Below are 115,343 nucleotides of genomic sequence, written 5' to 3' on the forward strand. Positions count from 1 at the left end.
CGGGCACCTGCCACGCGAAGTTCACATTGCCGCCCGCACGCGCCATGTCGGCGAACTGGCGAGGGTCGAAGCTGCCGGGGTCGGCGCTCGAGTAGACGGTGAGGACGGCGCTCGGTCGCTCGCCTGCCGGCGGCGCCTGGTTCGCGCTGGCCGTGCTGGCAAAGAAAGCAGTCTGGAGTCCGGCGCTGGCGAGGACCAGCCGCGCGAGAGCCCGCGATCGTGCGGTCATTCGTGCGTGGGTCGAGCGGCGGGGGTGCAACAGGGAGAAGTTCGCGGTCATGGTGTGAGTTCCTCGAAGCGGAGTGTGTGAATCAGCCTAGTCGGCACGCCCGGGCGTGGTGATCGCGCGGCGTCGACTCGGAGAAATGGCCGCTCGCGGCCCGGGGTCCTCTGGACGGGCGAGCGCGTGACTCAGCCGTGACGCCCCGACCTCAGCGATCCGCCGGGACTTCGAGGAGAAGGCGGTGTTCGTAGCGCTCCGCCCAGCCCCCGACGCGCGGGGCGATCGCGCCTTGATCGTTCAGGTTCACGCGCGTCTCATGTCCAGGTTCGACGATGACCCAGTGACGGACGGTGACCAGGTAGCGCCCCGGCGCCGATGGACGATCGAGCCGCACAGTAATGCGTCGCCAATCCCAGTTCCGATCGACCGAGTAGCTGAGCGCCGTTCCGGAACGGGCGAGGTTCACGGGGACTCCCGCGCCATCGATCGGATCGCCCCAGAGCCGTGAGGGTTTGAACCCGGCGCCGGGTGCGAGCGGCATGAACTCCGGGCGCTCAACGGCCAGGAGCAGCGTGGCGCCCGGGCGAATGGAGAGAGGCGTGTGGAGTCCGTCTCCTTCAAGGATCAGCTCCTGGTCCTTGATCGTCGCGGCGAGCGGCGCAATGAGGGAGCGAGCCCGCGCGAGCAGGGCGGGGTCGGTGGGGCCGTGGGCTCCAGCCAGTTCCGCCTCGAGCCAAGTGATCCCTCGGAGGTTGAACTTGTGGGGATCCGTGCCTCGAGTTCGTTCGCTCAAGAGCGCCTCGAAGGCTTCAATGCTCCGAAGGGAGAACTCCCGGCGCTCTTCCGGCGTCAGCGTCCGCTCCGCCAGCGCGTCCACGCGCGGACAATAGACCGCGCCGAACTCCGCTTGCCTGAGTAACAGCCCGGTGGGAACCAGGCGTGGGCCGCTCGATAGTGATGTCCAGAACATCGCCCACACGCTGAGTGAGAGCACCACAAATCCCACGAGAGTGAGCCATGGATTCCGCTCCGGTCGCCCGAGGGTGCGCTGCCCAGGCCGGTTCCAACTGGCACCGCACTCAGGGCACCGAGGCGCCGATCGAGGCTTCCACCGATACCCGCACGACGCGCAGAACTGGCCTCGGTCAATTCGTCGCCCGAGCCCGACACTGATGAGATTGCTCCCGACGAGGACCAACACGAAGATGACCGAGATCCTGAGCGACGCGATGACCTCGATCAGGAGTGACTCAAAGGAGAACGGGGCGGAACTCGAGACCACCGCCAATGTGCCAAGAAGGAGTGGAAACATGACGACGATCGCCAGTCCACCGAGCATCTGAAGCGCGATGCGCCGGGGCAGTCCGAGCAGCGTTGGCTTCGACATGAATGGCGTGCTCGGGTTCACGGCGAAGCTGCGATCGACGCCTGCCAGCCCCGCGAGCCATGTCTCGATGAGGATTCCTCCCTCGAGTTGATCGAGGCTCTCATCGCAGCACGGCTTTCGCATTCGAACCCCAGACGCGGTCGCCTTCGGAAGTGGCGATTGGCACTCAAGACAGAGGCGACCGCCATGACGCACCAGGCGCAGCGCCAAGCGATTCCGCTGCCGGCCCAAAGCCCTCGACGCGAGCAGAAGTACGCTGCCCGCTGTGACAGGCATGATCAGGAAGGCGAAGATCCAACCCATGTTGAACTTCGATCCGGCCCCGAAGGTGAACATGATTCCGATGGCGGCAGCCACCACGAGCCCCAACAGCGCGAAGGCGACCTCGAGGAGGTACTTCTGGCGATCTCGATGCGTGCGCAGCGCCTGCCTCGCGGCAGCAGCGGTGAGTCGAAGGTTGGGCTTGGCGCCAGCCTGCTGCACCGATCACGCTCCTCACGGGCGTGGCGGCCAGCCTTGGTCCGCCCGCTCCGCACCGTCGTCGCGGCAACGGTTGTGCATGGTACTGGTGAGCGCACGCGTCGCGACCAACGGAGCGGAACAGTGGCGCCGGTGACCCAGCCTTCGAGCCTCAGGATTCAACAGCCTCTGTCCCCTGACACCCGTGTCAGGCCGAAGGTGCGATGCGCATGTTGATTGAATCGCATCCACTTGCGTTCGTGATGATCGCCTTCGTGGGCTCGATGGTGGCCGGCTGTTTCGGCGCTCTCGTGGGACTCGGAGGCGGCATCCTGGTGACACCGATGCTGGTTCTTCTGTGCGGGGTGGATATGCGCCTCGCGATGGGAGCCTCGCTGCTCGCCGTGATTGCAACAAGTTCGGGAGCCGCAGCGGGGCGAAGCCGCGACCCGCTCTCGAATTACCGCGTCGGCATGTTCCTCGAGCTCGCGGCGACCGTGGGCGCCGTGGCGGGCGCGCTGCTCGCTGCCATCTCGAATCCGGCGTGGCTCCAGCTCTTCTTCGGGTGTCTGCTTGTGATGATCGCCCTGGTCACGGCGCGCAAGCGCGAGGACACGGTGACCCACGAACTTCCGCGGAATCGACTCGCCGGATTGCTTCGCCTCGACGGCCGCATCGAGAGTGCGAGCGGAGCCGTCGATTACCACATTCAGAAGCCCGGCGGCGGCTTCAGTGTGATGCTCGGAGCGGGAGTGATCAGTGGTCTTCTCGGCATCGGCTCGGGCGTGCTCAAGGTCGTCGCGATGGACTCGCTCATGAAGATGCCCTTTCGCGCCTCGACCACAACCAGCAACTTCATGATCGGTCTGACGGCGCTCGCCAGTGTCGGCGTCTATCTCTCCCAGGGGTTCATCGATCCGATGATCGCTGCGCCGGTGCTCCTTGGCATCGTGCCGGGTGCCATGCTTGGTGCGAAACTGGTCACGGTGATTCGGGTGCTCTGGCTCCGGAGGATCTTCCTTGTGGCGCTACTGCTCATTGCCGTGCAGATGCTCATCAAGGGTGGAGGAAGGATCCTCGGAGCATGAACCCCCGCGCCCAACAGATTCAGAAGCGCGTTCTCCAGTGCATGCTGGCGGTCGCCATGGCGGCGCTCGTGTGGGGGCTCCTGCGCCTGAAGCTCGACGGGACAACTTATGACGAAGCGCGGAGCGTCCTTGAGACCCTCCGATCTCCCTGGGCCGTGATGCATGGCGTCCTTCGATCCGAACCCGTGGCCCTGCTGATCGCGGGGCTCTCTCTCATCATCCTGACTCCGGCCATCCGCCTGCTGCTGCTGGTCGGTGACTTCTTCAGCCAGCGGGATTGGCTCTATGTGGGCATGAGCCTGCTCGTTGGCGCAATCGTGGCTGTAGCGTTCTTCCTCCGGTTGCATTGACCCATTCGAGTCGGCTCTTCCTACACTCTGCGGAGGTGGTCGCCGCGTTCAACTCTCGGCCGCCGAGGAGACTTCCGATGCGACATGGGTTCACACTTGGTCTGGTGGTTCTGGTGGTGGCGATGGCGGGCGCTGGCGGCTGCACCACGGTCGAGGGGAGTGGTCGATCGCAGCTCAACGCCTTTTCGCTCACCGAGGAGAAGCAGCTTGGCGCCCAGGCGTATCCGGAGTTGCTCCAAGGCGCGAAGATCCTCACCTCGGGGCCGCAGTATGAGCGCGGCATGCGGGTGGCGAAGCGCATTCAGCAGGCGGCGATCGAGCGCCACCCGAACCCCGCGGCGCAGTTCGAGTGGGAGTGGGCCGTGATCGACGACGATTCGACCGTGAACGCCTGGGCGCTCCCCGGTGGAAAGTGCGCCATGTACACGGGCATCATGAAGGTCGCTTCGACCGACGATGAACTGGCCGTCGTGCTTGGACACGAAGCGGCGCACGCGATCGCACGCCACGGTGGGGAGCGCATGACCCAGCAGACGGGAATCAATGTCGGTTCGCAGGTGGCGGCGGTGCTCGGATCGGTCTTCGGCGATCCGACCGGTGGGATGGCGAGCGGTGAGCTGACGGCAGCAGTCCTCCATGTGACGGTCGGCCTGCCTTACTCGCGCAAGCACGAGACCGAGGCGGACATCATCGGGCTGATGATCGCGGCGCAGGCGGGATACGACCCGCGCGCCGCGCCGGGCTTCTGGGACAAGATGGGACAACTCGGAGGCAGCAAGCCGCCGGAGTTCCTCTCCACGCATCCGGCCGATGACACGCGCGCCCAGACGCTCCAACGCTACATGCCTGAGGCAATGGCCATCTACGAGCGCTCGGCAAAGGCGCCCCAGTCGCGCTGAGCACCGGCGCGGGAGCCGGGGCGCAGAGGTGTTGCTGATCGAGCGGCTTGCGCGGTGTCGCTGTGCGCACGACCGCGCGTCAAATGATCGCGCCGCTTTGCGACTCACCGCGCCGTGGCTTCGGCTCGCACCTCGCGAAGCACGGTGACCTTGATCTCGCCGGGGAAGGTCATCTCCTCTTCCACGCGCTTCGCAATGTCGCGGGCGATCACGAAGGTCGTCGCGTCGTCGAGTCGCTTGGCATCAACGATGACGCGCACTTCCCGACCGGCCTGGATGGCAAACGCCTCGGTGACACCGGAGTGCGCCTTGGCAATCGACTCGAGCTGCTCGAGCCGCTTGATGTACATCTCCATGCTCTCGCGCCGCGCTCCAGGGCGCGCGCCGCTGACCGCATCGGCCGCCATCACGATCGGCGTGTATGGAGTGGTCGAAGGGATGTCGGCATGATGGCCGCCCACCGCGTTCAGGACCGCCTCGCTCTTCTCGCCGAACTTGCGGAGGAAGTCCATGCCGATCGCGGGGTGTCCGCCCTCGACCTCGTGGTCCATCGCCTTGCCGATGTCGTGGAGGAAGCCGGCGCGGCGAGCGATCTGCCCGTTGAGGCCGAGCTGATCCGCGATCATCTGGGCGAGGTAGGCCACCTCGATCGAATGCTTCAGCACATTCTGGCCGTAGCTGGTGCGGAACTGGAGCCGGCCCATCGCCTCGACCACCTTCGGATGAAGTCCGCGAAGGCCGAGCTCCGTCACCGCCTCGGTGCCCGCCTTCTGGATTCGATCGTTGACATCGCGCTTGGTCTGCTCGACGAGCTCTTCGACGCGCGAGGGGTGCACTCGACCGTCGGCGACCAGTTTCTGGAGCGTCTCGGCAGCGATCGTCTGACGGACCTTGTCGAAACAGCTCACGCTGATGACCCCGGGGGTGTCATCAATGAGAATGTCCGCACCGGTCGCCTTCTCGATGGCCCGGATGTTCCGGCCTTCACGACCGATGATCCTGCCCTTCATGTCGTCGGAGGGGATCTTCACGGTGCGAATGGTCGAGTCGCTCACGCTCTCAGCGGCATAGCGCTGGATGGCCATGAGCGTGATCTCTCGCGCCCGATCGCGCGCCTTCGTCTCCGCCTCTTCGATGATCGACTGGGTGACCTTGGCCGCTTCCTGGAGGGACGATGACTTGACCTCGTCGAGATAGATCGCGCGGGCCTCCGCTTCGGTCAAGCGCGCCACTTCGGAAAGGCGGTCGCGAAGCTGAATTCGAAGGGAGTCTGCCTCTGCGTGAAGGGCCTTCACGGCCTCTTCCGCGCTCTGGATGCGAGCTTCCTGCTGGTCGAGCTTCTCCTCGCGCTGACCGATCTGCTCCAGCTTGCGGTCGAGGATCTCCTCGCGCCGGGCTGCTCGATCCTGGCTCTTCTTGAGTTCCGCAAGGGCGTCGGAGACCTCGCGATCGAAGGCCTTCCGGCGCTCGAGCGCCTGCTTCTCGGCGTCGAGTTCAATCTGACGAGCCTTGGTCTCGGCGGTCGAGCGAGCGCTCTCGGTGATGCGCTCCGCCTCGGTTCGCGCCTGCCGCAGGCCCCGGGAGCTGAAGAGCGTGATGCACACCCCGCCAATCACCGCACCGACCAGAGCGGCGCCGAGCGCGATCAGCAGCACCGTCAATCCTGATTGGGCAAGAGTCATTGAGAACGGCATCGGCGTCTCCAAGGGAGATGCCGGACCGCGTCTCGATCACCGTGATCGAGACTGCCGTCAATGAGGGATCAGCGAGCCGTTCAGCGTTCCCGCAAGAAGACCGATTCGCGGCACACGGCCGCGTCAGGCTCCTTGTGAGAGACTCAAGTTCTTGTCATGAATGGACTTGGGCGTTCTGCCATGAGCTCCGGGTGGCGTCAGTCAAGGGTCCGATTCAGCGAATTGAATCTAGCCAATCCGAGCACTTCACACGGATTGTCGCAGCCCCCGCTGCGAATGAACGGTCCGCCGGCGGTTCCTCATGCCGGACGGTCCGAAGGATCGACCGGTCGCAGGTTGGGCGACCGGGCGTGTACAGATTGGAGTATCGTCGCGCGAAGGGCCCGATGTCAACGGACGAAGGTGCCTGTCGCGTAGATTGTGTCGACATTCTCGGAGCGTCAGAGGCCGTCCATCGTTCGGACGGCCCCATCGGCCGCCATCACCCGATCAGCCACCGAACCCGGGGCCACCGCACCTCGCATGCCCGCCATTCTCGTCTGGCTCTCCCGGCTCCTGCCGACAAACCCGATCTGCCTCCGGCTGGTGCAGGGCGGCTCACGACGCACTCGCCACCTCCTCATCCGAGGGGCCTATCTCGGGCTCCTGATGGTCCTTCTCTTCTTTGCGCTCCTGGGGCAGGAGGGCTCCATGAAGGAGCTCGCCCAGCGCGGCGCGGGGGCGAGCACACTGGCCGCCTTTGCGCAGGTCGGGCTCATCTGCATTCTCACGCCGATTTTCATGGCGGGCGCCATCGCGCAGGAGTCGAGCCCGCGCACCTGGGAGATCCTCCTCACGACGCCGCTCAACGCCCTCCAGATCGTGCTCGGCAGTCTCTTCGGGCGGCTCTTCTTTGTCTTCGGTCTGCTGCTTGCGGCGCTGCCGCTCTTCATCACCACGCAAGCCTTCGGTGGTGTTCCGGGTGAGGCGATCGTCGCCAGCACCTGGGTGGCGGCGGCGAGCGCAATGGTGATGGGCGCGGTGGCTGTCGCACTGAGCGTGGTCGGCGGTGCCGGCAAGCGGAGCGTCTTCATCTTCTACGCGGCGGTGCTGGTCTATCTCTTCGCCACATGGGCGGTCGATCTGCTGCTGCGCGAGCCGGTGGCGGTCGGAAGCACGGCAACCTTCACGACCGTCACGACGCCGCTGAATCCATTCCTTGTGCTCGAGTCGGTGCTGATGAGCAACAGCTACCAGCCGCATGAGCTCGCGGGAACTGGCGCGGGGGCGCTCACTTCGTTCTGGTTCGGTCGTCCGGTCGCCGCCTACGGCTGGCTGTGCATCATCGTGACGACGGTGCTGATTGCAGCCAGCACGCTCTCGGTGCGACGGATCGGAAGCCGCGCGGTGGCGCTTCCGCTCTGGCGGCGCCTCTTCGGCAAGGCGACTTCGCGCTCCGAGCGAGCGGCGCGCAAGGTCGGGACCAATCCCGTCGCGTGGCGCGAACGGCACCTGCGGTCCGGCAGCGCCATGGCGATGGCCGGGCGGTGGGCCTTCTTCGTGCTCGGCCTGCTCTCGGGCTTCGTGCTGCTCATCCTGCACTGGCGCGGCACGCTCGACTCGGCGCAGTTGCGGGTCGCGCTCGGCGCGCTCCTGGGCGCCGAGACGCTGGTGGTTCTCTTCACGGCCATCAATCTCAGCGCCACCGCCGTCAGTCGTGAGCGCGAGGATGGCACACTCGACCTGATCCTGACGACACCGATTCAGCCGGGGCCCTATCTCTCAGGGAAGCTGCTCGGGCTCTTTGAGTTCCTGCTCCCGATGATCCTCGTGCCACCACTGACGCTGGCGCTCGCGGCGATCTATGTCCTCGGCAACGGTTTCGGTGTCGCCGGCGGCGTGTCGGTCACGGAGATTGTCGGGACCACCCGCGTGGAAGTGCCGCTGATCCTGCCCGAGGGCGCGATCACCTTCGGCGCCGTCTTCGTCGCCTTTACGGCGTTCTGCATCATGGTCGGCCTGCAATGGTCCATTCGAAGCAAGGGCACCATCGGGAGCACGCTGGCGGCGGTTGGCGTGACGCTGGCGGTGGCCGGAGTGCTGGGACTCTGCGGAGGTGCGGCGGGTGCGTCTATTCCCGTTGTGGGTGCGGTCATGGTGGCCTTGAGCCCCGTGAATCTTCTCGCTGCAGTGGTGTCACCGGGGTGGGCCGTGAGCGGCAGCCTGGAAGACCCGGTGGCCGCGCGCACGGCGCTGCTGGTGGGGTCAGCCATTGCCGTCGTCGCCTTCCTGGCCGTCGTGGTCGGCATGCACATGACCATGAAGCGGAGCTTCATGTTCACGGTTCGCAAGCTCGCGGGAACGAACTGACTCGATCAGCCCCAGTTGCCCAGCAGGATGGCGATGTCGGCGCCATTCACGACGCCATCGCCATTCAGATCGGCCGCGCAGCCGGGGCAGGGGCCCCAACTGCCGAGCACGATGGCGATGTCGGCGCCGTTGACGACACCGTCGCAGTTGAGATCGGCGGGAATGCACCCCGGCCCGAGGTCGAGCGAGGCGTGGTCCATGGTGATCAGGATGCCCTTGCCGAACTTCTCCCAGAGCGTGTAGGCGACCTCGCCTGCATCGTTCGTCACATTCTGCGATCGGAGGAACTCCATGTACTCGCGTGTCGAGACCTCGTGGAGCAGGGAGACGACCGCCTGCGAAGCGCCGGGAGGAATCGCAAAGAGCGTGTCATCCCAGAACTGGCCGTCGGCGTAGGTGTAGCCGACGGGCGCTGCACCGATCGAGGCGTAGGCTTCATTCGTGAATCCGCGCGGAGGAATCCGGTTATCGAAGAAGCGCGTGTTGGCGAGGGCGAGGTGGAAGTTCTTGCCTGCGGGCAGGCCGACGACCTTGGCGACGCTCTCATCGAAACCGTGCAGCGTCTCGTAGATCTTCGTGTCGCGATCGATGAGCTCCGCCTCCACGAAGTCATATGCGCCGCGCTCCGCAATGAGCGTGCGATCGGGGCCGTAGAACTTCACATTGAGCCACATGCGACGGCCCTCGGGGTAACCCGTCGGGAGCTTGTGACCCGTCTGGTTGATGACCCGGGCGCGAAGCTGTCCGCCCACTTGATCGAGCTCGAGGTCGGAGGCATCGCGCAGCATCTGGATGGTCCGCGCGCGGCCTGCCTCGACGCGCTCCTTGGTGAGGCCGGCGAACTTCGCATCCTCGCCGAGCTGGTAGGCGATGGCGGCCACGACCCAGTGGTTGGCGCCGGCCATCGAGTGCTGCGGCATGTCCTTGCGCGTGAAGAAGGGCGGGAACTCGTAGAAGGTGCATCCACCGCCGACCTGATCGGGCATGTGGCAATCCTGGCAGGAGCCGATCGGCCCCTTGTTGTTGCCGCCGAAGCGTCCGTCGGGGAAGACCACGCCCTTCGTGGCGAAATCACTGTTGAGCCACTCGCTGTAGGTGCGCTGCTCGGGGAACATGTCGTGCCCATCGAGCGAGGGGTGCGCCTCGTTCATCCGGCTGATGGCAAAGGTCCCATTCGGCTGAAGCACGAAGACGGGGTTGCTCACATCGTGGCAGGTCCCGCAGAACTCGCTCTTCTGGTGGAAGGGTGAGGTGATGAGGTCGACGGGCTCGCCGAGTTCGCTGATGCCGTGGAAGTTGAGCGGAACATCATCGAAGGGGCCGCGCCGCACATCGCGTGGGTCGACCACATACTGCGCGTTGCCGACGCCAACGGGCAGCAGGCCCTGCTTCGCGAGCGACTCGATGATCACGAGATCGGGCTCGGGATCGTTGTTCTCCGGATAGCCGATGGCGCTGTCGGGCCCAAGCACGGGATTGACCACGCGGTGGCAGAAGTGGCAGTTGACGCCGTCGAAGTCGTCGGGAATGAAGTCATTGGTGGTGCCATCGGCGCCGCGACCTCCGAGCCACGCACCCGGTGCATGGCAACGGATGCAGAAGGTCCCGGCGCCTGCGGCATCCTGGTTGGCAATGGCCAGCGCGGCGTGCCACACGGGGTCGCGCGCGGACTGGCCCATCACCGAGGCCACCCATGTGTCGAGCGGCGCGAACTCGATCGAGTAATCACTGTGGCAGAAGGAGCAACTGATGGCGCCCTGCACGCGCGCGAACTCGCTCGCATTCGGATTGGGTTGAGTCCCCGGAAGGAAGAAGTCATCCGGCGTCGTCGGGAGTTGCACCTGCCCACCGGCGGTTCCACCGCGATCGCCGCGACCACCGGGGGTGCCAAGCGCGAAGGGAGAGACCACTACAGCCATCAGAAGGAACGCGCCAGCAGTCAGAAGCGTGCGCGTTCGGAGTGCGAAACGAGTGCGTGTCATGGATCTCTGGAACTCACCTTCAAGGGTCGCTTTGAGCGGGGATCACGGCGTCGAGTGCAGTCGTCACACTCGACGCCAAGGGTAGTCGTCACCTTGCGCCGCGGTCTTGCACAAGGTGATGAGAACCTGCGAACTCCGGGCCGCGCCGATCGTCTGATCGACCCACACCATCGTGCGAATCGTCAGACGCGGATCAACCCCGAACCGCGGACATCGCGGAGGAAACTGGAGCGAAACAGCCGGTCGCCTGCGTTGAGTTCATTGGAATGCCGTGCACATCGGAGGCGCTCAACGGCTGGCTCCTCTCTGAGATCACGAGCAGACCGATAAGAACGCAATCAACCGGGAGGTGTCGAACTGCCGGCGGACTTCGCGCGCTCGGCCATGACCTGCGCTTCGACTCTGGCGAGCAGGGTGCGCTCCATCGCGACATCCCGCGCGATCGGAGTCCATTGCGTGGGCAGGCGCGTGGAGTCGTCGACTCGAGGGTCGGTGCGCTGGGCATTGACCGGATCGGTCCATGTTGAAGTGAGCGAGAGCGACCAAGTGTCGGGCTTGAGACCCGTGGTGAAGCCGCGCTCGATGTAGACCCATGCTCGAAGTTCAATGGCGCCCGAATAGCGCTCGAGGTCGAAGCGCCGCTCAGCCGGAGTGCTGCCCGGAAGCGCGGGGCCGGCAAGTTCGCCCTGCCCGGTTGGCGCCGGCAGTTCGAAGCCAGTGGGCACAAACTCAAATCGCACGCGGCGGCGCTCGTACTGAAGCGTCGCATTGACGGTCTGTTCGAAGCCCGATGAGTCCAGTCGCCACGGCTCGACAAGGGAGCCGATGTGCCGTGGCGCCGTCTCGATGACACCGATCGAGCGATCGGAGAGAACCGCGGGCATGCCGACCTCACGAGCCTGATCGAGGCACGCGCGGAAGACGGCGTCGTACTCCTCGGAGCGCAGCTCGATGATGTCCGGGCCATTCATGGAGTTGCACGCCGGAAGGGCAAAGACGCCAACGGTCATCGCCATGAGTGGCGCCCATGCGGTGCGGAGCGCGGCGCAGCATGCCGCGCAGGCGACCGTGCGCCGGGCGCGCGCCAAGGGCTTGCGGAACACTCGCCAGCGAGTCATCACCGCGCTGAGGCTACTTCAACTGGATTCGAGGGTCTACCCACGCGTAGAGGACATCGACGGCCAGGTTCAGGATGATCAGCATGGTGCTGTAGACGAGCACCACGCCCATCACCAGCGTGATGTCCTTCGACAGCACGCCGTCGACGAAGTGTCGGCCGATGCCCGGAACCGCGAACACCTTCTCCACCACAAAGCTCCCGGTCAGGGCGGCGGCGGTCGCGGGTCCCAGGTAACTCAGCACCGGCAGAAAGGCATTCTTGAGGGCGTGCTTGAGTGCGGTCTTCCAGCGCGGGAGTCCTTTGGCGCGCGCGGTTCGGATGTGATCAGTCGCCATCTGCTCGATCATGCCGAAGCGAACCAGTCGCGCGATGTACGCGGCAAATGGCAGCGAGAGTGTGATGGCCGGCAGAACGATGGCCGCCGGAGTTCCCCAGCCACCGACGGGGAACCACCCGAGCAGGGCGCCGAAGAAGATCAGGAGGATCGACCCGGTGACGAAGCTCGGCAGGCTGATGCCGAGAAGCGAGACGACTTGGGCACTCCAGTCCCACGCCGAGCCGGGGCGCAATCCGGCAATCACGCCGGCGCCGAGTCCGATGAAGAGCGCGAGCAGAATGGCACAGAGCCCGAGTGTGATCGACACGGGGAGCCCGTCGGCGAGGATCTCGTTCACGGTCCAATCGGGATTGCGAAGGCTGGGGCCGAGGTCGAAGAGCGTGGCGCTTCGGCCAAGCACCCATGAGACGCCCGACGCTCGTCCGAGGTAGGAGAAGTAGAAGGTGACGGGATTGTTCAGGCTGTACTGCGCCTCCATCGCCTCGATGACGGCCTGCGGTGGTTGGCGCCCTTCGGGCTGGTCCATGGGTGAGCCGGGGATGAGCCACACCAGCACGAAGGTGGCCGTGTAGATCGCAAGGACGATCAACGGAAGCTGCACCAGGCGTCGGGCGATCAGCGACAGCACGGGGGGAGCGTAGAACTGATTTCGCGCTGCCGCGAACCCGCCCCGCGCGATCGCGGCGTTCGCCCTGCAGAAGCGGCCACGATCATGAACGCCGCCGGGGCGTGCGCGGGCGGAACCACGGGGGAGCGGCGGCCGCAACCACGCTGGTCGCGCCGGTGGTCAGCAGAGTCGGTTCGCCGGTCCCGGCGGAGGTGGCCCGTTTCCCACATGTCCGGGCGGTGTCGGCATGGGAGAATCCGACAACGGCTCCACCATGCTCACGAATCTGTTGTTCATCCTGCTGGCTTTGCTCATGCTCTTCATCGGCGCCGAGGGGCTTGTTCGCGGCAGTGCCGCGCTCGCGCGGCGGGCGGGGCTCAGTCCGCTCGTCGTGGGGTTGACGGTCGTTGCATTCGGGACGAGCTCGCCCGAGCTGGTGGTCAGTGCCAAGGCGGCGCTTTCCAATCAAGGCGACATCGCTGTCGGCAATGTTGTGGGTTCGAACATCTTCAACATCGCCGTCATTCTGGGTGTGACCGCGCTGGTGTTTCCCGTTCCCGTGCATCTCCAGGTCATCAGGATTGACGCGCCGATCGCCCTGGGCGTGACGGTGCTGCTGGTGATGCTCCTCCTCGATCGAGCCGTTGGACGCATCGAGGGTGCGCTCCTGCTCGGGGGAATCCTTGGGTACACATGGATGAACATTGTTCTCGCGAGGCGTGAGGGGGCGGCGACGGCGGCCGATCCCGGTGAGCCATTGATTCCGCGCCCGTCGCGCCATTGGGCGATCGATCTCCTGTTCATCGCAGGCGGCCTTGTGGTGCTGGTCATGGGGTCGCGGCTTCTGGTGAGTCACTCGGTGGACCTCGCCACTCGGTTGGGGGTCAGTGAAGCGGTGATCGGGCTGACCATCGTGGCGGCGGGCACCAGCATGCCTGAGCTCGCGACCTCGCTCGTTGCCGCCATTCGGCGGCAGCCCGACATCGCGGTCGGCAATGTCATCGGCTCCAATGTCTTCAACTCGCTTGGCATTGTTGGCGCGGCGTCGATGCTCGCACCGCTCAGCGCACCGGGCATCTCGTCGCTGGATCTCGCGGCCATGGTCATCGTGACCGTCGTGCTGCTGCCGCTGCTCGTCACGGGGCGCCGACTCCAGCGCGTGGAGGGCATTGCACTTCTTGCGATGTACGGCGTGTATCTCGCGCTGCGCTGGCCGGGGTGAGGGGCGGGGTTACTCTCGAGCGCCGGCGGCCTGCAACTCACCGCGCCCCTCCGCGCCCGAGCGGTCGACACGGATCCGCCCGAGGTACTGCTTGAGCCCCGAGTGGTGCGTGATGCCGCTCACGCGCTCGGGGTCGTAGAGGTAGATGGTCACCATGGTGCAGATGGGCACCTTGGGGAGTTCCTCCTCGACGAGGATCCGCTCCGCTTCGGAGAGGATGCCGAGGCGTCGCGCGGGATCGCGCTCCTCGGCCGCCTCGGCGAGCAGCGCATCGAAGCGATCGTTCGAAAAGCCGCGCACATTGTTGCCGTCGCCCGTGCGATTGAGATCGAGCCAGGTCAGGGGATCCCAGTAGTCGCCGTACCAGCCGCCGCGGGCGATCATGAAGTTGCCTTGCCGCAGCGCATCCTTGTAGAGCCGCGACTCCAATCCGCGCGGTTCAACCTGCACCCCGAGATGGCGCCGCCACATGTCTCGCAGCGCCAGCGAGAGATCGCGATAGCGCGGACTCGTCGAGGTGTAGAGCAGGTCCACCGTGGGGAAGCGTCGCCCCTCGGCATCCTGCACGAAGCCATCGCCGTTGCGATCAATCCATCCGGCTTCGGCGAGTTCGCGTCGCGCCCGCTCGGGATCGAAGCCGAGGCCCTCGGGTGAGTGGTATCCGTCAATCGACCCGCGCGGAACGAGCACATTCGAGACAGGCTCGTTCAACCGAGTCACCTGATCGACCAGCACCTGGCGATCCACGGTCAGGGCGAACGCGCGGCGCACACGAGCATCGGCGAAGGGATTCGTGCGTCCGCTCGCGAGCGACGGTCGGCAATTGAAGCTGAAGAAGTCGGTGCCGAACGATGGCACCACATGGACATCGCGCCGCCCGGCAGCCACCATCTCCGCGCGATACTCAACGAGCAGCTCCGGCAGCCAATCCGCCGCGCCGCTCTTGAACGCCAGCACCGCCGTGGTCGCACTCTCGATTGGAATCGCATCGATGCTCTCGGAAATCGCCTGCGATGGGTCGCGGAAGTGGGGATTCCGCTCCAAGCGCAGGTTCCGCTTGTAGCGCCACTCGACCAGGATGTACGGCCCATTGCTCACCAACTGGCCCGCCTTGGTCCAGCCGGGCTCCTGCACCAGCGCGCCCCGCTCCGGATCAATGCGAGTGAAGCGCTCGACCGTCGGCGGATGCACCGGCCCGAGAGATGGAAATGCACACAGGTCGAGCCAGTAGTGCGTGGGGCGGGCCAGGCGCACGACCAGGGTGCGATCATCGGGGGCGAAGATGCCCACCGTCTCCGCGAAGTGATCCAGCGCGCGCTGCCAGAGCGCGTCCGCGCTCTCCACCTGCTCGCCCGCATTGCGGCGCCGATTCCACTCGGCCAGTTGCTCCGAGCGCCAGTTGAAGAACGCCTCGGCTCCGTCAATCACGAAGAGGAAACCCGTGTAGTCCGCGGCCGTGTCCGGCAGAAGCAGGCGCCTCCATGCGTAGAGGAAGTCGCCCGCGCGAACGGGGTCGCCGTTGCTCCAGCGCCCCTCGGGGTGCAGGTGGAAGGTCCAAGTCAACGCGTCATCAGAGACTTCCCAGCGCTCGGCGGCGGCGGGCACGAGCTTCCCCTGAGGGTCGATCGCCACCAGCATTTCATAGAGCGCCCTGGCAAAGCGGATGTCGTGCTGGAAGGTCATCCGCTGCGGATCGAGCGTGAATGCGTCGACGCTGTTGACGAAGACGAACTCGGCCCGCGGCTTCGGTCGATCGAGCGCCACCACGCCGATGAGCGCAGCCACAAGAAGGATCACCGGGAGGAGCAGGCGCATCGCGATGAAGCTTAGGGAGTCACCCCATGCCCCCGCGTCGCCGCAAGTGAATCGCCGCGACCGCCCCCAGCGTCACTCAGAAGAGGCCCGAAATCTGGTCGACAATGGAGCCGCTCGAAGTGAAGGCCCGCTTCAAGGACTCGCTCGCATCCGGGGGTGCTTGCGTCGACATCGTCTTAATGGACCGCAGCACCGGCGAGAGTTGGCGGCCGTAATCCGGCCTCGCGGCGGCTGGCATATCGATCACCTGACGGCGGATTCCCACCAGCGTCCGCTGCACGGCACGCATGACCTCTGGCGTGGTCTTGGCCAATTCGATCTGTCGCTGGAGCACACGGATGAGCTCCCCGCGCACCGTCTCGAGGTTCTGCGGCGGCAGGCGCCACCCCGCCTGGAAGGTCAGCGCCGAAGCCAGTTCGGCCAAGGCGACCCATGAGGTCTCGCGGTCGGCCGCTTCACGGGTCTTTCTGGCCAGTGCATCGGCCTGCGCTGGGTTGAGCGAGTAGGGGGGGGTCGGTGCGCCGAGGGTGCGGCAGGCGTGGGCGAGGAAACGAGCCGCCGCGATGCGGACCGCTTCTCGGGGTTGGTTGAGCGGGCTCGCGTTGTCGGCGAGCTCTTCGAGCGACTCGGCCGTCAGCAGGAACGGAAGCACGGAGAGCGCGTTGACGGCTCGGAACTCGTCGTCGCTCTTGAAGAAGTCCCGCAGCTTGGCTCGAACCGCGTCGGCGTAGGCACGGCGGAAGATGTCGGTGACACCAGGCGTTCGCGGAGGCTGAACGAGGTCCTGTCGCCCACGGCTCACATCGGCGGGGTTGGAACTCTTGAGGAGAGCCACCTGCGCTTCAACGCATCGGTCGATGGCCGATCGTTCAGCGTCGGTCAGTGCGCGCGAGGCCGTGACGATGTCACGAGGAATCGGGCACTGCGCCGTCGCCATGGCGGCGGGGAGGAGCACTGCCGCGAAGGTCAGCAGGGACGCACGAATCGGCAGGAAAAGCCGCATGAGAAGAGCGGGAACCGTATCGGGGGGACCCCCTTCTGTCAACGCATCGCCCCCGGACCCCGTGACCGCGGACCTCACCGTGAATGGGCCCCGGACCCATTGAGCCGCCGGGTTCATGGCCGACGATCGTCGGTGTCGCGAGGCCCATCCCGAGCCGCTCGCGCCCGCGCGGGGTCTGATGCACTTTCCTAGACTCCGATCGATGAACGCGTTGCTCGTTGCAGGCCTCGCGGCGGCATTGACCTTCCAGGGTGGTCAGGAGCTACCGCCGTCGGCTGCTCCCGGCGCCGCCAATCGGGGGCTGGATGACAATCAGCAGGGACGCGCACCGGCAGGCGACGCTGGCTCGATCGACGGGTCCACCGCACCACAGGCTCCGGCCGCGCTCGACGCGGGCACGGCGAGCGGTGAGATCACTGACCCGGGCCCCGAGATTCCTGCGATTGACGCCCCGCGCGCCACTCCAGAGGCCCTTGAGGCGATGACGACAGCCTTCAAGCCTCTGCTTGCCGAAGCGTGGCTCCGTGAGTTGATCCTGACGCTCGGTGCGGCCGATGTCGGACCGGAGAGCTTCGAACCCGCCATCGATCTTGCCCTCGCTGCTGCGGAACTTCAACCGGAGGATGTTGAAGTCTGGCGCGTCCTGCTGATTGCCGCGCGAATCGCGGAGCCGGGTGTGCCCCGTGCCGCAGACCTTGAGCGTCGGGCCGTCACTCAGATTGCTCGTCTTGATCCAAGGGACCAGGTGGCGCAGCTTCTTCGCATTGTCCAAGCGGTGCAGACTTTTGAGACGGCGGACGAGCGCCTCGCCGCATTCCGCAAGCTGCTGACGCCGGAATCTCGACAGATTCTTGGGCCCGGGCTCGCCTCGCGCATCGCGTTTGAGCAGGCGTTGCTTGAGAGCCGCATCGGCGACACCGACGCCTTTGCCCGTTCGCTTGCCGAGGCGGTGTCGCTCGACCCCGCCTTCCCCGCGGCGACGGAGCTTGCCGCAGGTTTCTTCGCGGGTCGCGTGAATGACCCCGCTGCGGCGGCTGAGCTGCTCGTCGCGGCGATCGTCGCCAATCCGACGAATCGCGCCACCTATGTCGACCTCGCGGCCATTCTCATGGCCGAGGGCGCCTATCGATCGGCGGTCCGCATCCTGCGCCTCGCGCTCATCATCGCCGAGGGAGTCTCGATGGAGGCGACCAATGACATCACCTGCGACCTGGCGCTGGCGCTCTGGGGCGCGGGCGACCCGACTGCGGCCATGACGCTGGTGCGGAACAGGATTGATCGGCTCGATGATGAGTATCGACGAGTCATGTTTCGCTTCGAGCGAGGCATGCCCGAACGGGAGTTGGACCTCCAGCGGGCACCACTCTCCACGCTGATGGCGGCGCTGTGGGCGACCTTGGCGCAGGCCACCGACTCGCCTGACATGGAGCGGGCGATGGCGCGCATGGCCATCAACTACTCCGCTCGCGCGGAACGCTTCGCGAGACTCCCCGATGGAGGCGTGCGTCAGCTGGCCGAACTCTCGATCGACAACGCCTGGACCACACTGCTTCTTGGCGGCGACACCGCGCTCGTGCCGCAGTTGGTCCTGACGGCCAACACCGCGGTGCCGATGGAGGATGACGCACTCAACCGCTTTGTCGGATGGCAACGCTTTCGCTCGGGCGATTTCGAGGGCGCCATCGAAGCGCTCGCGCCACTGGCACCGAACGACAACATGGCGCGGCTCGGGCTCGGACTCGCCAAGGTCGCCCACGGCGATGAACGCGATGGCGCGCGAGAGATCCTCGCCGTCGCCAATGCCGAGCGAGGCACTGCGTTGGGCCTCTTCGCCGCAGACCGTCTCTTCTCGCTGATTCAGGCGCGACCGGGCCCGGGGCCGGCAGCCGCCGGGCTCGATGCGGCGGTGGCGCAGTTGCCGCAGGGCTTCGATCGGTTCATTGAGTCGGCGTCGGGCGCGATCGGGATCACGATCGAGCCCGAGAAGATCCGATACGAGGCGTTTGAAACCGTGCGATTCCGGGTGACCATCACGAACCGCAGCCAGTTGACGCTGGCCATCGATCCGGTCGGTCCGATTCAGTCGCGCGCCGCATGCTCGGTGACCGTGAGCACCATCGGACTCGAGTCGAAGCCGCTGCCACCCGCGCTCATTCCCATCGATCGCCGGCTCGAGCTTGCCCCGCGCGAGAGCATGACCTTCACTTACAACGCCTCGCTCACCGCGTTGGGGGTCGTGCTGGCGACTCGTCCGCAAACGGGAGCGACCGTCGTCGCTCGCTGCGTCGTGAACCCCATTCCGGCCGATCCGCGAGTCAGAGTCGGTTTCATGGGCCGCGACATCGAGAGCCCTACAGTCCGAATCGATGGTGTGCGGCTCGATGCCGCGTGGCTTGACGAGACATGGGCCGCCGTGCGGCAGCCCGAATCGCTGCTTGACCCTCGACGGCTGGTGCTGCTAAGTCACGCGTTGCTGCTTCGCGAAGATGTCATGAACCGGCCTCGCATGCAGGAGCTCGCCGATCAATGGACGGAGCTTGCCGAAGCGTGGAAGCGGCTGCCTCCCGTGGCCCAATCGTGGGTGATCATGCTCCTGCCTCATGGTGAAGCGAGCCAGACCTTCTTCGACATTGCGGCCTCGTCGAGTGACCCGGCGGTCCTGACTTCCCTCTTGCTTCGGCATGTCCGCGGACCGCGCGACGCGCTGCTCGATGTTGGTCGACGGCATCCCGATGAGCGTCTTGGTCGTCTGGCCGAAGCGGTGCAGAAGACGATCGAGCGGCGCCTTGAAGATCGACAGCGCGACTTCGGGCTCGGCGATCAGCCGGCGCCGTGAGATTCCCGAGCGATCCTCGCGGCGGCTGACTGTGCCTGCATGCGCTCGGCGAGCGCTGAGCGCAAGCGTCGGATGATGCCCCGCGACGCAACGAGCCCGGCGGGCACAAAGAAGATCAGCTCCGCAGCGCGACCGACGAGCTCCGCGGCGAGGCCCGCCTCAACGGACACACCGGCGAGCGGCGTGGCGAGCAGGCCCACCGCCCACTCGCGGATTCCAAGACCGTTGCCGATGAATGGCACCAGGTTCGCGAGCATGGCCACGCAGGCGAATGCGAGCGCGGTCGAGGGTGAGATCTCCTGGCCGACGAGGGCAAAGCACGCCCACGCGCGGAGCGCCCAGAGCAGCAAGTCGAGCCACCGGGCGAGCAGGGCGAACGCAAAGGGACGAAGGCTCGGCCATGGCAGGAGCGGGAGCGCGAGGAGCCCGGCGAGGAGCGGCAGCCACCACGCGTGCGCCTCGGACCCTGTGAAGCGCATCTGCCGATGGACCAGCCAGAGGGAGCCCGCGAGCATCACCACTGCCGTGAGGCTCACCATCGTCGCCTCGGCAATCGAGAGCACGCTCTGCTGCACCTTGATGCGATTGACGAGGTGGTGATACGCCACGCGTCCGGCAAGCCCGGGCTGAAGCGGAAGGAAGTTGCCCAGCGTGCTCGCGCAGACGAGCCGGAACATCTCGCCGAACTCAACGCGACCGAAGCGCCGGATGAGGACCAGCATGGCGATGGTCGTGAGCATCGTCGTGCCCACCACGGCGGCGAGGAGCGCCCCGAGCGCCGCGGGTGAAGGCGACGCGAGCGCCGAGAGCGCTCGGCCGAACTCGTTGCCGCGCGTCAGGACCACCGCGAAAGCGGCGAGCACCAGCAGTCCGCCGGTGATGGCACCCGCCAGCCGGAGCTTCTTGCGAATTGACCGATCGACCGGAGTGGCCCAGACGCCGGGGTCGTCGGGAGCCGTCACCTGCGCCGGCGGCGCGGGCATGGGATGCGCCGGTGAAGGGGAAGCACCGAAGCCGTGCGGCAGAGGCGCTCGGCTCGCGCTCGGGTCCGCGGACGCGCCCTGCTGCGGATCTCCTGGGGCGGGAGATGCGGGTTCGTTGCTCTCAGGCATGAACCCCCCGTACGGCCGCCTCGCTCAGGCCGATCTCCGCGCGCGTCGTACCCCGTTTCCGTGTGGCTTCAAGTCGCTCCAGGTTCTCTCCCTCGAAGCGCCGGTCATGTTCGTGGTGCCAGAGATGAAGCACGGTGGTGGCGCCCCCGGCCCGTCGCACCCGCACGCCGGCGTTGATGAGGCGAATGGCGAGGTCGCTATCTTCGTAGCCCCAGCCGACGAAGCGCTCGTCAAAGCCGTTCACCCGCTCGAAGTCACTCCGCCAGATGGCGAGATTGCAGCTTCGCACGCTGCGCCACTCGCTTGATGAAGGCCCGGCAGCCATCGACCACGGGGTGTGCGCAAGGCCACGCCATCGATTCACATCGCCACGCAGTCTGGCGCGCAGCCAGGCCAATCCACCCCAGGTGTGAACCGGCAGGGAGTCGCGCAACACGCGCTCCGAAAAGGCCTGTGTCAGCAGTGCTCGGCTTCCGCGCGCGAGCGTGCCCTGCGTCGCGGCAGCGGCGTGACCTGCCACGAAGTGCGGTCTCGGAATGCAGTCACCGTCAAGGAAGATGAGCCGATCGGCGGAGCTGCCTGCTGCGGCGCGATTGCGGATCGCGCCAGCGCGGAAGCCCTCGTCGGGATGCCAGACATGATGGAGTCGCCCCTCGAACCGTGGCGCGAATGAGTCGACCAGGCGGCGCGTCGCCTCGCCACTGCCGTCATCGGCGACATGTACCTCGAAGGAAGGGGCCCCGCGCTGCACGAGCAGACCGGCAAGCACCGCACCGAGCGCATCGGGTCGGTTGTAGGTCGTCACGATCACCGCGTGATGCATGTCGCTCTCCGCTCGGCGGCGTCGGAACCCCGCGCGACGCCTCACTCGGCCGAAATGCCGAGATCACGGACCGTGAAGAGGGCGTCGAAGGTGAGCCCGGCCCGTTCGACATTCTCGCGAGCGCCCTCGAGGCGATCGATCGTCGCGATCACATGCGTGACGATCGCGCCCGCGCCGCGAAGCACCTCAACCGCCTCGAGCGCCTGGCCACCGGTGGTAGCGACATCCTCGAGCAGCACCATGCGATCGCCGGCGCGGATGGCCCCCTCAAGTTGCTTCGCCGTGCCATAGTCCTTCTTCGCGTTCCGTACGAAAACACATGGCAGGTCACACGCAAGGCTCGTCGCGCTGACGAGCGGAATGCCACCAAGTTCGGCACCCGCGATCCTCACCGTGCCCGCGGGAAGGCGCGCGGCAAAGAGGAGCGCAAGGTTGCGCAGGATCTCCGGCTGCGTGGAGAAGAGGTACTTGTCGAGGTAAAAGCTGCTGGTTCGGCCGCTCCGCAGTGTGAAGGTTCCGCGAAGGAGCGATGCGTCGGCGATCCGCCGGGCGAGCGCGCCGCGATCGACTCGATCGGCCGTCATCGTGGCCGTGGCCGAAGCAGGGGATGGAATCCGACAGTCGCTCATGGTGGTGATTCCGGCAAGGGGCTCGCCAGCGGCTCCGTGGATGACCGAGGAGGGTAGCATCTTCGCTCCATGGCCTCGGTGTGCTTCTACTTCCAGGTCCACCAGCCCTATCGATTGCGGCGTTACTCCGTCTTCGACAGCGATCCCTTCTACTTCGACAACGAAGCGAACGAGCGGATCCTTCGCAAGGTGGCGGACAAGTGCTATCGCCCGGCCACGCAGAAGATTCTCGATCTGGTGCGGCGCCATGAAGGGCGCTTTCGCGTCAGTTACTCGATCACGACCACCGCGCTCGACCAGCTTCGCGCGTGGGCGCCGGATGTCATCGAGATCTTCCAGAGGCTTGGCGACACGGGGGCGTGCGAGTTTCTGGGCGAGACGAGTCATCACAGCCTGAGCTTTCTCTTCTCTCGCGACGAGTTCAGCGAGCAGGTTCGGATGCACGACGAGACGATCCGCCAGCTCTTCGGCCAGACGCCGCGCGTCTTCAGGAACACGGAGCTCATCTTCAACAATGAGCTTGCTGGCCACATCGCGTGGATGGGGCAGCACCGCGCCGTCATCTGCGAAGGCGTGGAGCGGCTCCTCGGCTTCCGCAGCCCGAACTATGTCTATGTGCCGCCGCCCGATGCAACGCCCGCCGGGCACTCGCCAGTGCGGTTGCTGCTCAAGAACCATCGCCTCAGTGATGACATCGCATTCCGCTTCGGGCAGCGCTCATGGAAGGAGTGGCCGCTGACGGCGGAGAAGTTCGCGCAGTGGGTCAACCTCATCAACGGCGACGGCTTCGTCTGCAATCTCTTCATGGACTACGAGACGCTCGGAGAGCACCAGTGGGCCGACACGGGCATCTTCGAGTTTCTCGACGCCCTGCCGGAGAAGGTCTTCGATGTGAACCCGGGTCACAACGACTTCTTGACGCCGAGTCAGGTGATCGACTGCTACAAGCCCATCGGTGAGTACAGCTCGGAGAAGTTCATCAGCTGGGCCGACACGGAGCGAGATCTCTCCGCATGGCTGGGCAATCCGCTTCAGGACAACGCGGTGGCGGAGCTCTACAAGCTCGAAGCGCCGGTGAAGGCGAAGCATGCGGCGGGTGATCCGTACATCCTCGAGGATTGGCGGAAGCTCACCACCAGCGATCACCTCTACTACATGTGCACCAAGTACTGGGCCGATGGTGATGTGCACAAGTACTTCTCCCCCTACGACAGCCCGTACGACGCGTACATCAACTTCATGAGCGTCATCGACAACCTCCGCGTGCGCGCCGAGGGGTGATTGCTCGTCGCGCCGCGGTTCGATGGCGATCAGTGGAGATCAACACGGAGCAACGGTCGGAGTTGTCCGCTGCACGCGGCTTCGTGAACGCTCGCACGGACCTCGATCGAGTCTCGCCACATTGTGATTGCGGGGTGACGCGCGAGTCGGTACCGTCAGGCGCGTCGATCGCGTGCTGAAGCTCGGATGTCGCCCGACTCGGCGCGCGACAGGCGGTGGAGGGTTCGGCCATGTCGACGGTTTCATCGACGCTCTCGCTTCGAAGTGTGGGCTCAGTCGGAGTCGGAATGCTGGCGGTCGCGGGTGCACTCGTCGCGGCACCAGACCTCGAAGTCTGTCCCCCCGAGGGGCACTCCTGTTTCGAAGTCGGACCGCCGGGATGCGATGACTTCGGGTGCTGCACGGTGATCTGTTCAGTGGATCCATTCTGCTGCCAGACCATGTGGGACCAGATCTGCGTCAACTTGGCCTATGGGTTGTGTCTTGTGCCGGGCTGCCTGCCCCCGTGCAGCGGAGTTTCCGAAGCCGAACCGTGTGGAGGTGACTCGAATGGTGGATGCAACATGCTGCTCCCCCAGTTCGAGCCAGTCCTCTGCGGGCAGACCATCTGCGGCACGGTGTGGGCGGTGGACGGTACACGCGACACGGATTGGTTCGAGTTGACGGTTCCCGAGCCCACGATTGTCACCCTGATTCTCGAGGCGGAGGCATCAGCCATCGTTGGGTTCGTCAATGCCAATGAATGCGCGCTGGTCACAGGCGTCTCACCCTTCGCCATCGCGCCGGTTTGCGGTTCCGCAACGGTGTCTCATTGCATACCCGCAGGGTCCTGGTGGATCTTCGTCGCCATCGATGGCTTCAGTGGAGTGCCGTGTGGCACCGTCAACCAGTACAGCCTCCAGATTGAGTGCCAGGGCCCATGTCCCCAGCCAGTTTGTGGCGATGGGGCTTGCAATGGTGACGAGTCGGCGGAGAACTGTCCGCAGGACTGTGACCTTGCCGCGCTCTGCGGAGGTGGCGGCCCTTGCGACGAACCTCACCAGGGCGTGGGCTGTCAGAACCTTCTCTGTTGCTCCCGCGTGTGCATGCTCGACTCCTTCTGCTGTCTCGTGCAGTGGGATGCCCTGTGTGCCAAGGAAGCGTTTCAGTATTGCATCGATCCACTGATCTGCGAAGGTCTCTGCGATGGTGACCTCGATGGCGATGGCCTCGTCGGCGGAGCCGATGTCGCGTTGATTCTCGGTTTCTGGCAGGCGAACGAGGCCTGCATCGACATCAACAACAACACGATTGTCGATGGAGCAGATCTCGCCATCGTGCTCGGCAACTGGGGACCATGTCCGATCTTTGTCGGCCCCGCATCGCTTGGCTTCGGCCAAGCCCGGGTGGGCGAGACCAATGTTGATGCTGTCACCGTCCGTAATCCTTCGCCGATCGGTGCGGGTGTAGTCGCCATCGCATCCTCATCCCCTGACTTCACTGTGCTGCCACCCGTGCCGGCCGCACTTCCCGGCTACACCTCCGTTCCGCTGGTGGTGCGATTCGAACCTTCAATGGTCGGCGCCCAAGACGCGCTTCTCACCATCAAGCTCGATGACGGCTCGATCGTCGAGGTGCCCGTGTTTGGCGAGGGGATCGAAGATCAGGACTCACCTTTCGAGGAGTGGCTTGATCTCGAGGTGTCGTTGGCCGCCATCGCAATCGATGATCTGGCCCAGACGGTGTATCACTATGTGCTCTCGATCTTCCCGCGAGGGCCCGTGTCGCTGGCCCACAGTCCGGCGTCGATCGAGGTGGTCGCATCGGAAGTTGTCCCCGGCGCCGAGGTGATCATTCCGAATCCCGAAGTCCGCTTCGGCACCTTCGGTTACCTCCCGTTCATGGTGCTACCACCAGCTGGTGGCTTCGTGCCGGGACAGCGGAACACCGTTCTCGTCATTGTTCGTAACCCGATCGGTGGGATCATTGGGATCTACGAGGTCAACATCCCGGCTGAGCCTGCGCCGCCACCCGCGCCGCCATGTCCGTGTTCACCTCCAGCCGAGCTGATGCAGTATGCGACGGCCACCGCCTACTTCCCAGACAGCCCGATCATGAACGATCCGAAGCCCGGCGTCTCCTTGGAAAAGGTTGCCATGGTCCTTGTCCGGCTGGAGGGTCCCAAGCCTGAGACCTGCTGCCTGGGTGATCAGTCGCTGTTCCGGATCAAGGTGAACATCAGTTCAGCGTTTGAGGTTCCTGTCGTCGCACCTCCGACTGGTCCTGACTTCTGGCTCACCGTCAACCGGATCCACACTGGCCATGCGTTGATCAGGGCTTGTCGAGGCGCGGAGGGCATGTCGATCTTCGCCACGACATGTGGCCTTGATCACGGCTTCAGCTCGGTCGGCGGCGGGCGCAGCGCTTTCGACTGCCCGGGCGACAGCCCACTGCCTCCATGGGGCGCGAAGATCGGCAAGATCGAGCTCACGACCGACTTTGAAGTTCCGATTCGATGTTCGAACTCCGACCCTTGGAACTGCTATGCCAAGGCGCGTGACTTCGTGACGGAGATCTTCTTCAATGGTGATGACAACGAGCCGCAGCAGGTGCCGGGATCGGGGGGAATCCAGGTGTTCTGGACTGCGGAGTTCGGCGGCAGTGGGTGCGAGCTGAACCCCGTGACCGCCACGATCAAGCGCATCATCTTTGTTCGAGGTGATGATGTCTATTCGCCGGATCAACACAGCGCGGGCTGGCTGCATCGGCGCGGTGATCCCGATGGCGATGGTCGGAACAATCATCGTGAACTGGTCGACGGAACAAACCCCTTGGTGGCGGACTGAGAAACGCCTCCAGCGGAGAGACCAATTGCGAGTCAACCGTTGATACGAAGGGCTCGTTGGGCATGTCCGGTCGGCGATCCGAGGGCGCCGAGCATGGCAAGCACCACCACGGAGCCGAGACTCGTCGAGTTGATCGAGGCATCGAAGATGGCGCCGATCGCCCAGAGGAGAATGGCGGCGGCGCTCGCGAGTGGCAGGGGATCGCGGCCTCGTGTCACGATGGTCCGCGTGAGCACGGATGCCCATGCCAGCAGCCACGCCAGAACCCCGAGAAGGAGACCGATGACTCCGCCCTCGGCGAGCAGTTGCAGCCAGGTCGAATGCGGATGGCTGCTGTTGAGACGGGAGCGAAGATCGTGCTCGTTCTCATCCGCCGTGCGATCGGCATACTCGCGGTCGATCACGACGCGAAGCCACGCCTCCATCTCGGGCCGAAGGCGCGCTTCGCGGATGGCGGTGGCGGCGCTGCCCAGTCCGAGCCCGCGCCACGGATGCTCGCGGAAGCCGTCAAGGACGGCGCTCCAGTAGTAGCTGCGAAGGTCGTAGTGCACGATGCCTCCCATCGGGGGCGGAGGGATCGCTCCAGGTGCGGCATCGGGAGATCGCTCGGCGGCGCCTGGTGCGAAGGCGCTGTCCGATGCATCGCGGGCATCCGATTGGCCTGTTGGCGGCGCGCCTTCATGCGCCGATTCGACCGGCCCGCGCAATTGCTCCGTCGTCTGTCGCAGGCGGACGGCGATCGAGGGACCCATGAAGGGCCACGCGGCAAGTGAGGCGATCGCGCCCACGACCACGAGGATGACCACGCGAGCCCGCCGCTCCGGCAGCATGATGAGCGCCCAGCCTAGGAGCGCGGGCAGCACGAGCGCGAGCGCGGCGAGCTGGCGTCGCGTGCCGCTGGCGACGGCGCCAAGCAGGTTCACCATCATCAGGACGAGGCCAAGCGCGGCCGGCCGCGCTCCCATCGACAGCGCCATGGCTGCACCGCCGCAGACACCGATGGCATCCCATAGTCCCGCCTTGCCCGGATCACTCGTGAACCCGCCGAAACGGGCCATGCCGTCATAGTTCCATGCGCCTCGGTGGAGCGCATACTCGCCGCACTGCACGAGCGCTTGAAGCGTGATGCCGCCGAGCAACGCACCCGCCAGCCAATGTGATCGAAGAAGCAGCGGCGCGAGCACCATCGGCAGCAGGAAGACTCGCAGCGAACCCAGCAGGTGAACACCCCGATCAGGCTCGTGACTCCATGTGATGGAGAGGGCTAGCCACGCGACGAGCGCGATCACCACGGGCGTCGGCGTCCAGCCGAGGAGAGGGCGCAAGAGCGGCAGCGTCACTCGCCACCGCGCGAGGAAGATTCCAAGCAACACGGCAGACATGATGTTGCCCGGCGCGGTCCCCAGTGGAAGCACCGCCATGAAGAGAAGCCCCGAGGCCAGATGCACCGCATGCCCCGCAGGATCGCGCCGTTCGCAGGCCGAGAGCACGCTCGCCCATTCGCGGTCCATCGCGCGGCGGCCGCGCCCTTGCAAGGCCGGGGGAATCACACCCATTCAGCGAGCACCCGATCCGGTGGCGACGGTCTTCACGGTGCGATACAGGATGTAGATGTCGAGCGCGATGGAGCGGTACTTGATGTAGTAGAAGTCGTGCTCCAGCTTCTCGATGGTGCCCTTGACATCGCTCGCATAGCCCGAGCCGATCTGCGCCCAGCCGGTCACACCGGGACGCACGAAGTGGCGAAGGCCATAGAAGGGGATCTCCCTTTCGAACTGCTGCACGAAGGCGACCTGCTCCGGCCGCGGGCCGACGAGGCTCATGTCGCCCTTCAGGATGTTCCAGAGTTGCGGAAGCTCATCGAGTCGCGTGGAGCGCAGGAAGCGCCCCACCCGCGTGATTCGATCATCGCCCCGCGCGGCGAAGCGAGCAGTGTTGTCCTGCGGCTCGTGGCGCATGGTCCTGAACTTGACCATGCGGAAGACTCGCCCACCCTGGCCCACGCGCGGCTGCCAGAAGAGCGCCGGCCCCTTCGAGTCGAGCCTGATGGCGAGAGCCGAGAGGATCATCAACGGGAGCGCCACAGGCAGAATCAGCAGGCAGAGCCCGATGTCCATGAGTCGCTTGAGCGGCCCGAAGAGCGGTGGAGGCTCGGCGTTCGAAAGGTGAATCTCGCTGAAGTGGGTGAGTGAGACGCGCCCCGTCGCCGCCTCATAGACGCTGGCGGCGTGATAGACGGGGAGTTGCCGCATGGCGCAGTCGGCGAGGAATCGGGTCCATGAGGCGTCAAGCGGCGCGTGCAGATCCGCCACCACCCCATCGAGACGAGCTCGATCGCGTCCGTTGCGCGACATGAGCGGATCGACGGTCGGCTCATGAAGGTGCATGAAGGTCACATGCGGCACCTGCGAGAGCATGGTGGTGTCACCGGCGGGCACGACGGCCAGCACCATCGATCGATCCTTCCTCCGCGCATAGAAGCGAAGCAGCGCCCAGAGGAGTGTCACCGCGAATGCCACGGCGACATAGGAGCGCGAGTAGTAGGAGCGCGACGCAAGGAGGAGGCCCGAGAGCGAGAGGAAGCAGACGATGACGATGGGCACCACCGTGAAACCGCTTCGCGTGCCCGGGTACCGCATGGCGCGGTCGATGAAGAAGCCGGCGACAAGAAATGCCGCAACGGAGGCGACGATCATGACCCATGCCTGCCCGATCCAGCGGTCGAGCGTGATGTCATACGCCGCCGCCGTGGCGAGGCCCACCATGGCGGTCACGCCGAGGAGGTACCAGAGCGCCCGGACCAGCGGCGCATCGGTGGCACGGCTCTGCAACGCAAGCGGATTGACGGGCTTGAGCGTCACGAAACTCGACAGTGTACGAGCGCTTGCATGGCGCGGTGGCCGATGGCGGTGCCTGCAGAATCAGAGCCCCAGAGCGTCGAGAATCGCGTCATCCACGCGGCGGGCGTCGAAGCGCTCTTCCGCAATTCGTCGGCTCTCACGGCCCATGGACTCCACGAGAGGCCGATTCTGCGCGAGGGTGCGCATGGCCTGGGCGAGGGCGCGGGCATCGCCCACGGGCACGAGCATGCCGTTGCGGTTCGGCTCGATCGGTTCGCGGCAACCGACCGCGTCGGTGGTGATCACCGCCCGGCCGATCGCCATGGCTTCGAGCATCACCTTGCTGGTGCCTTCACGATGCGAGGGAAGAACGAAGACGGTGGCCGAGCGCAGTGCGTCGCGGACATCGTCGACTTCGCCTGGAAGAGCGATCACGCCCTCCCGGCGCCACTCGTCGAGGTCGCGCTTCGACACGGCGGTCGGGTTGTCATCGATCCCGCCCACGAGCGTGAAGGTGCACTTCGGAGCATCGGCTCGCACGAGTCGTGCGGCGTCCACGAACTCGTAGGCGCCCTTGTCGCGCAGGAGCCGGGCCACCATCACGAAGTGCACAGTCGGCGGATCGGGAAGCGGCGCCTGGGCGAAGCGCTCAAGGTCGACACCCGAACCCGCCACAAGCTCGATTCGAGGCGCATGACCCGCGGCGCTCCCCGACGCGCGGACCGATGGCACCACGCCAAGGCGGGTGAAGAGTTCGAGATCATCGCGGTTCTGGAAGAAGACGACATCGCACGCCTTGAACGCCTTGCGATAGAGGCGCGCGGCGACGGCCCGGATAAGCCGGCGCTTCAGCCCACTCCCCGTGAAGGCATAGCCGAGTCCAGTCACCATCGCCCCGACGCGTGCAACTCCTGCACGCCGCGCGGCAACTGGGCCATACGCCACGGGCTTCGGGTTGTAGCAAAGCACCGCGCTCGGACGAAGCGATCGAAGCTCGCTGAGCATGGCACGGCGCGTGGCCAAGTCTCGCAGCGGGTTCGTGCCACCGCCATCCATCGGAACGGTGTGGAGGGTGACGCCTGTATTGGTAAGGCGCGTGCGCGCCTGGGCGAGGCGACCCTCGGGATCGTCGCCCGCCTGAACCGCCCGCTCTGCGGTCAGCGCATGAACCTCGTGTCCGCGCGCCTGCGCAGCTCGAATCAGCGATCCCCGATAGGCCAGCACATACTCAGGGTTCTTCCCAATGAGGCAGAATCGCATGAGGCTCAGCCGACGGGGCGATATCGATCAACCCACGCCTGGAACATGAGGACTGCCCAGATCCGCGGATGCCCCGCGAGGCCGGAGAGGTATCGTCGCAGTTCAGCCTGAACGGATTCGGGGCGGAAGAACCCTTCACGCGCCAGGCGCGACGGCTCCACGAGCGACTCCGCCCACTCCCTGAGCGGACCTCGGAGCCAATCATCGATCGGAAGGCTGAAGCCCATCTTCGGGCGCTCGAAGTTCTCCCGCGGAACCGAGCGCGCCAGCAGCTCACGCATCACGAACTTGCCATGGCCGTTGCGAATCTTCTGATGCAGCGGAAGGCGCCACGCGAACTCGACGAGACGGTGATCGAGCAGGGGCTCTCGGGCTTCGAGGCTCACGCCCATGCTGGCGCGGTCGACCTTGGTCAGGATGTCATCCACCAGATAGGTGAGGAGATCGGTGTACATCATCTGGCGCATCATGTCGGGCATGAGCGCACGCAACTCCGGCTCGTGAATGAAGTCCGAAGGTTCGTGACCGTCGATCACCGCATGATCCGGGTTGAGCCACATCGAGACGAGATTGCGGTAGACCGCTTCTCCCGATGTTGAGCGCGCCATGAGGGCCAGCTTGCGCACTTTCTGAGCGGGTCGTTTCTGCTGATAGGCCTTGGGGAGCAGAGGGCGGATGGCGCCGCCAACCGTGTCGATGAGTCGCTCGGGCATCCAGTCGGCCAATGAGGCGAGGCCTCGACGAAGGCCGAGCGGGAGCCTCTCCATGCGCTGCCAGATGCCGTGCCCGTGGAAGTAGCGGTTGTAGCCGCCGAAGAGCTCATCACCGCCATCGCCCGAGAGAGAGACCGTCACCTTGGAGCGAGCGAGTCGACTCACGAGAAAGGTCGGAATCTGTGAGCTGTCTGCGAAGGGCTCGTCGTAGAGGTCGGGGATGCGCGGGATGGTCTCGATCGTCTCCGCAGGGGAGAGCATGAGCGTCGTGTGGTCGGTGCCGAGATGCCTGGCGACACGCTCGGCATAGCGCGCTTCGTCGTAGGCGGCGTCCTCGAAGCCGATGGTGAAGGTGCGCACCGGTCTCGATGAGAGCCGCTGCATGGTGGCGACGACGAGGGATGAATCCACTCCGCCTGAGAGGAAGGCCCCGAGCGGAACATCGGCCACCATGCGAAGTGAGATCGCATCGGAGACATGGGCGTCAAGCGCCTCGACCGCCTCGGCGTCCGAGAGTTGCAGTGGTTCGTTGACCCCTGCGAGAGCCATCTCCCGTGCGCTCCAGTAGCAGGAGAGGGTCGTCTCGCCACTCGGAATGCGCCTGGTCAGGAGGTGACCGGGAACGAGCTTCGAGATGCCGCGATAGATGGTCCGAGGCCCCGGGACATAGGCGAAGCGAAGGTAGGAGGAGAGCGCATCTCGATCGACGCGTCGCTCGAACCCGGGGATCTCAAGCAGCGCCTTCAGTTCGCTCGCGAAGGCGAAGATCGCGCGATCGCGTCCGCCATCGCCAATCCAGCCGTAGTAGAGCGGCTTCACTCCGAGCCGATCGCGCACGAGGTGGAGCAGCCCTTCCTTCGCATCGTGGACCGCGAAGGCGAACATCCCGACGAAGCGACGGACGGCGGCCTCGACACCCCACTCCTCGAAGGCGGCGAGCATCACCTCGGTGTCGGAGTGACCGCGAAAGCGGTGGCCGAGCGGTTCAAGCGCCGCGCGAAGCTCTCTGAAGTTGTAGACCTCACCGTTGAAGACCATGCGAAAGCGACCATGCTCGGAGAGCATGGGTTGGTGACCCTCGGCGGAGAGATCGACGATGGCGAGGCGACGATGAGCAAATCCGATGCCCGTGGCTCGATCGAACCAGGTTCCCGAGTCATCGGGTCCGCGGTGTGCAATGGAGCGATGCATCGCCTCCAGCACGATGGCGGGGTCACTCAGAGAACCAATGGAATCCACGAAGCCTGCCAGCCCGCACATGCGATGCCAAGAAGGCTAGCCGGAAATGACTTCGCACAATGACGGGGAATCACGCAGGATTCTTGAGATCGGCCGCCGCGTGGGTGATTTCTCCCCACACGGCTCGATAGGAGTGGAGCACAGCTTCGACGCCCCAGCGCTGCTCGATGTGTTCGCGACCGAGGCGTCCAAGGGCCTGCCGCTCGGAAGGCGGTCGCGCGAGCAGGTCGGCGATCGCTGAGCGCAGTTGCTCCGTATCCCGCGGCGGTACGACACGACCGGCGGCCTGCACGATGGACCTCGCCGCACCGATGTCCGTGGCGACGACGGGCACTTCCGCCATGAGCGCTTCGGCCAGCACATTCGCGAAGGCTTCACCCCACGCGCTGGAAGACACCAGCAGGTCGAACGCGGGCAGGATCTCGGGAAGATCGAGGCGCTCGCCATCGAAGCGAAGCCGTCCGGAGTGATGGGCGTCGCGCAGCGCGGCATGTTCGGCGAGCGGTTCGGCGCACGCCTCGGCTGTGACACCACGACCGAAGAGCACGATGATGAGATCGCGCCGCGCCGCGAGCAGCGGCGCCACGGCCACCAAGAAGCCCGCGTGATCCTTCATGGGGTGGAAACGAGCGGCGTGGGCGATGGCTTGAGCATCGTCCGGAATCCCGAGTCGTCGGCGGGCGTCGCGCCGCGCCGCCTCGCCGTGCGGTGCGGTGGCGGAGTCGAAGGCGTTGTGGATGACAATCTCGCGCTTATTGCGATAGCCCGCCGCGTGGTGATCCTGGCGTGCTTCCTCGGCGTTGAAGATGAGGGCATCGACCAAGGGACTCCAGCGTGCGCCGAGCCTGATCGCCAATCGCATGGCGAGCCGCTCGGAAGCCCGCTTCGGCAGCGACTGGCGGATGTTCCACGCGATTGGCGCCACGCGGGTCTTGCGGCGTCGCCCCAGGGCGATCAGTGACGCGAGGTTTGCCCAGTAGAGCCACGATTGCACGACTTCAGGCTGGAACTCCGCCACGGACCGACGCAATCGGGAGAGCGAGCGCGGCAGCGCGAGGGCTCCATGCAAACCGAGGGCTTCGACTCGCAAGCCAGCGCGTTCGGCTTCCTCTCGAAGGGTGTCCTTCGCGAGCAGCGTCACGATGCGGACCTCATCACCGTCGGCCTGCTGGGCGGCGGCCAGTCGCAGCAATTGGCGCTCTGTCCCGCCGACGGAGAGGCAGTTGATGACATGCATCACGCGCACGGCGCGAGCGTACCGTCAGGGTCCAATGAGGTAGAGTTCATTGCCGTGACGGAGCCTTCTTCGAGGGACTTCATGGACCGTCCTGGGTTCGATTCGACCTCAACACCCGTGACACCGCGCTTCAGCAGATTCCGCGCGGGGGCCTTGATTGGTGCATGGCTTTTCTTCGTCGTTGCGGGGCCGCTCATGCTTGCGTGGACATGGGCGCATCCGCCGGGAGGACCGTCTGATCTCTATGCGCTCGGGGGACGCTTGCCATGGAGTGACGGCTTCGACTACTGGGGCGCGGCCCAGCATCTGATGCAGCAGGGGGTGCTCGATGAGTGGGGATCGCGGAGGCCGTTGAATGGCGCCTTTCTCGCGGCGCGTCTCGTCCTCCTTCAAGATCATCTGCTCGGAGCGCTGCTCTTTCAGTCGATCATCATTGCCTTCACGCTGGCTGGCGCCGTGTGCGTGGCCATGCAGCGCCTCGGGATCGTCGCCGGAGCGATCTTTGGACTCTTCATGATCGTGCCGGTGGCGGTGGCGCAACCGACCACGCAGAGCGAGGGGCTGGGGGTGGCGCTCGGACTCGCAGCCGTGGCGGCGCTTCTGGTCGCGGCGCACCGAAGGGTCGGGCCGGTGGCGACCGGAGTCGGCATGTTGTTCCTTGCGCTCGGCATGATGGTGCGCCCCGGAGCGATGTTCATGTTGCCCGCCGTGGCGGTCGGCGCGTGTGTTGCGGCATGGTGGCCGGGTGCGAGGCGTCGCGTCGCGCCGTCGTCGCGTCGTTGGCGCGCCGTGTTGATCGCGGTCATAGCCGTCGTCGGTGTGGGTGCCGCCATTGGTATCAACGCCGCGGTGCGCGCCAAGGTGGCCGACCCTGCAGCGCGGGCGAACGCGAACTTCGCCGGGACGCTTCTTGGCATTGCGCGCGGAACGGACTATTACGAGGCGAGTGCGTGGCTGCGAGGCGAAGTGGGTGAGTCGGGAGGTGAAGCGGAGCGCGCAGCGCTCGCCTATCGCGAGTCGTGGCGCTTGATCCGATCCCAGCCATGGACAGCCGTCGGCACACTGACTCGACATGGCGTGGCGTTTCTCAAGCGCGCGTGGCCCTTGCTTCTCCTCGGGCTCATCGGGGTGCTGCGAGCGCCGCGCTGGGAGCGCTGGTTCTGGATCTCAGGGTGGCTCGGCATCCTCGCCAGCGCGCCGATCATCTACGGCGATGGAGGTGTGCGCTGTCTCGCGGTGAGTTGGCCCTTCATGGTCCTGAGCGCAGCCAGCGCCCTGCGCTCTCGAGGCGCATCGACCTCGGGGATCGCGCGCGGCACCCTGGCCGGAGCGCTCGAGGAGCAGGCCGCGGAAACTGATGACGCGACGCCGGAAGCTTCGCCAGTCACGGATCTGAACTGGAGGATCGAGGTGCTCGGCGCGGTCGCTGCGGGAGCGCCGATCCTCGCGGCTGCGATCTGGACCGTGGTCGGCATCGGAGTCATCCGCGGCGGCGGCCAGATGCCGTCGCTTCCAATGCGAGGGACCTTCGAGGTCGATCAGTTTCCGCACCAAGGCGCTGAGGAAGTGGACTGGATCCGCAACGAGCGGGCGCTCCATATGGTGCTCGTGGCGACCGAGGGTGAACTGAGTTCAGTCGACCAGCGCTTTCTTGACCTTGTGCGACTTGAGCCGACGGAGATCCCGTCACGACGGGCGCTCATTGAGTTCGGCGAGCCGCTTGAGCGAGTTCAGACGCCCTATCTCCTCTGCGTCGTCTACGACATCGCGCAGTCGCGAGCGCGCGTCTTTACCCTTCCACCCGATCGGACCACGGCCGACGCGATCGACTCCGGCGCCGCCGTGCTGCGAGTCGACTCCGTGCGCCTTCGCGACGGCGGTCGAGTGCGAGTCGGCCGTATCGTGGCGCCGGTACCTGCCGATCGCTTGCCGCAGCCGGCCCCGCGCCCGTGATGCGCGAACGCCCCGCCCGTGGCGATTCAGCCGAGCTCGACGCCCCCGTGGTGCCGCGTTCCGCACGGGCGTTCACCGCGACCGTCGTCCGCACTCTCCGCACCATCGACGACTCGGTCGGTGCCGAACTCAAGACTCTGGACCACTGCGTCGCAGCCAGGCCGATTCAAACGAACTTCAGCCGTCGCGTGGCGAGCGCGAGCATCCGCAGGAGAAGCATGCCGTGGCGCCAGCGGCTGATGTTCGTCGTGCCATAGACGCGATTCTGGTATCGGATCGGCAGGTCGACAATGCGCAGGTTGAGCTTCGATGCGCCGAAGATGAGGTCGAAGTCGCCGAAGGGATCGAACTCTCCGAAGTAGGCGCGATTCGCCGCAAGACGGTCGTAGTTGTGTCGGGTCAGCACCTTCGTACCGCAGAGGGTGTCCTTGATGGGCTGGCCCAGCACCCAACTGAACGCCAAAGCGAAGAACTTGTTCGCGACCAGGTTCAGGAAGCGCATCGCCTCATCCTGCATTGGATAGACGAGTCGCACACCGTTGATGAACTCGCCGCGGCCCTCGGCGATGGCGTTGTAGAAGCGCCGAAGGTCGGCGGCGGGAACGGTGAGATCGGCGTCGAGGATCATGAGCACATCGCCGGTGGCCGCCGCGAAGCCGCAGCGCACCGCATCGCCCTTGCCGCGCCCGGGCTGGCGCAGAAGCTTGATGCAGCGCTCGGGGAAGTCGGGCACCGTGCGCTCGAGCGTCTCCCAAGTGTCATCGGTGGAGTTCCCTTCGACGAAGATGATCTCCGTGCCTGCGCCGATCTCGGGAATCTCCTCGCAGAGCCGTCGAATGTTGCCCGCTTCGTTACGGGCCGGCACCACCACCGTCACACGCATCGATTTCTCGGCAGGCTTGGGCGCCGGACGAGCGATGAAGAAGTTCGCAAGACATAGGTGACGAAGCGGCCAGAGCCGGGCGAGCACGCGATTGGTGATCTGCTCGACCAGCGGAATCGGAAGGGGGCAGAGGATCTCGTTGAAGGAGCGGAAGCACTCGAAGCCTTCAAGCGCAAGCAGGTTCCTGACATCGTTCGGGTCAAGCCAGCTTCGACCGAGGCGCGGGCGTGCCAGCTTCAGCTTCCGCGCCGCAGCCAGTGGCGCCTGCCAGAGTCGGCTGTAGCTGTTGATGATGACACGCGTGCCGGAGTGACAGAAGCGCCGCACTGCGGCGAAGACCGCCTGCACATCCCAGAGGTCGACGAGCAGGTCGGGAATCAGCACGAAGTCGAAGGACTCCTGCCCGATCGACTCGAGTTCGTCGTAGGACGGCACGGTCTCAAATCGCAGCCCGGGGTGCCGATCGCGCGCCCGAGCGACAGCCCCCGACTCCATGTTCACGCTCACGCCGCGAGCGGGTTCAAGATGCGGAAGCAGCGGCGCATCGCCGATCGAGAGCTCCAGCACGGAGGCACCCCGCGGCACCAGCAGTCGGTAGAGGCGGACGATCTCGCGCTGGTAGTAGCTCGGGCGTCGGCGCGGCTCCTCGCCACCCGAGCGCTGCGCCGACATGCGGCGAAGCTCTTGGAGATAGGCGAGCCGCTGTGCCTGCGGCGATGGATTCTCGATGCTCGCGAGGCGGCGACCCTCGCTGCTCGGCAGGGAGTGGGCGCCGTGATCAGACACGGTAGTAGTCACGGTACCACTCCACGAAGCGCCGCACGCCCTCTTCGACCGTCACGCGCGGGCGATAGCCGATGTCACGCTCCAGCGCCGTCACATCGGCGTAGGTGTCGGGCACATCCCCCGGCTGAAGGGGCAGCATCTTCTTTTCCGCCGTACGCCCGAGGCAGCGCTCAAGCGTCTCGATGTAGACGAGCAGATCCACCGGCTGGCTGCATCCGATGTTGTAGAGACGCCACGGCGCACTGCTGGTGGCGGCGTCGGGTGCCATGGGGTCGAAGGCCGGGTCCGGCGCGGCGGGTCGATCGAGCGCGCGCACCACGCCTTCCACGATGTCATCAACGAAGGTGAAGTCGCGCCGATGCTTGCCGTAGTTGAAGACCTCGATCGGTTCACCCGCGAGGATCGCCTTCGTGAACTTGAAGAGCGCCATGTCGGGGCGCCCCCACGGGCCGTAGACGGTGAAGAAGCGCAGCCCCGTCGTCGGAAGTCGGAAGAGATGGCTGTAGCTGTGCGCCATCAGCTCATTCGCCTTCTTCGTCGCGGCGTAGAGGGAGAGCGGATGGTCCACATTGTCCTGCACGCTGAAGGGCATCCGCGCGTTGGCGCCGTAGACCGAACTGGTGCTCGCGTAAACGAGATGCCGGATGCCGTGATGACGGCATCCTTCGAGTACATGAAGCGTGCCGACGAGATTCGAGTCGATGTAGCTGTGCGGGTTCTCGACCGCGTATCGCACTCCCGCCTGCGCGGCGAGGTGAACGACGGTGTCGAACTTCTCCTGCGCGAAGAGCGACTCCATGCCCGCGCGGTCGGCGAGGTCCAGTCGAACGAAGCGGAAGCCCGGCTTGGGCTTGAGACGCGCGAGTCGCGCCTCCTTGAGTGAGGGGTCGTAGTAGGGGCTGAGATTGTCGAGGCCGACGACTTCGTCGCCGCGATCGAGCAGTCTCTGGGCGGTCCACGATCCGATGAAGCCGGCCGCGCCGGTGACGAGCACCTTCATGCGGCGGATGGTAGCGGAGCGCCGCGGCGCTCTTCAGTGTGAGAGGTGACCGTGGGCGGCGGCGGCGGTTCTCGGTGCAGGAGCGTGCCCGGCTGGCGCGTGCATGCGTCGGAGCCAGAGCTCCAGCACGAGCAGCGGCCAGAGCCGATAGATCGAGAAGTTCTGTGGATCGGCCTGGCGCTGCACCAGCGTCGAGAGGTTCGAGCGATCGACGAGCGCGGCCACCTGGCCATCGCCCGAGAGAAGGAGATCGCGCGCCATCGCCACGAGTGTCGGGGCGCTCCAGGCGTTTGATGGAAGGCCGAAGCCCATCTTGCGGCGCCGCATCCATGACTCGGGCAGGTATCGACCGGCGAGGGTCTTCAGAATGCGCTTCGTTTCATCGGGCGGGCGCCAGCAGCTCTCTTCGCTCAATCCCATCGCGAAACCCGCAACGGCCTTGTCGAGCAGCGGAGATCGCACTTCGAGCGAGTGTCGCATGCTCATGCGATCGACCTTGGCAAGAACGGCACCCGGCATGTAGGTGTTGGCGTCGAGGGTGCGCATTCGATGGAGCAGCGGATGTTGCGATCCGTCGAGCAGGGCGCGCCACTCCGCCAGCTCCTCGGCGATCGGCGCGGGGATCGAGCCGATGAGCGGTGTGATCTCCTCGGGCATCCAGATGAGCCAGCGCGGCGAGAGGTAGGCGTCCGCCGGCGACGACGCGTGGCGTCCCCGGAGCATCGCGATGACCTTCGCGCGCCAACGGGCGGGACCGAACCCCTGTTCGTTGATCGTGTCGCGATAGCGACCGTAGCCGCCGAAGAGCTCGTCGCCACCATCACCCGAGATGGCGACAGTCACGAACTGCCGGGCGAAGCGGCAGAGAAGCCAGGTCGGAAGGCAGCTCGAATCTCCGTTGGGCTCGTCGAGCTCACCGGCGATCTGCTGGACGAGTTCCACCGCATCGGGCTCGAGGACCTCGTCGCGATGCGTGGTTCCGAGGAGTGCGGCCGTTTCCCTTGCGAACTCGTGTTCCGTGTCGCGCGTTCCGCCGAACCCGATCGAGAAACTGTCGATCGGGCGGCCGAGCTCCTTGCGGATCATCGCGACAACCAGCGAGCTGTCGACGCCTCCGGAGAGAAAGGCGCCGAGCGGCACATCGCTCATGAGCCGCTTCTCGACTGCGGCGAGCAGCAGCGTGCGAAGGTGCTCAACCTCATCGGCCTCAGAGAGCCCGCTTGGTCGGCGCAGCGGGCCGACGGCCTCGAAGCGCCAGTAGCGCTGCGACCGGATCGCCGGGGCTGGAGTGGCGCGAACACCTTCAGATCGCGGCGCGGACTCGGCGACCGACGCGCCCGACACCGCCCCACGCTCGGCAAGCATGGGAAGGTCGATGAGCGCGTAGGAGCCCGCCTCGAGCTTGTGGACTCCGCGCCAGATGGAGCGCGGCGCGTGCACATACTGGAGCATCAGGTACTCGGCGAGCGCGTCGCGGTCGACCTCACCGCGGAATCCCGGGAGCGCTTGAAAGCAGTGAAGCTCGCTCGAAAAGGCGAGCAGGCCGTTTTCGCACGACCAGTACAGCGGCTTCTTGCCGAAGGGATCTCTGGCGAGCAGGAGGCGACCCTCGCGTCGATTCCACGCGGCGAAGGCGAACATGCCATCGAGTTGATTCACCTTCGCTGCGATCGACTCGGGCGCCATCGACTCGAAGAGGTGCGGCAGCACCTCGGTGTCGGAGCGGCTCCGGAAGAGGTGTCCCTGCCGCTCAAGCTCCGCGCGCAGCGGCTGGAAGCCATAGATCTCGCCGTTGAAGACGACCTGGACGGTGCCATCTTCGTTGCCCATGGGCTGACGCCCCTCGGGCCGCAGATCGATGATGCTCAGGCGCCGGTGACCGAGCGAGACTCGGCCATCGGGCGAGGTCCAGACGCCCGCATCGTCGGGACCTCGATGGAGCATGCCGTCGCGCATCGCGATGCACATCGCTTCGAGGCGCGCTGCACCGAGTGAGCCTTGAAGATCAATGATGCCGTTGATGCCACACATGGGATCGCAGGAGATGCGTCAGAGCGATGGGGCGCCCATCAGTTCGAAGCGATAGGTGACTTCGAGGTCGACCTTGCAGGCGTGATAGATGCGCGGATTCTGCGTGACTCGAAAGACGAGCGCATCATGCCGATAGTCGTACTTGTAGCCCTCGGAATCTCCGAGACCGTAGCTCAGCAGGTAGTCGCCGGCGCCCAGAAGATTGTGCAAGTCCATGACGACGCGGAAGACCTGGCCCGCCTGCATGGGCGGAGGCGGGACTTCCAGCAGTTGCGTGTCGGTGCCGTGGATCTCGACGCCGCGCGGGTCCTTGATGTAGAAGCTGGCGACGAGGTCGGTGATCTCGCGGTGGCAGACGGCCGTCATCTCGAAGCGCACGCGCTCCCCGGGATGGAGCAGCGTCGTGGGGCGGCCATCGGGACCGATGATGGCGCAGTCGACGATCTCCACGCGGCCATCTCCGAACTTGAAGGGTGAGACATCGCCCGTGGGCGTGGAGGTCGGGGCGGCGGTTGACGCTGCGTCCGTCGAGGAGACCGCTGCCGCGCCGGCGGCACTCGCGGCGCCGCCCTCATCGGGAGACACCTTCTCGAGCGCGGCCGTCGGCGCCGCTTTGGGAGATGCGGCCTTCGGCTCGATGCCCGCGCTCTCCTCGAGGGCGCCGCGCTCACCGAAGAGCATCCGGTGGTATTCGTTGGCAACCACGCGTGGCGTGTCGTTGATCACCACGCGCCCGCCATCGAGCAGCACGGCGCGCGTGCACAGGGTGACGACGGCGTTGGTGTTGTGCGAAACGAGAAGAATCGTGCGGCCTGCGGCCACCATCTGCCGGAATCGATCGGTGCACTTGCGCTGAAATCGAGCATCGCCCACAGCGAGCGCCTCATCGACCACAAAGACATCAGGATCGACGCTCGCAGCCGTGGCGAAGGTCAGTCGCGCCTGCATGCCCGTCGAGTAGGTCTTGAAGGGCTGGTCGATCACGCGCGCCAACTCGCTGAAGTCGATGATCGACTCCATGCGAGCCTCAATCTCCTGCCGTGACATCCCGAGGCACATGCCACCGAGGATGATGTTCTGTCGCCCCGTGAACTCGGGATGAAAGCCCGTGCCCAGTTCCAGAATGCCCGAGATCCGGCCGTGAATCTGGACACGACCCGAGGTCGGCGCCATCGTCCCCATGAGGATCTTGAGCAAAGTGCTCTTGCCGGCCCCGTTGCGCCCCATGATGCCCACGACCTCGCCTCGTCGGATGTTCAGCGAGAGATCACGCAGCGCCCACGCCTCGATGTGCGCCTTGCGTCGCAGAAGGAGCTCGATGAGCAGATCGCGCGGGCGCGGATAGACGCGGTAGCACTTCGAGAGACCCTCGATCTCAATGATCGGCGAGGAGTCCTGCGGTGGCGGCGGCATCAGCACGGTCGCGTGCGAGGTTCCGGAGGGCGTGGCGGCGTTCACAGGTGTTCTCCGAAGCCGACACGCAGGCGCTCGAAGACGAGCCTGCCGAAGATGAACGCGGCACACGCGAGGATGGGAAGAATCACCCACGACGCCGGATGCTCAATGCGCCCGAAGTAGAGAAGGTCCTGCGAGCACCAGACGAGATAGCTGAACGGATTGAGATAGAGCAGCCATCGGACCCCAGGCCAGAGGCGATCGAGCCACTCCGGCAGGTAGAGCACCGGGACCAGGAAGAGACCCGCGGTCACGAAGAGCTGCACGAACTCCTTGATGTCGCGGAGGTAGACCGCAAGCGACCCGAGCAACAGCGAAATGCCGGTGAGGAGCACCAGTTGCAGGACCAGCAGCACCGGCAGAAGGAGCACGGTCGGCGGAATGTGACCTCCGCGCCAGATCATCCAGCCCAGAAGCAGCAGCAGCGCCACGCCCTGGCTGGTCATTGCGGCGAGCACCGCGCGGACCGGGAGCAGATCGATGGGAAAGACGACCTGCTTCACGAGATTGGCGTTCCCCACGAAGACGCCGGGGCTTCGCGAGAGCGACTCGGCCACCGCCAGCCACGGGACGAGTCCCGCCAGGATGTAGGTGACATAGTCGCGGGGCATCTCCACGGAGATCGCAATGCGGCTCGGGAAGACGATCGCGAAGACGAAGACATAGAGCGCCACCAGGAAGAACTGGTGGGCCATCAGCCAGAGCCAACCAAGGGCGCTGCCTGCATAGCGCTCGCCGAATTCGCGCTTCAGGAGTTCCCAGAGAAGAGCGCGGTGGCGATGAATGATGGAGATGAACGCCATGCGGTCCGCACCGCCCGGTGCGTGAAGCCGAGTATATTCGGCGGCGCTGCCCCTCCGTGGAGCGTGCGTGGAGGCGACGGCGAAGGGACCCTGCGCGGCCACGGTGGACGCGGACCAAACGCCCGTCGTCGTGGCGGGCGCGGACCTCAGCGATGCATGTGTACGACCGATTCTTCTTCCCGCGCGGCCCGCTCCTTCGCCGCGCGGCGCGCTGGGGAATCAACACCATGCGTCGCGTCGCGCCGGGGTTGGCCGATCGACTGGCGCCACTGCGTCGGGTGCTGTTGAAGCGCGTCTACGACGATCCGAACTTTCAGAGCGAGTCGGCGGAGCAACTGGTCTCTCGACCGCAGGCCGAGGTCCAGACCGCGAGCAAATCAGAGTCCGCGCGAGTGCGTGGGGAAGAGGCGGTGACGGCCGTTCCGTCGGTACCGAAGAAGTCGCTTCGTGACCTCTCCATTGTTCACATCATCGGCAGCCTTCAGGCTGGAGGCGCCGAGCGGCAGGTCGTCTACACGCTCGCAGGGCTCCGCGCCCGTGGGTACCGCCGCGCCGAGTTGATCGTCACCCAGGGTCTGGAGCGCGACAAGGGGCACTACCTTCCTTCGCTCCAGAAGGAGGGGGTGCCGGTGACCATCTCCGGGAGAGTGATGGATCCCGCGTTCGAAGCGCGCGTGCGCGAGGCTCCGGAGGTCGTTGAGCGCGTGCGCGGCGTTCCCGGATTCCTTCGCCCACAGGTGCCCGATCTCGTCGGTGAGTTGCTCATTCGGCGCCCGGCCATCGTCCATTGCTGGCTCGATCACACAAACCTCTGGGGCGGGATCGCCGCTGCCATCGCGGGCGTTCCATCCATCATTCTCAGCACGCGCAATGTGAGCCCGGTGCACATGCCGCACCTGCGTGAGCCGTGGTTTGAGCAGTGGTACGGCGTTCTGGCCGCTCGCCCCGGCGTCACCTTCGTCAACAACTCACAGGCTGGCGCGCTCGACTACGCGCAGTGGCTCGGCCTTCCGCCCGAGCGTTTCCGAGTGATCCTCAATGGCGTGGACTTCTCCCATCTGGAGGTGCCTCCGCCTTCAGTTCGAGCGCAGATGCGGCGTGATGCAGGCATTCCACCGACCGCGCGGCTCCTCACCGGCGTCTTCCGCATGGCTGATGAGAAGCAGCCGCTCACCTTCGTGGAGGTGGCGGAGAAGGTGCTCGACCGAGTGCCCGAAGCTCATGTCGTGCTCGTCGGGACAGGTCGACTGGAGCGCGATGTTCGTCGGCGCATGCGAGGCTCGCGCCACGCGTCGCGCATGCACCACCTTGGTCGTCGCAGCGATGTTCCTGCGATTCTCGCCGAGAGCCACGCCTTTCTTCTCACCTCCAAGGCGGAGGGGACACCGAATGTGCTCCTCGAAGCCCAGCACCTCGGTGTGCCCGTCGTGACCACGGCGGCCGGAGGCGCGGGCGACGCTATTGACGATGGCGTGACCGGAGTGGTGCGACCGATCGGTGATGTCAGCGGACTCACCGAAGCGGTGGTGCGCCTCTTCCACGACGCCTCGTGGCACCGCGAGTTGGCTGCATCGGGGCCTCGCCGCGTCGCCGAGCGATTCGGACTCGATCGCATGATCGAAGAGACTGAAGCGCTCTATTCGGATTTGCAGGGCGCGACGGATTAGCGAAGCGCGGTCGACTTGCGAGGCGCGGCCGACTTGTCAGGCGCGACGGATCTGCGAAGCGCGGTGGGCTTGCGGGACGCGGCCGACTTGCCAGGCGCGACGGACTTGCGAAGCGCGGTGGGTTTGCGAGGCGCGGCCGACTTGCCAAGCGCGGAGTCAGGCCGTTCAGGTTGACTCTGTTGCGCTCGCGGGCGCGGTCGAGCGACGCATGCCTTCGGCCACGCCCAACATGACTCCCCAGAGGAGGAGCCCGTCGCGCGACCAGAGCCAGTAGTCGATGCTCTGCGAGAGAAGGAAGTAGGTCCAGAGCGCCGCCGGAAGCGGCGCCCGGACCCACGCGCGCACGGTCGAGATGGCGACGAGCGCGATCAGCGGCAGCGCGAAGATGCCGAGCTCGACCAGCCACTGCAACCAGATGACATGGAGATTGCCCCAGTCGCTCGGCATGGTGCCGAGTCGAATGCCCTCCTGGATGAACGACGGCGCACGCCCGCAGCCCCATCCAAACCATGACCATCCCGTGGCCTGAATCGTGTTGATGGTCCACCCGGTCATCTCAAGACGCCGCCCCATGGAGAGCCAGGTGGTCGATGAGAGCTTGGACAGGAGATACGACCGAAGTCGCTCCGAAGAGAAGATGACGGCGACACCGAAGGCGAGAACTCCTGCGGCGCCGATCACGGCGCGGCGCGATGGCGCACGCTCGCCCACTTCACTCGCGCTCGGCCCGCCGGGCAGAAACGGCAGCGCCGATCGACCGAATCGCAGGACCGGCGCAAGCACCGCGATGGGCCAAGCGATGACCGAAACGCGGCTTCCGGTTGCAAGAATCGACACCGCGGGAATGACCGCCGGCACCAGCGCCCCTCGATGCAGCGCGAAGATCGTCAGGAGTGCGAGGACCATGCCCGCGAAGCTCGGAAAGTGACCGCCGACTTCGATGAACTGACCCGTGCCTCGCCACGCGGCGATGGCGACTCCCGGGATCCAGATCGCGGCCATCGCGATCATGGTCGGCGTGATCGCACGAAGGCCGCCCGCTCGGGCCAAGCACCACGCGGCGGTGAAGGCGAACGCGAAGCGCAGACCCGCGATGACGCCGGTGATCTGCGGCTGCCAGTCGAGTTGACCGGCGCGATCGATGCCAGCCGCCGCAAGGCAGAGCGTGATGAGAAGGAGGACCACGGTGACCACCTTCGAGGGTCGCACGCGCGAGGCGATCACGGTGAGAACGAAGAGAGCCACCAGCACGAAGTCGACGACGGAGAGGTAGGGCAGGATCGCCGCTCGCTGCTCGGGGCCACGGTCGACATCCCACTCGAGGAGACGCATGGCGCCGTACCAGCCGCTGAAGGTCAGCGCCATCGCACCGGCGAGGAGGAGCGGCGCGGCGGGTGACCACGCCACGGGATCGCTCGCCGCAGGCCTCGGCGCCACGGCGCTGATCAGCGGATCGCTGAGACGACGAATCGCCGATGACTCGCGTCGCAGAAGGAGGAGCGCCGCGACCAGGCTGGCACCCCAAAGCACGAGCAGAAGCGGCGTCGGTCGCAGTGGCGCGGAAAGGAGATAGGCGCGAAGCCCCGAAGTTGGATCGCTCTCATCACCGGTCGAGAAGTAGACCTGCCCGAGCCAGAGGCTCCATCGGCCAGCGCCCTCGCGACGAATCTCATCGTGTGAAGAGCGTGCGGGCTCGAGTGGCCGGCCATCTTCGAGAAGCGTCGCTTCGACCGGCCATAGCGACCACTCGCCCTCGCTTACGGCGGAGACGAACCAGCCGTGCAGCGGACGATCCCGGGTCCGCCACGCCAGCGCATCATCGTGCTCGATCGCCTGCGGATCGAGTGACACCGTGGCGGGAAATGGCGCGAGCCCCAGCGTTCCCAAAGCGACGGAGAGAAGGAGTGCTCCGACGACGACCACGCCGGTGAGCCACCTCATCCGCGCGCGGCCTTGTCCTGGCGGTACTCCGGCACGGCCTTCTCAAGTGTCCGTCGAACGGCACGGACATCCTGCTGATCGATGGCGAACTCAAGTTCATGGAGGAGACCAAGCGTCGCCTCCCAGCCGGGGTGCTCATCGCGCGAGCGCATGATCTGCGAATGCGCGGTGCCATCGACATCGCGGCCGATGACGAGCTCCTCGTAGAGCTTTTCCCCGGGCCTGAGTCCGGTGAAGATGATCTCGATGTCTCCGTCGGGCCGCTGGTCGTCGCGCACCGTGCGCCCCGAGAGCTCCACCATGTTCCGCGCGAGATCATAGATCTTGACCGGCTCGCCCATGTCGAGCACGAAGACCTCGCCGCCGCGGCCCATCGACGCCGCCTGAAGCACGAGCTCGCTCGCTTCGGGAATGGTCATGAAGTAGCGAGTCACCTCCGGGTGGGTCACCGTCACGGGCCCGCCTTCCTCGATCTGCCGACGGAAGAGGGGGATGACGCTGCCGGACGAGCCCAGCACATTGCCGAAGCGGACATTGATGCAGCGCATCGGGCTGCCGCGGAAGGCGAAGCCCTGGAGGATCAACTCCGCGAAGCGCTTGCTGGCACCCATCACGCTCGATGGACGAACGGCCTTGTCAGTCGAGATGAGCACGAATGTGCGCACGCCCGCGGCTTCCGCCGCCTCGGCCGCGCGCCAGGTTCCGATGACATTGTTGCGGACGCCGGCGATCTCATTCGCCTCGACCAGCGGCACATGCTTGTACGCGGCGGCGTGGTAGAGCGTCTCGACCCCGTGCTTGCGAAGCACCGCCTCGAGGCGCGTGGCATCTTCCACCGATGCGAGCACAGATTCGATGACTGGAGCCACGCCGAGCCGTCGAGCCGAGTTCGTGATCTCCGCATCGATCGAGTAGAGGTTGAACTCGCACGAATCGACCATGATGAGCCGCGTCGGGCGCTGCCGAAGCGCCTGGCGGCAGAGTTCGCTTCCGATCGAGCCACCGGCGCCGGTCACCATGACGCTTCGATCCGACACAGTCTGCGCCACCAGGCGCGGATCGGGAGGAATTGGACTTCGGCCCAGGAGATCCTCGATCGCAACTGGACGCAGTTGATCGATGCGCGCCCGACCATCGGCAATCTCACGCAACGATGGAACGGTGAGCACGCGACGCCCGAGTCCCCGGATGACATCGATGATCTCGCGACGGCGGCGCACGCCGATCGACGGCATGGCGAGCATGACGGTGGTGATCCGATGCCGCGCGACAAGCTCACCGAGGTTGGCGGGATCGTGCACAGGCACGCCGCGGATGCGCCGGCCCTGGAGTCGGGGGTCGTCATCAACAATGAAGGCGACCGCGCGCGTGGGATCGGCCGCAAGCATGGCGAGTAGCCCCGCGCCCGCCTGCCCGGCGCCATAGATGCAGACATGCTCGCGCCCGGTGAGCGAAAGCGATCGCAGATAGGAGCGGGCCGCCAGCCGCAGCCCGCCACAGCCGATCATCGTGAGGCAGGCGAAGCCGAAGAAGGCCGCACGGGAGACACCGCTGCCGCGATTGATGACGAGGAAGCTCGCGGCAATCAGGACGACGGTGGTGGCCAGCGTTCCCTTCGCCAGCAGAATGGCGATGCGGGGGCCGACATACCGAATGATCTCGCGGTAGAGCCCGAGGAACGCAAAGCACGGAATCCCGACCACGGGCGCCAGCGCCATGATGGGCCAATAGGGGGTCAGGTCGGGCGTGAAGGTCCCCAGCCTCATGGCAACGCCGCCATAGACCGCCGCGACAAGCACGGCAGCATCGGCGAAGCCCATGAGGACTTGCTTCTGTCGGCGCGAGAGCCGGTCGAGCGTCCCGAGCATTCCCCCTAGATTAGCACCGAGCCGGGGCCCGCTTCGCCGCCCGCGCAAGCACCTGCGCCACCACGGCCGCACATGCGTCCATGGCGTGGGCGTCGATCGTCGGATGGACCAGGAAGGCCAGCGACCTCGCGCCGACCTCGGCGGCGGTCGGCAGGGATGTGTTCGGTCCTCCGCCGGGAGGCTGGAACGCACACTCAAGTTGGATCTCGGGGCAGACCCCGACGAAGCAGGGCACACCCAGCGCGGAGATCTCCGTCATGATTCGGTCGCGCGACCAGCCCGGCGCAAGCGCCTCTGGTCGAACCTGCGCCGCCACGCGATAGAAGACATGACCTTCGCGCGGCGACGGCCACCGGAGGTCGATCAGCGGGGACTCTTCGAGGACGGCGCGCAGCGTCGCGGCGTTGCGCTGCCGCGCCGCAATCCACGCCGGAAGGCGCCTCAGTTGCACTCGCCCGATGGCCGCCTGCATTTCGGTCATGCGGTAGTTCGAGCCCATGCGCTCGATCAGCCATCGGAACCCTGGTGCGCTGGGAGGCGCCATCGCCTGCTCCCACGACTTGCCATGCTGGGAGAGGCTCCACGCGACTTTCCAGAGAGACTCGTTCGCAGTTGTCAGCATGCCACCTTCACCACCGGTGGTGATGATCTTGTCCTGGCAGAACGACCAGCTCGCAAAGTCGCCGAATGAGCCGACGGGCCGGTCATCGATCGTCGCGCCATGCGCCTGGGCGCAATCCTCGATGACTTTCAGGCCATGCCGCCGCGCGACCGCCATGATCGCGGGCATGTCACAGGGCCAGCCGTAGAGGTGCACAGGGATGATCGCCTTCGTTCTCGGCGTGATCACCGCCTCGATGGTTTCCGCCGAGAGATTCTGAGAGCGACGATCGATGTCGGCGAAGATGGGGGTCGCACCCACGAGCGCCACGCAAGAGGCGCTCGCGACATAGCTCCGAGGCGTCACGATGACCTCATCACCGGGACCGATCCCGAGCGCCTTCAGGGCCACCTCCAGTGAGACACTTCCATTCGCCATGGCGAGCGCATGCGTCAAGCCGAAGGTGTCGCACCACTCGCGCTCGAAGGTGCGGCATTCGGAGCCGGTCCACCAGTTGACTCGGCCTGAACGGAGGACCGACGCGGCGGCGTCGATCATCTCCTGGTCAAAGTGTGGCCACGGGGCGTGGGCGAGAGGGCCCGAACTCATGCGGAAAGCGTATCAGGAGCGCTCACGAACCCAGCGGCCGCGCGGGCACGCCGCCGACACGGGCGCCATCTGGAAGATCGTTGACGACCGCGGCACCGGCGCCGACCATGACATCGGCACCGATCCGAATGCCGTGGCGCACCGAGGCACCGATTCCAATCCACGATCGATCGCCGACGGAGACACCACCGCCGAGGCGCGCTCCGGGAGAGATGTGCACGCCATCGCCAAGCACGCAGTCGTGATCGATGGAGGCTGTGGTGTTGATGATGGCCCCGCGGCCGATGCGGGCGTCGACGGCGATGACCGCCGTGGCCACCACCACGCTTCCCGCACCGAGTGAGGCGCGCGGGCTCACCACGGCCGACGGCGCCACGATCGTCGGCAGCGCCACGCCAGCCTGCGCGAGCCGGTCGAGCCACTCGAGGCGTTGCGCGTTGTCGCCGAGCGCGACGATCGCGGCCGCCTGTGCATCCTTCGCGAACGCCTCGGCGAGTGTGCCGTGCACCGTCCACCCGGCGATGACATCACCGCGCGCTCGACCATCATCGAAGAAGTGAATCTCGCGCCACCCCGACGCGTGCGCGCACTCGGCGACCACCTTGCCGTGACCTCCTGCACCGAGGATGCGAAGCACTTCGCCAACGACCGGAAGTGGTTCACCCATCGACTTCTCCTTGGCGTCGCGGTGCTGCGGAGGCCGTGCCTCGGAAGGGCTCCATGGTGGCGTGCCCCTGTTGAGCGGAATCACCAGGACGCAAGAGTTGGAGCAGCGTCATTCCGAGGATGCGCAAGTCGAGCACGAAGGAGCGGTGATCGACATACCAGACATCGAGTTCGAGGCGCTCCGTCCAGCCGACTCGATTGCGACCGTGGACCTGCGCCCAGCCGGTGATGCCGGGCCGTACACAATGGCGCCGCGACTGCTCCGGCGAATAGAGCGGCAGGTACTCCATGAGCAGCGGGCGCGGCCCGACGAGGCTCATGTCTCCACGCAGAACATTCCAGAGTTCAGGCAGTTCATCGAGCCCGCTGGCGCGGAGAAGGCGACCAAGGCCATCGAGACGCTCGGCGTCACTCGCGACTGCGGAGAGGTCTCCATGACTCGGTGCCGCAAGCCGCATGGTGCGGAACTTGATGAGTGTGAAGGGTCGGCCCTCGAGCCCGGGGCGCATCTGTCGAAAGAGCACGGGGCGCCCGAGGCGAACAAGAATCAGGAGCGCGATGATGGCCATCACCGGCGCCGCAAGCAGCAGCAGGAGCAGCGACGCCACCATGTCGAAGGCTCGCTTGAGCACATTCGCATGGTACCGCTGCACACGCGGGAGACCGGCGCTGGCGGTGGGTGACGCGGCCGATCGAGCCGTCACGGGTCCGGCGCGCCACGCCGCGTGTGTGGCGTGGCCGCTGAGGAGGCGTCGCGGCGGACAAGTCCATCACAGGCCTGATGCGACACGCCGCGCGTCGGTCGTACCCGCTGAGGAGGCGCCAAGGTTGGGCAAGTCCATCACCGGCCTGTCGTTCGCATTGACCCATGGCGCTCGTAGAAATCAAGCAGGGCGGAGGCGATCGTGTCGGGGTCGAAGTCACGGTGCGCGCGCTCGCGCGCGGTGCGGCCGAGGTGCTCGCGCAAGGCTTCATCATCGACGACCCGGCCAAGCGCACGCTCGAGACTCTCGGCTGAGCCGACCTCATGGAGGAGGCCGGTGACTTCGTCGATGACGGCATCGGCGAGACCGTAGATGCGACTCGCGACGGTGGGAATGCCGCAGGAGGCGGCTTCGAGTGTCGTGACTGGGAAACCCTCGCGATGGCTCGGCAGGGCGAGGAGATCAGCGGCGGCCATGAATCGCTCTGGCGCTGTCGTCGCTCCGGGATGCGCGACGCGAGCGCGGAGCGCAGGTGAGATGGCCTGGAGCGCGTCCGCAGCGCCTTCATCGGGCCCGACCAGCCAAAGCCGGAGCGCAGGCCGTGTCGCGGCAAGGCGCTCGAATGCGACGAGCAATTCGGGCACTCCCTTCTCCCGGTCGAGCCGTCCCATGAAGAGAATCACGGTGTCGCGCTCCGAGGCGCCCATCTCGCGGCGGACCTTCATGCGCAGCGCGGCGTTCGGCCGAAAGCGCTGCGGATCGACGCCGCAGATCGACCCATGGTGCAGGACTTCGATTCGCTCGGCGGCGACGACTCCCTCGCGGATGAGAAAGTCAGCCTGCGCGCGGCTGTCCGCAAGGAGCGCCGAGGCGTGGTGTGCCGTGCGCCGATCGAGTGATCGCAGGATGTGCCGCCATGCACCGCGGCGCGTGGCCCACACCTGTCCCGTGAAGGTGTGCACGCGCAGTGGCACGCCCGTCGAGCGAGCGGCATTCATCGCGAGGAGTCCCGCCTTCGGCGTCTGCGAATGCACGAGGTCGAAGCGCTGCGATTGAAAGAGCGCGCGAAGCCGCTGCAAGGCGCTCCAATCGGCCCACGGCGATGGCCGACGCGGGATCGCCACATCAAATGCGGTGGCACGAATGCCCATGCGTTCAACAAGTTCGTTCGAGGCACCGCTCGACACGATCGACAGGTCATAGCGCTCCTGTGCCCGCTGAAGCAGCCTGGGCCAGAAGGCGGCAAGCGTCATCGACGCCGCAGTTACGACGCAGAGGCGAGGTCGGGCCATCGGCCGCTCCGTGCGAGGCGGCGCCATTGCTCGGCGTCAGTGGGCGAGAGTGGCCGCAGTCGATGCGCGGAGCGCTCGATGCCGGGCCGAAGAAGCGTCGAGAGCGACGCGACCATGTCGCGGAGATGCAGTCGCGACGCGGCCACGGCGCCGACATGCCTGCGCACGGCTTCGCGACGAAAGCGCCGCGAGAGTGAACGGTCCGCTCCGGCCGCAGGCTCTCGGTAGCCGAGCAGCGGCGGTTCGAGATTGGCGAAGCGCGACGAGGCGCTTGTGCGCAACAGGAGCTCCTGATCCTGCGAGCGGGTGAAGTGTGCATCGAAGCGATGATGACGAAGCCACGCGCTCCGGGCCATGAATGTCGGATGGGCCACGGGAATCCCGCGCCAGATCGACGCCGTCAGTGACTCATGACTGAGCGGAAAGCGACGGATGCCGAGCGGTTCGTCGCCATCGAGCACGACGACGCTTGAACCCACGAGGTCGAGCGAGCGATCATCGGCGAGGGCTTCGATCTGGCGGGCGAAGCGCTCGGGGTGGGCAACATCGTCGGCATCCATGCGCGCGATGAGATCGCCGTGAACGGCATCGAGGGCTTCGTTCAGTCGAGCCGGCAGACCGCGACGCTCTCGATCTCCAAGCAGACGAAGGCGCCGATCACCACCGGCCTCCTCTTCAATCAGTGAGCGGGAGTGGTCGGTCGAGCCATCATCAATCACCACGAGTTCGAAGTCGGTGTGGGTCTGCTCGAGGATCGATCGCACGGCGGCGCGAACGGTCGCTGCGGCATTGACGAAGGGCAGCAGAACGCTGACGCGCACAGTGCCGCGCATGATAGGAGTTCATGTGCCTCGTGCGCCGAAGCGACTCGAGTCAGGCTCGGCCCGACCGCATCGCCTTGGAGCCCCTTGTCGAACCGCGCATCACCACGCCCTGTCCCGAACATCATCACACTCGCGTGTGGGCCGCTCGTGCGATGCAGCTCCTTCAGCGTGATCGCATCCACCACCGAGCGATCTCAGATGCGCTGCCACGCCGGGGGCGCCGGATGGGGAATGGCACCCGCCGTCGCGCTCCACCACTCGTTCGGAACAATCACTCGACGACCAGGCCGCTCTCCGAACCATGCGGCCCACCACGAAAAGCTGCTGTTGGCCGTGATGAGATGAGCGCAGCCGGCCATGGCGCGGAGATGTTCGAGGTCAGAGGCGGGCTCAGCCCACCGGGCCGAGGCGGGAACCCAACCCTCACCGCGCACGCGATCGGGTTCATCGGTGAAGATCATCACCGGTCTGGTCGTGACCTCGCGGCCGAGTGCGTCGAGTGCACGGCGGTAGTACTCCACTCCGAGCACACCGTGGTAGGCGCCGATGCGCTGCTGCGCGGTGTAGTCACCACGACGGACATGCACGCCGATCACTTCGGTCACGCACGGCGTGACCACCGGTCGCAATCGATCCCTGACCGCTTCGGCCCATTCGGGAGCCTGCCAGTAGCCGGTCAGGATGAGCGTGCCGTCGCTCGGCAGAAGCGAGGGAATCGAGGGATCGAAGCCCCGCAGTCGATCGAAGCGGAGCCGAGTCGATCGCCAGCGCGGCGACCAGCCCGCGGCGCGGCAGAAGCGCCAGAGTCCAGGCAGGCGCAAGAGGGCCTCGGTCGTGGCTGTGCCGGTCCAGCGTGGTGCATCGAGTCCAAGCTCGGGAAGTCGGTAGCGCGTTCGCCCCTCGACGGGACGGGGGTCGATGCGCAGCTCCGCGCCCGTCGCCTGCGCGACCGCTGCGCCGGCGGCCCACTGAAAGAGCTGGTTTCCGAGCCCGCCCAACAGACGCGTGGCCACGATGGTGCTCATGAGCGCCGCGCCTTCACGAAGTAGCCCACCGTGAAGGCGCGCTCCGAGTCGAGACCGTCGATCACCCGCGCGATCAACAGCGCCGGAACGAGAAGCAGCGCGAGCAGAGGCAGGGTGAGAAGGCTCGCAAGCCATCCCTTCACGCCACCGCCGAGCGCGTGCGGTCGCAGAAGGAGAAGGACCTGCACGCACCACTGGGCGAAGTGGGCGAAGGTGCCGCCGTTTGGTGTGATTTCGATCGCCGTGAAGCCCGAGTCACGCAGCACGCGCTCGTACCAGAAGGGAGTGAACCCGCCGTAGTAGTGGACAGGCGCCTGGTGAATGCCGGACCCCAGCGGCGCGGTCACCAGCAGTATGCCACCTGGCCGAAGCACTCTCGCCGCCTCACGCATCACTGCCGTGGGGTCGATGACATGCTCGATGACCTCGGTGCAGAGGATCGCATCGAAGCTCCCATCCGGTTCGGGAATGGCGGCGGCATCGCAGCGCAGGTCGATGTCGCCATATCGACCTTCGGAGAGTTGATCATGTCGCAGCGGCGCGGAGTCCTGCGAGACATACCGGCAGTGGGCAAGAAGCGGGCGATAGGGACAACCTCCCGCGCCGAGGTCGAGCACGCGCGAACCCTGGGGAAGTCGCGCAGCTTCGCGTGCCACCCAAGCATCTCGGGCACGAGCGTTCCAGTTCACCCAGTGGCGGCTCATGCCTCCGCGCCCTCACCTTGAGCACGAGTGGTCAGTGGTGCCGTTGATGTCGGCGCCGTCAACGGGAGCACAGGCTCCCCAAGTGCCGTCGTCGCGCCTGGCAACCCACTGTGCGTGGCTGGCGGTGCCTGAAAGGCGAACATGCCGCAGGCGTAACGAGCGCTTCGCGCGTCCTCTGGCGTCGCCTGGTCGTGAAAGCGTCCACGATCATCAACCCACGCAAAGGAAGTGAGTGCGAGCGGAGCGACCATCGACTCGATGACTTGCGGATCGAAGATGCGATGGGCGTTGAACTCCACGCGCGGCTGCCCGACCGGCGTTGAGAGAAAGAGCCAACCCCCCGGACGAAGCACGCGGGCGAGTTCACGGCACGCCTTCACGCTTCCGTCGGGATCGATCGGATCGCCGTAGCGACCAAGCCCGATGTGCTCAATGACATGCATGCAGGAGAGACTCTCGAGCGAGCCATCCGCAAATGGCAGCGCGTTGAGATCGCCCGCCTGCGGTGTGAGACCGGGCACAGCGATCGCGGCAGGCCGAAGGTCGAGGAAGGTGGTGGGAACAAAGGCGCTCACCACGCCCACAACACGCAGATCGCTGCCGACATCGACATGGCAGGTGGGGCGCCGCTGCGCGAGCTGTCGCGCGAGCCATGCCCCTTGGAAGAAGTAGTGCGGATCGAAGGGCGTTGAGGCTGTTCGATCGGCCAGTTGCGGCCATGTGTCGGAGAGGCGCGCGGTCATGCCCGCACGGCGCAGGCGCCTCCAATCGCGAAAGAAGCGCGGCAGATGACGAAGCCCGAGGATGCGCCTCGGCTCGACGACGACCTCGATCCATCGCCGCAGCGCCTTCATGTCAGACTCGCCTCGACCTCGCGCCAGGGGCGACCCGCCCACGGTGTCGATCGCGAGCCTGCGCCCGAGCGAGCCCTGAACGAGAGTGCCGCGCGGAGGCGCAGGTGCGTCAGCGCGCCGATCGGCGACAGCCCCTGCGCACGATCGAAGCGCTGCCGAGCGAGGCGCACTTCATCGCGATAGGCACCGGATCTCGCGCGGGAGAGTTGGCCTGCGTGGTGTCGAAAGGCGGAGACGATGCCCGGCATGTAGTGCGCGCGACCCGCGTGAAAGGCCCGAAGGAAGAAGTCGAAATCTCCGGCGAGCCGCATCTCGCGATTCACACCGCCGCATCGCTCGTAGAGCTCGCGCGTCCAGAAGCAGGCATCCTGAAGCGGCGTCCAGCCGACCGCGCGCATCGCCCTCAGCGGCGCCTGGACCGTGCCGATGGTGCGCTGCTGAATGACGCCCTCCTCATTCATGGCCAGATCGTCAAAGTAGAGCAGTTCCGCGTTCGACGCGCGGAAGGCTTCGCGCACGCGCTCCAGTGCCCCGCGAAGAAGCACATCACTGGCGTTGATCCACGCCATCACGGAGCCGGGGGTCGCCGCGAACCCCTGCGCGATAGCCTCATACATGCCACCGCCCGAGTCACGAAGAACCTGCACGCGCGGTGGCAGCGATGCCCGCAACGCGTCGACGCTGCCATCGGTGGAGCCACCATCAACAATGGTGTAGGTGTCCTCCGGTCCGAGGGTGGCCAGCACCGAGTGCACGGTGTCGCGCAGGAAGGTCCCGCTGTTCAGCGTGGGAGTGACGATGGCAAAGCGCATCGTGGCGCGGATGGTAGCGGTTCGCCTTCGCTCACTCGTGGTGCGCCTCGGGAGCGCGAGCTCAGGTGAGTGGATCGATCATCGGTGCTCGAGCGGCGATCGCGTGCAGCACGGTCCGCACGAAGTCGTCGCCTCGTCGGGAGCGGGCCCGTTCGGCGCCTGCGGCCACCAGTCGAGCGCGAAGCGCGCCATCCGACTCAAGCGACTCCATGGCCGCGGCGATCGAAGCGTCGAGCATGGGATCGAAGTAGATGGCGCCATCGCCGAGTTGCTCTCGCGCCCCGGGAAAGTCGGCGTTGGTGACGGGACAACCCAGCGCAAACGCTTCAAGTGGCGGGAGATTCTCAGGCCCTGAGAAGGCCGCATAGACGAGCCCTGTTGCGCGGCGGTAAAGCCCCCGCAGCGCCTCGCGCGAGATGAATCCGGGAAAGTGCACCGCGTCGGCAATGCCGAGCTGTTCTGCGAGTGCCGAGAGGCGTGCGCGAATGCCCTGATCACCACCGACCAGCACGAGTGACGCGCGGCTTCCCGATTGCCGTCGCCGCGCGAGAGCTCGCAGGAGCATCGCGTGATTCTTGTGAGGCCAGAATTGGGCCGGGTAGAGAAAGAACGGCCCATCGGGTACGGCGCTCAGGTCCCCCGCGCCGTCGCGCAGCGCCCACCCTGGGGTGGGATGCGGCGCAATCACGATGCGCTCGCGCGGGACCTGGTAGTAGCGTTCGAGTTCGCCGGCTCCAGCCTCGGTTCCGCAGACGACCAGCGCCGCGCGGGCAAGCAGCTCGCGGGAGGAGTCATCGCGCGCGCGCCAGAGGCCCGACGCCGAAACCTCGGGAAACCACGGATGCGTTCGATGCTGGATGTCCCAGACCGTGGCCACGAACGGAAGATCGATCGCCTCGCTGCCGCCGGTTGGAAACCAAACGATGGAAGCGCCGGCGCTGCGCGCGGCTCGCTCGACGGCGCTGGCGCCGCCAAGGCGCTTCCAGAGTCGCTGCGACGATCGAGCCAGTCGCAGGCGCAGGCGATCCACGGTGCCCTCGGGGCGGTAGGTGACGCGGCGCGGGGTGCCCGGCCGCGGAGCCGCGCCGTTTGCAGCGGCGCCTTCGCTGGCCTGCGAGACGATGATCACTTCGACACCCGCCGGAGCCACACCCTCGTCGATCGCTCGGGCCACCTCTTCCACGAAGGTGAATCCGCCGCCGATGGAGGGCTTCAACTCCGGGAGGACTACGGCGAGGCGCACACCGCCACCTTCGCCGAGCGGGGCGCCGCTCGAAGGAGGCCGCAGACGCGAGCGACCTGATCTTCGGTGAGCCGCGTCGACGACGGAAGGTAGAGACCTCGCTCCCAGAGTTCGTCAGCGACCGGGCACGGAACCGGGCGCATCAACTCGGGCCCATCGAGGCAGGGCTGGCGGCTCATGGGGCAGAAGAAGGTGCGCGTCTCCACGCCTTCGCGATGCAGGTGCTCGGCCAGTTCGTCACGCGAGAGGCCGAACTCAGGGTGGATGACGATCGCGTACATCCAATGCACATGCAGCGTGCCGGCGGGCTCGACCGGAAGCTGAACTCCCGGCACACCCGAAAGACGCTCGGTGTACCAGCGAGCCACTTCGCGCTTGCGCTCGATGATCGCATCGATGCGCCGAAGTTGCGAGAGCCCAAGCGCCGCCTGCAAACCCGTCATGCGGAAGTTGAAGCCGAGCACTTCATGTCGAAAGCGCGGCTTGGTGAAGCCGAGGTTCCGCAGCAGCCGCAGCCGCTCGACAAGGCGCTCATCATCGGTGACCACCATGCCGCCTTCGCCCGAGGTGATGACCTTGTTCGCATAGAAACTGAAGCACGCCAGCTCACCAAACGCGCCGGTCAGCGTGCCGTTGAAGCGGGCACCGTGCGACTCGGCGCAATCCTCAATGACCGCGAGCTTGTGCTCTCTGGCAAAGGCCATCAGGCGCGGCATGTCGATGGGGCTGCCGAAGAGATGCACCGGCATGATGGCCCGCGTGCGTGGGCTGAGCAGGCCGGGGAGCAGGTCGAGGTCCATGTTCCAGGTCTGCCGTTCGCTGTCGACTGGAACCGTGACGAGACCGTTGTGCGCGAGCGCCAGCGACGACGCGATGTTCGTGCTCGCCGAGACGAGCACTTCGCTGCCGCGCGGCAGGTCGAGCGCCGCCATCGCCAGGTGCAGCGCCGTGGTGCCGCTGGTGGTCGACACCGCAAAGCGGCGGCCCAACCATGCGGTGTAGCTCTCCTCGAAGTCCGTCAGGCTGCGCCCGAAGGTGCCGGAGATTTCGCCTCGGTGAAGCGCCTCGATGACCGAGGCGATGTCCGCGTCCGTCACATCCGGCTCGAAAACCGGAATCATGGTCTGCCTCCAAGAGGAACCTTGTCGCGCTCGGGTCCCAGGAAGGGACCCTGCTTGACACTGACGCACTGCATGTCCTCGATGACCCGCACGGAGTGGGCGCCGCGCATCAGCACGATGGCGTCGCCGGGACCGAGCACCACGCTCGAAAGCGTGCGCCCGTCGTCGGCATGGAAGATGAACTCGACGCGACCGCGCTGGATCACCACCACCTGTTGAAGATCGCCGATGCGGCGCTCGATCTCGGGGTGGGTGTGAGGTTCCTCGACGAAGCCCGCCTCATGGGCCAGAAGACCGAACTGGAAGCTCTCCTCGGGAGCGGAGAAGAAGGTGCTCACCGGGACCGTGGCCGAGGCGCGGATGATGTGGGCGTAGCGGCGGCCACCGTGTTCGACGACGGAAACGCCTGGAAGGTCCTGCACCGGAGCGGGCATGGCGTGCATCATAGCGCAGCGCGAACAGGTTGCCGCAGCCGCCCATGGCTGCGGCTTCGGGCGGCCCGTCGTCGTGGGAAGACCCACGCGGGGAGCGGTCGAACGGGCCTTCTTCCGTGCCAGGTGCGGCCCAGCGAGGGCTCATGGACTCGCCGAGGGTTGTGGATGCACCCCCTTGCCTGCGGCATGATCAGCGCGCGGCCAGACCGCCGGCCGAGCGTGGCGCCGAGCCGCGTGGGGCGCGCCGGGTGTCCGAGGGCACACCACGGTGCTTGCTCGAACGCGGCACCATCACGGAGTGAGTGCAATCGCGTGCGAATCGCGGAACATGCATCAGAGTTCCGGCACCCTGGTGACGGAGTTCCGCGCTCGGCACTCTTGGTGCCACCCGCGGCGCGTTGTACGATCGCGTGTCATCACACTCGGTTGTCTGCAGCACGCTGACTCACGGAGGTCGCTGTGAAGAAGTCGATCATGGCCGCGTTCATCGCCGCCGCCGTCGGGATCCTGACGCATCCGACTCAGGCCGCGCTCCCTTCGTACAAGGTGGAGGTCCTCGGTGCTGACCTGCAGGGATTCGGCATGAATGAACGCGGTGATGTCGTGGGGCGCAAGCTCCTCAGCGGCAACCTTGGCGTGGCGTTTGTCGCGCGGCGGGGAGAGCCCGTCACGCTCCTTCCTGTTCCGGCAGAGTGGCTGGGATCAGATGCATACGCCATCAACGAGTCAGGAGTCATCGTCGGTGCCGTGAGCCTGGTCGGTGTCGCAAGCATCGGCTCCCGCGCCGCAGCGTGGTGGCCGACGGAGAGTGGCTACGAGTTCCAGCTTCTTGGTGCCTTGCCCGGGCATGTGCATAGCACGGCTCTGGCGGTGAACGACCTCGGCGACATCGTCGGTGGGTCCGGAGGCATCGGCCTTGGGATGTACTCGAGCGCGGCCCTGTTCACGGGCTCAAGTGTGGTTGAACTCCCGGGGCTGTCGCTGGCGGCGGATGTCAACAATCAGCGCACCGTGGTCTCAGGGAACACTCTGCTCGATCTCGATTCAATGGTGACGACCACGATTCCGCTTCCACCGGGGAACTGGCAGGGAGTCGTGACCAATGATCTCAACAATGTCGGAGCCTTCTGCGGCCACATTCTCGGCTTCTCTGGTTGCAGCACCTTCCCCTTGAAGTGGACCCCCGGCGCGGGGTGGACCATCTTGGGCGGCTGCGCCACGACCACCTCGGCTGTTTCGCTCAACGACCGGGGTGATGCCATCACCTTTGTGTATCAGGGCGGTCTGGGAGTCGTCTTTGCCGACGCGGGCTACACCAATGTCGGCACCCTCATCGCACCCGGGCAGGGGAACTGGCTGGTCACCGGACTCGCCGTCATCAACAACGCTCGTCAGATTCTCGGCTCCGCCAAGAATCTTCCAAACACCACAGCGCAACTCGTCAGGCTCGTGCCGATTGGCGCGGCCGATTTGAATGGTGACGGCCATGTTGATGGAGCGGACCTCGCGCTGCTCCTCGGGAGTTGGGGGCCATGCCTTGAGTGTCCAGCGGACCTGAATGGCGATGGCCTGGTCGGCGGTGAGGACATTGCGCTGCTCCTGGGTGAGTGGGGCAACTGAAGTCGCTTCCCGGGGTCAGCGGCCCACGCAAGCCCGCGCGATCCTGGGTGGTCCCGCCAGCTCAACCGGGCGAGACGCGCCTCACCGCACCTCACCTCACCTCGCCAGCACCCGGAACCAGCCGATGGGGTTGAGCGACTGGAGCATGAACGCCGGAAATCGCCTCGTGGAGGCGAAGAGCAGGGGGAGCAGCAGGGCCGCGCTGGCCCATGCACCGAGCGTGGCGAGCGCGGCGCCCATGGCGCCATGAGGCGGAATCAAGAGCCAGTTCAGCGCCAGGTTGCCGGCCAGCGTGCCTGCCGAGAGCAGCATGACGACGCCGGACGAGCCTTCGATCAGGAGGGCCCGGGTGCGAATGGAGACATGACCGACAAAGACGCCCGTCCAGATGTGGACCATCAGGACTGGCGCCGCATCACTGAACGGAGCGCCGAAGAGCAGCAGCACGATGGGCTTCGCGAGCAGCACGCCGCCCAGCGCGACGATCACGCCGAGTCCGCTGACGACGGCGAGGACCTCGCGCAATCGCTTGAGATAGATGGCGTGGTCGGAGTCATGGAGCGAGGTCAGCGCCGGTGCCGCCGAGCCACCGATGATGACCGGCACCATGTACCACGCCATGGAGAGCATGACGGCGGCGGCGTAGGCGCCGACCGGGTCGGGGCCGACCAGACCGCCGAGCATCAGCTTGTCGCTCTGCATGATGGCGATCACCAGGAAACCTGAGAGCCCGATCGGCCCGGCGGCCTTCAACATGGGAGCCAGTCGCGCGCGATCAACGCGCCAGCCGCGTGCGGCGCCGGGCGAGGCGAAGTACGCGGCCGTGAGGATCACGGCAGCAACCATCGACTCGATGACTGGTGCCGAGGCGAAGAGCAGCAGCGGTGCACCGATCGCCACGAACAGGAGCCGAGCGCCCGATGAGACGAGGAAGGCGATGCCGCGACCCATGGCGATCGCGCGACCGCGCAACTGGCTCTGGAAGGCCGCATCGATGACATCGACCACCTGGAAGGGCAGGGCGCTCATGGCCACCACCACGAGCCAGGTCAGCTCGCGTGACGGCTCGTCGAGCAGGGCCACGACGGCCACGCCCACCCCGCCGGCGATGGCGGTCGCGGCGATGCGAAGGGCGAGGGCGCTTCCCAGGATGGCTGGCGCTGCCTCCGGCTGTCGCACGAGGTCGCGGACCACCACGCCGCCCAATCCCAGCACCGCCACGGCGCCAACAAGCGTGGCGCAGGCATAGGCGATGTTCAGCGTGCCGAACGCGCTGGGCCCTAGGTGTCGCGCCACGATGATGCCGACGAGCGCTCCCGCGAGCACTCGCAGGGCCTGCTCGCCAAAGAGCCAGGCGCTGTTGCCGGCCATGCGCCAGAGGAGCGTGCGACTCCGAAGGCGCGACAGGAGCGGTGCGCTCATCGCCGTTGCAGGATCAACCCACCGTAGACGAACTCCTGGGCACCGAGCCACGCGCGGCCATCGGCGGCGCTGTCGAACTCGGCCAGGATCTCGAACCGCCCGCGCACACGATCGAGAAAGGGCGCTCGAGCGAAGATCCACGATGCGTAGCTCGCCTTGAAGATGGCGGGTGGGATGTGCTGAACGGCGATCAGATCCTCGCGAATCTCCGCGAATGGGGTTCGATCGATGATGACCGTGGACGCGCCGCAGCCGAGGAGTTCGTCGAGCACGGCGAATGGCTCAGGCAGGAACTGGATGACACCGGAGATGAGCGCCACCGTTGGCGGGCGATCGGCGATCGCCTCGGCGATCGTGCGTCGGAAGCTCAGCTCGCCGCTGCTGAAGTGCTTCTGCCCGCATTCGACATAGTGAGGTTGTTCCACCACCGTCCACCGGAGCTCGGAGAGCCCATCGAGAAAGCGGCGACACTGTCGATAGCTGCTGCCCAGTGAGCCGCCAAAGTCGAGGACGGCGAGTCGATTGCCATTGCCCGCCGCGGCCCTGAGGAGTCCGGCCAGCAGTGGAAAGGAGTGGATGACCTGATCGAACGCCACCGAGTCGCGCTCGAAGGCCACCTCTCCCGAGCGCACGCGACGCGAGGTCTCGAGCACGCGCTCGAGAATGTTCGCCGCGTCGTAACCGGAAGCACTGGCGCAAGCCTCGGACCAGGAGGCGTAGGGGCCCGTGAAGGTGATCCCCGGCCCATGTCGCATGCGCAGCAATCCGCCCGTCACGGCAGGCGGGAGCCATGCCTTGGCGATGCGTCGCAATGAGGTGGACATGCAGCGAGCCTCCGGCGGGGTGACGGGTCGGAGCCTAGTCGACCAGATGCGATGGAGTGGCGCCCGCCGTGCGAATGGCGTGGTTGCCTTCGAAGTAGGCGTGAAGGACGCGGCGGGCGTCGTCGCGCCGATAGCGCCGAAGCCTCACGCCCCACCAGCGATCGAGATGCGACTCGTCGATCGTGTCGGCCGGCGCGTGATCGACTTCGATCCGTTCATGCCCGAGTGCGGAGAGCGTGCCAATGCGGTGGTTTCCATCGAGCACGAGCGCTGCGACGCGCCCGTCAAGGGCCTTCAGCAATTGCACACGAGGTCGGCCGTAGAGGTCGGGTCGATAGCCTTCGCGCACCAGCGCGTCGTAGGCGCCGTGCAGCCATCCATACTCGAGCTCGATCCGTGCCCTCGAGATACCGCCCTCGGAGAAGTGCGTGATCACATCGGGAACATCGCGCGGATGAGTGTGCCAGCCGGTGTCACGACGGATCCGTAGCGTCGGCCAGAACCCGAGCCATGGAAAGGACCAGAGTGGATAGCGGCGCGAGAGCTGTACACCGAGCAGTTCGCCCATATGTCGAGGTCGGAAGTGGCGCAGGAACTCATGAAACTCCTCGCGAATCGACTCGATCGGATCACCGCGATGCAAACGAATGAGATAGCGCTCGTACGGGTGATACTCCGAGTGGCCGTAACGAAAGGCGGCGTAGTGCACGCACTGCCGGATCTCCACGGTCACTGGCTGAAGCGCATCACCGGCCACCGCGCGCCTCGGGGGTTGCCTTCACGAGCTCAAAGACCTTAAGTCGAAGAGTGCCGTAGGAGCAGAGCGCGCGTGCCGCTTGAACGGTCAGTCCGCAGGCACGGCAAGTGGCGCGCAACTCGGAGTCAACATGGGCGTAGGAGCGGATGTGCGCCCAGGGCGACGCCGATGCGGGCGCGGCTTTCCGGGGGCGAAGAGCCTGCACGCGACGCACCACCGCCGATCGCAGTCGAAGCCATGGATGCCAGCCATCACGGACATAGGCCTGCAAGAGAAGCGTGCCGCGCGTCACGCGAGCGAGTTCGGCAATGATCTCCCGGGCGTCGTCCGGCGAAAGAAGATGCAGCAGCCTCCAGCAGACGACATAGTCGAATGATGCATCGGGCGCATCGATCGCGCGCGCGTCGCCGAGTCGAAGCTCGATGCCCGGCGCCGTCACGCGCGCCCGTGCCTGGTCGAGCATGGCCTGCGAGATGTCAAGCCCGAGGACGCGGAGCTGCCGCGCCTGATATGCGGGAATGAAACGCCCCGTCCCGACCGGGAGGTCGAGCACGGTCGCACCCACTGGCATCGCCGCGACCGCGCGCTCCATGTAAGCCTGCTCCACGCCCCAGATGCGCTCATGTCGCCGATCCTCCTCGTAGCTCGCGGCGATCGCAGCGTCGTAGGCCTCATCTCCAGCTTGCCGCGGCGTCGTCATGAGCCATGCCCCCGGATGCGACCGACGAAGAGCACTCGATTCGGTTCCAACTGAGTTCGCTCGACCACCTCGAAGTGGCGCTCGAACTCCTCGCGGAACCACGCCTCGGTGTACCACGGCGGAGTCGCAACGCCCTGCGTGCCATCGTGCAGTCCGAGCGGCATGAATTCGATGAAGGCGTAGCGACTGGTGAACCAGCCAAGCACGGTCAGGATGTATCGAAGTCCCAGGCTCTGGGTCAAGATGAGGTGGTGGGTCAGCGCCATGACCACCACCGCGTCGGCGCGAAATCGGACCTCAGGATCGGGTTCGAGCGGACTGCGCTCGAACGAGAAGGGATTGAAGATCGCCCAATCAATCGGCAGCCCCCGGCCGCGCGCTGCACAGTATCCCTTGTCGATCGCGGCACCATCGGCATCGGTGGCGATGATCGAGCGCACCACTCCGCCAGCCGCAAGGCGACGGGCCAGCGCGCCTTGGTTTGCCGCGATCTCCATGACCGAGGTCACGCCGAGTTCTTCGATGCGCCGCGCGATGTGCTCGAAACGGGGCGTGACGGCGCGGCCATCGGGAGCATGCATGCCACTCTGGTAGTGGGACCAAAGGGAAACATGATCGGGTTCGCGAAGTCCGTTGACCCAACGGCGCAGCCGGGCGATCGTGGCAGGCCGGCTGAACAGTCCGCGCCGCGCGGCGGCGCGAATCAGCCCCATCCGCCAGCCGCGAAAGCGCGGCGCGAGTTCCTCGAGATTTCGATAGGGGAGCGTGCGCAGCGCATGAATCTTCTGGACCATGCGCGTCAATCGATCGTCCGATGCGCGGCGCAGCCACGGCCAGCGGAACTTGAGATAGTTGGCCGCCGAGAGCATGAATCCCACGCGTGGCATGGCGCGCTGTCCGAAGTGCTGTCCCCCGGAGCGCCAGATCAGGAGCGGGTAGCCATAGGTGCGCATGAACTCGTGATAGCTGAAGAGCACCGGGCCGGCCCCCTCCATGCGCGCCAAGCTTCCAAGATCCACGAAGAGCGGGCGCCCATGTCGAAAGAGAATGTTGTAGCCGTGGCAATCCTTCGTCTGGTAGCCGAAGGTCGCCGCGACCTCATTCAACTCCAGCACGAGAAGGGCCGCATCCTTGAGCATGGAAAAACTCCACTCCTTGGGGAAGAGCGGAGTGGCAATCACCTCGTGTTCGATCACCAGCGCAAAGCCTTCGAACTTGATCTCCGAAATCCATGAGGGGACGAGCAGGCCCCGATCAACAAGCGCCTTCACCAGTCCGCAGTTGAAGAGGTGTTGGAACGCCGCGGCGTGCTCGGTGGGAATACCCCGAAAGAGACGGCCCTTCCACCAGAAGACGCGTCCCGCATCACTGACAGAGAGCGGCGCGGGAACGGTGTCGTTGCTGGAGACTTGCGGGTGCTGTGTCATCCGAAGGGGCGGAGGAGCGAGCATAGCGGCTTCACCACCACGGGCTGCGTCGTGATGGGCGCCGCGGCGCACGCTCATGAAGCAAGGCGTCCAAGGACCTCATGCCATGCGCGCGTGGTGCGCCAGAGACCATCCATGGTGGGGAGCCAATCGAGGATTCGGGGCTGCGCCGGAGGCGGCGGTGAGCGCCCGCTCGAGAAGGGAACGATGGTGAGTCCCTCCCGCTCGAAAAGGGCGACCGCACGGGGCATGTGCCAGCTCTCCGTGGTGATGGCAACGCGCGTCCACCCGCGCTCTCGAGCCAGTTGGGCCAGCACGCGCGCCTCGTCTCCAGTGGTTGCCACGGGTGGAGTCTCCGCGATGCGCGCCGGATCGACTCCGCGCCGGATCGCTTCCACTCGAAGGTGGGCCGATTCACTCTGGGCGTCGCCAGGAATCTTCGATCCCGTTCCCGAAAGGACCAGGATGCGAGCACGGTCGGCCTCGATCAGCTTCATGGCCGCTTCGAAGCGCGGTCCGGGGTCAAGAAGCAACTCCCCATCGTGACGACGCACGATCGCAGGACCGCCGCCCAGGGCAAAGACGGCATCCACCGGCTCCACTTCCAATGGACTCCGAACCGGGTGGGCTCGTTCCACCCACCACATCAGCAGAGCACTGGTCGGCCGAATCGAAGAAACATAGAGGAGGGTGACCGAGGCAAACCCAAGAATGAAGGCGATGGTCCGCCCTTTCCCCTTTGTTCTCTTGCGAACAAGGAAAAGGAGAATGATGGCGGCGAAACCGAGGAGCCATGAAAACCCCAGCGGCATGAGAATTGCATCGGCGATGCGTCGAAACATCACACGGCTCTCTCTCTAGCGGCTATCATCATCGTCATGCCCCAAGCACCTTCTATTCAGCGTCATCTCGAATCCCTCTTCAAAGAACTCTCTGAGTTGCGTGCGGTCAAGGCCGCTCATGATCAGCTCACGCAGTCCTACAACGACTTGGCACGATTCATCAGCCGTGCCGCGGGCCTGAACACCACCATCGCGAGGAAGGCGGGTCCCGCAGGGACTGGTCGGAAGCCCGGCCGTCCGAAGGGATCGGTCTCCAAGCCATCAGCCGGCCGCAAGCGAGCGGGCGGCAAGCGATTCCGCTCCACCGCCGCCGATGTGCAGAAGGCGTATGACGCCCTCGCTGCCAAGGCCACGCGGGAGTGGGCCACCAAGGAAGCCATCTGCAAGGCTGCAGGCTACAAGCCTGATCAGGTGACTGCGGCATGGAAGCGGCTCATGGAGGGTGGAAACTCTGCGGACGGCAAGACCGTCAAGCCCATTCTTGAGAGCAACGGCAGTCGCGGCCTGAAGGGTCGCTATCGCCGCCGCGCGTGATCGGGCGCATCAGCGTCCAGACGACGCTGATCGATTGAGATCAACCACGGGGAGACGGCATCGGCGAAGACCACCTCCGCCCCAGGCGTGAGGTGGGCGCCGGTGTCGGGCCCGTCGTACTGGGCGGCGCCGCCCATGCGGTTGCGCCGCTCGCGTAGACGAGGCACCATGTCCTCAAACGGCACGCCTATCGCATTGAGCGATTGGGCGAGTCGTTTCATGGGAAGATCGAAATCCCAATCATCGCCGGTTGAGAGTCGCCCCGAGATGCATCGTTGCACCGCCTCGTCGTCAACGGTGAATGGGCCATCAATGCCAATGACCATCAGGGGAACTTGGTGCGCCGCACAGAGGTCACGAAGCTCGCGCAAGGCCCGATCAGTCACGCGCCACGCCCCTGAGACATAGGGCCCCTCCTGCATGGAGGGGGTGTAGAAGGGGAGCCACGACGCGGGTTCGGAGAATGGAACGAGAATGGCGGCCCGCCGTGCCGCGAGCGCATCGATGCCTTCCGTGGCAACCAGTCTCTCCGCTCGCGAAGCTCGCGACTGCTCAAGCCACGGCTCGACCAACTGCTTCCAGAGTTCGAGCTCCTTGACCGCGATGCGCCAAGCGCCCGGCGCACGAATACTGCCATCCTCGTCCATGAACGGGCGCAGCGTCATGCGCGGGTTGTAGGTGATACCGGGGTAGCGCCAATTGTCGCGCATGTCATTCCACCCGTAGAACTGGAAGACCACGGCATCGGGTTTCAACTCGGGGATGAGGTCGCGAAGCAGCAGGAGCGCCTGCGTGGTGCCGAAACCCGAAACCCCCGCTTCGAATCCGACGGCGGGCACCCCGGACTCTCGAAGTTGAGCGATGACCTTGTCGCCCCAGGTGCGGGCATGCGTGTACGAGTCACCCATGAAGAGCACGCGCATCGGCGCGGTGCCATCTTTCGGTGCGGAGTCGATGCGTCGATAGGGCGCATCGGATCGAGCCCACCCAGTGCCTGTTGCCAGCCGAAGCTGGGCGTCGGCTGGCGGCGCCGCATTCAGTCGCAGCCATCCTTCGAGGATGACGAGGATCACGACAACCATGAGGACGCTGACTGCCATCGAGGCGAGCGCCAGCACCTTTCGGGATGGTGCGCTGCGCCGTGGGACTTCACCTGCGGCGCTGGCGGCGAGCGCGGGTGCCGCAGCGTTAACGGCCGAGATCGGGTCGCCCGGCACCTCGTCCGCAGGTCGTTCGACCTTCGGGCTCTTCAAGATCTTGAGGAAGGTGCGCAGCGCCGCGATGGCCGCGACAAGCGCGACCACGATCGACCCCGCCCTCACCGGCAGTGTCAGCGCCTGCACGCTGTATCGTCGGCCATTGGTCCGCGGATCGCTCCCATCTGAAGGGCTGAAGATGATCGAACGAGTCCAGTGACTCCACCGACCTCCGCCCAGTTGCTCGATGTCGTCGTGCAGGGCGTGAGGGAGTGGAAGGGCGGCGTCATCTTCATAGAGCAAAATCGAGCTGCGGCGCTCGCCGACGGAGTCGCCCCAACCGAACCACCAACCAGGGTGAACATAGGAGTAGCCATCGCGATGCGTCATGCGCGCCGGACTAAGTGTGACCCGCGTCGACAGAGGACCCTGATTCAGCAGGGGCGTGTTCTGGAACACGGCGATCAGCGTGGCCAGCAGTGCCACGGCCGACCACACCGCGAGCGCCAGGATCATCCGGTGCGGGCGACCTGGCGCGAGAGAAGTGTCCGTGGCGGCAGTCGTCATGCGAAGGGGAACCTGCTGCAAGTCTAGAGGCGGTTCCCTTCGCCTGAGTTGTGGTCGCGGCCGCGGGTCCACAGTGCGCCCACGGCTACGCAACGCTCCCGCTCGTCCGTGGCCGAATCGCTCGAAGGCCGTCGAAAACCTCCCACAAACCACCTTGCAGTGCCGCCATCAGGCGCGTCATGTAGACGAGTGCGGCAAGCGTCGCCGCCTCAACCGGCGGCGCGCCCAGTGCAATGAAGACCGCCGTGCCAGCGACTTCCGCCGGACCGGCTCCGGCGAAGGTGAAGGGAATGACCTGTCCAAGTGTCCCCACCGAAATGCCGAAGGCGAGCGCGCTCCACTCGGCGTCGAGGCCAAGCCAGCGGGCGGCGCACCACACCGACGCGATCGTCGCAGCCTGCATCCAGAGCACCAGAAGCGCCGCAGGAACGATCAACTGCCGCTGCCCCCTCGTGGCTTCGATCGCCTCGCGCAGGCGTCTGAGCCAGCCGAGCTTCCACGCGACGAGGCCCGCGACCGTACCCCCTGTGACAGCGCTGAGCGCGAGCCACTGCGGCGCCACCGAGAAGCCAGCGATCGGAACGAACCCAACCATCGGCAGCACCGCGAGCGCGATCACGATGCAGGCGAGCAGCCCCATGACTCGATCAAAGAGCAGCGACACCACCAGGGCGTGCATGCTCGTCTCGGGACGAATCCCCTTGATCTTCAAGTAGCGGGAGACCTCATTGCTCGCCGAGACCGGCACGAAGAAGAAGTAGAACTGGCTCTGAATGGCGATGCGTTGAGCGCTCCGCATCGGGATGTCGATCCCGAAGAGCCGAAGCCCCACTCTCATGCGCCATCCGATGAGGAGAATGGCGATCTGGTTGATGAAGAGCGCCGCAATGAGCAGCGCCGGGCCTCCCACCGGCTTGAGCTCGAGTCCCTGCGCTCGCGCCAGGAACCACCCGCCGATCAGCGCCGCCGGAACGACCATGAGCCGAACGGCGAGCATGGTGCGCCGGAAGCGCCCGCGGGCCTGAGAGCGCGTCATGCGTTACTTGAGGAGGATCTGCCGCAGCACATCGGCCAGCAGGCCGAGGCCGAACATGAAGAGGGCCACGAGCAGCCCGCCAAGACCGAGCAGGTATCCCGCACGGATGCCGGTCAGCATGCCGAAGGCCACCGCCACGAAGCTCGCGAGAATGCACGCCACAACGAAGAGATTGAAGATCTTGAGCGGGCTGTAGTACATCACGCTCTGGCAGATGTAGAGGAGCGTGCGCAGCGAGTCCTTGAGCAACTTCACATGGGTGCGACCGACTCGAGCGTGGTACTCGATCGGCACATAGGTGACGAACTTCCCCGTCAGCATGTAGGCGATCGTCATGCTGGTGGTGAAGCTGAAGGTGTCGCAGAGATGCGGCAGGTGCTCGAGGATCGTCTTCTGGCTGAAGATGCGCAGGCCGCTGTTGGCATCGGGCACCTTGCGGCCGGCGGCATATTCGACCAGCCACTGGAGAACCCGACGGAGCGGCGCCTTGAGTGCGCTCTCGCGATAGTGGGAGCCGGTGCGCTGGCCGACCACCATGTCATTGCCGCGCTGGTACTCCTTGAGCAGGCCGGGGATCGCTTCGGCGGGATAGGTCAGGTCGGCGTCGGTGATGCAGATGGTGTCGTGACGCGCCGCACGAATCCCATGCTTCAGGCTGCGGCCATAGCCGGCGTTGTGCGGGTGGTTGATGACGCGGGCTCCGGCCGCCTCCGCGAGGGGGCCGGTGCGGTCAGTCGAACCATCATTGATGACAAGAACTTCAAAGCCGTCGAGGCCCGCTTCACTCAGCACCTGCTGAATGCGCTGGATGGTGCCGGTAATCGCACCTTCCTCGTTCTTGGCGGGGATCAGGACAGTAAGCATGAATCGGCGGGAGGCTACCAAAGTGCCTCCTTGGGGTCCGTCTCGCGGTCCCTTGTGATCGACGGAGCCATCGGCCGATTCTGCGCGTGACAGCACCGTGCCCTGCTGCGGACCGGGACGCCAGATCAGGCCTCCTTCAACTCTCGGACCTCGACCGCCGAGAACTCACGGCTCCCGCCGAGTTTGCCTTTACCTGTGGCGACACGGTTGGCATGATTGAACCTGCGGCCCGCGATCCGGGAACGATCACTGCGGCTTGTCCTCCCTTCCACCGACCGAGGTTGTCATGCAGTCACTGATTCGATCGTCGAGTGTTCTCCTTTGTGCCGGTGTCCTTGCGATCACTTGCTGGCCGATCCAATCGGCATCAGCCCAGAGTCAACAGTGTCAACCCTCGTGGTCGTCGCTCGGCAGCGGGACGAACGATGAGATCTCCGCAATCGTCGTGCACAACGGCTTCCTCGTCGTTGGTGGCAAGTTCACGACGGCGGGCGGCGAACCTGCGAACTACATCGCTCGATGGAATGGCGCCCAATGGCAGACGCTGGGTGGGGGACTTCCCGAGCCCGTGACCTCACTCGCGGTGTACAACGGCGACCTCTACGCCGGAACGATCGACGGCGGAGGTGTGGCGGGTGGCGGATTGAACAGCACCGTCGCCCGGTGGAATGGGACTTCGTGGTCAGCCGTGGGCGGCGGGGTCTTCGGATCGGTGCACGCGCTCGCGGTCTACAACAACACGCTGGTCGCGACGGGCACCATCACCGACGCAGGCGGTGTGCCGGTCAATCGAATCGCCCAGTGGAATGGCTCGCAATGGCAGGGCCTTGGCAGCGGTTTGAACAACGCGGGCGAGGCGCTCGCGGTCTTCAACAACGATCTCTTCGTGACCGGACTCTTCCAGCAGGCTGGCGGCGTTCCAGCCAGTCGGATCGCGCGATGGGATGGCGTCAAGTGGTACGCACTTGGGAGCGGCTTGAGCGATCGCGGATCCGCGCTCGCCGTCTTCAACGGCAGGCTCATCGTGGGCGGCGCCTTCCAGACCGCTGGCGGTCAGGCCGCCAGTCGCGTGGCGCAGTGGACCGGCACGCAGTGGCTGCCCATGGGCACGGGCATGAACAATGAGGTCTTCAGCTTCGGCCTCTACGACGGCTCGCTCTTTGCCGGCGGCGAGTTCACCATGATCGGTGGGCAGATGGCTCCTTACCTCGCCAGGTGGAATGGAACGGCGTGGCTGCCGGTCGGTCTCGGCATGAACGACCCCGTCTATGCGATCGCTCCGTGGGACGGCTCGCTGATCTTCGGTGGCATCTTCACGCTGGCCAATGGAGCGACCGCCGATCGCGTCGCTCAATGGAACAACTGCATTCTGGCGGCGCCGATTCGGGCGCCCGTCGGGCTTCACCCCTCGGGGCCCGTCTACCAGGCGCAGAGCACATTTGAGTGGGAGCATGTCTGGAGCGCCACCTGGTACCAGTTGTGGGTCAACGACAGCAAGGGCAACATCTTCAACAAGTGGTACACGGCTCAGGAGGTCGGCTTCGCCGATGGCATCTGCTCCATCACCCCGACATTGCCGGCCATCCAGGGCGAAGGCAAGTGGTGGGTGCGAGCGTGGAGCGCCAGCAAGGGCAGCAGTGGATGGTCGGCGCCGCTCACATTCACGCCCACATGCAATCCCGAGTGGCTGCCGCTGGGATCTGGCCTTGGTGACTTCGTCGAAGCGATGACCGTCTACAACGGCGCGCTCGTGGTGGGCGGCAACTTCACCACTGCGGGTGGACAGAACGCCAACTACATCGCGCGCTGGAGTGGTTCACAGTGGGCGCCGCTCGCCAGTGGCACCGACTTCCGAGTGCTCACCCTGACCGTCTTCAACGGTGAGTTGATCGCGGGCGGTCTGTTCGGCACGGCCGGAGGTCAGCCAGCGGCCCGCATTGCGCGGTGGAACGGATTCCAGTGGCAGCCCGTCGGAACCGGCATGAACATCAGTGTCAGCTCGCAGGTCACCTCGCTGCTGGTTCACCAGGGACAGTTGATCGCGGGTGGCTACTTCACGCAGGCGGGTGGCCAGAATGCGAACAACACCGCGAGGTGGAACGGTGCTGAGTGGCAGCCAATCGGCGCCGGCTTTGACAACGGTGTGCTCGCACTGGCCACTTACAACGGCGATCTCTACGCGGGCGGAACCTTCACTGAGCTCGGCGGCGGCGACGGTCTCGCGGGTCCGGCCGTGCCGATGAACTTCATCGCTCGATGGGATGGCACGCAGTGGAGCCCGCTGGGCACCGGAATGAACGCCAATGTCTCGGCCCTCGCGGTCTATCAGGGATCGCTGATCGCCGGTGGACTGTTCACCACGGCAGGTGGCCAGGCAGCGAACCGAATCGCCCGGTGGAACGGCACGCAGTGGTTGCCTCTGGGCGAGGGCCTCGATGCCGAGGTGGTCTCACTCAGCGTCAGCGACGGCTACCTCATCGCCGCGGGTTGGTTCCAGAAGGCCGGCAATGTCGCCGCGCCCTACATCGCCCGATGGGATGGCACGCAGTGGTCAGAGATGCCGGGAGGTGGAACCGATGCGGTGGTGCTCGCCTCGCAGCCGCAGAACGGAGACTTCCTGATCGCCGGCGCGTTCACCAACGCGGGCGGCGAGGCGGCGGCGCGCATCGCGCGCCTCGATGGATGTCTGAGCTTCAAGCCGCTGGTTGCACCGACCGGACTTGATCCCGGTGGCTCGCTTCAGCAGAAGCAGCCGACCTATCGCTGGACGGCCGTGCCCGGCGCGACCTGGTATCGCCTGTATGTGACTGACTCGACCGGCGTTCGGATCGACACCTGGTACACGGCAGCGCAGGTCGGCGCCCAGAACGGCATCTGCCAGATCAAGCCCTCGGTCACGCTCGCCAACGGCAATGGCAACTGGTGGGTGCGCCCATGGAACACATCGCAGGGCTACGGCCCATGGTCGAAGGGCATTGCCTTCAAGGTCGGCCTCGAGCCGCCGCTGCTTCTTGAGCCCTCGGGCCAGATCAACACGCCTCAGCCGACCTATCGGTGGGCGGCCGTGCCGTACGCGACCTGGTATCAGCTCTATGTCAAGGATTCGACGGGCACCAAGATCCAGGCGTGGTACACGGCGGCGCAGGTTGGTGCGGAGAGCGGCATCTGCGAAATCACACCGAATGTGAATCTCGCGATCGGCAACGGCCAGTGGTGGGTGCGATCGTGGAGCTCGCCGCTGGGCAGCAGCGCGTGGAGTCCGCCGTTGTCATTCCAGCGAGTGCCCTGATCGCTGCGCCTCGGCGCCATGGCTGTTCCTGACTGAAGCGACACGCGGCGCGCCTGAAGGGGCGCGCCGCGTTGTCATGCGCGGGCATGGCGCTTGGGAGAACCTAGACTGCGGGCCATGCGCCCTTCTGCGAGCGAGTGGCCATGAGAGCGCGCGTCATCGCGTGCGTGGTCGCGCTCTTGGTCACGCTTGGTCTGCATGGGTTTGCAGCGTGGCGCGGTGAGCCCGCCCAAGGCGTCATTGACCCCGCGCGAGTGCGCCACGATGGCGGTCAGGCGTTTGCGGCGCCACTCACGGAGCGACCCGCACGGTGGCTCGCCATTCCGAACGACGGTGCGGGGCTCTCCGTCATCGAGGTGGTGGAAGTCGATGGCGCGAAGCGGACTCCGCTCGGGCCGGGGCATGCGCCGCCCGATCTCGTGCGTGAGCGGGGTGGGGGTGCCTTCAACCACTGGGGTGAACTGCTCTTCTCGAGCTCTGACGGAAGCGATCCCCGCACGAACGGCCGGCGCTACGAGTGGACTTCGGCAACCTCGCTCCACCCTCGGCTCGGCCTGCTGATGCTGGCCATCACCTCCGGGCTCCTCCTGTGGACTCTCTCCGGGTGGTTCGCGCGGATGCCCATCGCGTCGCCGATCGTCTTCAGCGCCGTCACGGCCTTGCTTCTGGTGGCTTGGAACCTGGAGGCGATGCGTCTCTATCCAGGCTGGATCAATGTTGACTGGGACACGGCGAGCTATCTCGGGCGCTCGCCCGAGCGAACCATCGGGTATCCGATCTTCCTGAACACGGTCACCGCGGTCGCCGGCGATCTCCGGCCGCTTCTCTTCGTCCAGCTCAACCTGATGCTCCTTGCCTTCGCATGGCTTGGCGTGGCGGTCAATCGCCTGCTCAAGACGCGCGTGGTGGGGCTGGCGATCGTGGTCCTGCTGGCGACCAGTCCGCGTCTGCTGGTCTTTCCATTCAATGTGCTGACCGAGGCGCCGTATGTGATCGGCACCTGCGTCATGCTGGCGCTGCTCGCCGAGGTCGCGCGGTGGCGCGGACTCGGCGAGACCGGTGCATCAGCGGACTCCCGTGCGATCGACGCGCCCCGCCGACCGGGTTCGTGGTCAATGATGCTTCTCCTGGGCGCGATCGGCGCAACGCTGGCCTTGACCGAGCTCGTGCGTCCCGCTGCCTTCGGGCTTGCGCCGATGGCGCTTCTGCCGGTGCTGTGGATGCGCGGTCAGCGGATTCGGTCACTGGCGGCGCTCGTGCTTCCGTATGCCGTGCTGATCGGCGCCGCGGCGTGGGCCAACCATCAGCGATATGGCTTCTTCGCGACCAGCTCCATGGGGCCGGTGTCGCTCCTCGGTCATGTGGCGTGGAACATTCGCGCGGAGACCTGCCCATCGCTGCCGGAGTTGGCAGCGCGCATCGAGCAGCGCGTCGCGCCGATCATCGCCAAGCGCCCAGCGGATCTCCCGTGGCCGAAGGAGTACTTCTTCTGGACGAGCGATGAGTACAACGACTTGCTCTGGTCGAATGCCATGCCGGAGACCCAGGCTTGGGTCGAGGCGCATCGACCACCCGGTTCGACCGAGCACGAGGCGATCGAACTCCGGCGCATTCGCGGCACTCTCGCGCGCGAGGCCATGCGTGCGGATCTTCCCGCCTATCTGCGCCATGTCGGGGCGCATGTCTGGGGCTTCTGGCAGTCGGCCGCGCGACCGGCTCCGCTGGGGCCAGCGCTCAAGGGGCGAGTGCCGCGAGGGATTGGAAGCGTCGAGAATCTCTGGCCGGAGGTTCGGCAGGAGCGCTTCGGTTGGCTTGGCGCGCCACCAGAGACGGAGCGAAGCGACACGCCCTTCGATCGCATGAGTTGGATGGAGCGCTGGCGGGCACCGCTCGATTCGAACCCGTCCCTGCTGTGGAAGGTGGCGCTGGTGTTCACAGTGGCGGGCCTCGTGCTCGCGCCATTCGTGCGATGGTTGCCGCCGGCGGCGCGGCTTCTCGCACTCGCGGGAACCGGCTTCCAGGGAACGGCGGTGCTCGTGGCGGCGGCGGCGGCGGTCATCGCCCGCTATGTGGATGCGGTGGAACCGCTCACGGTGGTCGCCTGTGCCGCAGGAGTCACGGCGCTGGTGCAGATGGTGTCGCGCGCTCGCCCTTCTCGCGCAGGCGAACCTCAATCGCATCCGCGATGAGCTTCACCATCACCTCCTGCGGCTCACGCAGGAAGTGGCCCGCGAGATTGCCGGGGTCACCGTCGTAGATCTTCCCACCGGAGCGGCGCGCGAACTCTGCGAGGGCGGGAGCCACGCGCACCTCGGGGACACGCAGTGACTCGGCGAGCGCCGAGAAGCGCGCCAGCGGAAGACCCGTGTCGAAGTCATCGGGGGCGTACAGCGGATCGGTGACGACATGGGCATCGAAGACATCGCGATCGATCGTAAATGGGGCATCGACACCCACGACGACAAGATCACTCCCATGCGCGGCACAGGCCTCGACGATGCGCGCCATCGCCCGCTCGGTATCGCGCCACGCTCGGGAGACATAGGCTCCACCCTGCTGTGACGGCATGTAGAAGGGCATCCAGGTCTTCGGATCGGAGTAGAGCGCCACGAGGCGACGATCGGCCTTGGCGATCGGATCGGCGCCGGTCAAGCGCATGGCGCGCCAGGTGCGATCGAGCGAGCGCGCAAAGAGCGGCCCTTCGAGCAGGCGACGGTAGAGCTCGGAGTCGCGCAGGGCCATGCCCGCGCGCGATGGGCCTTCAATCGCCCCAGACTCCGCGAGGAACGGGCGATCGAGCATGTCCGGGTTGTAGATGATCGCGGGCGTCGGGCAGTTGTCGCGCGGGTCGTTCCAACCGTAGAAGAGCAGGACCGTGAGATCGGGGCGCAGCTCCGGCAGGATCCGCTCCAACTTCAGCGCCTGCTGCACCTGTCCGTAGCCCGACACTCCCGCCTCCCAGCCCGTGACCGCGATTCCGCGTCGATTGAGTTCGTCGATGAGCATGCGGCTCCACGCCGTGTTGTGCGTGAAACTGTCGCCCATGCAGAGCAGACGAAGCGGGGGATCGGGCGACGACGCCGTCGCCGCGACCTGGGGATCGGTCGGCGGATATCGATCCCATCCGAGTTCACGATCGAGCACGAGTGACCCGACCTTCGGTCCCGGGCGCATCATGCGAAGGACGAACTCGGTCGCCGCGAGCGCCAGGGCAATGAAGAGAACGCTGACCAGCGCGGTGCCGATGACCAGCGAGGTTCGCGATGGTCGCGAGCGCGACGCCGAGGTCTTCGCACCAGGCGCAGGTGATGGCGATGAAGAAGGCGGAGGATCCGAGTGAGTCACAGGGTTTGGCAGGGGCGTGGGTTCGGTGCATTGGCCCGCGCCGCGTCCATCAGTAGAGAATCAGGAGAGGATCATAAGGACGCTGGCGCGGGCGCACGCGCAGCTCCACGATCGGCATCGGCACCTCGGACGATGGCTCCACGCGCGCGCCGTCGAGGAAGAGCGCCCGCCCGGGAAGATCGCCGCGCTGCCACGAGGCCACCACCGCGATGCCCTCCTTCCGCGTCGCCACCACTCGAAGTCGCGGATCGCGCCTGAGTCCTGCAAGTAGCGCTGTCGTGTCGACCGGTCGCGCCAAGCGACCCACACCCTCGGTGTCAAAGCGGGCGATAATGGCCCCACCAACCTCAAGTTCAACGATGACGCCTTCCCCGGAGTCCTGCTTCCATCCGAAGCCGGTGAAGAGGGCCACCTCGAGCTCAACGGGTTCCTCGCCCTCGACCGGCTCGAGAGACCGAAGCAGAAGTCGCTCAAGTTGCTGGAGGGCGAGCGGATCGAGTTCGACTTCGACCACCGCCTGCGTCGCTCGCACCGGCAGCAGGCGATCGTGCATCGAGTGGCGCATGGTGACTGGACCGCCTCGGTGCAGCCGTGCCGCCGCTGGTGGAACAAGGAGCAGCGCGAGGAGTGCCGCGACACCGGCCAAGCGCAGCGTCGGCACGGGAGTTGACGCGGACGATGGTTCCGGGCGAGCCGATGATGAGCCACGCGTCGGCCAGAGGAGCCCGGTCAGACGCATCAGATGGAGCCAGATGGCGAGCGGCGCGATGAGCGCGATCCGCACGATCAGCATCTGTCCGATCTGGATGGGATTGCGGAAGGCCGGCAGCATCGGCAAGGCTTCGCCACCTTCATAGGCGCCGCACTCCCGCAGCGTGGCGTCGCCGCCGGCCAGGGCCGGGGTCGCCTCGCCGCAGAGTCCGAAGACCTGCGTCGATGGCGCGAGTCGCCAGGCGCGCAAGCTCTCGAGCGACCAGTCGGGAATGCCCCAGGTGAAGAGCTTGACGGCGCGCGCGTCACCGGTGGAGTGCAGCGTTACGAACCACGCCTGCGCAACGAAGCCGAGCAGGAGCAACCCCATGCCGACTCCGCGCCAAGCGCCCTCTCGCAGCCGTGCGAGCATGAGGCCGATGATCGCCCACGCCGCCGTCACTCCTCCAAACACGAGGTAGCCGCGTGCGGTCGCCGTCGGCGAGTAGATGATGACCGCCACGATCGGCATGGCGACACTCATCAGCATGAGCAGGACAGCGCCGACATCGGGAGTCGTTCCGCGACGGACACCCCCCAGCAGCGGCGCGAGCGCGCCAACAAGGAGCAGGGGAAGGAACGCCGCGAAGGGAACGAGGCCATCGATGAAGACACCCCACGCGGTGGCGATGGCTGTTCCCTCACGCCACGCGTCGGGCCACATGGCCAGCGCGTTGCGCAGCAGGCCCGCCTCGACTTCGTAGTAGTCGAAGTCACCCTTCGAAAGGAAGTTGAGGAGCGGTGGCCAGAGGCGCTGAGTCACCATCGGCGCCGCGGCGGCAAGCATGACCTGCCACCAGCGATTTCGCCAGATGCCCAGAATGAAGTACGCCGTGGCGAAGAAGAGCGCCGAGTTGTAGGCGAGCGCTGCCACCACCAGCGTGGCGCCGACCGCCGCATGAACCTCGGCGGGCTGGCGAGCGCGCCAGACCTGGCTTCGCAGCACGACGAGCAGTGCAAGCGAGGAAGTCGTGAAGCTCAAGAGATGAGTGGAGTAGTCCCCGATGTGCATGAACCAGCCCGGACCGAGGCACGCGAGCGCTCCCGCCGTCACGCCGGCGATTGGACTTCGTGCGACTTCAGCGCCCACCCGGGTGGCGATCCACGCGCCGAAGGCCCACGCCGCCAGATTGACCACCAGTGAGGCGCCGGTCACGCCGAAGATCCACGCGATGCAACTGACGAGGAACGGGAAGAGGGGTCGGTTCGCATACATGTCCGCGGCAATGAAGGAGCCGTTGAACATGGCCACATGGTCCAAGGTCTGCATGTTCTCCGAGTGCCGCGGCACGCCATCCATGAAGCTCGCGTAGCCGATGAGCCCGTTGGTGTGATCGGAGTAGCCGGTGGTGGGCACGGTCGTGAGGTGATAGGGGTCACGCTCATGGCTCGCGGCGCGAACGGCCACGGCGGCGCAGGTGACCCAGAGCAGGACGAGCACGGCGCGCCATGCGTTGGAGAGCGGAGCAATGGGGTGACCGTCAGCGCCGAACCATCGGCCCTCGCCCGAAGTCGACCGCTCGACCTGAAGGGCGGCGTGGCGCGGCGCACCGGAGAGCCACCGTTCGCGCCATCCCCGTGTGGCCGTACGGACCGGCGCACTCCACCAGATCAGCGCGAGGCCGAGCAGTGAGAGAGCGATCGTGACGAGGTCCGCAGCTCGCGAAATCTCCAGTGGTGACTCGATCCTGTACTCCCGACCATTGGTGCGGGGATCGCTGCTGTCGGATGCACTGAAGTGAAGATCCTTGCGCCAGTGGGAAAATCGACCTCCCCCGAGCGTGCGAATGTCGTAGTGCACCGACCGCATTGGCCCGAGCGCTCGGTCATCCTCGAAGAGCTTGAGTTCGCTGCGCGTGTTGGCCCCCTGGTCCGTGGGAAGTTCAAAGGCCCACGCGGCCCATCGCCCGACGCCCGGTGCGTGATCAATCGGCCAGCGCCATCCGAGTCCACCGTCGTGCACCACCTGGGCTGGCGTGATCAAGAGTCGCGCCTCCGGAGGTCGCGCCTGAAGTACCCCGCGAATGACCCACGGAAGAAGAAGCAGTGCAAGGCCGAGAAGGAGGCTCGCACCGGGTTTGACACGAGCGGTGGTCGGCACGGCGCTTGCTCCGATGCAGCGTACGGTACCATCGCTGAAGTCGCCTCGCGATGCTGCCCGCACTGCCGTCGGCGAAGTGGGGTTGCTCGCAAGAGCAATGGCTCATGCTCCGCGAATCTCGCCGCGCCACCATCGTGCTCGTCCTCGGCTGCTGGATTGGTGCCGTGGCGCTTTCCACGGCGGCACTGCTGCTCTCGCGGGTGACAACGAAGCCAATCGAGTTCGAACTGGTCTCTTCGGAGATTGAGCCCGAACTCGGGCTCGCCTTCGTCGCGCGTGTCAGGCCTTCGTTGCCGCCATGGTGGTCCGCACGGGGCGACTCTCTCTCGTCACCTGCGGAGAGTGATCTGACGCTGCTCGAGAACGGCCACCCGCTCGGCCCGGCGCACGCGACGCATACGGCTGTTCGAGAGAAGGGCGCCGGTCGCTTTTCCCATTGGGTGGGGCGCATCATTTTCTCGGCCAGCGATAACAGTGACCCCAGGACCAACGGGCGCCTCTACCGAGTGTCGTTTTCGCCCCGGCCGGCTCCCTGGATCGAGCGCGGCGCCATGCTCCTGTTGCTGGTGGGCGTGGCACTGACGCCAATCGCGTGCCGCCATCGATCGCGCCTTGGCGTCCGTCTGGCTCAGGTGTGGTTCATCGCCTCCGCACTCGCGATCCTGCTCATCTGGAACCTGGTGCTGATGTGGCTCGCACCTCGATGGATCGCGGTCCAACAGGATTCGATGAGCTATCTCGGCGACTTCTCGATCCGAACGATCGGCTATCCGTTGATTCTCCGTTCGGTGAGCTTCATCTGGGGTGACTTGCGACCACTCGCGTTCATGCAGGTGAATGCCGTGGCGTTGTCAATGGTCGCGCTTGCGGCCGCGACGGCCCATGTCCTTGCGCCGCGCGATGGGCGAGAGCGAGAGCGCCGGCCGCTGCTGGCTGCGGCCTCGTGGAGCGCGGCTGGAGTTCTGCTCCTCTTCATGGGAACTTCCACGCGCATCTTCGAGACGAGCTTCACCGTCATGGCTGACGGTCCATTCATCGCGGTGTCATGCCTCGTCGCCGCCATCATCGCGCTCTCAGCGCGGCATCGGTCCGCGTGGCTGCCACCGCTTGCAGCCGCGTTGATCGCGGCGGCGATTCTCATTCGACCAGTTGGAATCGGTCTGCTTCCGGTGGTGCTTCTGCCCTGGTGGTGGCATCGCCACGACCTCGGTTCCGCGTCGACCGCGTGGTGGCGGCCGGTGCTCCGACTGCTGCTGCCCGCGCTTCTGACGCTCGGTGTGATCCTCGGCGCAGCGTCGATGCGGAACTTCTCTCGTCACGGCTTCTTCGGTCTGTCGACGATGGGCTCGATCAGCCTCGCTGGGCATGTCGCGTGGATGGTGTCCCCCGAGACCGTCCCGTCAGAACCGGAACTCGCGCGCCGGATCGAAGCGCAAGTGGCTCCGATCCTCGAGGCGCGCCCGGCGCTTGGGTGGCCCACGGGGTACTACCTTCACACTTCGGACGAATACAACATCCTGCTCTGGATCATTCTCGCGCCGACCGTTGATCGATGGTTGGCCGAACATCCGCCTGCCGAAGGCACCCAGGCGCGGGAGAGGGAGCGTCTTCTTCGAGTGCTGGCCACTGAGCCGGTTCGACATCGCCCCTGGGCGTACACCCAGCATGTGCTGGCGAACGCCTTCGGGTGTACGCACTGGTTCGGCCGGGGCGCCAGCGTCCGGTCGGCGATCGAGGGAGCGACTCCCGGCGGCCTCGAGTGTCTCGAGGCGTTGCCACCTCAGCAGAAGGCGCTCTTCGAACAGTGGATCGAAACCCCAATGTTCGATTCCAACTCTCCAAGGAGCTTCGTCTGGGAGCGACTCCGACGGGGGATCGACGACCGGCGCAGGATCTATGCGGCGATCACGGCTGCGGCGACGCTCCTCGGCGTGCTTCTGCTTCCATGGGGCGGGCGCCGGGCTCATGACGGCTCAGGGCCCCTGACCAAGTTGGCGACTTCGCCGGAGGCGCGACTGCTCGCGGCATTCGCGCTCATGGTGTGGAGCCCGATCCTGCTGATGGCGCTCTCGGCGACCATCATCTTCCGCTACACCGATGCGCTCGACCCGATGCTTGCGTCATCGGCCGTTGTCGCGATCTTCGTTGCCGTTCGGGCGCTGAGCGAGGTGAGGGGCTCATTCAGCCGCCGCAACCAGAGCGAGAAACTCACGAGCGACAACAGCCGCAGCCCGTGATCGCGGATCCGATCGGCATGCTCCCGCACCAGCGTGTCGATCGCCGCGGGCTCAAACCACTCGCGCAGGGCCGGCTCGGCCAGGGCATCGCGCACGAAGCCCTTGAGCGCTCCGTCGAACCATGAGCTCACCGGGGCGTTGAAGCCCTTCTTCTTCCGGTCAAGAATGGTCGAGGGCAGGCGACCGCGCTGACTCTCCTTGAGCAGATGCTTCTTGCGTGAGCCGCGCATCTTCATCGATGGCGGGAGCGCCGCAGCAAACTCGACCAGCCCCGAGTCAAGGAAGGGGGCGCGGCTCTCGAGCGAGTGCGCCATGGTGGCGCGATCGACCTTCACCAGGATGTCATCCACCATCCAGGTCTTGATGTCCACATAGCTCGCCTGGTCCAGCCAGTGGCAGGAGTCGACCTCCCGGAAGTGACGGTCGAACTCGCTGAAGCCATGTTCGGCGGTGACGCGCGACGCGTGATCAGGTCGAAGCAGGGAGCGCATTGACTCCGGGCCAAAGATGACGCGCCACCACCAGTGAGCGCGTCGGAAGGGGAGCTCCGCCCCCGCAAGGAACTGCCGAAGCTTGTAGTCGAAGCTCACCTTGCCGTGCGTCGTGGGCACGAGATGCTCGGCGCCCCAGCGCAGCGCTCCCAGCAGCGGCCGCGGAATGTGCCGCACGCGTCGATGGAGTCGATCAGCGGCGTAGGTCTCATACCCGGCGAAGAGTTCGTCGCCACCGTCGCCCGAAAGGCTCACCGTGACGAACTCGCGCGTGAACTGCGAGAGGAACCAGGTTGGCATGAGACTCGTGTCGGCCAGAGGCTCATCGCCCGCGACGGTCAGCGCCCGAATCACGCTCTCGGCGTCGGCCGTCTGCGTGCGATCGCGATGGTCAATTCCCAGAAGCATGGCCACCTCGCGCGCCTCGGCGACTTCGTCGTAACCCTTCTCCTCGAAGCCGATGGTGAAGGTCTTCACGCTCGATGGATCACCCGCGCGGGTCATCGCCGCCACAATGGTCGAACTGTCCACCCCGCCCGAGAGGAAAGCTCCAAGCGGCACATCGCTCACCATGCGCTCGGCGACGACGGCATCGATCCGAGCGGCGAGCTGCTCAGCGAGGTCGCGTTCGCTTGGGCGGGAGTGAGTCGCCTCGGCGCTCCGGAGCGTCGCGGCGGTGTCCTCGGTCACGCCGTCGTCTCCTCGACGCGGCATCTCCTTGCGGCGGAACACCTCGGCAAGATCCCAGTAGCGCCGCACGCGCGGCGCCGAACCGCGCGAGAGCGTCATAACATGCGCAGCTTCAAGTCGGGAGACGCCCTTGAAGAGGGTTGTGGTGCCCAGGGTGTAGTTGAGTGAGAGAAAGTCACCGAGACCGATCGGGTCGACACCACGGGCCAAGCCCGGATGCGCGAGCAGCGCCTTCGGCTCGCTGGCGAAGATGACTCCGCCGCCCTGCGCCGCCGGAACCTCCGCCCAGAAGAGAGGCTTCTCGCCGAGTCGGTCCCGCGCGAGAAGCAGCGTCTGGGTGGGCACATCCCAGAGGGCGAAGGCGAACATGCCCTCGAGGCGCTCGAGGCAGCCCTCGCCCCACCGTTTCCACGCTTCGAGAATGACCTCCGTGTCTCCGTGGGTACGGAAGCGATGTCCGAGCGACTCAAGCTCCCGCCGCACGCGCCGGAAGTTGTAGATCTCCCCATTGAAGGCGATCCACGCCCGGCCCTCGTGGTCCGACAGAGGCTGGTCGTTCGACGCAGCGAGATCGATGATCGAGAGGCGCCTGTGTCCGAGCACCATCGGACCCAGCGCCCTGACACCGCCGGCGTCGGGGCCACGATGGATGATCGTTTCGCTCATCGCGCGAACGATCTCGGGGTCGGGGGCCCGCTCCCAGCTCAGCCAGCCGCAGATGCCGCACATGGAAGGCTCCAGCGTAGCCGAGGGAGCGATAGGCTCACCACCTGAACGGTCTCAGCCGCGCTCGACCGCAATCCTCCGGAGTGACCCATGCTCTACACGATTCTCAGTCTCATCCACCTGGTGCTCTTCATCATCGCGGCGATCGAAATCGCCTCGTCGACGAAGCCGCTCATGCACAAGGTGCTGTGGCTGCTCCTGATCTTCCTGCTGCCCCTCGTCGGCCTCATCATCTACTTCCTCGTCGGGCGAGGGAAGTAGGAGAAGTGCGGCGTCGACAGGCGCCGCGCGGATGGATCAATCGAGCTCGAACGCGTGCTTGTAGTCGAGCTTGAGCGCGGGGTCCTGGTCCTCCTTGCGGAGGAAGCAGTTCTCCACCACCAGCGCCTCGATCTCGCAGCCCATGAAGCAGCGGAAGGCGTCTTCCGGGGTGCAGACGATCGGCTCGCCTCGAACATTGAAACTGGTGTTCACCAGCACCGGGCAGCCGGTTTTCTGCTCGAAGGCCTTGAGCAGCGCGTGGTAGCGCGGGTTGGTCTCCGCGTGGACCGTCTGCACGCGCGCCGAGTAGTCAACATGGGTGATGGCCGGCACATCGCTGCGCGGCACATTCAGCTTGTCGATGCCGAAGAGCTGCTGCTGCTCCGCCGTCATCGGAATGCGGCGTGACTTGACCACATCGGCGACCAGCAGCATGTAGGGGCTGTCACCGTCGAGTTCGAAGAAGTCCGCGACGCGCTCGCGCAACACGCTCGGGGCGAATGGTCGGAAGCTCTCGCGATACTTGACGCGCAGGTTGAGCGTCTTCTGCATCGACGCGCTCCGCGGGTCGCCCAGAATCGAGCGACCTCCGAGGGCGCGAGGACCGAACTCCATGCGCCCCTGCGCCCAGCCGACGGCCCTTTCATCAGCAAGCGCCGTCGCCGTCCGATCGATGAGGGCCGCGTCGCTGAGCACTTCGAACTTGGCGCCCGCGGCCTTCAGCCGTCGCTCCACATCAGCCTGCTCGAAGCGCGGTCCGAGGTAGCTGCCCTGCATCGAGTCAAGAACCGGTGCCACCGTTCGCGGCTTGTCGGCGTAGCCGTAGTAAGCCGCGAGCGCGGCGCCGAGTGCGCCGCCAGCATCTCCGGCCGCGGGTTGGATCCAGAGGTTCTTGAATGCGCGATCACGAAGGATCTTGCCGTTCGCGACGCAGTTGAGGGCGACGCCTCCGGCCATGCAGAGGTTCTTGCAGTCATGCTCGCGGGCGAGCGAACGCGTCAGCCGAAGCATGACCTCCTCGGTCACGATCTGCACCGCGGCGGCCAGGTCCATGTGACGCTGGACCAGCAACTCCTTGTCGGGCTTGCGCGCCGGGCCGCCGAAGAGGTCGTCGAAGGCGCCGTTCGTCATCGTCAGACCGGTGCAGTAGTTGAAGTACTTCTGATTCAGTCGGAAGCTGCCATCCTCCTTGAGATCGATGATCTCGCGAAGGATGAGATCCGCAAAGCGCCGCGCCCCGTTGGGTTCTCCATAGGGCGCCAGGCCCATCACCTTGTACTCGCCGGAGTTCACCTTGAAGCCGGTGTAGTAGGTGAACGCGGAGTAGAGAAGACCGAGCGAGTGGGGGAAGTGCAGCTCGCGCGTCATGACGAGCGAGTGGCCCTTGCCCATGCCGACACTGGTGGTGGTCCACTCACCCACGCCATCGAGCGTGAGGACCACGGCCTCCTCGAATGGCGACGGGTAGAACGCGCTCGCCGCGTGGCTCAGGTGGTGCTCGGTGAAGAGCAGCTTCGCGGGGTCGAAACTCGGCTCCTCGTCGCGAAGGGCATGTTCGAGCATCGACTTCTGGAAGAGCTTCTCCTTGAGCCACAGCGGCATGGCCATCTTGAAGCTGCGGAAGCCCCTTGGCGCCCAGGCGAGATAGGTCTCCACCAGCCGCTCGAACTTGATGAACGGCTTGTCATAGAAGACCACGAAGTCGATGTCGCGCAGCGTGGTCCGCCCCTCGCTCAAGCAGTAGTGCAAGGCGTTGCGAGGAAAGCCCGGGTCGTGCTTCTTGCGGGTGAAGCGCTCCTCCTGCGCGGCGGCCACGATGCGACCGTCCTCAACGAGTGCGGCGGCGGAGTCGTGGTAGTAGGCGGAAAGTCCGAGGATGCGCAAGGGCGTCTCTGGTGCGGTGACTGCGAGGGAGAAAGGGCCGTGATCGGCAGGCGCGGTTCAGAAGAGCGTGTAGATGAACGGTGCGATGGCCGATCCCTTCGCCATCACCAGCAGGCCGCCGATCAGCACCAGCGTCAGAAAGACGGGCAGCAGCCAGAACTTCTTGCGCTCGGCCATGAAGGCGAACAGTTCCTTGATGAATCCCAACATGGAGGTCCTCGCGTGAGCGCCTGTGGCTCAGAATTGATTCTTCATGCTCGCCGGAGCAGGTCCGGGCGGATCACGGGGGATCCAGTAGCTCTTCGCACTCGGGTCAAGCGTCATCCGAAGCAGGTCCTTGCGCCAGATGAAGCGAACAAAGAGGCCCATCGGCGTCATGACAACGGCCCAGAGAATGAACATGACCACCGGATTGACAATCACGAAGAGGACCATCGCAAGGCCCATCCACGCCTTGTTGAGCGGGCGAAGAATGGACGGCGAGAGGGCCGCCGCGAGCACCAGCACCACGCCGACCGCGCCCATCCACCAGGGCCACGGTCCCCACCCGCTTTCGCTGACCCAACTCCCATGCCGGTAGCGGTACCAGCACATCAGAAGCAGGGCGAGGCCCATGAGGATGCCCCCGACCTGGAAGCCGAACTTCCGGTCGCTGGGACCCTCGATCTCATCCTTGCGGGAGAGATCTTCGTGGATGGCACCCTTGGTGGCGGCCATGGCGGGGAAACACTCTACCAGAGGCCCGTGAGGATCGTCCCCACGGTGGCATCAGGACGAATGTCATCATCGTCTTGCGAAGTCGATGATCTCCAGATCTGAGTTGATGCGTCCGAAACCCTTGCTCTTGAGGACGCGCGGCCCGCTCTTCTCGTCGAACTCCATGTAGACGACGACGATTCGACCGGTTCCGTTGCGGCTCAGCAGGAAGTCCGCCTTGCCGTTGCCATCGAAGTCCCGAAGCCGCTCGATGCGCCAGGTGTTGGACTCGAGCATGAGTCGCATGCGAGCCCGCTCGGTTCGATCCGCGTTCATGAACCACACTTCGAACTGATTCTGGGAGGTGTTGTTCCAGACAAGGTCCGGGGTGCCATCACCATCGACATCGCCGCCGGCCACCAGCTCATAGTCGCTGGCCGCATCGGGCCATTGGATGAGCGTCTCCGTGGTGCCCTGGAGATTGAAGGTGAGTTGCAGCAGCTCGCCGGAGTTCGGCTGCCGCAGCATGAACTCGGGGCGGCCGTCGCCGGTGATGTCGACCGGCAATGGCATCCAGTTCGAGTCGAAGAGATTCACGACAACTTCGCGGAAGACAAACCCCTGGTTGTTCATCAGCCACACTTCCAGATTGCCGTTGCTGGCATTCCGAAGCACCAGGTCATCGATCGCGTCACCATTGAAGTCGCCAAACGAGACGAATTCGAAGCCATCCGGCAACTCGCCGATCTCGTTCTCCACCGTGATCTCAAGGCCGTTGCGGAGCCATCCGTGGAGAACGCCGGTCTTGCGATCGTTGAAGAGCAGGTCGCCCGATCCATCGCCATTCAGATCCGGAGTGGCGAGCAGGTCCCAGCCCTCGGGGTACTGGGCGATGATCTCCGTCTTGGGCTTGAAGTTGTTGAGGACGCCGTCGGACTGCATGGCGTAGATCGTCCGTGTCTTCGGATCGACCATGATGAAGGTGCCGACGACCGTACCGAAGTCCGCCTGCAACGGCGGAAGCTGGACGGGGTTTCCAGGCGTTGATGGTCCGCCACCACCACCGCCACCGCCGCCACCACCACCGCCAGGCTCGGTTGGCGCCGGTGGCACTCCGCCGCCGGAAATCGGTCCATCGCTTCCGCCTCCTGGCGTTCCGCCGGCACCCGGTGAAGTGCCGCCGCCTTCGGCAACGAAGGTGAAGCCATACGCCGCGCCGCTGGTGCCGCTGGGTGACTCGCTGGAAATCGCCGCGCGTGTGCCATCGGGGGAGAGCGAGACGCTTCGACCGAGTGCGCTGTTCGGCACGGCGCTCGCCACGAACAGATCGGTGGTGTCAAGCGTCCACACACCGCCGATCTTCTTGAACGCAAAGGCGGCGCCGTTGTTCGCCGCCCCCGAGTCATAGCCAGGTGCCGAAACGAGCACGACGCTCTCTCCGAGCGGCTCAAGTGGTCGCTGCACGGCCACCGAGTAGCCGAAAGCATCGTTCTGGAAGGGATCGCGCTGCTGGACCGGCGTCGCGTTCCAGACGGCGCCGGCGCCTTCGTAGATGTACGCGCGGCCAACGCCGACCACCTGACCCGAGCGCTTGCCCGGAGCGCCGACCACCAGCACGCCATCGCCCAGCGCGACCGACGCGCCGAAGGCGTCCCCGGGTTGAATGTCCCCGGGCACGAGCTTGGTGGCTTGGCTCCAAGTGGTGCCAGCCCGCGTGAAGACATATGCGGCGCCAGCATTCGGTCCACCGCCGTTGGTCTGACGCTGCGTGCTCGACACGAGCGTGTCACCTCGGATCGATACGGCGTAGCCGAAGTTGTTGTTGTCGCCGAGATCGGCGGGAGCCAGCTTGGCCTGCTGCGTCCACGACCCCTCGGAGCCGGTGAAGACATAGGCGGCTCCCTTGTTGGTCGCGCCGTCGAGCACCTTGCCGACGGCAATGACTCCGGGACCAGCCTCGGGCATGTCGACGCTCACCGACCAGCCGAACTGACCAATCGCCGTGGGATCATTGGGGCGAATGGTCGCCCGCAGTGACCACGCGTCGGTCTCCGTGTTGCGCGTATAGACGAACGCGGCGCCGACGAACGCCTGCCCCGTCGCGCCGGTGTACCCCCAGGCGCCGACGACCAGCGTGTCGCGGCTCATCGCCACCGAGCAACCGAACTGCGCGAGCGTGGCACCGAAGTCCTCACTCACCGGAGGCGCGATGACGGCGTGGGGTGTCCATGCATCACCAACACGCTTGAAGAGGTAGACGAGTCCAGCGCCGATCTCACTCTCGACCGTGGCGTCGGGCGCACCGACGGCAAGGAAATCGCCGTTGGTGGCGTTGGCGAAACCGAAGCGCTCGCCGAGCACGATCTGCGGGAAGGAGGTCAGCTTCTGACCCGCAACCCACCCCGCCAATGCCGCCGAGGCGGGCACCACAAGGGCCATGAGCACGGAGACCAGAAGACGACGATGAAACGCTGAAACCATGGACTTCCTCAGCCTAGACACAGGGCACGCCTTCCGGGAAGGGAAGGAGCCCGCAACTCCCTCTAGGGGCTCTCTTCGGGCATCGTTGGGGGGGACTTCGCCCTTCCTCGATCAAGCCACCCATGAACGGTCAATTCTCCCAATTATTCGGACGATTTCACGGGGATGCGGCCGAAACCTCTTTCGTAGGTACAACAAGCCAGCTTTGCGGACGCTGCGCCGCTCCGGGCCGCGTACGCCCGCCCGACTGACACGACCGCCCAGTCTCTCTCGTGACGAGGATCTCAACGATGTCGACCCTGCTCTGCTCCACTCGTGCCGCAGCGGCTCCGCGCCGATTCCTTGCGGCGTCCCTCGCGTCCATGCTCTGCCTGGCCGCGGCCGCGCCCCTCTTTGCCCAACAGCAGGATGTGCCACGAGCGCAGGATCGTCGCGGTCAGGGCGGCGGCTTCGGCGGCATGCGCGGCGGGGGCATGATGGGCGGTCCGGGCGGCGGCTTCATGCGGCGTGCGATGGATGGCTTCCGTCCCGAGTTCATGCGGCGCGACCTGCCGCTCATTCGCGAGCAGTTGGCGCTCGATGACACGCAGCGCATGGTCGTCGAGCAGCTTCTGCTCGACTACGACGAGGCCTTCAACCCGGCGTCTCAGGAGGCGCAGGAGAAGATCCGCAACTCGATGCAGGAGATCGCTGCGGGTTTCTTCAACCCGGCCATGCGCGAGCGCATGGAGTCGGCGATGCAGGGCCTTCGCGCGGATATCGAACAGATCGCTGCAGAGAGTGGCGGCGAGATCGATCCGGAAGTTCGCGCGGCCCTGATTCGAGAGCGGATGGGCAAGTTCCAGGATGAGATGATCCGCGAGCGCGAGCAGTCCGGCGCCCAGGCGCAGACCCGCGAGACCATCGGCCGCATGATCGACACGATGGAGGACTGGCACAACCAGCGCCGAAAGATGCGCGATGACCTCCTCGCGGGGATTCGCGCGATTCTTTCGGAGCAGCAGGCGGAGAAGTGGGAGTCCTTCGATCGCTTCATGCGCCGGGAACGCACCATTCCGCTCGGTTCTCTCTCCGGCGAGCAGGTCGATCTCTTTGCCATCCTCGATGAAGCGAACCTGAGCGAAGAGGTCATGGCGACGCTCGTTCCGACGCTTGACCGCTATGAGATGGAGCTCGATCAGGCCCTCCGGGCGCGCAACACCTTCCTCGAGCAGAGTGAGATCCGCTTCCTCCGAGCGGCCCAGTCGGGCAACTCACGCGAGGTCGAGGACACGGCGCGACGCTCGGCGGATCTGCACCGCGCGGTGCGAGACATCAATGATCGGTACCGGGTCGAGGTCGTGGCCCTGCTGCCGGAAGAGCTTCGTTCGCAGGTCCAGCGCGCTGCACTGGTGGCCGGCTATGACCGGGTCTACCGACCGACGCAGGCCGAGCGCGCGTTCGAGGCGGCGCTCGAGTGGGATGACATCACGCCCGAAGTGCGCACCGCCATCGCGAATCTCAGCACGCAATTCGGCGTCGATGTGGCATCGCTCAACGAGCGGATGATGACGCACCTGCGCCGACAGGAGCCGCTCGACATCGTTGAACAGTCGGGGGCGATCATCTCGATGGTGAACGGTCTGCCTCCGATGGGCATGGGCATGGGGCGTCGCTTCGGCGTGGGCGGCGACACGCCCGATCCGATGCAGGACATGCTCTCCAAGCGCGGCGACCTCAACGACGCCTACATGCGTCGGCTTCGCGATCTCCTCTCTCCAGAGCAGCAGGAGAAGCTTCCGCAGCGCGGGCGCGGCGGACGCTGGGGAGACTTCCCAGGTGGTGGGCAGGGCGGAGGCATGCTTGGAACGGGTCGAATCGCCGACATGCCTGAGGGCATTCGCGAGCAGGCCCGCCGCTTCGACACGAACAACGACGGCGTGCTCGATGAGACCGAGCGCGCCGCGGCCATCGAGGAGATGCGGCGTCAGTTTGGCGGCGGCCGAGGTCGAGGCGATGGTGAAGGTGGCGGACGCCGAGGGGCGCCCGTCAACTGAGGCTCCGCGCAACGACGAGTTCGCAACAAGTCCCCACGGAGAAGCCCCGTGTCGCACCCTCACGGGTCGTGACACGGGGCCCTCTTCTGCGCCCCGGCCTCGTCACGATCATCCTCGGCGCAGAAAAAGGGCCCTGCTCGTGGAGGCACAACCGAGTCAGGGCCGATCCAGGGGCTTCTTGAGCACGCGTGGAGGAGGTCGCCCACCACCACGGTGCACCGGGAGATCGTTCGATTCGGTCGAGGTCTGGTCCAGCGACCGTGACGGCCGCCATCGCTACCCTGTCGGTCCATGTCGACCATGCCATCTGGAGCGACCGTGAACCGACATCTGGCCGTCTATGCAGGCAGTTTCGACCCCGTCACGCTGGGTCACCTCGATGTGCTCCGCCGCAGCCGACGCCTCTTCGACGAGATCGTGGTGGGGATCGGGCGAAACCCGAAGAAGGAGCCCCTCTTTTCCATTGAGGAACGGGTCTCGATGGCTCGGGCGCTGGTCAAGGAACTCCTCGAGCGCGAGCCCGATGGTGCCGCCTGCCGGGTGGAGGTTTATCACGATCTCACCGTCGACTTCGCGCGACGCCACGGCGCGGTGACGATGATCCGCGGCATTCGAAATGTGACGGACCTCGCGGGCGAGTGCCAGTTGGCCATCACCAATCGCCAGGTGGCCGGTCTTGAAACGGTCTTCATCGTCGCGGGCGAGACCTTCGCCTACACCTCGAGCAGTCTCATTCGACAGATCGCGGCCTTCGGTGGCTCGATCGAGAAGCTGTCGCTCTTCGTTCCGCCGCTGGTGATGAAGGCGCTCGAGGAACTGCGGAACGACCCGTCGAATCCACTCGCGCGACTGGCGCGGGAGGCGGATGGAGAGTGAGCCCTTCGACCGTGATTTCATTTCGGGTGATCTCGATCGGCGCGATGGCCGCGCATCCGCTCTGGGGCGAGAAGGGCGAAGTTCGCCCTGCGCACGCCACGACCACGCTGATTGACGCGGGCGACCGGCGAATCCTGGTCGACCCGTCGCTGCCGGAGAAGTTTCTCGTGCCGAGGCTGCATGAGCGCGCAGGGGTCCTGCCTGAGCAGGTCACGCATGTCTTTCTCACCTCGTTTCATCCGCTGCGGCGGCGCGGCCTCGAGGCCTTTGGTCACGCCGAGTGGATCATCGGCGAGATTGAGCGTGAGGTGATCGGCGCCGATCTCGTGACGCGATTCCGTGAGGCGCATGGCGCCGGCGACATGGAAGTGGCGTCGATGCTCAAGCAGGAGATCGAGCGCCTCGAGCGCTGCCGCCCGTCACCGGATCACCTCGCACCGGGGGTGGACCTCTTTCCGCTCCCTGGGGTGACCCCGGGTACGGCGGGCCTCCTCCTGTCACTGCCGCGCCTCACGGTGCTGGTGGCGGGTGACGCAGTTCCCACGCAGGAGCACCTCGCCGCCGGGCAGGTCTTGTCACCTTGCTTCGACCTCGAGCAGGCGAAGGCGAGTCTCGCGGAAGCCGCGGAGATTGCGGAGATCATCGTCTGCGGGCGGGATAACGCGATCATCAATCCCTCCCGCGCCCCGGCCTCTCCCTTTCCATTGGGCGGCTCCTCCCTAGAATCCTCTCCATGACGCAGCGCTCGTCGAGCGACCGCACCGCCACCTCATCGGCGCATTCCGCCGAGCGGGCCGAGGTGAGCCTTCGGTCGCTCCAGCGTCAGGCGCGCGAAGGTGGCCGCTTCGCCTGTCTCACCTGCTACGACGCGACCACGGCGCGCTGGCTCGAGCGCGCGGGAGTCGAAGTGCTGCTGGTCGGTGACACCGCGGCAGAAGTGGTCCTGGGGTTCCCGTCGACCATTCATGCGCCACTTGAGCTCATGATTGCGTTGACGGCCGCAGTCAAGCGCGGCGCACCGCGTTGCGTGGTGATGGCGGACATGCCGTTCATGAGCTACCAGCCTTCCGAGGCGGAGGCGATCCGCAACGCGGGGCGCTTCATGACGGAAGGCAGCGCCGATCTGGTGAAGCTGGAAGTCGACGGCGCGCATGCCGGACTGGTCGCGGCACTGTCGCGAGCCGGGGTGCCCGTCGTCGCGCACATCGGAAGCCGACCACAGCGCGCGAAGCTGCGCGGCGGATATGCCGCCGAGGGCCGAACCGCCTCCGCCGCCGCCGCGCTCCTCGATGATGCGAGGCTTCTCGAAGCGGCGGGGGCCACCATGTTGCTCATCGAGGCGTGCCCAGAAGAGGTAAGCGCCGAGATCGTTCGGCGTGCGACCATTCCCGTCATCGGCTGCGGCGCCGGCGCGTCGTGCCATGGGCAGGTGGTGGTGCTGCACGATCTGCTTGGATTGACCGATTGGCAGCCTGCGTTCGCGAGACCGCTGGTTGACCTCGGCTCCGCCGTGGAGAGTGCAGCGGCGAAGTGGCGCGAGCGAGTCCGAAGTGGTGCTCTCGGCGAACACCCCATCCGGATGCCCCCCGAGGAGGCGGCCCGATTCGCCGCCCTTCGTGGAACGCAGGCCTGATCAGGCCGAACAGAAGGAGACACGGTGCGACGAGTCGAGCATCTTGGACCGGCGATCGTGGTGGTGATCGCGGCGGCGGTGCTGCTCGTGGCTGGTCCCATGGCCTATCGCGGCTATCGAGCCGCGCGAACGGAAGCTGAGGTGCGTGAGGCGTCGAGGCGGCTTCTCGACAATCCGATTCTCGATGCGCTGAACCAGGCGTCGCGCGATGTCGCTCGCGTGGTTGAGCCGAGCGTGGTCCATGTGAGTACGGCGGGCGTGACGCGGGGGCGCGGCGGCAGTCGAGGTTTTGCCAGTTCGGGCTCCGGTTGGATCTGGGATGACCTCGGTCACATCGTGACCAATGCCCATGTTGTCGACGGCGCCAGCACCATCGAGGTGCAGCTCTTCGATGGATCGCGCCGCGAAGCGACGCTGGTCGGCATGGAGCTTCGCGCCGATGTCGCGGTGCTCCGCATTCCTTCGGGTGGCCTCATGCCGGCGCAGCGCTCGAGCGATGAGCCGCGTCAGGGGGAACTCGTCTTCGCCTTCGGCAGTCCCTTCGACTTCCGCTTCAGCGTCTCAAGCGGCATTGTCTCCGGAGTGGGTCGAACGGCGGGTCTGGCCGACCTTGACTATGAGAACTTCATCCAGGTGGATGCCGCGATCAATCCGGGCAACAGCGGCGGTCCGCTCACGGACATCATGGGGCGCGTGATCGGTATGAACACGGCCATTGCCACGGGGCGTGGAAGCACGCTCGGCCAGGGGCAGTCGGCGGGCATCGGACTCGCGATTCCCATGGAGATGATCGAGAGCGTCGTCACGCAGATCATTTCAACCGGCCGCGCCGAACGCGCGTATCTCGGCGTCTCCGTGATCGGGCTCGCGGATCTTCGCCAGGTGCGCCGGCCCGATGGCGACCCGATGGTCGCCGCTGCGCTGCGCACGCCGCAGGGCGAGGGAGTTCTGGTCACCTCGGTCGTGCCGGGCAGTCCGGCCGCCGACGCGGGACTTCGAGTGGGCGATGTCATCACGGCCATCGCCGGAGTTCGAGTGGCAGCCCAGAAGCAGGTCTTCGCCGTGGTTGGCACGCAGCGCCCCGGCGCGCGAGTGAAGATCGATCTCTGGCGACCGGAGACTTCCGGTGAGTCAGGAGAGCGGCTCACGCTCCAAGCGGCGCTCGTCCCGAGTGATCCCGAAGTGAGCTATGTCGCTTACGCCGCGGCGGTGCGCGCGTCGGGGCTCATGCGGCTCTCCACCGCGACCCCGGAGAATTGTGCGCTCATGGGTGTGCCGTTCCGGCGCGGAGTGCTCATTGAAGAGATCGCCCCCGGCTCGTCCATGGCCCGTTCGCTCGACGCGGGCACGATCATCACCGCCGTCGATGGCCAGAGCGTGGCATCGGTTGATGAGTTCTACACGCGCCTTGTGCGTCTGGTCGCCAACCGACTGCTGCGCGGGTCGGAGGTCACGCTCACCGTCGCCAATCCGAGCGGCGAGGTCGGCGTGGTGGCGCTGCGACTCGATCAGCGCTGAGGAGCGGCGCCGCGCGAGTTGGAAGGCCCCTTGTGGTCAAAGGGGAGTGCCCTGCGGCGCGGTGGCTGCCGAAGCACCTGTTCGGCCATCTGGTTGCGGCTACGATGCTCCTCCCGTGGCCACCACCGAGCGCACCAGCCCGAATCCCGCTCCCGGGTCCGCCCCGCGCGGCGCCGAGCGCCCTCTGCTCGAAGTCCGCGACCTTCGCACCTGGTTTCCCATCCGTCGCGGCTTCCTCCAGCGCACGGTCGGCTTCGTGAAGGCGATCGATGGCGTGAGCTTCCACATTCGGCGCGGTGAGACGCTCGGACTCGTCGGTGAGTCGGGCTGCGGCAAGACAACGGTGGGTCGGACCATCCTCCGGCTCATTCCCGCGACCGGCGGCGAGGTCCTCTTCGACGGCGTCAATGTCTTCTCCCAGGGCTACGCCTCCATGCGCAAGCTGCGAAGGCGAATGCAGATCATCTTCCAGGATCCGGGCGGCAGTCTGAACCCCCGCATGCGCGTCGGTCGCATCGTCGGTGAGCCGCTCGAAGTGCATGGATTGGCGCGCGGCGATGAGCTGCGTCATCGCGTGGAGAGTCTGCTTGAGCGATGTGGACTCTGGAAGGCCGCCGCGGATCGCTATCCGCATGAGTTCTCCGGAGGCCAGCGTCAGCGCGTCGCGATTGCGCGGGCCCTCGCGCTCGAGCCGGAGCTCATTGTCTGCGACGAGCCCACCAGCGCGCTCGATGTGAGCATCCAGAGCCAGATTCTGAATCTTCTCTCCGATCTCCAGGATGAGTTCGGTCTGTCATTCCTCTTCATCAGTCACGACATGGCGGTCATTCACCATGTCTGTGACCGGATCGCCGTCATGTACAACGGCAAGATCGTGGAGGAGGGTGACCGCGACGACATCATCAACCGTCCGCAGCATCCTTACACGCAGGCCCTTCTCTCAGCCGTTCCGGAGGCGGATCCGCGCCGCAGCCGCCAGCGCGTCAAGTTCGAAGGAATGCGGATGTGAGCGACGCTCGTTCCCTGTCCCCCGACCGCTCTCCGGGTGACCCCTCGCGGGCCGGGGCGCAGCCGCGGCGCGATGGACCCGATGGCGAAGGCCCGATTCCAGGCACAATTTCCGGGCGCGTCTTCGTCTACTGGTTCGGCAGCTTCTTTGTGCTGCTCTGCATCGCCACAATTGTCGGCGGGTGCCTCGTGACCGGCGGGGTTCGTCGCACGGCATCGGAAACGGACAATGCGATGCGCACGCTCGGGTGGGAGTTGTTGCGCTGGTCGGCTGGCCATGGAGGACTGTTCCCGACTTCGGAGAACGAGTTCCTTGATGGCTTGAGAGTGGCGGTCGACCCCGAGCCGGCGCCAGCACCAGCGAGCCCCGCTGATCCTGAAGCGTGGCCCTCGGATCAGCGCACCGCGCTCCAGGGGCGCCGACTGGCGAATCTTCCCGACGCGCTCACGCGGATCACGATTGAATGGCCGACCAAGCCGAATCTTGCGCCGGAACTCTCCGCAGGTGGGAAGCCGATGCTCCCAGGGACCGCCAACGCCGTGCGCGGGTGGCTCACGGCGTGGGTTGAACACCACCGTCAGCCTTGACGCGTGGCGGTACGCTGCCGAGTGTGAGTGGAACGCCAAGTCGAGAGCCGCATGCAACCAAAGAGTCGACGCGCCCGGTCCGCGAAGGGGGCACGCCGATGACTCCTGTCGCGACACAACCCGAAGGCGGCGTGGATTCCTCGGGCGCCGCCGGAGAGGCGATGCGCCGGGTGGCGGCCGAGACTCCACTTCACGATGTGATGAAGGGATGTTCGCGCTGGGAGATCCCGGTGCACGATCATGGTTTCATCGCCCTGGTCGATGTCATGCCGAGGCTCGTCCCGCAGGGACAGACCGCCGACTCCGCCATCGTGCAGGCAGCGCGCGTGAGCTACGGCCAGGGGACCAAGCAGGTGAGCGAGGATCGCACGCTGGTGCGCTATCTGCTCCGGCATCGTCACACGACGCCCTTCGAGATGATCGAGTTCAAGTTCCATGTCGCCATGCCGATGTTCGTGGCCCGGCAGTGGATTCGTCATCGCACGGCGAATGTCAACGAGTATTCGGCGCGCTACTCGATCGTGCCCGATCGCTTCTTCAGACCTTCGCTCGAGAGCATCCGCGCCCAGAGCAAGGTCAATCGGCAGGGGGGCGATGAGCCGGTCGAAGTCTCGACAGCCGAGGAGTTCCTCGCGTTGCTCGAGCGCGCCGAGGCGAACTACCGCGACTATCTCGCGCTCACCGAGAAGGGAGTGGCGCGGGAGCTCGCACGAGCGGCGCTCCCCGTGAGCGTCTACACCGAGTGGTATTGGAAGTGCGACCTGCACAACACGCTGCGATTCCTCTCCCTGCGCATGGATCCTCATGCCCAGCGGGAGATTCAGGACTTCGCGCAGGCGATGTTCCGCCTCATTCAGCCGATCGTGCCCGTGGCGTGTGAAGCGTGGCGCGACTACGACTTCGAGTCGATGCACCTGACGCGCCTCGAGATCGAGGCGATTCGCAGCGGGCAGCCCCTCGCCAGCGCCAACAAGCGCGAGCAGGCGGAGTTCGCCGCGAAGCAGGCGCGCCTCGGCCTTCAGTCCTGAAGCAGCCTCTGCCCTTCAGACCTGAACAATCCTCGACGGGTTGACGAGGCGTCGCGATGGCCGTGCGACCAGCGTTCAGCGAGCCGATGGACCCGAGGTCAAGAGGGCGTCGACCAGCTTCCCAGGAGCAGCGCCAGGTCGCTGCCGTCGACGACACCATCGTTGTTGAGATCGGCGTTCACGACACCGATGAAGATCGGCGCCGCGCCCCAGCTTCCAAGCAGAAGCGCGAGGTCGGCACCATCCACCGAGCCATCGAAGTTGATGTCCGCGACGCCAGCCGGAGAGACGACGCGATGGAGATCCATGCGATAGGACCATGGTGCGCGGATCAGGTGCAGGCGTGCATTCTCGATGGCGGAAGATTGCCGTGGTCCTATCGAGTTCGCGGAGGAGAGATAGGTGGAGACATCCGAGCTCGTCATGCCGTAGCTGTCGAGGATCACGATGGAGCCCTCGAGACCGGTGGCGGGCGCTGCGGCGGTCAGGAGCGCCGGCTCGCTGGCGTTCACCAGCGTGTTGCCGTCGAGCAGCAGATTGAGCCAGTGGTGGTCGAAGGTCATGCCCCACTGTGGGCCTCCGACCCGATTCTCATCGAAGTCGGTGGAGTTCCAGGTCTGCGAGCTGATGAAGGTTCGTGCCAATCGATTGTTGCCCGCGAGCACTGTCAGCTTGCCGAGGAAGAGAGCGTTGGGGTCGTTGCTGTCGAAGAGTCGCTTCTCGCCGAGGGTCGGCGCCGACGCATTCGAGCCGTTGAGCTGCACCGCCTGGCTCACCGACGGATGACCCGAAGGCGGATCGCAGATGACGGCGGACTCCGGTCGCTCAATCACCTGCCGAGCCACCAGGTCGTATCGATAGCCCTCGGTGAGTTGCGTATGCACCATCGGGGCGATGATCGCGGGCTTTCCGCTCTCGACCACCTGAAATGTGCCCGGCACCCGGTGGAGGAAGGTGACCGAACCCTCGCCGCGGACCTCGGCCGTGAGATCGGGATAGACGCAGAGGGCCGTGCGATCGTCAACACCAATCCCGAGGAGATCAATCCCGGCGACCTGCCAGCGGTTCGCCAGCATTGGCGCAAGGCGACCAATGCGCCCGCGCTCCGTGAAATGGGTGTCGAAGAGCACTCCCGGGACGAGCTCCAGGAAGTCGGTCGTGAAGGTCATCCACGGGTGGGTGGAGTTCTGAAGCGCCTGCTTCGGCGTCAGTGATCCGATCTGGGCGTTGTAGATGACCTTGCCGAGCACGGCGCACCCCGCGCTCGTTCCGCCCACAACACCACCGTTGTCGTACACGGAACGGATTGCTGCCTCGGTCAGCGTGTTGTTCCAGAGATTGATGTACTGCCACTGATCACCGCCGCGCATCCAGATGATGTCGGCGGAAGCGATGATGCCGGCCGTCGTGGCATTGTTCGCATTGGCTGCGGTCACATTCACGAAGGTGACGCTGCTCGCCCCGGCATTGAGGAACGCGTTCTGGATGGCGGGATCAGTACCGCTGGTCCCCAGGACCACCACCTTGGCTGCGCCGCCATGCTGCACCATCCAACCGAAGACCGACGGCGCCCAGCTTCCGCCGCTTGGACCGCCGCCGCCTTCGGCGCAGATGTACCCCTGCGCCTGAGCGTCAGAGGGCGTCAAGGCGATCAGGGTGAGAGCAGTTGTGACCAGCGCGGAGAGAAGTCCGCGGACCATGCGTGACAACTTCGAACGGGCGCCATCGCGGCGCTCCCGACCACGGACTTCAGAGGTGAGCATTGGACCCGAGTGTAGCCCTCAGCCTGCGATGTCAAACCAAGGCCATCGCTCTTCGCGCAACCAAGACGGTGGCATGAGCCGCCGCCGTGTTCTCGGCCCTGCCACCGCCGGGCAGGCATCGCCTTACCCACCAAGGCGTGCCCGAAGAGCGGCCTCTTGGGCCGGAGTCCAGTTCCCATGCAGGAACTCGACATAGATCGTGCTGTAGGGCAGGGGATTTGGAGTCTTGATGATGGCCACTCGATGCGTCTGCGACACCTGCCGCAGGCGATCGATGATCTGCTGCTGCGTGCGGGAGCTGTCGATGGCCACCTCGCCCGCTTCGCGCTGCACCGCGCTCCTGAACTGGTCGATGCCCGGAACCTCCGACGGTGTGATCGCCATCAGTTCACGATCAACCCAGATGACCGGAGTCACATGGCCGTATGCGGCGGATGAGGCGAGCACATCTCGAAGCGCCTCGATCGGATCGATGTTCATCGGTGTGGTGCGCCACCCCGCATGCGATGACTTCGGGAATGATGCATCGGCGATCACCACCCAGTTGCCGGCGCCCATGTGAGGCATCATGGTGTCCGAGACCTGGCGGAAGGTCGGGGGCGCCGCCGGCTTCGACTGGTTGGTGCACCCTTGGGAGAGAAGTGAAGTGATCGCAAGGAGCCCGACGCCGATCATGGATTTGAGCATGGTCGAATCATCCCTCTGGCGGCAAGAGTCCGCAAGTCACCGTCGTGCACGCACTCTCTGCGGGAGATGGCGGGAGTCGGTCGATAGTCTCTGCATCTGATGCGACTCGTTCGAACACTCACGGTCATGATGTTCACCGCCTTGGCGGCCGCTACCGCAGGGTGCTCCAACAGGGTGCATGTCTATGGCACCTTCGATGAGGTCTGGGAGCGCACCGAGGAGGCGATGCAGGCGGCTCGCTTCGAGGTGGCTGGCCGAAGTGCCCGTTACGAGCGGGTGGAGCGCGATCCAGCGCGCGGCACGCTCAAGTATGTCTGGACCAAGGGCACGGTCCAGCCGGTGCGCGTGGTCGAACTCTCCATCGAGCCCGCGGCCGACTCTCCGGGAGCGCCATGTCCCGCGCTGCCGAGAGTGATTCGAATCAACGCGTGGAGTTGGACGCTCTTCGGGTGGATGCAGTTCCCCGATGGCCAGGCGACAGGCGAGGTCTTCACGGCGCTGATGGATGAGTTCGGTCGCGAGCGCATTGCGGTGGCTCCGCTGGCGCCTCCGGACCCCGAGTCGAGGTGACGCCGTGGGCACGCTCGAACGAGTGCGGACGGGAGGGCAGGTGTTCCTTCGATCGCCGAAGCTCGCATCGATGGGAGTGCCCCATGGCTTCTCGACGCGGCATGGCGGCGTGAGTGCGGCACCCTTTGATTCGATGAACCTTGGCCGTGCCGGTGGCGTGCCGGTCGAACTCAGTGATCCGGCCGAGAATCGCGCGGAGAACCTGCGGCGCTTTCAATCGGCAGTGGGCTTGAGCGATCGTCGCGTGGCTCGCGTGCACCAGGTGCATGGCGCGGCGATTGTCGAAGTGAGTGTGTCGCCACCGGCGGGAGGCCCTCGAAGAGACCCCGCGTCCGAGGCCGATCCTCAGGCCGATGCATTGGTTTCGGTGGCCCCCGGCGCAGCCATGATGGTCACCATCGCCGACTGTGCCGCCATTCTGCTGGCCTGCCCGCGGTCCGGTGCGGTGGCCGCGATTCACGCGGGATGGCGCGGCGTGGTGGCCGAGGTTGTGCACGCCGCCGTGGAGCGGCTCGTGGCGCTCCGAGCCGAACGAGAAGAGCTTCGAGCGGCGCTTGGGCCATGCATCGGTGTCGAGGCCTTTGAAGTGGGCGAAGAAGTGGCGCACGCCTTTCGCGACCTTGGCCTCGGCGCTTGCGTGCGAGCACGAGCGAGCGCGAAGCCGACCATCGACCTCGCTGCGGCGGTGATCATGCAACTCGAGGCGGCGGGTCTCTCGTCGGAGCGGATCGATCGCGCCGATGCCTGCACCGTCGCCGGGCGAAGCGAATTCTTCAGCTATCGACGCGACGGCGCGCGAAGCGGGCGCATGGCCGCGATCATCGGCTCACCAAAGGCGCCTTGACCTCGGGTCACCGACCGTCGAGCAGGCGCTCGATGCGCATCATGCCGGGTTGGGGGGTGCCACGACCTTCAAGCAGGTCGAGCGTCGAGAACTGAGAACCATAGGTCTCCTGGTTCACCGCGGTGTCAACCTGGATGTTGAAGCCACCCACGAACGCGCCACCGAAAAGACCCTGTGACCGGGAGAAGATCTCCGTCGCGGGCGGAGCACCGCTCATGGCCGAGGTGGTGCCGCTCGCATCTCCAGCGGTCCCGCTGGCCGACGCGACCATCGTCGTGCCCTGCGTGGCGGCGCGCATGACACCCGCGTCGGTGTTGAAGATGACGACCATCTCGCGTCCCTTGGCGCCGAGCTGAACGCCGATCGTGCCGGAGCCCACGCTGACCGCGATGGGCTGCGACCAGCCGCTGTTCAGGCGCCGCAGCAGAATGCCCTCGCCGCCCGAGCCGCCGATTCCGACGCCGGCGGAGATTTCGCTCAGGATGGCGACGCCGGCGGCATTCTCAAGTGTCGAAGCGGGAATGGGCCTGTCGCTCGACTGAAACTCCTCGAGGATGGCGGTACTTCGCATGATGCGGGTGGACATCGGAGTGCTACCGCACCCTCCGGCCAGGAGCACGATGGTGGAAGCAAGCAGCAGGGAGAGAGTTCTCGTCAACATGGGAGGGCTCCTTGGTCCGGGTTCTGGAGGCGTCGCGCGAAGTTGCCTCGCAGCCTAAAGCCGGCCACCGGCACTCGCAAGCGAACCACTCATCCGAACTGTCGAGCGAGGTTCCTGATGCGAGCCAACGACGCTTCGACCCGATCATTGGAGAGGCGACCCGAGGCGATTGCTTGAGCAATGGCCTGATGCGCGGCATCCCGATGCGCAGGATTCCGGCAGCAGAGGATGAGATCGACGCCCGCCTCAATGGCACGCACGGCGGCCTCTCCTGCCTCGTAGTGATCGCTGATGGCCTTCATGTCGAGGTCGTCGCTCACGATGACGCCCTCGTAACCCATCTCGCCACGCAGCGTCCCCTCGAGCAGCACTCGACTCATGGTCGCGGGGACTCCCGGGTCGATCGCGTCGTAGACGACATGGGCTGTCATGATCGCTGCGACACCGGCGGCAATCGCTGCGCGGAAGGGCGGCCACTCGACCGCTTCGAGTCTCGCGCGGTCATGCGAGACGCGGGGCAGGTCAAGATGGCTGTCAAGCGATGTATCGCCATGCCCCGGAAAGTGCTTGCCGCAGGCGGCGACGCCATGGCGTTGCAAGCCACGCACGAACGAAGTGCCGAGCGAAGCCACATGGGCCGGATCGCTGCCGAAGCTTCGATCGCCCATGATCGGGTTCGCGGGATTGCTGTCGACATCGAGCACCGGTGCGAAGTTGAGGTTCACACCGACATGTCGGAGCTCGCGCGCGGCCGTAGCCGCCGCCTCGAATGCCGCGGTGGCATCGGTCAGCGTCCGGGCCGCTGGCAGATCGGTGAACCCCGCTCCCTTGAAGCGCTGCACGCGGCCGCCCTCATGGTCCACCGCGATGATGACATGGTGGTCGGCGGCCTCCAGAATGTCATTGCAGAGCGCCGCCAACTGCTGGCGGTCGACAAAGTTGCGCGAGAAGAGGATCACTCCCGCTGCGCCTTGGCGCAGGAGTGATGCGGTGGTGTCGTCGAGTGTGGCGCCTTCAAAGCCAACGCAGAGAAGTCCCGCGGCGCGGCGCGTGAGTTCGGCGTCGACCGAAACAGTGTCGGTGTGCTGCTGCATTGGTTCGGAGCGTAGCCGAGCGTCGGCCATGGCTATGATCACCCTCACAGGAGATCATCGTGGCCAAGAAGAAGCATCGATCCGGAGTCGCGGCGCGTCAGACAATGGCACGCGACGGAGTGAAGAAGTTGTCAGCCTCGCGCTCGGCTCGCGGTGGAAAGAGCCGCAGCGGTGGCGCCGCAGCGAAGGCGAGCGGGGGTGCAGCTCGTAAGGCGAAGTCCGCGCCGAGTGGCAAGGCGAAGAAGCCAAGCGCCGCACCGAAGTCGAAGCGCCGTGCTTCTCCGTCGGCCGTGGCCGTTGACCCGGCGCGCCTCGGGGAGGAGATCGCGCTTCGAGCGTTCCTGCGCTGGCAGGAGCGCGGCGGCGACGAGATGAGCAATTGGCTCGATGCGGAACGGGACATTCAAGCTGAGCTTGAGTCACTGGCGCAGGCGCCACGATCGAAGCGACGCTCAAGCTGACCACCGGGCTCGAGTCAGTTCTCGTCGCCGTGATACCGGGCTCGCAGTGCGAGCAGGTCCTCGAACTCCTGCTCGAAGATCGAGACCAGCTCCGGGTCGAACGCCTTGCCGCTTTCGGCGCGGACCGCGCCGAGAATGCGCTCAGGAAGCCAGGCGTCCTTGTAGCTGCGCCGGGAGGCGAGGGCGTCAAAGACATCGGCCACGGCCACGATCCTCGCAAAGAGCGGGATGTGATCTCCAGCGGGAGTGCCCATGTCCGCCACTTCGTCACCCAGCACTGAACGAAGGGAGCGGAGTTGCTCGGCATCGGGGTAGCCGAGACCGTCCCAGCGCGCATGGTGAAAGAGCGCGACATCGCGTGCGGCCTGGTCGAGCGGCGTCTGCCAGCCGGCGAAGAGACCGGCGCCGACCAGAACATGCTGCTGCATCTGGTGACGCTCCTCGTCGGTGAGCGGCCCGACCTTGCGCAGCACCGAGTCGGGAACGGCGACCTTGCCGACATCGTGCAGCATGGCCGCCATGCGAAGTCGATCGCGGCGCCGACCGGCTTCCGAGACATCAAGTCCATGCCGCCTCGCCCACGCGTCGAAGAGATGCATGGAGACATCGGCGACCCGGTTGACATGTGGACCGGTCTCGGTGGGATCGCGCGCTTCGGCAATGCGGATCATGCGCATGATGATCGAACGCGTGAGCTGGGCCCGTTCGATGGCAATGCCCGCAAGCCCCGCGAAGTTGGCCATGAGTCGTTCATCGGCGGCCGTGAAGATGCCCGGAACCCCGCCCGACTCCGAGGGGTTGATGAGTTGCAGCACGCCGACGGTACCAGCGGACTCGGTGATGAGCGGCACGGTCAGCATGGCGCGTGTCAGGTATCCGGCCTGCTCATCGAAGCGAGCTTCGAAGCGATAGGGCGCCCCGGGATCAATGCGCCGCACATCGGGAATGTTGAGGACGCGGCCGGTCAGCGCGACCGCTCCGGCGATCGACCCGGTGGAGAGCGGCAGTCGCTGCTGCACATAGAAGAGCCGCCGCATCTCCTGATCGCGTGGTTGAGTGCGGCGCGACAGGGTGTCGTTCTGCGGGAAGTAGAGGACCAGTTCATCGCCCTCGCGGAGGTAGACGCTGCCTGCGTCGGCGGTGGTGAGCCGGCGCGCTTCGGTGAGCACACGGGTCAGGAGAATGTCGCGATCCTGAATGCGCGAGAACTCTTCGGCGATGCGTGAGAGAGTCTCGATGCGCTCGCGCTGCTCGCCTGTTTCGCGGCGCAGAAGCTGGTTCGTCTCCTGGAGTCGACGGTTCGCTTCCTCCATGCCCCAGTGGGCGCTCTCGAGCCGCGCCGCCATGTCGTTGAATGCGCGCGCAAGGTCGCCGATCTCATCGGTGCGTTCATCGCTGACGCGAACTTCGAGACGGCCCTCGCCGAGGGAGCGCGACGCGATGGTGAGCCTGCTGATCGGCCGAGTGAACCCGGAGCTCAGGACAAGGCTCAGCAACAGCACGGCGCTGATGACCAGCACGCTCCAGAGCATGACCCATTGGATGAGGTCCTGCACCTGCGCCTGGGTCAGGCTCGCGGCCGCGGCCGCCGTCGCCAGCCATGCGGTGATGCCGACGGAGAGGACGCCGACCGTCAGGAATGAAAGCGCAAGTTTGAGTCGAATGCTGCCCATCGAACGCCCAATCAGCGGGTCGGGGAAGCGTACGCGAGCCCCGTCGCCCTTGTGATCCGAAGGGCTCGGGCCAGTTGCTCCCCGCGAAGGAGCAGCGCGTGCAGGGCCCGGGCGTGTTCCACGCACGCGAAGAGAGCATCCACTTGAGTGATTGACCATCCTTGGCCCTGGAGGCTCTCGCTGTCGGTCGTGATCGCGGCATTGAGCGCGTGGATCGCGGCCTCGGTCGCGGGCTCGTCGCTCGGTGCAGCGCCGACGGCAATGGCCCTCGCGAGGCGATCAATGTGCTCGACCAGCGCCTCACCCGCGCTTGCCAGCGCCTTGGTCGATGCAGATGAGGGGAAGTGTGCACCCGCAGCGAGTTGCGCCTGCCGCCAGAGAATGGCGCTGCGAGTGAGAAGTCGAAGCGTCGTGAGCAGATCGACAGCCGCCGTGCGATCGAGATGCTTCCCCGCGGGATCCTCATATTCCGCTTCGGCGAGAACGCGCGTGGTCGCCGCCAGCGCGTCATACAGCGCACGCTGCCGAGGCAGTGAGACGAGCGTCTGAGTGAACTGAAGGTTGAGGGCATCATTGAGAATGTTGCGGATGATCCCCAGGGTCTTCGCGGCAGACTCTCGAAACTGTGTCGTCGCGTAGACCGGCCAGAGCAGGGTAAAGACGACTCCCGTGATCAGGAGTCCAACGATGACACCGAGGATTCGACTGGTCGGCGTCCAGAGATCGATGCTCGGTTCGAGTGGACCGAGCGCCCCGAAGCAGAAGGCAAAGGCCGCCTGAAGGCCGAGGTAGCTCACTCGATCACTGCCGGCAAGGAGCCACGCGCAGGGGAAGAAGATCAACGCGGCGATGGTGACGAGTGCGGCAGGTCCTTCAGCGATCGGCATGACGAACATGAGGATCATGAGCGCGAGGATGCCTCCCACCAATGTGCCGAGGAGCCGCAAGCCCGACTTCTGCACGAGCGCACCCAATGAGCCCGTGACGGCCAGGACCACGCAGGTTGCGGTGGCGGGCACGCCCATCGACCACCGCAGTGAGGCACCCAGGAGAATCGCGACGCTCGCGGCAAGGGCACCCTTGATGGCCCAGCGCACGCGGCTGTCGTCGAGCGGAAGCAGCGATGGGGGCTGGAGAGGCTGCACGATGACCGAGGCAGCAGAAGGCGCCGCATGGCCAAGCGCCGCATTCGACTCGGGACCCAGCCGCCCCAGAAGGCTCCAGGCTGAACGCAGGGCTTCGACGGTGGCGGCCGCTGCGGCAAGCTGATCGGGCTTCCATGGGACCCCGTGACCGGGAGCACGCTGCCGCGCAAGAGCCCCGTCGAGCCCCTCGAAGGGGCTCGTCGCGGACAGATTGACCACGCGCTCCGTCCTGAGGGCCGCCGCGCACTCGCGCGCCTGCATGGAGAGCGCGTCGAGCGCCGCGGTGAGCTCGTGGCGAAGTGGTGCGAGACCCTCGCGAGCGCCGGCGGCGAGTGAGAGCCTTGCACATTCATTGCACGCCAGGCGCACTGCTTCAACAACACCGATCACCGCTTCCCACGCATGGCGATGTTCATAGACGCGTTCATGAAGTCCGGCCGCGGTGTCAAGGAGGTCGAGTTGTGCAGCCATGCGCTCGCTCGATGGCGGAGGCGCAATGATCTCCGCTTCGGTCATCGTGGGGGCCGTCTCGCGCAGTGCATCAAGGAGCGCGACCGCCTGCTCGATCTTGCGCGCGACTCCTTCGCGCAGAGTTCGATCGGCATGCACCGGCCAGATGAGCATGTGGCTGGCCCCCGAGATGAGCACCCCCAGAGAAATCTCCTTGAAGCGCGCCCATGCGAAATCGCCGGCGCGTGCAGGGTCCTGCACCGCGGCATAGAAGACGATGGAGGTGGTGAACGCCGCACAGAAGTAGGAGTAGGGGGCCACACGACCCGTGGCGAAGTAGAGCGCGACCGCGAGCGTGAGAAAGACAGCCGCCATCTGCAACGGAGGTTGCTGGGCGAAGAGCGCCACCGACCCGACGGCGATCATGCAGCCCGACGCGGTTCCGAGCAGGCGAAAAGTTGCCTTTCGAATGCTGGCGGCCACAGTCGGCGGCGCAAGAACAAGGATTGTGATGACCGCCCAGAAGCCCTGATCAAGGTGAAGAGACTGCGTGACGAGCGTCGCGGCCGTGCAGGCGATGGTGGTGCGTAGCGCCGTGCGGACTCGATCGGGAGTCGCCGAAAGCTCCCGAGTCCAGGTTTCGAGACGGCGAAGCTCAGCAAGTCCCGCCATGAATCAGGGCGCCGTCCCTTCCCCGGCCAAGGTCAACGCCCGACGAAGCGCGACCAGCGCCTGTGTTGCCCGCGCGAGCGGCCACAACCCGAAGACATGGAGGTCGGGCCGGACCACCAGCAGGCGCGGTTCCGATTCACTCATGTCCCGGAGAATCGGAGTCGCGTCGGCGTGGGCCTCCGGTGTGGCGAGTGCGCGAAGTGCAAGCCACGATGGACTCACGCTCGCGGCTAAGGCCGTCGAGCGGAGCGCGGTGATGGTCGAGGGTGCGTCACTCACGCCCATCGCGATGAGGGTCCACCATGGACCGTCGCAGAGATCGGCAAGCGAGCGCCGGCGTCCGTCGCCCGCCGCGAACTCGATGAAGGGAAGGCGACTCCCTGGTTCGAGCGGAGCAGGCGCCGCGCCCCCGTCGAGCGCCACTCTCGCCAGGGACTGCGCCTGGTACCCGATGCCAATCTGACCGATCGCGCGGAAGGCAAAGCGTCGAAGCCGTGTCACGCGAAGGAGCCGCGGCAGAACCAGAGCCAAGGCAGCGGCCCGCAGCGCCCGTGCCGGGAGCGAATCACTCGTGGCCAGCGTGAAGATGCGATCCGTTGTTCGGAGCAGACGCCGGGCCACGGGAAGGCGCTCCTTCTCGTAGCTCGTGAGCAGCGCCGGAGATGCGCCACCGCGGAGGACCATGGCGAGCTTCCACGCAAGGTTCGTGGCATCCTGAAGGCCGGTGTTCATGCCTTGGCCGCCGACGGGGCTGTGGACATGGGCAGCATCGCCGAGGATAAAGGCGCCGTGCGAGCCGTGCACGCCACTTGCGGCGGGTGCGTCCGGTGCTCCGGACTCGGCATGAGGAGTCGGAGCGACAGGAGCGACAGGAGCGACAGGAGCGACATGAGCAGTCAGAGCATGGGGAGCGATCGGAGCGATGGGGGCGACCGGAGTCGTGGGAGCGTGGGAGTTCGACCGCGTCGATCGGGCCGAGGTGCGCAGCGTCACCAGTTGAGCCGCACAACGGTGATGCAGTCGATAGACGCTCGTCCACCGTGGCGACGAACAGGTGATGGGGAGCGAACTGCCGCGCTTCGCCAGTTCACTCATCTGTTCAAAGCTGAGTGACTCCTGATCGTGTTCCGGAGTCGCGCGCGACGCGGGCAGGCGACCCAGCACGCGAAAGCGGCGCTCGCCGGCCATTGCGAAGAACGCCGTGAGCGTTCGTGCATCGGGGGCGACGGTGACACCGTCGTCGGGCACTGGGCCATCGACTCGGCAATCAGCCAAGTAGAAGCGATGCTCGTAGGTGCCGCCATCGAAGGCAATGCCCAGCGCCCGGCGCACCAGGCTCGATGAGCCGTCGCAGCCGCAGAGCCACGCCGTGTCGACGAACTCCTCTCCAGACGCACTCCTGAGCGTGATGCGCCAACGCCCACTGATGTCTTCGGCCGCCACAGCCTCGGTCGAGCGCTCGACTGATACGCCAACCTCGGCCAGCTTCGAGAGCAGGAGCGCCTCGGTCTGATCCTGTCCCAGCGAGAGAATGAAGGGAAAGCGCGTCAGTCCATGGCCGATGCCACCCAACGGAAACTCCGCTCGCAGACGACCGCGGCGCAACACGCGCAGGCGCGAAACACAACGCCCTGCACGCACCGCCTCGGTGGCGAAGCCGAGCTGGTCGAAGAACTCGAGCGTTCGCGCCTGCACGACCACGGCGCGCGATTCGCGTGATGGACCCGCGTTGCGATCGATGAGGCGAATGCGCACGCCGCGCCGAGCCAGTTGCAATGCCAACATCAGGCCAGTGGGTCCGGCGCCGACAATCAGGACCTCGGGATCCGGCGGCATGGGGTCATGGTCGCCTCTGAACCGGGAGTCGGCAACTTCACCCGGCCCGCAACTACACTCGTGATCGTGTCACTCACATTCAACGCGGCTTGCGTGCAGGCGATGGTGATCCGAGGCGCACTCCTCTCGGTCGTTCTTGCGGCGGGTGGGTGTGCCAATCCTTTCCTGAACCACTATCAGGGAACGCGGGCACCACGGGTGTCGACCGCCCATGTGGCCATCCTGCCTCCGCAGAATGCGACACTCCTCGGCACGAGTGACTTCCTGATCGAGACGGTGCCCGGTGATCCGGAGGCGATCGCCGCGGCGGAGGCGGTCGGCGCCGACATCGTGCAGTGGGATCGAGCGCTTCTTCGGCAGGAGACCACGCTCCATCGCCAATCACTCTCGGGCGATGGGTTCACCGATGGCGCGCCCGGCGCCGAGGCGACGGAACTTCCGGTCGTGACCGAAGGCGCCTGGTATCGCATTCACGCTCGATTCTGGCGCTCGGAGTCGCGCGGAGGAGTGAACCCGCCCGCGCCGGCGGAATGAGCAGTCAGCCCGTGTCATCCGAGGGCTCGACCGCGGGCGATCAGTCGATCGAAGCGCTCTTCATGCAGCGCTTCGGTGCCATGCCCGCAGCCGTCGCCTCGGCGCCGGGCCGTGTGAACCTGATGGGCGATCACACCGACTACGCCGGGGGAGTCGTCATGCCGATGGCGCTCGCTGAGCGAACAACTGTGGCGATCGGGCCCGCCTCCGGTGGTCACACGGTGATCGACTCCATCACCCTTGGGCGGCGCGCCACCTGCGGTTCCGCCGCGAACTTCGAGCGCCGTCCATCGGACGATGCTGAGGCGTGGATCAACCTCGTGATGGGTCCGCTTCGCCTGCTGCGGGAGCGCGGGTTGGCCGAAGCGAGCGGGTCGCTGAACATGCTCATCGCGAGCGAGGTGCCGATCGGCGCCGGGCTCTCCTCAAGCGCAGCCATGGCCACGGCCACCGCGCTCGCGGCGCTCACCATGGACGGACGAGCCCACCCCGCGACTCATGCCTCTCGCCGGGCGCTCATCCACCTGATCCGCGATGCGGAAGAGCACTTCGCGGGAACGCCGTGCGGCATCATGGACATGACGGTAGCGCTCATGGGCCGCGAAGGTGTCGCGCTCCTCCTCGACTGCGCCACCGAGGAGGCAGAGGAGATTGGCGTACCACCGGATTTGTCGCTGCACCTCGTCGACTCCGGAGTGCGCCACCAGCTCTCAGATGGCGGCTATGCGCAGCGTCGCGCCGAGGTGGACGCCGCCCGCGTTCGGCTTGGTGTCCCGCTTCGACAGGAGGCGGTTCCGCCCGGTGCGATCGAGGCGCTCGCGCAGAGCGATGCACGCCTCGCGTCGCGGGCGCGCCATGTCATCTCGGAGAATGAGCGTGTGCATCGCCTCGCGTCGGCGTTGCAGGCCCACGACCTCGACTCAATCGGCGAGATTGTCCGTGCGAGTCATGCGTCGCTTCGCGACGATGCGGAGATCAGCATTCCTGCGCTTGATGCCATCGTGGCGCGCGTCGAGTCAGAGGGTGGCGCTCACGGAGCCCTCGGCGCGCGGGTGACGGGGGGCGGGTTCGGTGGAAGCGTCCTCGTCTTCGGCAGGAGCTCACGCCGCGCCGAGGTTGAGGCATTCCTGAACCAAGGGATCCGCCTTGGCATCGGCCGTCGTGTCATCGGCGTCCATCCACCTCGGCGGTGAGTCGTCACCCGTACACTGCCATGTGGAAAGGGGTTTGGCATGATCCGACTCGTCATCAAGCTCGTTCTTCCCCTCGTCATTGTGCTCGTCATTGCGCTGGCCGTGGCGCTCTACTCGATTGATTCGATTGCTCGGCGGGCGATCGAGGTGGGCGCGACGCGTGTCCTCGGCGTCCCGACAACGCTCGAGTCGATTCGCATTGGTGTGCTTTCACCAGGGGCGTCGCTCCGCACGCTTCAGGTTTCCAACCCCGCGGGGTACACCGATTCGAAGTTCCTTACGCTCGCCGATGGCTCGATGGCCCTCGACCTTCGGAGCCTGCGGGGCGATGTCGTGCGCATCCCCTCGATTCGCCTCGAGACCCTTCGCGTGGTCCTTGAACAGAAGGGTGGAGAGAGCAACGCCCGCATGATTCTCGACACGATGCGGAGCTCACTGGGCGGCGGGCGCCAGAGTGAGGGTGGCCGCCGTTTCGTCATCGATGAACTGCTGATCGAGGACATCCACATCACGGTGCGCGCGAGCGGCTTGCCCGTTCTCTCACCGACGCTCGATCTCCGGGTGCCTACCGTTCGGCTCGAGTCACTCGGAAGCGCTGGTCGTGATCCGGTCGGCATGGATCAGCTTACGGCCATGGTGGTCAACGCGATCATGCAGGCGGCGCTTGAGGCGGGTGGCAATCAGATTCCAGGTCAGCTCAGAGACGGCCTTCTCGGAGGCATCGCCTCACTCGGACGCGGCGTTCCGGACTTCGCGCTTTCAGTCGATGCGGGTGGTGGCCTTCGACCGGTCGGCGACATCTCCCAGATCGCCAATCGCCTTGGGGTGGACCTCTCCTCGCTCGGAGGTGCGCTCGGCGAGAAGGCTCAGGAGGCCTTGCGCGGAGCAGGGGAGAAGCTTGAGGATGCCGGGAAGTCCGCGGGCGATGCGATCCGAAGGGGTCTCGGCGATCGGCTCAAGTGACCAAAGACGAGGCGAAGTGCTCGCGCACCGCTCCGCCAAGATCGCTCAGGCGGCTGGCGCGCGCAGGTGAATGACGGGCTCCATGCCGGCGCCTCGCAGTGGTCGTCCCCCCAACATGCAGGCGATGGCCGTGTTGACTTGTTCCGCGGCGAAGATGGGCAGGAAGTGTCCGACATCGTGCAGGAGCGCGACCTCGGCATCGGGGCGCGCCGCTTGGAAGAGTTCAATCGGCAGCCGTCCCGGTTCGGCCGCGAGTGCCGCAACTCGGCCAGGCACGCGCTCGAGGCTCGGCACGATGTCGAGCGCTGCTGCCGACTGGAGCATGATGCCATTGCGCTGCGGATCGGCGCGGGACATCCGCTCCACGATCTCATCAATGATCTCGCGATCATCGGACGCACCGGTGAGTTGGCTTCGCACGAAGTTGCCGATGACAGACTCCATGCGCGAGAGGCGCTCGGTGGGGTCCGGGTCATCGCACCCGATGACTCGAGCTCCGAGTTCCAGCAACGCTGTCCGGCGATCGGCCGGAACCGGCAGTGACGAATCGATGATCAGGAGGCCTCCCGGACGGAAGCGCCCGGTCGCGCAGGCAAGCGTGGCGATGAAGCCGCCCATGCTGTGGCCGACGACAATCGAGCCATCGAGTCCCGCTTCATGCCACGCGGTGCTGAGTCGAGCCGCAAGCCGCCGCATGGCGCCGGTGCCATCGCGAGGATCCACATGCGCGATCCACTCGGGCACGATGACATGCCGAGGCGTCCCATTCTGAGTTCGGGCGAACGCCTGCGCCTGGTGGCGGAAGAACCACGCGTCGCAGCAGACGCCCGGAAGCAGAATGAGTGGTGTGTCGGGAAGCATGTTCGCCCTCGGAGGGTTCTCATCTATCTTCGGTTCATCTCGCCGGGCATGTGAAGCGAGAAGCCGCAAGGCGTCGCTCCGTGTACAACGACTGTGACGATCCTGCGGAGTCGCACGCGCCGGACACCCTTGGCCTGACACACTCCCGCCCTTCCGAGCCCACCCATGCCCGATCACGCACTGCCTGAGCTCCACGCCATCGATGTCGGCTACCAGGATCTTTCCGGCGCCGCGAATGTCTATCTCCTTCGCGCGAGCGAGGGTCCGATCCTCATCGAAGCTGGCACGCAGGCCACGCTGCCGAGAGTCGAGCGCGCTCTTCGGGAGAGGGGAGTGGATCCAGCGTCGATCCTCCATGTCTTCGTGACGCACATTCATCTCGATCACGCAGGTGCGGCAGGCGCCTTCGCGCAGCGTGGCGCCACGATCCATGTGCACCCCTTCGGCGCACGGCACCTGATTGACCCCTCGAAGCTCATCGCAAGCTCTCGTCGCGTGCATGGCTCCGGATACGAGCGCTGGTATGGCGATCCGCTTCCGGCGCCTGAAGCGCGAGTGATCGCAGAGCCGCACGGAGCCACGATCGACCTCGGGAGTCTGCGCGTTCAGGCCATCGAGACACCGGGGCACGCACGGCACCATCATGCGTGGCTGATTCACCGGGCCGACGATGCCCGAGCGCACGACTCGGAACTCGCGTCGGAGCCGGCACCGGGCGGAGTCCTCTTCACGGGTGATGCTGCCGCGACCTTCGTGCCGGGAAGTCGCTTCGTCGCCATTCCCACTCCGCCGCCCGAGTATGACCTGGGCGCGTGGCGTGCATCGATCGATCGGATGAAGCGCGTGCGCCCCGCCGCCCTGTGGCTCACCCATGGTGGTGAAGTTCGCGATCCGATCGATCACCTCGAGACGGTGGAGCGTCGACTCGTGGCCGAAGATGAGTGGCTCCGCGAAGCCATTGCCACCGGTGACTCCGATGAGGCGATTCTCGATCGCTACCGTCCCTGGCTCCACGGCCAAGCCGATGCTGCGGGGGTTCCCGAGGCCGCCCGTGACATCTTCATCGGTCGCACCTGGATGGCGATGAACCTCGCGGGTGCCCGACGAGCGATCGAGACTTCAAAGTGATGCGTGATTCCGCCGAGTTCCAACGGCCACACTCCGCAGTCCGCGCGGTCTGAACTCACCGATCGTGCGCGGTCAGTCGATGCCTGCGACTGGGCCCAAAGCGATGTTCTCCGCGCGCGGTCTGAACTCATCGGTTTTGCGCGGTCAGGAGCCGCGGCGCCTTCGCATCGGGCCGTCGCCGCGACTCGTGGGGGTGCCTTCGCGCCGCGCGATCGTGTCCGCAGGTTGCACAACCACGAACCCGGCGGCGTGGCCCATCACCTGAACAGGTGACCGGTCACACTCTGGAGCGTGAGCGAAAGCTGGATGAGGGCGAGCAGCGTGAATCCTGCAAGCGCACGACGCCGATGGGTCACTCCGTCAGGTGTGGAGGAGTTACCGATTCCGAGCGCGACGGTCCAGATGACCATGGTCAACATGAATGGCTCGAAGTAGCGCTGGAAGGTCTGGCTGTTGAGCGTCTGCACGGCGATGAACGCCACCATGGTGCTGGTGAGCAGCAGCACCTCGCGGCGTCGCCCCTGCCGCCAAGCGCGATCGAAGAGCGCCACGGCAATCACCGAGCCCACGAGTGCAAGAGCAATGAGGATGAGCGATCGCTCGCCCGGCGCAGGGGTTCGCGCGACAACGGCCCAGAGTGGCCCTCCGTAGCGCCCCGTCGTGCCCGCGTCGGGATTGACCGCGGCGCCGAAGGCAGCGCTCGCTTCATCCGGTGGAAGGAAGTAGTTCGTCGCGGGCAGGAGCGAAAGGAGGCCCACCACTGGCAGCAGCGCAA

The 115,343-nt window shown here is 65.9% G+C and carries 90 protein-coding genes (2 of these 90 running past the window's edge); 30 read left to right on the forward strand and 60 right to left on the reverse strand.

The window, feature by feature from the left end; all coding sequences use genetic code 11:
* Together KF724_01325 and KF724_01330 are read right to left on the reverse strand one after the other, a co-directional pair.
* On the reverse strand, window positions 1-280 hold the 5' end (the start) of the coding sequence (locus KF724_01325; protein ID MBX3354320.1) for a DUF4139 domain-containing protein. 1,340 nt of this gene lie to the left of the window's left edge; only the first 280 of its 1,620 coding nucleotides appear in the window; its start codon is at window positions 278-280; its stop codon lies beyond the left edge, outside the window.
* A gap of 151 nt (window positions 281-431) precedes the next feature.
* Entirely contained in the window at window positions 432-2,093 is a 1,662-nt protein-coding gene (locus tag KF724_01330) for a hypothetical protein (protein MBX3354321.1), read from the reverse strand.
* 206 nt (window positions 2,094-2,299) lie between these two features.
* Between KF724_01330 and KF724_01335 the strand changes: the two genes are divergently transcribed.
* The 3 genes from KF724_01335 to KF724_01345 all read left to right on the forward strand — a co-directional run bounded on the left by KF724_01335 (window position 2,300) and on the right by KF724_01345 (window position 4,406).
* Window positions 2,300-3,157, forward strand: a complete 858-nt coding sequence (locus tag KF724_01335) for a sulfite exporter TauE/SafE family protein (GenBank protein ID MBX3354322.1) — start codon at window positions 2,300-2,302, stop codon at window positions 3,155-3,157.
* Window positions 3,154-3,507, forward strand: a complete 354-nt coding sequence (locus tag KF724_01340; protein ID MBX3354323.1) for a DUF1634 domain-containing protein — start codon at window positions 3,154-3,156, stop codon at window positions 3,505-3,507. Before KF724_01335 ends, KF724_01340 begins: the two co-directional genes overlap by 4 nt.
* Window positions 3,508-3,584: 77 nt before the next feature.
* Window positions 3,585-4,406, forward strand: a complete 822-nt coding sequence (locus KF724_01345; protein MBX3354324.1) for a M48 family metallopeptidase — start codon at window positions 3,585-3,587, stop codon at window positions 4,404-4,406.
* 104 nt (window positions 4,407-4,510) lie between these two features.
* Here the strand turns inward: KF724_01345 and rny are convergent, their stop codons facing one another.
* The gene (rny, locus tag KF724_01350; GenBank protein MBX3354325.1) at window positions 4,511-6,100 is read right to left on the reverse strand and encodes a ribonuclease Y; all 1,590 of its coding nucleotides are present in this window, start codon (window positions 6,098-6,100) and stop codon (window positions 4,511-4,513) included.
* Between the two features lie 522 nt (window positions 6,101-6,622).
* Between rny and KF724_01355 the strand changes: the two genes are divergently transcribed.
* Entirely contained in the window at window positions 6,623-8,449 is a 1,827-nt protein-coding gene (locus KF724_01355) for a hypothetical protein (GenBank protein MBX3354326.1), read from the forward strand.
* A gap of 5 nt (window positions 8,450-8,454) precedes the next feature.
* On the opposite strand, the gene KF724_01360 is transcribed toward KF724_01355, so the two are convergent.
* The 3 genes from KF724_01360 to KF724_01370 form a co-directional block, all read right to left on the reverse strand.
* A complete protein-coding gene (locus tag KF724_01360) occupies window positions 8,455-10,431 on the reverse strand; it encodes a hypothetical protein (protein ID MBX3354327.1) in 1,977 nt (658 codons plus the stop codon).
* 338 nt (window positions 10,432-10,769) lie between these two features.
* Window positions 10,770-11,549, reverse strand: a complete 780-nt coding sequence (locus KF724_01365; protein MBX3354328.1) for a hypothetical protein — start codon at window positions 11,547-11,549, stop codon at window positions 10,770-10,772.
* 13 nt (window positions 11,550-11,562) lie between these two features.
* Complete coding sequence (locus tag KF724_01370) at window positions 11,563-12,516, reverse strand: ABC transporter permease (protein MBX3354329.1); 954 nt, start codon at window positions 12,514-12,516, stop codon at window positions 11,563-11,565.
* Window positions 12,517-12,742: 226 nt separating this feature from the next.
* Here KF724_01370 and KF724_01375 point away from each other — a divergent pair, with 226 nt between their 5' ends.
* Window positions 12,743-13,717: a calcium/sodium antiporter gene (locus KF724_01375; protein ID MBX3354330.1), complete on the forward strand. Its 975-nt coding sequence runs from the start codon at window positions 12,743-12,745 to the stop codon at window positions 13,715-13,717.
* Between the two features lie 9 nt (window positions 13,718-13,726).
* On the opposite strand, the gene KF724_01380 is transcribed toward KF724_01375, so the two are convergent.
* Complete coding sequence (locus KF724_01380) at window positions 13,727-15,532, reverse strand: peptide ABC transporter substrate-binding protein (protein ID MBX3354331.1); 1,806 nt, start codon at window positions 15,530-15,532, stop codon at window positions 13,727-13,729.
* 76 nt (window positions 15,533-15,608) lie between these two features.
* Entirely contained in the window at window positions 15,609-16,535 is a 927-nt protein-coding gene (locus tag KF724_01385; protein ID MBX3354332.1) for a hypothetical protein, read from the reverse strand.
* A gap of 202 nt (window positions 16,536-16,737) precedes the next feature.
* Here KF724_01385 and KF724_01390 point away from each other — a divergent pair, with 202 nt between their 5' ends.
* On the forward strand, window positions 16,738-19,371 hold the full coding sequence (locus KF724_01390; GenBank protein ID MBX3354333.1) for a hypothetical protein: 2,634 nt from the start codon (window positions 16,738-16,740) through the stop codon (window positions 19,369-19,371).
* Here the strand turns inward: KF724_01390 and KF724_01395 are convergent.
* The 3 genes from KF724_01395 to pyrE form a co-directional block, all read right to left on the reverse strand.
* Window positions 19,356-20,354 carry a hypothetical protein gene (locus KF724_01395; GenBank protein MBX3354334.1) on the reverse strand — a complete coding sequence of 333 codons (999 nt, stop codon included), beginning with the start codon at window positions 20,352-20,354 and terminating at the stop codon, window positions 19,356-19,358. The genes KF724_01390 and KF724_01395 overlap by 16 nt on opposite strands.
* Window positions 20,355-20,475: 121 nt before the next feature.
* Entirely contained in the window at window positions 20,476-21,306 is an 831-nt protein-coding gene (locus KF724_01400; protein MBX3354335.1) for a glycosyltransferase family 2 protein, read from the reverse strand.
* Window positions 21,307-21,347: 41 nt separating this feature from the next.
* Window positions 21,348-21,890 (reverse strand): orotate phosphoribosyltransferase, encoded by a 543-nt coding sequence (pyrE, locus tag KF724_01405; GenBank protein ID MBX3354336.1) that lies wholly within the window; start codon window positions 21,888-21,890, stop codon window positions 21,348-21,350.
* Between the two features lie 114 nt (window positions 21,891-22,004).
* Between pyrE and KF724_01410 the strand changes: the two genes are divergently transcribed.
* Window positions 22,005-23,216, forward strand: a complete 1,212-nt coding sequence (locus KF724_01410; protein MBX3354337.1) for a glycoside hydrolase family 57 protein — start codon at window positions 22,005-22,007, stop codon at window positions 23,214-23,216.
* A gap of 230 nt (window positions 23,217-23,446) precedes the next feature.
* Window positions 23,447-26,041, forward strand: coding sequence for a hypothetical protein (locus KF724_01415; protein ID MBX3354338.1), 2,595 nt, complete (start codon window positions 23,447-23,449; stop codon window positions 26,039-26,041).
* A gap of 32 nt (window positions 26,042-26,073) precedes the next feature.
* Here KF724_01415 and KF724_01420 read toward each other — a convergent pair whose 3' ends face one another.
* Genes KF724_01420 through KF724_01440 form a run of 5 tightly spaced genes read right to left on the reverse strand, consistent with a single transcriptional unit; the run spans window position 26,074 to window position 33,339 of the window.
* Entirely contained in the window at window positions 26,074-27,597 is a 1,524-nt protein-coding gene (locus KF724_01420; GenBank protein MBX3354339.1) for an O-antigen ligase family protein, read from the reverse strand.
* Window positions 27,598-28,902 carry a sugar transferase gene (locus KF724_01425; GenBank protein ID MBX3354340.1) on the reverse strand — a complete coding sequence of 435 codons (1,305 nt, stop codon included), beginning with the start codon at window positions 28,900-28,902 and terminating at the stop codon, window positions 27,598-27,600.
* Between the two features lie 60 nt (window positions 28,903-28,962).
* Window positions 28,963-30,141 (reverse strand): glycosyltransferase family 4 protein, encoded by a 1,179-nt coding sequence (locus tag KF724_01430; protein ID MBX3354341.1) that lies wholly within the window; start codon window positions 30,139-30,141, stop codon window positions 28,963-28,965.
* 5 nt (window positions 30,142-30,146) lie between these two features.
* A complete protein-coding gene (asnB, locus tag KF724_01435; GenBank protein ID MBX3354342.1) occupies window positions 30,147-32,114 on the reverse strand; it encodes an asparagine synthase (glutamine-hydrolyzing) in 1,968 nt (655 codons plus the stop codon).
* A gap of 49 nt (window positions 32,115-32,163) precedes the next feature.
* Window positions 32,164-33,339, reverse strand: a complete 1,176-nt coding sequence (locus KF724_01440; GenBank protein MBX3354343.1) for a glycosyltransferase — start codon at window positions 33,337-33,339, stop codon at window positions 32,164-32,166.
* Between the two features lie 108 nt (window positions 33,340-33,447).
* Here KF724_01440 and KF724_01445 point away from each other — a divergent pair, with 108 nt between their 5' ends.
* Window positions 33,448-35,283, forward strand: a complete 1,836-nt coding sequence (locus tag KF724_01445; GenBank protein ID MBX3354344.1) for a hypothetical protein — start codon at window positions 33,448-33,450, stop codon at window positions 35,281-35,283.
* Window positions 35,284-35,449: 166 nt separating this feature from the next.
* Here the strand turns inward: KF724_01445 and KF724_01450 are convergent, their stop codons facing one another.
* Genes KF724_01450 through KF724_01470 form a run of 5 tightly spaced genes read right to left on the reverse strand, consistent with a single transcriptional unit; the run spans window position 35,450 to window position 42,241 of the window.
* Window positions 35,450-36,964: a glycosyltransferase family 2 protein gene (locus tag KF724_01450; GenBank protein MBX3354345.1), complete on the reverse strand. Its 1,515-nt coding sequence runs from the start codon at window positions 36,962-36,964 to the stop codon at window positions 35,450-35,452.
* On the reverse strand, window positions 36,945-37,961 hold the full coding sequence (locus tag KF724_01455) for an NAD-dependent epimerase (protein MBX3354346.1): 1,017 nt from the start codon (window positions 37,959-37,961) through the stop codon (window positions 36,945-36,947). Before KF724_01455 ends, KF724_01450 begins: the two co-directional genes overlap by 20 nt.
* 24 nt (window positions 37,962-37,985) lie before the next feature.
* Window positions 37,986-39,983: an asparagine synthase (glutamine-hydrolyzing) gene (gene asnB, locus KF724_01460; protein ID MBX3354347.1), complete on the reverse strand. Its 1,998-nt coding sequence runs from the start codon at window positions 39,981-39,983 to the stop codon at window positions 37,986-37,988.
* An 18-nt stretch (window positions 39,984-40,001) separates the two neighbouring features.
* A complete protein-coding gene (locus KF724_01465) occupies window positions 40,002-41,441 on the reverse strand; it encodes an ABC transporter ATP-binding protein (protein ID MBX3354348.1) in 1,440 nt (479 codons plus the stop codon).
* Entirely contained in the window at window positions 41,438-42,241 is an 804-nt protein-coding gene (locus KF724_01470) for an ABC transporter permease (protein ID MBX3354349.1), read from the reverse strand. The genes KF724_01465 and KF724_01470 overlap by 4 nt, the downstream gene beginning before the upstream one ends.
* A gap of 152 nt (window positions 42,242-42,393) precedes the next feature.
* Between KF724_01470 and KF724_01475 the strand changes: the two genes are divergently transcribed.
* On the forward strand, window positions 42,394-43,908 hold the full coding sequence (locus KF724_01475; GenBank protein MBX3354350.1) for a glycosyltransferase: 1,515 nt from the start codon (window positions 42,394-42,396) through the stop codon (window positions 43,906-43,908).
* A gap of 165 nt (window positions 43,909-44,073) precedes the next feature.
* Here KF724_01475 and KF724_01480 read toward each other — a convergent pair whose 3' ends face one another.
* The 14 genes from KF724_01480 to KF724_01545 all read right to left on the reverse strand — a co-directional run bounded on the left by KF724_01480 (window position 44,074) and on the right by KF724_01545 (window position 58,606).
* On the reverse strand, window positions 44,074-45,849 hold the full coding sequence (locus KF724_01480; protein MBX3354351.1) for an O-antigen ligase family protein: 1,776 nt from the start codon (window positions 45,847-45,849) through the stop codon (window positions 44,074-44,076).
* Window positions 45,846-47,717 (reverse strand): polysaccharide biosynthesis protein, encoded by a 1,872-nt coding sequence (locus KF724_01485; protein ID MBX3354352.1) that lies wholly within the window; start codon window positions 47,715-47,717, stop codon window positions 45,846-45,848. Before KF724_01485 ends, KF724_01480 begins: the two co-directional genes overlap by 4 nt.
* A gap of 10 nt (window positions 47,718-47,727) precedes the next feature.
* A complete protein-coding gene (locus KF724_01490) occupies window positions 47,728-48,927 on the reverse strand; it encodes a DegT/DnrJ/EryC1/StrS aminotransferase family protein (protein MBX3354353.1) in 1,200 nt (399 codons plus the stop codon).
* A 22-nt stretch (window positions 48,928-48,949) separates the two neighbouring features.
* Window positions 48,950-49,594, reverse strand: coding sequence for an acetyltransferase (locus KF724_01495; GenBank protein ID MBX3354354.1), 645 nt, complete (start codon window positions 49,592-49,594; stop codon window positions 48,950-48,952).
* Window positions 49,587-50,204, reverse strand: coding sequence for a sugar transferase (locus KF724_01500; protein MBX3354355.1), 618 nt, complete (start codon window positions 50,202-50,204; stop codon window positions 49,587-49,589). Before KF724_01500 ends, KF724_01495 begins: the two co-directional genes overlap by 8 nt.
* Window positions 50,205-50,434: 230 nt before the next feature.
* Window positions 50,435-51,589 (reverse strand): glycosyltransferase, encoded by a 1,155-nt coding sequence (locus tag KF724_01505; GenBank protein MBX3354356.1) that lies wholly within the window; start codon window positions 51,587-51,589, stop codon window positions 50,435-50,437.
* Window positions 51,562-52,422, reverse strand: coding sequence for a glycosyltransferase family 2 protein (locus KF724_01510; protein MBX3354357.1), 861 nt, complete (start codon window positions 52,420-52,422; stop codon window positions 51,562-51,564). Before KF724_01510 ends, KF724_01505 begins: the two co-directional genes overlap by 28 nt.
* 185 nt (window positions 52,423-52,607) lie before the next feature.
* Window positions 52,608-53,438, reverse strand: coding sequence for an alpha-1,2-fucosyltransferase (locus KF724_01515; protein MBX3354358.1), 831 nt, complete (start codon window positions 53,436-53,438; stop codon window positions 52,608-52,610).
* Window positions 53,435-54,094 (reverse strand): class I SAM-dependent methyltransferase, encoded by a 660-nt coding sequence (locus KF724_01520; protein ID MBX3354359.1) that lies wholly within the window; start codon window positions 54,092-54,094, stop codon window positions 53,435-53,437. Before KF724_01520 ends, KF724_01515 begins: the two co-directional genes overlap by 4 nt.
* A 44-nt stretch (window positions 54,095-54,138) precedes the next feature.
* A complete protein-coding gene (locus KF724_01525) occupies window positions 54,139-54,996 on the reverse strand; it encodes a class I SAM-dependent methyltransferase (protein MBX3354360.1) in 858 nt (285 codons plus the stop codon).
* Window positions 54,993-55,808, reverse strand: a complete 816-nt coding sequence (locus KF724_01530; protein MBX3354361.1) for a glycosyltransferase — start codon at window positions 55,806-55,808, stop codon at window positions 54,993-54,995. The genes KF724_01525 and KF724_01530 overlap by 4 nt, the downstream gene beginning before the upstream one ends.
* Before the next feature lie 61 nt (window positions 55,809-55,869).
* On the reverse strand, window positions 55,870-57,024 hold the full coding sequence (locus KF724_01535) for a glycosyltransferase (protein ID MBX3354362.1): 1,155 nt from the start codon (window positions 57,022-57,024) through the stop codon (window positions 55,870-55,872).
* An 11-nt stretch (window positions 57,025-57,035) separates the two neighbouring features.
* The gene (locus tag KF724_01540; protein MBX3354363.1) at window positions 57,036-58,172 is read right to left on the reverse strand and encodes a DegT/DnrJ/EryC1/StrS family aminotransferase; all 1,137 of its coding nucleotides are present in this window, start codon (window positions 58,170-58,172) and stop codon (window positions 57,036-57,038) included.
* Window positions 58,169-58,606: a hypothetical protein gene (locus tag KF724_01545; GenBank protein MBX3354364.1), complete on the reverse strand. Its 438-nt coding sequence runs from the start codon at window positions 58,604-58,606 to the stop codon at window positions 58,169-58,171. Before KF724_01545 ends, KF724_01540 begins: the two co-directional genes overlap by 4 nt.
* A 459-nt stretch (window positions 58,607-59,065) precedes the next feature.
* Between KF724_01545 and KF724_01550 the strand changes: the two genes are divergently transcribed.
* Window positions 59,066-60,226 (forward strand): hypothetical protein, encoded by a 1,161-nt coding sequence (locus KF724_01550; protein MBX3354365.1) that lies wholly within the window; start codon window positions 59,066-59,068, stop codon window positions 60,224-60,226.
* A gap of 96 nt (window positions 60,227-60,322) precedes the next feature.
* On the opposite strand, the gene KF724_01555 is transcribed toward KF724_01550, so the two are convergent.
* The 6 genes from KF724_01555 to KF724_01580 form a co-directional block, all read right to left on the reverse strand.
* A complete protein-coding gene (locus KF724_01555) occupies window positions 60,323-61,648 on the reverse strand; it encodes a flippase (GenBank protein MBX3354366.1) in 1,326 nt (441 codons plus the stop codon).
* Window positions 61,645-62,472: a methyltransferase, TIGR04325 family gene (locus KF724_01560; GenBank protein MBX3354367.1), complete on the reverse strand. Its 828-nt coding sequence runs from the start codon at window positions 62,470-62,472 to the stop codon at window positions 61,645-61,647. Before KF724_01560 ends, KF724_01555 begins: the two co-directional genes overlap by 4 nt.
* Before the next feature lie 34 nt (window positions 62,473-62,506).
* The gene (locus KF724_01565) at window positions 62,507-63,229 is read right to left on the reverse strand and encodes a hypothetical protein (protein ID MBX3354368.1); all 723 of its coding nucleotides are present in this window, start codon (window positions 63,227-63,229) and stop codon (window positions 62,507-62,509) included.
* Window positions 63,219-63,929 carry a class I SAM-dependent methyltransferase gene (locus tag KF724_01570; GenBank protein ID MBX3354369.1) on the reverse strand — a complete coding sequence of 237 codons (711 nt, stop codon included), beginning with the start codon at window positions 63,927-63,929 and terminating at the stop codon, window positions 63,219-63,221. Before KF724_01570 ends, KF724_01565 begins: the two co-directional genes overlap by 11 nt.
* Window positions 63,926-65,356 (reverse strand): hypothetical protein, encoded by a 1,431-nt coding sequence (locus KF724_01575; protein ID MBX3354370.1) that lies wholly within the window; start codon window positions 65,354-65,356, stop codon window positions 63,926-63,928. Before KF724_01575 ends, KF724_01570 begins: the two co-directional genes overlap by 4 nt.
* 74 nt (window positions 65,357-65,430) lie before the next feature.
* Complete coding sequence (locus tag KF724_01580) at window positions 65,431-66,198, reverse strand: YdcF family protein (protein MBX3354371.1); 768 nt, start codon at window positions 66,196-66,198, stop codon at window positions 65,431-65,433.
* A gap of 36 nt (window positions 66,199-66,234) precedes the next feature.
* Here KF724_01580 and KF724_01585 point away from each other — a divergent pair, with 36 nt between their 5' ends.
* Window positions 66,235-66,732, forward strand: coding sequence for a hypothetical protein (locus KF724_01585; protein ID MBX3354372.1), 498 nt, complete (start codon window positions 66,235-66,237; stop codon window positions 66,730-66,732).
* Here the strand turns inward: KF724_01585 and KF724_01590 are convergent.
* The 3 genes from KF724_01590 to KF724_01600 all read right to left on the reverse strand — a co-directional run bounded on the left by KF724_01590 (window position 66,714) and on the right by KF724_01600 (window position 70,395).
* Complete coding sequence (locus KF724_01590) at window positions 66,714-68,495, reverse strand: SGNH/GDSL hydrolase family protein (GenBank protein ID MBX3354373.1); 1,782 nt, start codon at window positions 68,493-68,495, stop codon at window positions 66,714-66,716. The two genes, KF724_01585 and KF724_01590, sit on opposite strands and share 19 nt — an antisense overlap.
* 85 nt (window positions 68,496-68,580) lie before the next feature.
* The gene (locus KF724_01595) at window positions 68,581-69,531 is read right to left on the reverse strand and encodes a flippase-like domain-containing protein (protein MBX3354374.1); all 951 of its coding nucleotides are present in this window, start codon (window positions 69,529-69,531) and stop codon (window positions 68,581-68,583) included.
* Between the two features lie 3 nt (window positions 69,532-69,534).
* Window positions 69,535-70,395: a glycosyltransferase family 2 protein gene (locus KF724_01600; GenBank protein ID MBX3354375.1), complete on the reverse strand. Its 861-nt coding sequence runs from the start codon at window positions 70,393-70,395 to the stop codon at window positions 69,535-69,537.
* A 286-nt stretch (window positions 70,396-70,681) separates the two neighbouring features.
* On the opposite strand from KF724_01600, the gene KF724_01605 reads away from it, so the two are divergent.
* Together KF724_01605 and KF724_01610 are read left to right on the forward strand one after the other, a co-directional pair.
* Complete coding sequence (locus KF724_01605) at window positions 70,682-73,684, forward strand: hypothetical protein (GenBank protein ID MBX3354376.1); 3,003 nt, start codon at window positions 70,682-70,684, stop codon at window positions 73,682-73,684.
* A gap of 143 nt (window positions 73,685-73,827) precedes the next feature.
* On the forward strand, window positions 73,828-75,873 hold the full coding sequence (locus tag KF724_01610) for a hypothetical protein (GenBank protein MBX3354377.1): 2,046 nt from the start codon (window positions 73,828-73,830) through the stop codon (window positions 75,871-75,873).
* Here the strand turns inward: KF724_01610 and KF724_01615 are convergent.
* From KF724_01615 to asnB (KF724_01625), 3 genes are all read right to left on the reverse strand, one after another.
* On the reverse strand, window positions 75,800-77,029 hold the full coding sequence (locus KF724_01615; GenBank protein MBX3354378.1) for an SGNH/GDSL hydrolase family protein: 1,230 nt from the start codon (window positions 77,027-77,029) through the stop codon (window positions 75,800-75,802). The genes KF724_01610 and KF724_01615 overlap by 74 nt on opposite strands.
* A gap of 49 nt (window positions 77,030-77,078) precedes the next feature.
* The gene (locus KF724_01620) at window positions 77,079-79,880 is read right to left on the reverse strand and encodes a hypothetical protein (GenBank protein ID MBX3354379.1); all 2,802 of its coding nucleotides are present in this window, start codon (window positions 79,878-79,880) and stop codon (window positions 77,079-77,081) included.
* Between the two features lie 2,089 nt (window positions 79,881-81,969).
* Window positions 81,970-84,027: an asparagine synthase (glutamine-hydrolyzing) gene (gene asnB, locus KF724_01625; GenBank protein ID MBX3354380.1), complete on the reverse strand. Its 2,058-nt coding sequence runs from the start codon at window positions 84,025-84,027 to the stop codon at window positions 81,970-81,972.
* A gap of 87 nt (window positions 84,028-84,114) precedes the next feature.
* On the opposite strand from asnB (KF724_01625), the gene KF724_01630 reads away from it, so the two are divergent.
* On the forward strand, window positions 84,115-84,285 hold the full coding sequence (locus KF724_01630; GenBank protein MBX3354381.1) for a PLDc N-terminal domain-containing protein: 171 nt from the start codon (window positions 84,115-84,117) through the stop codon (window positions 84,283-84,285).
* A gap of 36 nt (window positions 84,286-84,321) precedes the next feature.
* Here KF724_01630 and KF724_01635 read toward each other — a convergent pair whose 3' ends face one another.
* From KF724_01635 to KF724_01650, 4 genes are all read right to left on the reverse strand, one after another.
* Window positions 84,322-86,169, reverse strand: a complete 1,848-nt coding sequence (locus tag KF724_01635) for a carbamoyltransferase (protein MBX3354382.1) — start codon at window positions 86,167-86,169, stop codon at window positions 84,322-84,324.
* 57 nt (window positions 86,170-86,226) lie between these two features.
* Window positions 86,227-86,379 (reverse strand): hypothetical protein, encoded by a 153-nt coding sequence (locus KF724_01640; protein MBX3354383.1) that lies wholly within the window; start codon window positions 86,377-86,379, stop codon window positions 86,227-86,229.
* A gap of 27 nt (window positions 86,380-86,406) precedes the next feature.
* The gene (locus tag KF724_01645; protein MBX3354384.1) at window positions 86,407-86,886 is read right to left on the reverse strand and encodes a hypothetical protein; all 480 of its coding nucleotides are present in this window, start codon (window positions 86,884-86,886) and stop codon (window positions 86,407-86,409) included.
* 66 nt (window positions 86,887-86,952) lie between these two features.
* Window positions 86,953-89,346 (reverse strand): VCBS repeat-containing protein, encoded by a 2,394-nt coding sequence (locus tag KF724_01650; protein MBX3354385.1) that lies wholly within the window; start codon window positions 89,344-89,346, stop codon window positions 86,953-86,955.
* A 290-nt stretch (window positions 89,347-89,636) separates the two neighbouring features.
* Between KF724_01650 and KF724_01655 the strand changes: the two genes are divergently transcribed.
* The 8 genes from KF724_01655 (at window position 89,637) to KF724_01690 (ending at window position 98,033) form a co-directional block, all read left to right on the forward strand.
* Window positions 89,637-91,382 carry a hypothetical protein gene (locus tag KF724_01655; protein ID MBX3354386.1) on the forward strand — a complete coding sequence of 582 codons (1,746 nt, stop codon included), beginning with the start codon at window positions 89,637-89,639 and terminating at the stop codon, window positions 91,380-91,382.
* A 291-nt stretch (window positions 91,383-91,673) separates the two neighbouring features.
* Window positions 91,674-92,258: a pantetheine-phosphate adenylyltransferase gene (gene coaD, locus KF724_01660; GenBank protein MBX3354387.1), complete on the forward strand. Its 585-nt coding sequence runs from the start codon at window positions 91,674-91,676 to the stop codon at window positions 92,256-92,258.
* A complete protein-coding gene (locus KF724_01665; protein MBX3354388.1) occupies window positions 92,255-92,995 on the forward strand; it encodes a hypothetical protein in 741 nt (246 codons plus the stop codon). The genes coaD and KF724_01665 overlap by 4 nt, the downstream gene beginning before the upstream one ends.
* Window positions 92,992-93,891 (forward strand): 3-methyl-2-oxobutanoate hydroxymethyltransferase, encoded by a 900-nt coding sequence (gene panB, locus KF724_01670; GenBank protein ID MBX3354389.1) that lies wholly within the window; start codon window positions 92,992-92,994, stop codon window positions 93,889-93,891. Before KF724_01665 ends, panB begins: the two co-directional genes overlap by 4 nt.
* Before the next feature lie 24 nt (window positions 93,892-93,915).
* Window positions 93,916-95,409, forward strand: coding sequence for a trypsin-like peptidase domain-containing protein (locus KF724_01675; GenBank protein MBX3354390.1), 1,494 nt, complete (start codon window positions 93,916-93,918; stop codon window positions 95,407-95,409).
* A 115-nt stretch (window positions 95,410-95,524) separates the two neighbouring features.
* Window positions 95,525-96,418 carry an ABC transporter ATP-binding protein gene (locus KF724_01680; protein MBX3354391.1) on the forward strand — a complete coding sequence of 298 codons (894 nt, stop codon included), beginning with the start codon at window positions 95,525-95,527 and terminating at the stop codon, window positions 96,416-96,418.
* Window positions 96,415-97,005: a hypothetical protein gene (locus KF724_01685; GenBank protein MBX3354392.1), complete on the forward strand. Its 591-nt coding sequence runs from the start codon at window positions 96,415-96,417 to the stop codon at window positions 97,003-97,005. Before KF724_01680 ends, KF724_01685 begins: the two co-directional genes overlap by 4 nt.
* A 98-nt stretch (window positions 97,006-97,103) precedes the next feature.
* The gene (locus tag KF724_01690; GenBank protein MBX3354393.1) at window positions 97,104-98,033 is read left to right on the forward strand and encodes an FAD-dependent thymidylate synthase; all 930 of its coding nucleotides are present in this window, start codon (window positions 97,104-97,106) and stop codon (window positions 98,031-98,033) included.
* 98 nt (window positions 98,034-98,131) lie between these two features.
* Here the strand turns inward: KF724_01690 and KF724_01695 are convergent, their stop codons facing one another.
* Both KF724_01695 and KF724_01700 read right to left on the reverse strand, forming a co-directional pair.
* Window positions 98,132-99,796, reverse strand: coding sequence for a Type 1 glutamine amidotransferase-like domain-containing protein (locus tag KF724_01695; protein MBX3354394.1), 1,665 nt, complete (start codon window positions 99,794-99,796; stop codon window positions 98,132-98,134).
* Between the two features lie 123 nt (window positions 99,797-99,919).
* Window positions 99,920-100,483 carry a hypothetical protein gene (locus KF724_01700; GenBank protein MBX3354395.1) on the reverse strand — a complete coding sequence of 188 codons (564 nt, stop codon included), beginning with the start codon at window positions 100,481-100,483 and terminating at the stop codon, window positions 99,920-99,922.
* 99 nt (window positions 100,484-100,582) lie between these two features.
* Here KF724_01700 and KF724_01705 point away from each other — a divergent pair, with 99 nt between their 5' ends.
* Both KF724_01705 and pgeF read left to right on the forward strand, forming a co-directional pair.
* Window positions 100,583-101,053 carry a hypothetical protein gene (locus KF724_01705; protein ID MBX3354396.1) on the forward strand — a complete coding sequence of 157 codons (471 nt, stop codon included), beginning with the start codon at window positions 100,583-100,585 and terminating at the stop codon, window positions 101,051-101,053.
* Window positions 101,054-101,057: 4 nt separating this feature from the next.
* Window positions 101,058-101,897: a peptidoglycan editing factor PgeF gene (gene pgeF, locus KF724_01710; GenBank protein MBX3354397.1), complete on the forward strand. Its 840-nt coding sequence runs from the start codon at window positions 101,058-101,060 to the stop codon at window positions 101,895-101,897.
* Between the two features lie 7 nt (window positions 101,898-101,904).
* On the opposite strand, the gene KF724_01715 is transcribed toward pgeF, so the two are convergent.
* A complete protein-coding gene (locus tag KF724_01715) occupies window positions 101,905-102,558 on the reverse strand; it encodes a lipid-binding SYLF domain-containing protein (protein ID MBX3354398.1) in 654 nt (217 codons plus the stop codon).
* A gap of 89 nt (window positions 102,559-102,647) precedes the next feature.
* The gene (gene nagZ, locus KF724_01720) at window positions 102,648-103,652 is read right to left on the reverse strand and encodes a beta-N-acetylhexosaminidase (protein ID MBX3354399.1); all 1,005 of its coding nucleotides are present in this window, start codon (window positions 103,650-103,652) and stop codon (window positions 102,648-102,650) included.
* A 59-nt stretch (window positions 103,653-103,711) separates the two neighbouring features.
* Here nagZ and KF724_01725 point away from each other — a divergent pair, with 59 nt between their 5' ends.
* Window positions 103,712-104,113 (forward strand): DUF2934 domain-containing protein, encoded by a 402-nt coding sequence (locus KF724_01725; GenBank protein ID MBX3354400.1) that lies wholly within the window; start codon window positions 103,712-103,714, stop codon window positions 104,111-104,113.
* Window positions 104,114-104,127: 14 nt separating this feature from the next.
* Here the strand turns inward: KF724_01725 and KF724_01730 are convergent, their stop codons facing one another.
* From KF724_01730 to KF724_01740, 3 genes are read right to left on the reverse strand one after another with little or no spacing between them, the layout of a single operon-like run.
* Window positions 104,128-105,786 (reverse strand): HAMP domain-containing protein, encoded by a 1,659-nt coding sequence (locus tag KF724_01730; protein ID MBX3354401.1) that lies wholly within the window; start codon window positions 105,784-105,786, stop codon window positions 104,128-104,130.
* Between the two features lie 11 nt (window positions 105,787-105,797).
* A complete protein-coding gene (locus KF724_01735; GenBank protein ID MBX3354402.1) occupies window positions 105,798-108,053 on the reverse strand; it encodes an FUSC family protein in 2,256 nt (751 codons plus the stop codon).
* Window positions 108,054-108,056: 3 nt separating this feature from the next.
* Entirely contained in the window at window positions 108,057-109,889 is a 1,833-nt protein-coding gene (locus KF724_01740) for an FAD-dependent monooxygenase (GenBank protein ID MBX3354403.1), read from the reverse strand.
* Between the two features lie 66 nt (window positions 109,890-109,955).
* Between KF724_01740 and KF724_01745 the strand changes: the two genes are divergently transcribed.
* The 3 genes from KF724_01745 to KF724_01755 are packed head-to-tail and all read left to right on the forward strand — an operon-like array spanning window position 109,956 to window position 112,579.
* Window positions 109,956-110,423: a hypothetical protein gene (locus KF724_01745; GenBank protein MBX3354404.1), complete on the forward strand. Its 468-nt coding sequence runs from the start codon at window positions 109,956-109,958 to the stop codon at window positions 110,421-110,423.
* 11 nt (window positions 110,424-110,434) lie between these two features.
* The gene (locus KF724_01750) at window positions 110,435-111,616 is read left to right on the forward strand and encodes a hypothetical protein (protein ID MBX3354405.1); all 1,182 of its coding nucleotides are present in this window, start codon (window positions 110,435-110,437) and stop codon (window positions 111,614-111,616) included.
* A 39-nt stretch (window positions 111,617-111,655) separates the two neighbouring features.
* On the forward strand, window positions 111,656-112,579 hold the full coding sequence (locus KF724_01755) for a hypothetical protein (GenBank protein MBX3354406.1): 924 nt from the start codon (window positions 111,656-111,658) through the stop codon (window positions 112,577-112,579).
* 45 nt (window positions 112,580-112,624) lie between these two features.
* Here the strand turns inward: KF724_01755 and KF724_01760 are convergent, their stop codons facing one another.
* Window positions 112,625-113,440: an alpha/beta hydrolase gene (locus KF724_01760; GenBank protein MBX3354407.1), complete on the reverse strand. Its 816-nt coding sequence runs from the start codon at window positions 113,438-113,440 to the stop codon at window positions 112,625-112,627.
* 165 nt (window positions 113,441-113,605) lie between these two features.
* Between KF724_01760 and KF724_01765 the strand changes: the two genes are divergently transcribed.
* Complete coding sequence (locus tag KF724_01765) at window positions 113,606-114,568, forward strand: MBL fold metallo-hydrolase (protein MBX3354408.1); 963 nt, start codon at window positions 113,606-113,608, stop codon at window positions 114,566-114,568.
* A 257-nt stretch (window positions 114,569-114,825) separates the two neighbouring features.
* Here the strand turns inward: KF724_01765 and KF724_01770 are convergent, their stop codons facing one another.
* Window positions 114,826-115,343: the 3' end of a hypothetical protein gene (locus tag KF724_01770; protein ID MBX3354409.1), read on the reverse strand. It continues 859 nt past the right edge of the window; only the last 518 of its 1,377 coding nucleotides appear in the window; its start codon lies off the right edge, out of view; the stop codon is at window positions 114,826-114,828.

Source organism: Phycisphaeraceae bacterium (assembly GCA_019636735.1).
In the GTDB taxonomy this organism is placed as follows: domain Bacteria; phylum Planctomycetota; class Phycisphaerae; order Phycisphaerales; family SM1A02; genus VGXK01.

Excerpts from the sequence above, each read along its gene's own strand:
- KF724_01335 (MBX3354322.1), top strand. The coding sequence starts at position 2,300 with ATGTTGATTGAATCGCATCCACTTGCGTTCGTGATGATCGCCTTCGTG.
- KF724_01340 (MBX3354323.1), top strand. The coding sequence starts at position 3,154 with ATGAACCCCCGCGCCCAACAGATTCAGAAGCGCGTTCTCCAGTGCATG.
- KF724_01345 (MBX3354324.1), top strand. The coding sequence starts at position 3,585 with ATGCGACATGGGTTCACACTTGGTCTGGTGGTTCTGGTGGTGGCGATG.
- rny (MBX3354325.1), bottom strand. The coding sequence starts at position 6,100 with ATGCCGTTCTCAATGACTCTTGCCCAATCAGGATTGACGGTGCTGCTG.
- KF724_01355 (MBX3354326.1), top strand. The coding sequence starts at position 6,623 with ATGCCCGCCATTCTCGTCTGGCTCTCCCGGCTCCTGCCGACAAACCCG.
- KF724_01360 (MBX3354327.1), bottom strand. The coding sequence starts at position 10,431 with ATGACACGCACTCGTTTCGCACTCCGAACGCGCACGCTTCTGACTGCT.
- KF724_01365 (MBX3354328.1), bottom strand. The coding sequence starts at position 11,549 with ATGACTCGCTGGCGAGTGTTCCGCAAGCCCTTGGCGCGCGCCCGGCGC.
- KF724_01375 (MBX3354330.1), top strand. The coding sequence starts at position 12,743 with ATGGGAGAATCCGACAACGGCTCCACCATGCTCACGAATCTGTTGTTC.
- KF724_01380 (MBX3354331.1), bottom strand. The coding sequence starts at position 15,532 with ATGCGCCTGCTCCTCCCGGTGATCCTTCTTGTGGCTGCGCTCATCGGC.
- KF724_01385 (MBX3354332.1), bottom strand. The coding sequence starts at position 16,535 with ATGCGGCTTTTCCTGCCGATTCGTGCGTCCCTGCTGACCTTCGCGGCA.
- KF724_01390 (MBX3354333.1), top strand. The coding sequence starts at position 16,738 with ATGAACGCGTTGCTCGTTGCAGGCCTCGCGGCGGCATTGACCTTCCAG.
- KF724_01395 (MBX3354334.1), bottom strand. The coding sequence starts at position 20,354 with ATGCCCGCGCCGCCGGCGCAGGTGACGGCTCCCGACGACCCCGGCGTC.
- KF724_01400 (MBX3354335.1), bottom strand. The coding sequence starts at position 21,306 with ATGCATCACGCGGTGATCGTGACGACCTACAACCGACCCGATGCGCTC.
- pyrE (MBX3354336.1), bottom strand. The coding sequence starts at position 21,890 with ATGACGGCCGATCGAGTCGATCGCGGCGCGCTCGCCCGGCGGATCGCC.
- KF724_01410 (MBX3354337.1), top strand. The coding sequence starts at position 22,005 with ATGGCCTCGGTGTGCTTCTACTTCCAGGTCCACCAGCCCTATCGATTG.
- KF724_01415 (MBX3354338.1), top strand. The coding sequence starts at position 23,447 with ATGTCGACGGTTTCATCGACGCTCTCGCTTCGAAGTGTGGGCTCAGTC.
- KF724_01420 (MBX3354339.1), bottom strand. The coding sequence starts at position 27,597 with ATGGGTGTGATTCCCCCGGCCTTGCAAGGGCGCGGCCGCCGCGCGATG.
- KF724_01430 (MBX3354341.1), bottom strand. The coding sequence starts at position 30,141 with ATGCGATTCTGCCTCATTGGGAAGAACCCTGAGTATGTGCTGGCCTAT.
- asnB (MBX3354342.1), bottom strand. The coding sequence starts at position 32,114 with ATGTGCGGGCTGGCAGGCTTCGTGGATTCCATTGGTTCTCTGAGTGAC.
- asnB (MBX3354347.1), bottom strand. The coding sequence starts at position 39,983 with ATGTGTGGCATCAACGGCATCATTGATCTTCAAGGCTCACTCGGTGCA.
- KF724_01470 (MBX3354349.1), bottom strand. The coding sequence starts at position 42,241 with ATGGCGTTCATCTCCATCATTCATCGCCACCGCGCTCTTCTCTGGGAA.
- KF724_01475 (MBX3354350.1), top strand. The coding sequence starts at position 42,394 with ATGCATGTGTACGACCGATTCTTCTTCCCGCGCGGCCCGCTCCTTCGC.
- KF724_01480 (MBX3354351.1), bottom strand. The coding sequence starts at position 45,849 with ATGAGGTGGCTCACCGGCGTGGTCGTCGTCGGAGCACTCCTTCTCTCC.
- KF724_01485 (MBX3354352.1), bottom strand. The coding sequence starts at position 47,717 with ATGCTCGGGACGCTCGACCGGCTCTCGCGCCGACAGAAGCAAGTCCTC.
- KF724_01490 (MBX3354353.1), bottom strand. The coding sequence starts at position 48,927 with ATGAGTTCGGGCCCTCTCGCCCACGCCCCGTGGCCACACTTTGACCAG.
- KF724_01495 (MBX3354354.1), bottom strand. The coding sequence starts at position 49,594 with ATGGGTGAACCACTTCCGGTCGTTGGCGAAGTGCTTCGCATCCTCGGT.
- KF724_01500 (MBX3354355.1), bottom strand. The coding sequence starts at position 50,204 with ATGGTGGCGTCGCTGCTCCTGCTGCTGCTTGCGGCGCCGGTGATGGCC.
- KF724_01505 (MBX3354356.1), bottom strand. The coding sequence starts at position 51,589 with ATGGCCCGACCTCGCCTCTGCGTCGTAACTGCGGCGTCGATGACGCTT.
- KF724_01510 (MBX3354357.1), bottom strand. The coding sequence starts at position 52,422 with ATGCGCGGCACTGTGCGCGTCAGCGTTCTGCTGCCCTTCGTCAATGCC.
- KF724_01515 (MBX3354358.1), bottom strand. The coding sequence starts at position 53,438 with ATGAGCACCATCGTGGCCACGCGTCTGTTGGGCGGGCTCGGAAACCAG.
- KF724_01525 (MBX3354360.1), bottom strand. The coding sequence starts at position 54,996 with ATGAAGGCGCTGCGGCGATGGATCGAGGTCGTCGTCGAGCCGAGGCGC.
- KF724_01530 (MBX3354361.1), bottom strand. The coding sequence starts at position 55,808 with ATGCGCTTTGCCATCGTCACTCCCACGCTGAACAGCGGGACCTTCCTG.
- KF724_01540 (MBX3354363.1), bottom strand. The coding sequence starts at position 58,172 with ATGATTCCGGTTTTCGAGCCGGATGTGACGGACGCGGACATCGCCTCG.
- KF724_01545 (MBX3354364.1), bottom strand. The coding sequence starts at position 58,606 with ATGCCCGCTCCGGTGCAGGACCTTCCAGGCGTTTCCGTCGTCGAACAC.
- KF724_01555 (MBX3354366.1), bottom strand. The coding sequence starts at position 61,648 with ATGAGCGCACCGCTCCTGTCGCGCCTTCGGAGTCGCACGCTCCTCTGG.
- KF724_01560 (MBX3354367.1), bottom strand. The coding sequence starts at position 62,472 with ATGTCCACCTCATTGCGACGCATCGCCAAGGCATGGCTCCCGCCTGCC.
- KF724_01570 (MBX3354369.1), bottom strand. The coding sequence starts at position 63,929 with ATGACGACGCCGCGGCAAGCTGGAGATGAGGCCTACGACGCTGCGATC.
- KF724_01575 (MBX3354370.1), bottom strand. The coding sequence starts at position 65,356 with ATGACACAGCACCCGCAAGTCTCCAGCAACGACACCGTTCCCGCGCCG.
- KF724_01580 (MBX3354371.1), bottom strand. The coding sequence starts at position 66,198 with ATGTTTCGACGCATCGCCGATGCAATTCTCATGCCGCTGGGGTTTTCA.
- KF724_01585 (MBX3354372.1), top strand. The coding sequence starts at position 66,235 with ATGCCCCAAGCACCTTCTATTCAGCGTCATCTCGAATCCCTCTTCAAA.
- KF724_01590 (MBX3354373.1), bottom strand. The coding sequence starts at position 68,495 with ATGACGACTGCCGCCACGGACACTTCTCTCGCGCCAGGTCGCCCGCAC.
- KF724_01595 (MBX3354374.1), bottom strand. The coding sequence starts at position 69,531 with ATGACGCGCTCTCAGGCCCGCGGGCGCTTCCGGCGCACCATGCTCGCC.
- KF724_01600 (MBX3354375.1), bottom strand. The coding sequence starts at position 70,395 with ATGCTTACTGTCCTGATCCCCGCCAAGAACGAGGAAGGTGCGATTACC.
- KF724_01605 (MBX3354376.1), top strand. The coding sequence starts at position 70,682 with ATGCAGTCACTGATTCGATCGTCGAGTGTTCTCCTTTGTGCCGGTGTC.
- KF724_01610 (MBX3354377.1), top strand. The coding sequence starts at position 73,828 with ATGAGAGCGCGCGTCATCGCGTGCGTGGTCGCGCTCTTGGTCACGCTT.
- asnB (MBX3354380.1), bottom strand. The coding sequence starts at position 84,027 with ATGTGCGGCATCTGCGGCTGGCTGAGCTGGGAGCGGGCCCCCGACCCC.
- KF724_01630 (MBX3354381.1), top strand. The coding sequence starts at position 84,115 with ATGCTCTACACGATTCTCAGTCTCATCCACCTGGTGCTCTTCATCATC.
- KF724_01640 (MBX3354383.1), bottom strand. The coding sequence starts at position 86,379 with ATGTTGGGATTCATCAAGGAACTGTTCGCCTTCATGGCCGAGCGCAAG.
- KF724_01645 (MBX3354384.1), bottom strand. The coding sequence starts at position 86,886 with ATGGCCGCCACCAAGGGTGCCATCCACGAAGATCTCTCCCGCAAGGAT.
- KF724_01650 (MBX3354385.1), bottom strand. The coding sequence starts at position 89,346 with ATGGTTTCAGCGTTTCATCGTCGTCTTCTGGTCTCCGTGCTCATGGCC.
- KF724_01655 (MBX3354386.1), top strand. The coding sequence starts at position 89,637 with ATGTCGACCCTGCTCTGCTCCACTCGTGCCGCAGCGGCTCCGCGCCGA.
- coaD (MBX3354387.1), top strand. The coding sequence starts at position 91,674 with ATGTCGACCATGCCATCTGGAGCGACCGTGAACCGACATCTGGCCGTC.
- panB (MBX3354389.1), top strand. The coding sequence starts at position 92,992 with ATGACGCAGCGCTCGTCGAGCGACCGCACCGCCACCTCATCGGCGCAT.
- KF724_01690 (MBX3354393.1), top strand. The coding sequence starts at position 97,104 with ATGACTCCTGTCGCGACACAACCCGAAGGCGGCGTGGATTCCTCGGGC.
- KF724_01695 (MBX3354394.1), bottom strand. The coding sequence starts at position 99,796 with ATGCTCACCTCTGAAGTCCGTGGTCGGGAGCGCCGCGATGGCGCCCGT.
- KF724_01700 (MBX3354395.1), bottom strand. The coding sequence starts at position 100,483 with ATGCTCAAATCCATGATCGGCGTCGGGCTCCTTGCGATCACTTCACTT.
- KF724_01705 (MBX3354396.1), top strand. The coding sequence starts at position 100,583 with ATGCGACTCGTTCGAACACTCACGGTCATGATGTTCACCGCCTTGGCG.
- KF724_01715 (MBX3354398.1), bottom strand. The coding sequence starts at position 102,558 with ATGTTGACGAGAACTCTCTCCCTGCTGCTTGCTTCCACCATCGTGCTC.
- nagZ (MBX3354399.1), bottom strand. The coding sequence starts at position 103,652 with ATGCAGCAGCACACCGACACTGTTTCGGTCGACGCCGAACTCACGCGC.
- KF724_01730 (MBX3354401.1), bottom strand. The coding sequence starts at position 105,786 with ATGGGCAGCATTCGACTCAAACTTGCGCTTTCATTCCTGACGGTCGGC.
- KF724_01735 (MBX3354402.1), bottom strand. The coding sequence starts at position 108,053 with ATGGCGGGACTTGCTGAGCTTCGCCGTCTCGAAACCTGGACTCGGGAG.
- KF724_01740 (MBX3354403.1), bottom strand. The coding sequence starts at position 109,889 with ATGCCGCCGGATCCCGAGGTCCTGATTGTCGGCGCCGGACCCACTGGC.
- KF724_01755 (MBX3354406.1), top strand. The coding sequence starts at position 111,656 with ATGATCCGACTCGTCATCAAGCTCGTTCTTCCCCTCGTCATTGTGCTC.
- KF724_01760 (MBX3354407.1), bottom strand. The coding sequence starts at position 113,440 with ATGCTTCCCGACACACCACTCATTCTGCTTCCGGGCGTCTGCTGCGAC.
- KF724_01765 (MBX3354408.1), top strand. The coding sequence starts at position 113,606 with ATGCCCGATCACGCACTGCCTGAGCTCCACGCCATCGATGTCGGCTAC.